This is a genomic window from Nonomuraea sp. NPDC049400, from assembly GCF_044466425.1.
In the GTDB taxonomy this organism is placed as follows: domain Bacteria; phylum Actinomycetota; class Actinomycetes; order Streptosporangiales; family Streptosporangiaceae; genus Nonomuraea.
This window is the reverse complement of record NZ_JBITMP010000008.1, coordinates 168148-281978: the sequence shown is the minus strand read 5'-3', so window position 1 is coordinate 281978 and position 113831 is coordinate 168148. Positions and strand designations below refer to the sequence as shown.

The window sequence follows — 113831 nt, the reverse complement described above, 5'->3', positions numbered from 1 at the left end:
CGGCGCGACCAGTGCGAGCACCACGAAGGTGAGCGCCACCACCCGGAACACCTGGTACGCGGGCCGGGACTTCATCGCTGCGCCTCCTTACGCCGGGCGGTCAGGGCCCACATCGCCCCGATGATGAGCAGGAAGAAGAGGATGAGGACGGTGGAGGAGATGCCGTACTCGTTGTAGTCGAAGCTGAGGCCGTAGGCGTACACGTTGAGCGTCTCCACCTCGTGGAACGAACCGCCGCCGCGGCCCTTCGTGGCGTACAGGATGTCGAAGGTCTTCAGCGCGTCGATGCCGCGCAGCAGGACCGCCACGGTCAGCGTGGGCGTCAGCAGCGGCAGGGTGACGTGCCGGAAACGCTGCCAGGTGCTGGCTCCGTCGATGCGCGCCGCCTCCTGCGGCTCGTCCGACAGCGAGGTGAGCCCGGCGAGCAGGATCAGCACCACCATCGGCGTCCACTGCCACACGTCGATGAAGATCGTGGTGGGCAGCGCCGAGTGCTGGCCGGCGAGCCACGGCTGCGGCCCGATGCCGAACCAGCCGAGGATCTGGTTGGCCATGCCGATGTTCGGGTCGAAGATGAGCCGCCACATCATGCCGACCGCCACCGGAGTGGCGACGAGCGGCATGAGGATGGCGACCCGGACCCACCTCTGCCCCTTGAACGGCCGCCAGAGCAGCAGCGCGATCGCCATCCCGAGTACCACCTCGAACAGCAGCGCGACGACGGTGAACGTGGCGGTCCGCCCGACCGCGGGCCAGAACCGTTCGGTGTCCGACAGGACGTCGAGGTAGTTCTGGATGCCCACGAACTCGCTCTCCGCGCGGACGGATCCCTCGGCGTCGGTCAGGCTGAGGTAGCCGGTCCAGGCCAGGGGGAACACGAGCAGCGCGGCGACGAAGGCCATCGCCGGCGCGGCGAAGAGCCATTTGCGGTGGTCGTTGACCCAGACCACCCAGCCGGGCGTGTCGGGGGCGGCGGAGGCGCTGCGCGGCGCCTTGGTGGTGATCGTTGCCATGAGGTCTCCAGGGGTGGGCGGGTGGCGGGCGCTCGCTCCCGCCACCCGCGTGCCGCTTACTTCGCCTCGTCGTCCAGGAACTTCTGGAACGCGGCGTTGGCCGTGTCGGCGGCCGCCGCGGCGTCCTTGCCGGTGATCGCGTCGACGATCGGCTGGCCGACGATCTCGCGGGACTCGGCGACCTTCACGACCAGCGGCCGGTCATGACCCACCCCGGCCTTGGTGCTGGCCGCGATGGCCTCCACCAGGTCCTTCGGGAAGGTCGAGGTGCCCTCCGGGTTGGCCCAGACGGAGCTGCGGGCGCCCGGCACGCCGGACTTCTGCTGGGTGAGCGTCTGCGCCTTGCTGGTGGCCCACTCGATGAACTTCCAGGCGTTGCCCGTGTTCTCCGAGCTGGAGTTGACGGCCAGTGCCCACGACGGGATGTTGTACGGCTTCGAACCGCTCGGCCCCGCCGGGAACGGCGCGAAACCGACGTTGTCCGAGACCTTGGACTTGGCCGGGTCGGTGGCGTTCTTGTAGAGCGAGTTCGCCTCGGTGTAGAAGGCCGCCTTCCCCTGGGTGAAGATGGCCATCGCCTCGGGCCAGCCCATGTCGGTGCTGACGTTCGCCGGGCCTGAGTCCTTGATCAGCCCGCCGTAGTAGGCGTACGCCTGCTTGGCCGCGTCGCTGTTGACCGCGGCCTTGCCGCTGCCGTCGACGAAGTCGCCGCCGAAGCTGTAGAGGAAGCTGGAGAACTGGGTGACCGCCGGCGACTTGCCGGTGCGGGCGACGAAGCCGGCGACGCCCGGCTCGGCCGCCTTGACCTTGGCGGCGGCGGCCTTCAGCTCGTCGAGGGTCTTCGGCGGGGCGCTGAGTCCGGCCTTGGCGAGCAGGTCCTTGCGGTAGTAGAGGACCTCCTGCTCGGTGATGATCGGGACACCGACCGGCTTGCCCTCGTACGTGGTGGCCTCCACCGGGCCGGCCTGGAAGTCGCTGAAGTCCCAGTCCTTGTTGGCCTTCACCTGGTCCGACAGGTCGGCCAGGTACTTGTTCTTGGCGAAGAGCCTGCCCTCCTGCAGGGGGCGGTACATCATCACGTCGATGTCGGACGAGCCGGCGTTCAGCTTGACGTTGTACTGGTCGGAGAGCTGGTCCTCGCCGAGCTGGGTGATCTCGACCTTGAGCCCGGTCTGCTTCTCGAACTCGGGCAGCGCCTGCTTGATGTTCTCCGTCCACACGTGGTTGGCCAGGGTGACCCGGACCGTCTTGGATGCGCCGCTGTCGCCGCCACCGCCACAGGCGGACAGGCTCATGGCGGCAACCACGGCCAGAGACGTACCGATTATCGATCGACGTCGCACGTCATCTCCCCTTTCTGTCATGGCCGCCGCCCCCCCGGAAGAGCGCCACACACTCTCGTAACATCTGCTTAATGCCGGGATGCTAGGACAAAAAAGCTGATTTATTCAAGAGCGGGCCTCCAACTGATATGCTTTGTGCCGTGAACCAGTCCTCCCCAGGGGGCGCACCCACCCCGCAGGCCTCTGGCGAGGCTGGGCTGCACGCACGCGTCCTCGACCACCTCGGCACCGCCATCTGCAGCGGCGACGTGGCCGCCGGTTCCGTCCTGAGCATCGAAGACCTGGTCGACCGCTACCAGGTCTCCCGCTCGGTGATCCGCGAGGTGCTGCGGGTGCTCGCGTCCATGGGACTCATCGAGACCCGGCGCCGGGTCGGGATCATGATCCAGCCCGCCGTGGTGTGGAGCGTCTTCGATCCGCAGGTGATCCGCTGGCGGCTCGCCTCCGACGGGCGGATGGCGCAGATGCGCTCGATCACCGAGCTGCGGACCGCGATCGAGCCGCACGCCGCCTGGCTGGCCGCCGAGCGGATCGGCGACGACGAGGCGAGCGAGCTGGTCGGGCTCGCGGCCAAGATGTGGGCCGCTGGGAAAGCCGGCGACGAGGCACGCTTCCTCGACCTGGACATCGACTTCCATCGGCGGGTGCTGGCCGCCTCCGGCAACGAGATGTTCGCGAAACTGCAACTGATCGTCGCCGAGGTGCTCGCGGGACGGCACCATTACCACCTGATGCCGCACTATCCGGACGAGCAGGCGTTGCAGCTGCACACCGACGTGGCCCAGGCGATCCAGCGACGGGACGGCGAGCGGGCCAGGCAGGCCATGGTGGGGATCATGGAGCAGGGGTTCGCCGAGATGAAGTCGATGTGGGAGCAGGCCATCGAGCCGAGCGGTGCTTGACCGGCGCACCTGACGCCGGCTTGATCGGCGCGTGACTTACGGGCAGGATATCCGGACGTCCGTTTGTCCTTGTTTAGGATCACATGTCTTACAGAACGCTTTTGCCGGCGCTCGTCCTCGCGGCGGCGGTCATCGTGCCGGCCTCGCCCGCCGGCGCCAACGGGTTCGGCTCGGCGAACGGCTGCTGCCCCTTCGCCGACAACTCCAAGCACTGGTACACCTCGGAGACGCTGGAGACGCGCACCAGGAGCGCGGCCAGGGCCGCCATGCTGAAGCTGGACTCCCAGACCGACATGACCGTGGCCTACGACAGCACCCCCGACCCGAGCACCGACGTCGAGTCGTTCGACCGCTACTACGTCGACCACTGGGACCTGGACTGGGACGGCTCCAGCACCGGCTACAACCTCTTCGCCTACTCGAAATGCGTCAAGAGCATCCCGCCGGCCGACAGCACCCAGGCCTGGCGCTGCGACCAGTACGAGGTCCGCTACGACCTGAAGGACATCGACTGGATGAGCACCACCCAGCGGCAGGCGCTGGCCTGCCACGAGATCGGGCACACGATCGGCCTCGACCACTCGACCGAGTCCGGCTCCTGCCTGCGCACCGGCTCCCACACCGTCACCAAGTACGGCACGCATGACGTCGCCCACATCAACGGCCGTTACTAGGAGACCGGCGATGAGACACCTCAAGCTCCTCACGGCCGTCGCCGCCGTCGCCGCCCTCGGCGGCTGCGCCCAGGCGCCCGCCGCGAAGCCGGCGCCCCCCTCCTTCTGGTCCCAGCTCCACGCCGAGAGCGGGACCGGCGAGTACCTCTTCGACTCCCTCGACGACATCACCCCGGGTGCCAGGCCGTCCGGCGTGTTCCGCCCGGCCGCCGCGCTCGTCGAGGGCACGGTCGTCGGCGTGGAGCCGGGCATCGCCTACGCCTCGGGCGACGACTCGGTCACGCCGCAGGTCGTGCCCTACGACAGCGATGAGGCGGCGATCCGCTGGGCCAGCGTCGTCATCAAGGTCGACAAGATCCATGCGGGCAAGCTCGGCCGCGGCTTCGCCTCGGGCCAGATCCGGCTCAGGGTCGAGCAGCCCACCGGCACGACGCTCGAGGGGCTCCGCACGTCCCTCGGTACGGCCGGGCGCGGCCTCTTCTACGTCGACAGCGCCCTCGACCGCGCCAGGCGGCGGCCCGCCGCACAGGCGGCCCAGGCATACCAGGCGAGCGTCCATCTCCCGATCGGCCAGGGCGTCTTCATCGAGGAGAAGCCCGGCGCACCGCTGATCGCCCCGCTGGCCGACGAGGAGCGTGCCGCCCAGCTCCTCGGCGGCGGCGTGCAGACGAGAAGCACAGGAGCAGGCGCCACGACGCTGGCCCAGCTCCGTGGCCGCGCCCAGCAGTCAGCCTGCGAGACAGGCACGGCGACAGACCAGTCCACCTGCTGACCCGCTTCCATCGAGGGGGCGATGCTCCCTCAATCGGCGACCAGCCGGGTCTGGTCGGCCTGCTCGCGCTGGCGCCGCAGCTCGTAGGTGCCCGGGGCGATGCCGGTGAAGGCGTGTTCGGGGTGCGCGAGGTAGGCGGTCGCACCCTCTGCGACGGTCAGCACACCGAGCACCATTCCGCCGCCGAAGCGCTCCTGGGTGAAGAACACCTTGCCGGTGGCGAGCAGGAGGTGGGTGTTGGCCCCCGCCTGGCCGCGGACGATCGGGACGCCGGCCTCGGGGACGGGGGTACGGGCCTGGTCCCGGTTGGCCGGTACGACGGCGACATCGCCCTGGAACTGCAGGCCGGACAGGATGGGGATCTCGGCCTGCCGGTCGAGGTGCTCGTCGATGGTGACGCCGAAGGTGGCGATGGCCTCTTCGATGGTGGGCATCTTCTCGGACTCCTTTGCCGGTGGGCGGGGGTCAGGATCGTCGTTGCGCCGTGGCGTACTGCGCAGGAGTGAGGCCGTAGGTCCAGGCGGCGGCCTCGATGGGGTCGGTGCAGTCGGCGGGGACGGTGAGGCCGAAGCGGCGGCGGGTGCCGTCCCGTTCGACGGTGCCGTTGGTGCACAGCAGGACCCGCACGTGTGTGGTGTAGATGTCCGCGGGGACGTCGTGCAGGGTGAGGGTCTGGCCGGGGTTGCCGGGGTCGGGCACGGCGGGTCCGACCTGCTCAAGCCGGGCCTCGGTGATGAAGCGGTCCCAGCCGCGGCGTTCGATGGCGCAGCGGCGGATCTCGGCGTTGGTCTCGCGGAGGATCTCGTCGGCGGTGAGGGTGTCGTCGATGACGGCCTGGGTGACGTGGGTGCCGTGCCAGAAGTAGACCCCGAACCCGTCGGCCCAGCGGGCCGCGGGGCCGTCGGCGCGGTGCGGCCGGTGCGTGGCCCCGGCGCCCTCGCCGACCTGCTCGAGGTGCAGCTCGGCCGGGCGCGGACAGAACATGACGAAGTCGAGGAAGGGCCACCACCACCAGCCGGCGGGCGCGGACTGCGCCGCGGTCCGCTCCGCGACGGTCAGCCACGACCGGTCCTCCTCGAGCGGCGGGACCGCGTTCTGCTCTGCGAAGGTCTGCCCCGACCGGTCCTCGTCGAGCGGCGGGACCGCGTTCTGCCCGAAGCGGCCGACCAGGGTCAGCCAGGTGTCGGACCGCTGGCACGCCAGGTGGGCCCGCCACAGCCGGCGCACCTCGCCGCGGATCGTGTCCTGCCGCGGGCCGCCCACCGCCGCGTCCACCGCCGCCCGCACGGCCGCGTCCGACGCACTGGCGACCGTGGCCAATGCGCCGGTGGGCGCACGCCGGCTCTCCTCGCGGGCGGGCGCGCCTTGCGCCGAGTCCCGCACGGCCGAGGTCAGCGCGGAGTTCATCGCCGCGGCGATCTCGGCGTGCAGGGCGGTGGCCGCCGCGCCGTGCACCGGATCGCTCATCGCGCCGTCCGCCGCGGCCTGGACCGCGGTGCGCACGGCGTGGCCGGCGGTCTCGCCGGCGGTGTCGTCCACCGCGCGGTAGACCGAGTCCAGGACGCGGCTGTTGCGGTGGCCGGTGCTCAGGCAGGCGGCGATCGGTGCGGCGAACGCGCCGACGAGCGGTGAGGACACCCACACGACCCGTTCAGGGAACGGGACCCCGATCTCCCGGTAGCAGACACGGGCGGCGAACTCCCACGCCCGCCTCTCGGCGGCGGTGTCGTCCCGGTCGTGCTCGGCCCGGGGCGTGCGCGCCGCCTCCCGTTCGCCGGCCGTCGAACGGGCTGGACCCGGTGGATTCACGGTGGAGACCTCCAACTGGGGCGGGCCCCCTGACTCCGCCGAGGACGCCGCAATGTACACCGAGCCCACGCCGGTGATCATGACTCGGCGCAGCACGATACCTGCCCGCTAGGACAATTTGGGGCCGTTTACCCGACGACGTTCGTCGCCTTGACACATTTGTCGATCTCCGTACATTCGTACAAATGCAAGTGACCGCCGTCGAAGACGCGTTACGCGCTCATCCCGATGACCTCGCCTCGTGGCGTGCCTACAGCGACTGGCTGCTGGAGCAGGGCGACACCAGAGGCACGCTGATCCGCCTCGAGCAGCGCCTGGCGCGCACCCGCCCCGCCGATCGCCCGGCCGTGGAGCGTGAGATCGCCGACCTCGTCGCGGAGCACGAGGGCGGATGGGACGACGGGCTGCCGTCGACGGCGCGCGTGCTGGCACGCCGGTACGGCTTCGCCGTGGAGGCGGCCGTCCAGTGGTCGGACGACGTTCGCGAGGCCGTGGAGCAGGTGCTGCGCGGCCGGTTCGTCACCACGCTGAGAATCACGTCCGACGCGGCGGCCGGCGAGGACGACTGGGACGAGGACGACTGGGAAGAGGACGACTACGAGTGGGAAGGCGGCCCGGGGGCCGCGGCGCGCTCTGGGCGCCTGGACATGCAGGCACTCGACGGGCTGGATCTCGGGCGACTCGTCGAGCTCGACCTCTCCTATCTGGATCTCGGCCCCGACGGCGCCGAGATCCTCGCCGCCTCGCTCCGCACGGACCGGTTGCGGGCGCTGGAACTGCGGTACTGCCGCATCGGCGACGCCGGTCTGGCGGCCCTCGCGGCGTCCCCGCACCTGGGCGGACTACGCCGCCTGCACCTGCAGCGCAACAGGGTGACCGCCGAGGGCGTACGGTCCCTGCGCCGGTTCCCGGAGCTGACCGAGCTCGACCTGCGCTACAACGACATCGGCGAGGCGGGCGCTGAGGCCCTGCTCGCCGCCCCGTTCGCCGGGTCCCTCGCGCGGCTGTGGCTGTACGACTCCGATGTGGGTCAGGGCGGCGTGCGGAAACTGGCGCACGCCGCGAATCTTCCGTCGGGGCTGCGCAGCTTGTGGAGGTGCGTGTGAGCATCGAACTTCGGGATCGGTTCTTCGTCCTGTCGGCCAGGGACGTGCCCGCCGAGGAGGCCGCCCGGTATCGGGCGGAGGTGGACGCGACCGACGCCGAGCCGGCCGCGACGGTGGACGGACTGGACATCTCATGGCATCCGTCGGCGCGGTTCAAGGCGGTGCGGTTCATCGACGCCGAGCGGATCGACGAGCGGGTGCGGGATCTGTTCGCCCGGCCCAGCCCGGACGCGCCGTATCTGGCGGCGGTGTTCGTCGATCCGCACGAGTTGTCGTTCCGCACGTTCGAGAACATCGTCCCGCTGGACCGCCTGTTCGAGGACGTGCCGCTGGAGGCGGAACTGGCCGGCCGGGCGGAGCACGCGGAGGGGGTGTTCTCGTTCTCGTTGCGGTTGCCGGCGGAGGCTCAGGCCCGGCTGGCGCACCTGGACGAGCTGAAGCTGTACGTGCCGCCGCTGAACGCCGCGTCCAGAGGTGGTGAACGGTTCATCTTCCACTCGGCGCTGCTGGCCGAGGCGTTGTCCGCGGCGGTGGCCGACGCGTTGCCGCCGGCGATCGTGGAGGGGTTCTCGCATGTGAACCCGGTGTTCCGGTGCAACCGGTTCGAGCCAGGTGACGCGAACTTCCACCGGCACCGGGACACGCCGTACTTCGACGCGGCGCGGCGGCACATCTCCCGGTACACGGTGCTGCTGTACCTGACCGGCGGTACGGGGTCGCCGGCGCTGGACCTGATCGGTGGCGCCGCGCTCAGCGAGATCGCTGAGTTCACGTGTGTGATCTTCGATCAGCGGTACGAGCACGAGGGCGCCCCCTACCTCGACGACCGCAAGGTGTTCCTGCGTACCGAGCTCATCTTCACCGCCGACGAGGTCACCGAGGCGCCGGAGATCGGTGAGCTGTTCAGCAAGGCGTGCTACCTGACCGGGGAGAGCGTGTTCGCGCCGGAGCTGGCCCGGCACGCCGACGCCTACTACAACCAGGTGGCGGCCGCCCACTGGGGCGGCTTGGGGAAGGGCCCCACCCGCGAGACCTTCGTGCACAAGGAGTTCCGCGGGGTGCACTTCGTGGCCAACGGCTACGACTTCTGGTTCGCCAAGACCGACGCGTTGTCGCTGGCGGAGTGCGCCGCGCTCACACTGCTCGACTACTTCAACTGCAAGCTCGGCGACACCGCCTTCCGGGCGCTCTGCAAGACAGAGGTGATCGAGTCCGACGACGCCGGCTGGATCCCGGAGTTCCTGCGGACCCGGCACGGCGGGTCCGCCATGACGCGGGTGGACAAGTCCGCGTTCTTCCCCGAGCCGGAGCGGCCCGACCGCCAGCTCTGCTGCCCGTTCCACTCCTCCGGAGGCTACGACCCCACGCGGCACGACGAGATCATCGAGCTCTACACCGACGCGCAGTCCTTCGCCAAAGCGCACATCCTGCCCGCGCCGATCCTCATGCTCGGCGAGGACGTGGCCCTCGACCCGGACCAGTTCGTCATCCAGGACCACCTCATCCACGTGCTCGGCAAGGACGCGCTCAAGCCGGTGAACTTCGCCGCCTGCTGGAACGACGAATCCATTCCCGAGGACTATGTGACCGTCGCGGCCAAGGTCGGAGTGGCGCAGTTCCTCGTCCCGCCCATCATCTACACCGAGTCCGCCGGCTGCTACCACCTCAAGTTCGACTTCTTCCGCAACTCCTGGATGGTCGACCATCGGCTGGCCACCATCCCCATCCCCCGGATCACCGAGGAGCAGTGGGCCGACCCGGACGAGAGCAGCGCCTGGCGGCGCTCGGTGGACGACTCGCTCATCGACGACGAGCACCCGCTGCCGCCCAGCGACCTGTGGGACGACGAAGATGACGACTGGGACGACGAGGACGACTGAAGCGCGTACTGCATGCTGCTGTACAAACCGTGACAGCACCTGCGAAGGTCAGCGCTCCGACGTGGTTTCCCGCACCCAGGGCAACGCCAGTCGCTCGACCAGCACCAGGGCGGTGTAGAGGGCGACGCTCATCGTTGCCAGCAGGGTGATCGCCGCCCAGGCGGTGGCGCTGTCGGCGATTCCGCTGTACTGGACGATCTGGTAGCCGAGGCCGCCCTCGCCGGCCTGGAACTCGCCGATCACGGCGCCGATCGCGGCCAGCGGCATGGCGACCTTCAGCCCGACGAAGACGTGCGGGAGCGCGGCTGGAAACCGTACTTTGCGGAAGGTCTGCCAGCGCGAGGCGTCCAGGGATCGGGCCAGTTCGGCGAGTTCGGCGGGCGTCGTGGTCAGCCCGGTCGTGGTGGAGAGCACGATCGGGAAGAAGGAGAGCAGGAAGACCATGGTCAGGATCGGCCGCTGCCCCCAGCCGAGTGAGACGACCAGCAGCGGCCCGAGCGCGATCTTCGGTACCGCGTTGATCGCCACCAGCAGGGGCGAGAACATCCGCTCGGCCGCCCGCGAGGCGGCCAGGAGCAGGCCGATCAGCACTCCGGCGACCGCGGAGATGAGGAAGCCGGCCACCGTCTCCAGCGTTGTCGTGGCCAGTCCGCCGAGCAGTTCGGCCGACTTCGCCTGGAAAGCGGTCAGGACCTCGGCGGGCGGTGGGAGCACCGCCGGATGGAGGAGGGGGAACGCCGAGGTGACCAGCCACCAGGTGCCGATCGCGACCGCGAGCCCGAGGGCGGGCCAGCCCACCGCTGTGACCGTCGCGCTCCCGTTGGGAACGACACGTCTCGCGGGTCGGGTGTCGCCCGCCTCGGCCATGTCACCTGCTCCTCGTCGGGTCAGGGCTTCGGCGTCAGGTCTGCGCTGATGAGCTGGTCGGGGGTCAGCCCGGCCGGCATGGCGCCGTTGTCCTGGAGAAGCTCGATGCTGCGGGCGACCCGCTTCGTATCGATCGTGCCGACCACGTCGCCGGAGCCCTCCGGCCGGACGAAAGCACTCATCAGGGTGCACTCGGCGGCGGCGGGGGCGGCCGACGATGCCGGGACGTTCTTCTGGAGGATCCGGCCGGCCTCGTCCGGATTGTCGATGCTGTGGACGAGCCCCTTCATCAGGGCCGCGATGAAACGCCTGGCCAGGTCCGGCTGCTCCCGGGCGATCTTGGTCGTGGTGACCAGCACGTTGCCGTAGAGATCACTCATCACATCGCTGTAGGGGAGCACGACCGCCTGCCTGCCCTTGGCCACCGACTCCACCGTCGGCTCGCCCACCACGAACTGGCCGATGCCCGCCACGCTGCCGCCGGCCAGCAGGCCGATGAGGTTGGCGGGTGCGCCGTTGACCCAGGTGACCTTCTTCGCGTCGACGCCGGCCAGTTTGGCGTAGGTGGGGAAGAGGTTGCGCACCACCGAACCCGGGCTGTCGGCGAGTGTCTTGCCCTCCAGGTCCTTCGGCGTGGCGATCCCGTTGCCTTCGAGGCTGATGAGCGCGGCCATGGTGCGCTGCTGGATTCCGGCCACCACGACGATGCTCTTGGCGCCGCCGTTGCCGCGCGCCAGCAGCAGACCGGTGAGGTCGACCGGGGTGAACATCGCCGCTCCGGCCTCGATCTTCGAAATATTGTCGCCCGTACCGCCCCCGGGCTTGATGTCCACGTCAAGGCCGACCTCACGGAAGAATCCCTTGTCCTTCGCGACCCAGGCGTACGAGTCTCGCCCGAAGTTGCCGAACGACGTCAGATAAGTCACCTTTTCTAGTGGTTTATTACTAGAAGTCGACGCCTGCTGTTGATTGTCGGGATTGCTGCAAGCAACTACGAACGTACAGGTCAAGGCGAGAGTGGCGAGAGTACGGGCGAGCCTGCTCATGCACCGCTTCCTTTCATCCGACGCCGATCGGCCTGCGAAGAGACGCTAACAAATGGTAGCTAACCCCATGAGACTTCCATTTCTTGTCAATCCGTATACGCTGATTCGACTGGATTAAAACCGCAGTCAGATGGAGAGCTGCGCGCATGATTGAGCTGGCTGGGGTTTCCCGCAGTTTCAGTGGACGATCCGGGGTCGTGGAGGCGCTGCGCGGTATCGACCTGACCGTGGCCGAGGGCGAGTTCGTCGCTCTGGTCGGCCGATCAGGATGCGGGAAATCGACCCTTCTGCGGCTTATCGCAGGTTTGTTGCCGCCGACCGAAGGTGAGATCACGGTCGCCGGCGAGCAGGTCACCAAGGCACGGCGCGACATCGCGCTGCTCTTCCAGCGGCCCGCGCTGCTGCCCTGGCGGTCGGTCATCGACAATGTGCTGCTCCCGGTGGAGATCTTCGGCTGGCGCCGGGCGGCGCACCGCGAGCGCGCCGCGCGGCTTCTGGAGCTGGCCGGGCTGGCCGGCTTCGAGAAGCGACTGCCGCACGAGCTGTCCGGCGGCATGCAGCAGCGGGTCGCCCTCTGCCGGTCGCTGATCGGCAACCCCCGGGTGATGCTGATGGACGAGCCGTTCTCCGCGCTCGACGCGATCACTCGCGAGGAGCTGTCGGTGGAGCTGCAGCGCCTGCACATGGAGAACGCGTCCACCATCGTCTTCGTCACCCACTCCATCGACGAGGCGGTGCTCCTGGCCGACCGGGTGGTCGTTCTCACACCGCGTCCGGGACGGATCCGGGAGACAGTCGAGATCCGCATCCCGCGCCCGCGGACCCTGGGCCGGGACGCCCATTTCGAAGAGGTCGCACGATGCAGCGCCGATCTGCACGAGCTGCTGATGGGGTGGGGCACGTCGGCGGTGACCCGGGACAGAGGGCAGTGAGCATGCGCGTGTGCGTCTTCACCGAACCGCATCGCGGCGCCACCTACGACGATCAGTTGCGGATGGCGAGGCTGGCCGAGGACGGCGGGTTCGAGGGCTTCCTCCGCGCCGACCACTACCGGTCCATGGAGCTCGAGGGCGGCCTGCCCGGCCCGACGGACGCCTGGGTGACTCTGGCCGGACTGGCCAGGGAGACCTCCCGGATCCGGCTGGGCACGCTGGTCTCCCCGGTGACCTTCCGGCTGCCCGGGCCCCTCGCCGTGGCCGTCGCGCAGGTGGACCAGATGAGCGGCGGCCGGGTGGAGCTGGGCATCGGCACGGGCTGGTACGAGCGCGAGCACACCGCGTACGGCATCCCGTTCCCCCCGGTCGGCGAGCGCTTCGACCGGCTGGAGGAGCAACTCGCCATCGTCACGGGCCTGTGGGCCACGCCGTCCGGCGGCCGGTTCAGCCACCACGGCGGCAATTACCGGCTGGTCGACGCCCCCGCCCTGCCCAGGCCGGCGCAGCGGCCCTGGCCGCCGATCATCATCGGAGGCCGCGGACCGAAGCGCACCCCGCGGCTCGCCGCCCGCTACGCCAACGAGTTCAACCTGCCGTTCAGGAACGTGTCGGAGACCGCGGAGGCGTTCGGGCGCGTCGTCGAGGCGCAGGAGCGGATCGGCCGGACCCGCGACGGCCGCGCGCCGCTGGTGCTCTCGGCAGGCATCGTCGTCGCGGTCGGGCGCAACGACGCGGAGGCCCGGCGCCGGGCGGCCCCCTTGCACGTGCCGAGCGCGCTGCCCCCGGAGGACCCGGTGATCGGCTCACCGGCTCAGCTCGTCGAACGGATCGGCGAGTTCGCCGCGATCGGCGCCACCCGGGTGCATCTGCGTCTGATCGACTTGGCTGATCTCGATCACCTGGAGTTGATCGCGGCCGAGGTGCTGCCGCAACTCGACAGCGCGCGTTGACCACCGCAGGACTCGCGCCGTTTCCCCTGGGAGAAATGACGCGCTATGCCGGATATCGGGCCGCGATGAGCGCCGCGTTCCGCTCGGCCAGCGTCAGCGCGGACTAGCGCAGCAACAGGTCGGCGGACTCGTCGGTGATCGTGCCCACCAGTCTCCGCATGGTGGCGGAGACCTTGCCGAACGCTGCTTCGGGTGTGGGCTCGATGTCGCCGAGCACCACCCACCACCAGGCGTTGGTCATGACGTTGGCCAGGAAGTCCGACCTCTCGACCTCTGGCGGTCAGGCCGGGCCGCCAGTTCCGCCGATCGGGCTGCTCGCGCGCACAGTCCGTCAAACGCTGCTTTCGGATGCCCAGTTCCGTACGGCGGGGGCGTACCCGGCAGGCTTGTCCCCGACCTTGACGCCCGGGCTGACCAGCCAGCCCTGATAGTCCGGCGTGAACATCCGGTAGACCGACGGGGGCGGCACGGAACTCGCCTCGTCGAGCTCGGTGCGCAGCTCGGCCGGCAGCTCGAGGTCGAGGGCGGCCATGTTGGCGTCGAGCTGGTCCGCGCTGCTCGCCCCGACGATCGCCGAGGCGACACCGGGCTGGGTGGCGACCCAGTTGAGCGCGACCTGGGCCATCGTCACGCCGAGCTTGCCGGCGACGCTCTCGACCGCCGCCAGCAGCCGCCAGTCCCGCTCCGTCCACGAGCGCCCGGGGGAGCCCGCGCCGCTGAGCCGGCCGTCTCCGGCCAGGCCCTGGTCGGCACTCCGGTACTTGCCGGTCAGGAAGCCGCCGCCGAGCGGGCTCCACGCCGTGATGCCGAGTCCGAGGCTCTGACCCATGTCGACGTGCTCCAGCTCGATCGCCCGGTCGATGAGGGAGTAGGGCAGTTGCAGGCTGACCACCGGTACGAGGGAGTGGGCCTCGGCGTAGGTCTGGGCTCGTGCCGCGTACCAGCTGGGCACGTCGGACAGGCCCGCGTAGCGGATCTTCCCGGCCCTGGTGAGGTCGTCGAAGGTCCGCATGACCTCCTCGACAGGGGTGATCCGGTCCCAGGTGTGCAGCAGGAACAGGTCGATGTAGTCGGTGCGCAGGCGGCGCAGTGACGCCTCGACCGCTCTGATCATGTGCTTGCGGCCGTTGCCGCCCGCGTTCGGATCTCCGGGGTCGACGCTGTTGGTGAACTTGGTGGTGAGCACCACCCTGTCGCGGACCTTGGCTTCCGCGATGAGGTTGCCGAGGATGGCCTCGCTCTCGCCGGCGGTGTAGAAGTCCGCGGTGTCGATGAGGTTGCCGCCCGCTTCGAGATAGCGGCGGAAGATCGGGCGGGCCTCCTCCTCGGTCTTGCCGTAGGCGGCGTGGAAGCCGCCGGTGCCGAAGTTCATCGTGCCGAGTGCCAGCCGGCTGACGCGTAGTCCGGAACGTCCGAGCAGGTAGTAGTGGTCCAGGGACATGAGGGTGCCACTCCGATCGCAAGCAGATTCGAGGACGAACACCCGTCAGCTTGCGCAGCCAAAAATGGACTGTCAAGTCCAAAGATGGCCTATGCGTCACCGCCTTGACAGGTGACGAATGACGCTGCCAATATCGTCACCAGTTAGACGGGTGACGCCGATGTGGGTGCCCGTACGGAATGAGGAAGGAACTGCCATGGCTGCCAGCTACACCGGGGTCGTCACCGTGACGGGAGAGGGTCGCAACGGAGGTCGCGTCGCGGCCGATGACGGTCTCCTCGACATCACCCTCGCCATCCCCAAGGAACTGGGCGGGGCCGGCGGCGCCACGAACCCCGAGCAGTTGCTCGCCGCCGGCTGGGGCGCCTGCTTCCTCGGCGCGGTCAGGAGGGCGGCGGCGCAGCGCAAGGTGAGGCTCACGAGCACGAGCATCACGGCCGAGATCACCCTGAACCACGGCGACGACGGCGAATTCGGCCTCGCCGCCGTCCTCAACCTCGAGCTGGGCGGCGTGGACGAGCAGGCCGCCGCCGAGCTCGGCGCGGCTGCTCACCAGCTCTGCCCCTACTCCAAGGCCACTCGCGGCAACATCCCGGTCACCATCCGGGCGACCGTCGCCGCCTGACACGTCATCGGCCGGCGTCCTGCCCGGCGGGCTTCACCACGGAAGGGAGCATCCGTTGCGTATATCGAGTCTCATGAAGGCGTTGTCGCTGGCCGTGCTCGCGATGGCCGTCGCCCTCGCCTGCTTCGCCCAGGTGTTCTGAGCGCGAACAGGCCGGACGGCGGGCGCGGCGACAGGTCGCGCCCGCCGCTCCCCGGAGGGCGAGCCCTCTGTCAGGGTGACGCGAGCTTGCTCGCCCGCAGGTGGGCGATGCCCATGTCCAGGGCGGCTTCCAGATGGCTGGTCTCGCCGGTGGACATCTGGATCAGTACGCCGCCCTGGATGCCGGCGAGCAGGGCGGCCGCCGCGCGGTCGGGGTCCAGGTCCGCGTCGATCTCGCCGGCGTCCTGCATGTGCCGTACGCCGGCGGCGATCTCGGCCTGCCAGCGGTGCATCAGCTCGGTGACCACGGCCTGTGCGCCGGGCGTGCGGCTGCCCAGCTGTGACGTGACGGAGTTGAGCGGGCACAGGCGGCCCTGCCGCCGGTAGCGGTCGACGACCTTGTCGCGCCACGACTGCCAGGCGGCCCAGGAAGTGAGGTCGCCGAGCTGGGGCCGCTGGTCCTCCAGCACCCGGGCGGCCTCGAAGCGGGCCACGGCCAGGAGCAGCTCCTCCCGCCCGTCCGGGAAGTAGTGGAAGAGCTGGCTCTTGCTCGTCGCCGTCCTGGCCAGCACGTCGTCGAGCGTCATGTCGGCCACGCCGTGCTCGCGGATGTGCGCCGCCGCGCCCTCGAGAATGCGCTGCCGCGTCGCGGCCCCCTTGCGGGTCAGTGTGCGCATGACCACCCTCCAGACTGGACTTGCCAGTCCATATTAACGGTTGACTCGCTCAGCCTTCCGTGCCGCCGGACAGGACCGCGAGGGCGGCGTGCGCCTGGTCGCGCATCGCGGGCACGAACTGCTGCGCGGGCTCCGGCAGGCCGGCCAGGACGAGCGCGACCTCCTCCGGTGTGCCGACCTGGTCGAGGAACCCGACGATCAGGTGCGCCGCCTCGGTCGGCGAGGTCGCGACGACCGCGCGTGAGAACGCGGTCCACTCGTCCGGCGAGATGTGCTCGCGCAACGCGGGGAACAGCAGCGGCTCCTCGTGCTCGAGATGCCGGTGCACCAGGGTCTGGACCGCTTCGGCCGCCTTCCGCAGCCCCGGGCGGTCACCGTCCTGGCTGATGGGCACGGCCTCGATGGCGTCGAGCTCGTCGTGTTCCTCACTCAGCACGGCGAACCGTTCCGCCGCCTCCGGCGCGACCGCTGCGACCATCGGCCACAGCTGGTGGTCCTCGGTCTTGTGATGGTGGCGCAGGTTCTTGACGAGGAACTCGCGCAGCTCGGCCAGGGCCGCGAGAGGGACGGAGGGCCGGGCCGCGGCCTCGGACACGGCAAAGCTGACGGAAGTCTTACAGACCCCGGCCATTCCTCGCAGGCGCAGGTCACGGCTGCTCGAATGGCAGTTGTGACTGATCGACGACATTCAGCGGAGAGCGGCCCGCCCATCGCGCGCCGGGTGATGCTCTCGATGCTCGCCGCGGGCGCCGCGGGCCTCGTCGCCGCGCCTGTCTTGCAGCAGGGCTGGGAACGACTCCTCGGGGCCGCCTCCCGCAACGACCCCACCGGCCTCACCGGGCTGCTGCCCAACCCGGGCGGCTTCCGCTACTACAGCGTGGCGGCCTCGGTGCCGAGGAAGACCGCGGCCGACTACCGCCTGAAGATCGGCGGCCTGGTCGAGCGCCCTGGGACGTACACGCTGGACGAACTGCGCGCGCTGCCCCAGACCCGCGTCGTCGGCGACGTCCAGTGCACCGACGGCTGGCGGGTGCCGAACACGCCCTTCTCCGGGGTGCTGCTCTCGCACCTCCTCGACCTGGCAGGGGTGCGCCCCGAGGGCAAAGCGGTCCGCTTCACCTGCTTCGACGGCGTCTACACCGAGAGCCTGACGCTCGAGCAGGCCCGCCGCCCCGACGTGCTGGTGGCCCTGGACATGCTGGACGCGCCGATCACCCACGACCACGGCGGTCCCGTACGGCTCTACGTCGCGCCGATGTACTTCTACAAGTCGGCCAAATGGCTGTCCGGCATCTCTGTCACCGACAAGGTCGTCCCGGGCTACTGGGAGGTGTACGGCTATGACGTCGACGGCTGGCTCGACCAGGCGGCCTGAGCGCTTGCTGCCGCGCTTCAGCCGGGCCGAGCGCCTGGTCCACCAGGTCACCGCCGGGCTCATGCTGCTGTGCGTGGGGGCGGCGGCCTGCCTGTACTTCCCGCCGCTTGCCCAGCTCGTCGGGCGGCGCCACCTGGTGGTCGTCGTCCACGAATGGTCGGGGCTCCTGCTGCCCGTGCCGTTCCTCCTCGGTCTCGCCTCATCCGCGTTCCGTGCCGACCTGCGCAGGCTCAACCGGCTGGCGCCGTACGACAGGCAGTGGCTGCGCGCGGTGCGCAGGAACACGCCAGGACCGCGCCCGGCCGGCAAGTTCAACGTCGGGCAGAAGATCTACGCCGGCTGGATCGCCGGCGCCGTGCCGGTCATGACGTTCACCGGGCTGCTGATGTGGTTCACCGATGTCCTGCCGGCGATCTCCCGCACGAGTGCGATCTTCGTGCACGACGTGACGGCCCTGGCGATCGCCGCCGTCGTGCTCGGGCACATCCGGCTGGCCTACCGGGATCCGCTCGCGCGGCGCGGGATGCGTACGGGCTCGGTGCCGCCGGAGTGGGCCAGGAAGAACCATCCCCAATGGGTTGACGAGATAGGTCATGGAAGATGAGCGTTCGCGGTGACGTCGATTGCGCGGCTTGGAGTCACCTGTCAAACTGGTGATGTGAAGCACGTGTTCCTGTGCGGCAACCCCGCGCTCGACTTCGCCGGCACGCTCCGCGCGCGCCGCACGGAGCGCTTCGAGACGCTCGACGTCCCGGACCGGCTCGACGCCTGGTACCTGGAGTCCGGCGTCGTGGACGCCGTCTCTCCCTGTCGGGAAGCGGATCTGGCCCAGGCGGTGGCGGTACGCGAGGCCATCTACGCGCTGGTCACCGCCCGGCTCGCGGGTGACGGATACGACGGCGAGGCGCTCGCCCTGGTCAACGAGACGGCCCGCAAGCCCCCGGCGGCGCCCCAGCTCACGGCCGAGGGGCGGTGGGTCGAGGCGAGCCCCGCGCAGGCGCTGTCCACCGTGGCCCGGCACGCCATCGAGCTGCTCAGCGGGCCCGAGGTGCCGCTGATGAAGGAGTGCGCCAACCCCGAGTGCACCAAGGTCTTCATCGACCGGTCGCGGGGCGGGCGCAGGGAGTGGTGCGGCATGGAGTCCTGCGGCAACAAGATCAAGGCGGCGGCCTACCGGGCGCGCAAGAAGGAGGCTCAAACGGCCGGCACGCGCTGATCGCGCCTGCTCGGAGACCTCCTGATCGTCAGGGCGAGCGCGGCCAGGCTCAGCAGCCCGCCCACCAGCGCGGTGCTCCGGACGCCGAAGCCGGGCAGCAGGACGCTGCCGATGAACGCCCCGGCGGTGATCCCGACGTTGAACGCGGTGCTCACGCCCGCCGAGGCGAGCTCCACGCTGCCCGGGGCGACCTGCAGGATCCGGCTGGCCGCGGCGGTGCACATGGCGGAGAACGACAGCCCGGTCAGCGCCACCAGCCCGGCCGCCACGATCGGCACGTCACCGAGGACGTACAGCCCGAGCAGCGCCACGCTCTGCGCCGCCACGGGGACGACCATCGCCGCCCGGGCGTCGCGGTCGGCCAGATGCCCGCCGAGGGCGACGCCCAGCAAACTGGCGATGCCCCGCACCAGCAGGAGCGGCCCGATCGCCGCGGCGGGGAAACCGCTCACGTCGGTCAGGAACGGGGCGACATAGGTGTACCCGGCGAACGCTCCAGTGACCGCGAGGGTGGCCATCGCCATCAGCCTCCAGTACGCCCCGGCGTCAGGATCGGTGCCCTCGGTGACGGAGCCGGCCCCGGCTGGGGCGGCCGGTAACAGCAGCGCGATCGCGACCAGGGCGAGCAGGCCGACCGCGCTGAGCGCGAGGAAGGACGCCCGCCAGCCGGCCTGCTGGCCGAGCCACGTACCGGCGGGCACGCCAAGCACGGCGGCGAGCGAGCTCCCCGCGAACACCACGGAGACCACGCGGCCGTGCACACGTGGCGGGAACAGGCCGGTGGCGGTGGAGACGACGATCGCCCAGAACAGCGCCTGGCTGAGCGCGACGCCCACCCGGGCGCCGAGCAGGACCCCGTAGGCCGTCGCGGCGGCCGAGAGCGCGTTGCCCGCGACGAACACGGCGAGCAGGCTCGTCAGGAGGAGGCGGCGCGGCATCCGGTACGTCAACCGGGTCAGCGGGACGGAGGCGAAGACGACCATCAGCCCGTAGCCGGTCACCAGCAGGCCGACGGCCGAGGGCGAGGTCGACAGGTCGGCCGCGATCAGCGGGAGCAAGCCGATGGGGAGCGTTTCCGTGGTGACGTAGATGAATGTCGAGACCGACAGCGCGGCCAGCGCACCGATCGACCGTGCGGTGCTGGGTCCGTCCATCCTGCTTCTCCTATATCGGCTTTTGCCGGTAGCGGATGCGCTAGGGGGCAGTGACGCTCCGCCGGGCGGCCCGGCGGCGTTCGGTGAGGCGGCGCGACTTGACGTCCGTGCCGCAGTCGGCCATCCGGCACCATCTCCGCGAGCCGTTGCGGCTGCGGTCGAGGAAGATCCACCCGCAGCCGCCGCTCTCGGTCGGGCAGCGGCGTACGCGGCCGAGGTCGGCGGTGCGCAGCAGGTCGAGCGCGGCGTGCGCGGCGCGGTCCGGCACGAGCGACGCCGGGACGATCCCGACGACCAGCCGGACCGCGGACGTGCCCCCGGGATCAGGCGTCAGCCTGGACCGGCCTGCCGCGGCGAGCCACCTGCCGTGCAGCCGATCGAGCGCGGCGCCGGAGTCCGCGCCGTCGATCGCCGCCAGGAGGGCGGTGTGCAGCGACTCCCTGATGTCCCTGACGGCGTCCAGCGCGACCGCCGCCGCGCCGGGGTCGCGATCCCACGTCTCGGCGACCGCTTGGGCGTCCAGGTCGTCGATCAACCCGGCGCGGCATGCCCAGAGCAGCAGCGCGGCGGGCTCCGCCACGTAGTCGCGCGGCTCCGAGCCGGGGACCGGGATGCCCCGCTCCACGGTGTTGACCAGATCCAGGGCCGGGTGACCGCCCACCAGCGGTAGCTCGGACGCATCCATGAAGCAATGCTACTACCAAAACCTAATTTGCAGGTAGCTCTGCAGGGTGTCATGCGTCCCGGACGGCTTCTGTCGGCGGCGATCCCTATTGTCTGCGTCATGACGACTGCCGTGTCGGCGCCTGGCGGCGCCCGCCTCCTCACCCCCCGTCCACGCGCCCACCGGTGCGACGGCATCGCGGGGGTGAGCGCGTGAGCGGCTGGGAGCGCGTGGCGGACGCCGTGGGCGCAGGTGACGTGTCCCGGACGGCCGCCGAGGTGTTACGCCTCGACGCGGCGGAGCGCCGTGAGGTGGCTCGCCGGCTGCCCCACCACATCGGCCCGGCCAGGGACGCCGCGCAAGCGCGCTTCGAACACCTGCGGGCGGAGGAGGGACGAGCCCGCCAGAAGTTCGTCGAAGCCGAGGTGGCCGGTGGCCTGTCCACGGAGGAGGCGGTCCACCGGTGGTGGACGACGGGCATCCACCACAGCCACGTCGACTGGAGGATGCGCGACAGCTGGATCGCGCCCATGCGGGTCGCGGGCGCGGGCACGCTGGGAGGCGCGGCTGCGGTCGCCACCTGGATCTTCCGGCGCGACTTCTCCGGTCGGGACGGGGGCCTTCCTCTGGAGCCGCTGCTGCGGGTCCTCGCCGCGCGCCCGGCCGAATGGCAGGCCGACCTCGCCGTACGCGTGGCAGGCCGTCTGCGTGGCACCCGGCGGCAGACGGAAGACGGCACCGTGGCGCTGGCGCTGGAGCTGTTGCGCCGCACCGGAGCCCCGCCCCCCGACCACGAGCCGCTCGTGATCGCCTGGGTGTCCACCACGCCCGATCTCGAAGGCGATCCGCTGGCGGAGCACCTGATCCCGCGGCTCTTCGAGGCCGAGGGAGTGGGCCGGGTGCTGCGCGACGACCGGCTCGACCAGGGGCAGGGCCGGCGGTCCTGGTTGCGCGCGCTGCGCGACTGGGTCGACGCCGGACGGATCGAGCGGGAGGCGCTGGCCGACGGGTGCGTGCGCCGTTTCCTGCGCGGCGGCAGCGCCACCGACCTGCGGTTCTTCGTCCGTCTGCACGACCTGCTCGACCCCGGGCACAGCCCGGAGCGCGTGCGTGACTACCTGCGGCTGCTGCCCGCCGCTCCAGGGCCGGTCGCCGAGCTGGCACTGCGACAGCTGCGCACCCGCGACGCCGCGCTGGACGGCGATGAGGTCAACGAGGCGGTGGCGGCGCTCCTGTTCCGCTCTGAGGGCAAACTCGTGCGCGCCGGACTCACCCTGCTCGACCAGGCCGCCCGCGAGGCCGGGGACGAGCTCGACCATTTGGCGCCCGCGCTGGCCTCGGCGTTCCTGTGCGAGTCCTACGAGGTCAGGGAGAGGTCGGTCCGCCTGGCCGTCAAGCACGCGGGACGGTTCACGCCGGCCGGGGCCGAGGCGGTGCGGGGGGCGGCGGGCCTCCTGCCCCTGGATCTGGCGGCCCGCCTGGCCGAGGTCTACGGCGCCGACCCGGCGTCGGCCGACGAGCCCGGGACCGACGGTTTCGAGGCCGTTGAGCTGCCGGCGTTCGAGGCGCCCGCCCGCCGGCCGTTCCCCGGCGCGATCGAGGACCTCGCCGGCACCTTCGACCTGCTGCACCATGAGTTCTCCCTCGAACGCTGGCTCGACGGCTTCGTCCGCAACCCGCAGACCAGGAAGCCCCCGCTCCGCCCGACGGACCTGCACACCCAAGACGAGTGGTCGAGCCTCGCCCACTGGACCGAGGCACTGCTGCGCGAGGCCGCCGATCCCGGCCGGGAGCCGTCCCCACCCGCCCGCAAGGCTGTGGCCCGTGCCGGTCGCCCGGCTCCAGGAGTGCTCCACAACCTCGCGGCGAGCCTTGCCGACCTGGGCCTGACCATCCCGGACGCCGAGCGGCTCACTGGCCCGCCGCTGGAAGGGGAGCGCGTCTTCGTCGCCGCGGTGCGCGAGCGCGAGCCGAGCCCCCAGGAGAGCGCACCGTACGAACGGCTGCCCAACCGGCGGGGGATCTCACCGCCACACTGGGCCATGCTCCTGCGCTGCGCCGAGATCCACGACGCGCTGAAGAAGGGAACCCTGCCGCCGTACCTCCTGGCCACCCCGACCCACACCTCCGGCCACGTCGATCCCGCCGAGCTGGTCGCCCGGATCGAGGGCTACGAGCGCGCGGGCGTGCGCCCCCTGCCCGCCGACCTGGCGCAGGCGCTGCTGCGGCTGCCGCGCGAGACGGATCCCGAGGTGACCGCCCGTGCCGGTCGGCTGGCCCGCACCTGCGAGGCGGGCGCCGCGCTGGAGCGCTGGCTGAAACAGCGGCCCGAGCCCGAGACACGCCTGGAATGGCTGCCCGCCGACACCTCACTCGGGGCCCGCGGCTGGTCGGCGCCCTTCCCACGCCCGCGCGTCCGGCTGGTACCGACGGGGATGCCGCTCGTGGACGTGCTGCTGTCCGACCCGCCCTACTCGGCCTTGATCGCCCCCGGCGGCGACCTGGCGGCGTGGCGGCTGGCGCTGCCCTCCGACCGGGAGGCGGTGGCCATGCAACTCGTCCCGCAGCTGTCCCACAGCTGGCAGAGCCCGGGCTACCTCCACACGTTCATGACCCCGCTGTGCTACCAGGACGGACCCGTGGGCGAGGGGACGGCGCTGCTCCTCGGCATGCTGCTGGCTGAGCGCGGCTGGCACGCCGAACGCTGCCGTGACCTGCTGCTGCGCGCCGCCGCAGCCGGATGCCTGCCCGCCGGGGAGTGCGGCAGGCAGCTGGGCCTGTGCCTGCGCAGGATCGGGATCACCATGAGCCAGGTGAGCTCGGCGCTGGAGGACGCCGCGCGTAAGGGCGCGCACAGGGAGGTCTGGGAAATCATGCGTGGGCTGCTGCCGGTGTTCCTGCCGGCGCCGGAGGAGCGCGCCCACAGCGGCCACACCCGCGCCCTGGAGTTCGCCGTCGACGCCGCCCGCTGGGCGGGTGCGCGCGGCACGATCCCCGAGGTCGCCGCGATCGCCGCGCGCAAGGGGGCGAGCGGGCTCATCCGCGCCGCCCGCCGCCTGAACGAACATCTCGGCCGGGCGTGACCCTCGAACACCGCGCCAGGACGCGAGGTGAGGACCGCGCGTCCCGCAGCCCGGGCAGGATGCGGCGCGCCCGGGGCGCCGCAGCCCGGGCAGATTGCGGCGGGGTCACGCAGGCAACGCGCTATTCCTCCGTGAGCCCGCCCGTACGGAGCCAGCCACGCGCGGCTGTCACGACGTCCCTGGTGAGGGTCACGGAGTGGCCGATGTAGTGGGCAGGGTCGAAGACCTGGTCCAGTTCCTCGGTCGTCAGCAGCGGATGCAGGTCCGGCTGCTCGGCGAGGGCGGCGCGCAGGTCGACGCCCTTGCTCTGGGCTTGCTGGCTCACCTCGTAGACCCTGCGGTACGCCGTCTGCTTGCCCAGGTGCGGCGCCAGGGCGAGCATCAGTGCTTCGGTGGCGACCTGGTCATGGACGCGGTGGAGGTTCGCGGTGATGCCGCCGGGGTTGGGCACGAGGCTGTCGATCACAGAGCCGAGCGTCTCGTAGGCGCGAAGGCAGTAATGCGAGACGTCCGGAACACAGGCCCATTCGATGCGCCAGGATCTGGAGTCACGCTCGTGCTCGCTGCCCATCGTGGCCATGGCGGACACCACCTGGCCGGCGGCAAGCCTGGACATGACGACGATCTGCTCGCAGTCGTCCGGGTTGCGTTTGTGCGGCATCGTGCTGCTGCCGATGGTGCCCGGCTGCCAGATCAGGTCGAGTTCGCCGAGCTCGGGGCGGGACAGCGTGCGGATCTCGTCGGCGATGCGCCCCGCCGTCGCGGTGCAGGCGGCGAGCGTCATCACATACTCGGCCACTCTGTCCCGTGCCGAGTGCCAGGCCATCAGAGGGCTGGTCAGGCCCAGCCGGGCGGCGACCCGGGCCGCCAGCTCGCGGCCGTGCGGGCTGAATGACGCCGACGTGCCGACCGCGCCGAAGAGCTGGATCGCCAGCACCCGCGGGCGCATGGCCACCAGGCGTTCCGCGTGCCGGAGCAGCTCGTCGACCCAAGAGGCGATCTTGAGCCCGAAACCGATGGGAAGCGCCGGTTGGGCGTGGGTGCGGCCCACCGCGACGGTGGCGGCGTGCTCCTCGGCCAGATCGGCAAGCCGGTCGACGATCGGGCGCAGGAGCCGATCCAGCTCGTCCAGCACGTCCCGCATCTCCAGAGCCTGACCGGTGTCCTGGATGTCCTGCGTGGTGGCGCCGTAATGAACGTACTCGCCGGCACCGTCGGGGCAGGCACTCGCGAGCGCGTTCAGCAACCCCACCAGAGAATGCCGGGTGCGCTGGATGTCGGCGTGCACCTGATCGAGGTCGATGAGCTCCACGCGGGCCCGTTCGCCGATGAGGCCGGCGGCCCACCCTGGGATCAGGCCCAGTTCACCCTGCGCGGTTGCGAGCGCGGCCTCGACGTCGAGCCAGCGCTGGTAACGGCACATGTCGCAGAAGATGCGGCGGCTGGCGGCGGTGGAGTAGCCGAGCCCGGAGAACGCGGAATCGGTGATGTGGCTGCGCGTATGCGCACAGCCGAGCCGGCCGCCGGATCCGGACGCGGTCGAAGGGGTTTCCTGGACAGTCATCTCGCCTGCCTCTTCTGGCTGGAGTACTCGAAGACGGGGGCGACTTTCACGCTTCTCCTGGCGCCCATATTGATGACGGCCTTGGTGTCGGCGGGCGCGGCTCTGACATGGGCACCCGCGTAGCCTGCCGGCGTCATGAAGATCCCCCAGACGACCTCGTGCTCTTGTATGTCGCCGGTCAGCGGGTCGACCACCGGTTCGGTGGCGGGGATCACGCGCCGTTGGACGATGTGGCCCAGGTCGCATGCTTCCGTCAGGTGGCGCTCCCACTCCTGGCCGGAGACCTTCCAGCCGGGGACGATCCCGCTCCCGCTGTGCCCCGCGAAGGGTTTGACGATGAGCTCCTCCCGGTGGTCCCGGCAGTAGTCGACGAGGTCGACCTCCGCCCCGTCCACGGTCACCCGTCCGGTCGTCAACCTTCTGGTCCAGGGCAGCAGCCGGTCGATCAGCCGTCTCTCCTCGTCGGAGAACGCGTCGCGCCACCGCTCGTCCGACAGGAGACCGAGGCAGCCCTTGTTCTCGAAGAGCTCGCTGCGCAGGCTGGTCCACAGGACTGTCTGCCCGTTCTCGTGCGCACGCAGGATCGGCTCCGCGTCGTGCCCACCCGCGACGAGCTCCTGCGTCGTGAAGTAACGCAGCACCACGTCGATCGCCCTGCCGCGCAGGAGCAGCCGGCCGCGGCGCTCGCTGACCTGGCTCACGTCCCCGAGCACGACCTCGAAGCCCAGCTGCTCGAGCATTACCCGGATGGAATGGTGAGTGATGGCGTGTCGCTCGATGCCGCCGACACTTTCCACCAATCCGATGACCGGCGAGGCGCCGCCCGTGACAGGGAGGGCGGCCGCCCTCAGAGCTTCGGCCACGCGAGCGCCGGTACGGACATAGCTCAGGCCATGTTCGTCCGCGAAACGCCGGAAGTGCTCGTCTTCCAGCAAGTACCGGCAGGTCTCCGCGCGCGCGGTCCCGCCGAGCGGACTGCCGATGTTGTACTCGAGGAGCTTGAACGAGGTGCCGTCGTGGTAGAGGTCCGCCCGGCCGTAGAGAGGATGCGGGTCGGGCAGCCGCAGGATGAGCGCTGCCCGACGCGGGTCGATCCCCAGTGCTGACGCGTACCGGTCGAGGTCGCCGGCGAAAAGCCGGTCGGGAAGCGTGGCGAGCAGTGCGAACAGGTCGGCGAGATCGCGCGCGCAGTCCAGCAGGGCGGACCGGTCGGCGAAGACGGGCCGCGCCAGCAGGCTCGCGTCGAAGAAGGCGCGCTGATTGTCCGGGAACGGTGTCCGCGCAATTACGTTCCGGAGCGGACTGCCCTCGTCAAGACATTCCTTTATAAAGGCTTCCGTGACACTGTCCATGCGGAGTCACCCCTACTGCCGGTTGGCCGGTGCGGTCACGCGGCCGGTAATGTACCAGAGTGACCGTCCGCCCCGACAGAATGCGGATGACGTTACTGACACCCTTGACCGTCGCGATCTTGACAGTTAACATGACGCTGATCAAGTGTCAGGGTGCACTCGATTCCTGACACGATTTTGCTCACCATGGAGGCCGTCATGAGCAATTTCGAATTCGCCGACATCGTCATCGTGGCCCAGGAAACCGACGAGACGGTGGCCCCGCACGCCGTTCTGTGCCAGGGCTGATTCCCGGCGGCAGCGGGGAATGACGTCAGGCCCAGGGTGTACATATAGATAGCGGGAAGAACGTGAAGGCACTGCTCATCGTCATGCCCTGGGCCTCACTGCATAGGCCGTCACTCGGTGCGGGAATTCTTGCCCAGGTCGGTCGCGACATCCCCGACTGCCGGATATCGCAGCTGTACGCGAATCTGGAATGGGCTGACTTCCTGCAGGAGGAGTCCGGCGGCGCCATAAGCCCGGTCGACTACAACAATGTGGCCGACCGGTATTTCGCGGGCGCGGGCGAATGGGTCTTCGCGAGCGCGCTCTACCAGGAGCCCCGCTGGCGGGAGCGGGAGTTCAGGGACCACCTTGCTGGCGAGGAAGGTCTGGACGCCGACCTGTTATGCACGATGCAGCAGCTCGCACCCCGTTTCATCCAACGGCTCCGCGATCGGCTGGCCGCCGAATCATATGACATGGTGGGATTCAGCACCACCTTTATGCAGAACGTGCCCTCACTTGCCCTTGCCCGCGCACTCAAGTCGGCACGACCGGACACCACGATCGTCTTCGGCGGCGGAAACTGCGACGGAATCCAGGGTGCCGCCCTGCACCGGAACTTCCCATTCGTCGACCTCGTCGCCAGGGGTGAGTCGGACCATATATTCGGGCAGCTCGTAGCGGCGGTGCGGAGTGCGGACAGCAATCTCTTCCGGCGAATCCCCGGACTCTGCTGGCGAACTTCTGACGGCCGTTCTGTCGCCAATCCGAGTATGGCCGCACCGCTGCTGATGAAATCGGTCCGGCGACCCTGCTACGACGAATACTTCGACGCCCTTGTAAAGACCGGTCTTGACGCCTGGGTGGAGCCTGAGCTGGTGCTGGAGGCGTCTCGCGGATGCTGGTGGGGGGAGAAGCACCATTGCACGTTCTGCGGGCTCAACGGATCGGCCATGAAGTTCCGGAGCAAGGCGCAGGGCGATTTCGTCGACGAAGTGCACGAGGCGGTCCAGAAATACCGGGTCCTGGACATCTCGCTGGCCGACAACATCCTGGACATGAAGTATTTCGACGAGTTCCTGCCGCGCCTGGCGGAGCTCGACTGGGACGTGCGCATCCACTGCGAGGTGAAGGCCAATCTCACGCTCGACCAGGTCAGGGCCCTGCGCCGGGCGGGTGTGGTCAACATTCAGCCCGGCATCGAGAGCCTGAGCACCCACACGCTCAAGCTCATGGACAAGGGCGTGACCGGCGTGCAGAACGTGCGCCTGCTGCGCGACTGCCGGCAGGAGGGCGTCACCGTGGACTGGAACTGGCTCTGCGGTTTCCCCGGCGAGGACGAGGCCGAGTACGAAGCGATCATCGGCCAGCTCCCCGCCCTGGTGCACCTCCAGCCACCGTCCGGCGTGTCCAGGGTCGCGCTCGAGCGGTTCAGCCCCTACTTCGAACGCCCCGAGCTGGGCTTCGAGAACGCTGGACCGGCGCGCGTCTTCCAGTTCGTGTACGACCTGCCGCAGTCCGAGCTGGAGCAGCTCGTCTACCTCTTCGACAGCCCGCGGCAGGGTGTCGGCGAGGAAACGGAGTCGCGGCTGCAGGACGCGATCACGCTCTGGAGACAGGGGTTCGGCCGCGGCACGCTCAGCTTCTCCAGGAGCGACGGGCAGCTCACCGTCCACGACCGCCGCGCGGGCTGGCCGGTCCGGGACCACCTGCTTGAGCCCGGAGGGCGGGCCGAGGCATACCTGGCGCTGAGCAGAGGCCGTACGCCGAAGTCGTTGGAGACGTTCCTGCGCGACACCCACGGCATCACTCCTGGGCACGGCCGGATCGCCACCTGGCTCGACGAGTTCACCGCCAACGGTCTCGTGTTCGCCGAGGCAGGGCGGTACATCGCGCTCGCGGTCGACGAAAGCCTTGCCACGGGGACCACACAGGTGGCGGCCGCCATCGAGGCATGGTGACACCGCTCCCCGCGCCCTCAGCGCCGAGCAAGACATCGATCTTCAAGAATCGGAACTTCCGCAAGGTCTTCGCGGCGAGCGCGGTCAGCACCCTCGGCACGCAGCTGAGCGCCCTGGCCATCCCACTGACCGCGGTCGGCGCGCTGGACGCCACCCCGGCCCAGGTCGGCCTCCTGGGCGCGTTGAGCATGATCTCGTTCCTGCTGTTCGGCCTTCCCGCCGGTGTCCTCGTCGACCGCGCGTCGCGCCGCCGGATCATGATCGCAGCCGATTTCGGCAGAGTGCTCGTGCTGGCTTCCATCCCCGTCGCGGCGCTGCTCGGCGCGCTGACGCTCCCGCAGCTGTACGTGGTCGCCTTCGTCACGGGCACGTTGACCCTGCTGTTCACTGTCGCGTCACAGAGTTTCCTGCCCTCCATCGTCCCACCGGAGCGGCTCAACGAGGCCAACGCGAACCTCGCCTCCTTCAGGGAGGGCAACGCCATCGCCGGGCCGGTGCTCGCCGGGCTCCTCATCCAGCTCGTCACTGCCCCGCTGGTCATCCTCCTGGACGTGTTGAGCTACCTCTGGTCCGGCGTGGTCATCTTCAGCATCAGGCGCGTGCCTGAGCCTGTCGCCGCCAAGCAGTCCATGACCCGCAGCATCCTGGACGGCGTACGGTATGTCTTCGCACACGAGCTGCTGCGTCCGATCGCAGCGGCAGGCGCGCTCAGCAATCTTGCCGCGCTCGTGACGCTGACGATGATGCCGATCTACTACGAGCGCGTGCTGGGGCTTCCGACCGGGATGTTGGGCCTGTTCATGGGCGGTGGCGGGGTCGGCCTGCTGCTGGGGGCCTACACCGGGCGGTGGCTCGCCCGATGGATCGGCGAGGGGCGGGTGCTGTGGGTCTTCGGGACGGCCATCGTCCCCTTCGCGTTCCTCGTGCCCGGGGCGGCGCCCGGCGCCTGGCAGTGGATCGCGACGGGAGCCTGGCTGGTGGTGTGCTATCAGAGCGGCATGACCAACGTCCTGTTGATCAGCTTCCGGCAGCGCATCACACCGGGGGAGATGCTTGGCCGGATGAATGCGGTCATGCGCTTCACGCTGACTGGAGCGGCGGCGCTCGGAGCAGCGCTGGGAGGCGCGATCGGGGAGTTCGCCGGCGTGCGGAGCGCCCTTTACGTCGGTGCCGCGCTGACCGGTCTGGTCTGGATCCCCTACTTCTTCTCCCCCATGCGTCACCTGCGCAGGCTGCCCTGACCCTGAGCCGCGAACGAACCGGAGCCGCACCATGAGCTACCCGAGCCGAGCCGACCTCACGTCGCTCTCCACGCGTGACGTCGTCGATGTCCCCGGGACGATACGCCTCGATCCCGGCTCTCCCCGGGAATACCTGGAGGCGATCCGGTTCCTCAGGGACTGCGCGGCATGCGGGGTCACTGTCCGCTGGACGGGAGAGTGCCCTGCCCCTGCCGTCGCTGACGCGCTCACCCATCTGCCGCCTCCGCAGGCTCCCCTCGCGGCGGGGCTGCACGAGCAACTGCGCCACTGGCGGGCGGCGTACCGGCGGGGCGCGTTCTACCTGCGCAAGGGGCCTGGCTTCCGGATCGTTCACGACCGCAGGCCACTGCATGCCAAGCCGCTGCGAATGATCGTCGGCGACGACCGCCTGATCGACGCCATGGAGGCCGGTGACGAGGTGATCCGCATCGAGGACCATCCGGTCCCACCGGCCATACGGCACCTGGTCAAGGCCGGGCTCATGCTGGCCGCAGGCGACTATGCCCTGACCCTGCCCTATCGGCTCACCGCGTGGCCGATCCCCGCATACAGCGTGTAGGACCGGTGCTCGGCCAGGTCACCGGGCCACGGCCAGACGGTAGTCCTCGTCGGTGGCGAGGAGGTTCCGGTGCGTGTCCTCCGCGGTGATGACGCCGTCGTCCAGGACGAGGACCCGGTCGGCGGCGTCCAGGAGTGCCGGGCTGCTGGTGATCACGATGGTGGTGCGGCCGCGGCGCAGCTCGGCGAGGTTGCGCGCGATGAGCTGCTCGGTGACCGCGTCGACCGCTGTCGTCGGGTTGTGCAGGACGAGGACATCGGTGTCGGCGGCGAGGGCGCGGGCCAGGGACAGCCGTTGGCGCTGCCCGCCGGAGAGGTTCGCGCCGCGGTCGCGGACGCCGTAGTCGAGTCCTTCGCGGTGGAGGGCGACGACGTCGGTGAGCATCGACGCCTCGACCGCCTCGAGGACCATCCGGCTGGTGCCGGACGGGTCGATGTTCGTGCGGAGCGTGCCCGCGAAGATCTCCCCGTCGTACGGGTTCACCAGCATGTGCTCGCGGACCGCCTCGATCGACAGGTCCGCCGCATCCTGGCCGCTGACCCGTACCACGCCCTCATACGCGTCGGGCGGGACGTTCAAGGCCAGGACCGATGCCAGGTCGGCCGCCGCGCGCGGCTGGTAGGCGGCGATCGCCACGAACTCGCCGGCGGACACCTGGAACTTCAGCTTGCGCAGGGACCCGTACCGGACGCAGTCGACCTCGAGGTTGCCGCCCGCGGACGGGCGGTCCCGCCCCGGGGTCATCACCGGCGGCGCGGCCAGCACCAGGGCCATCCGCTCGGCCGACGCTCGCGCGATCATCACGTACTTCGGCATCTCCGAGAACAGCTTGAGCGGTTCCATGATGAACTGCGCCAGTCCCACGGCCATGACGAGCTGCCCGATGGTGATCCGGCCCTGGAACGCGAGCCACCCCGCCGTCAGGGTCACGGCGGCGGCGAGGATCGCGTTGAGTGCCTGCGCGGCGCCCGCGTACGCGCCGTTCACCCTGGCGACGGTGATCGCCTGGTGCTTCGCCTCCGTGCTGACCTTCCGGTAGGACAGGAACGCCGCCTCGTTGCCGCCGAAGCCGTGCAGCGGGCGCAGACCGGTGATCAGGTCGGCGACCTTCGCGCCCGCCCGCGCCACCCGGGCCTGCTGTTCGCGGGTGCTGACGCCGATCCGCCTGGACATCACGCTCAGGATCGACAGGATCGCGACGGTTCCCACGATCACCAGCAGGCCGAGATGGATGCTGGCCATGCCCAGCGCCACCGCCGTGATCAGCACCGCGACCAGCGAGCTGATCAGCAGCGGTGCCACCTCGATGATGTCGGCGGTCTGGTCGGCGTCCTCCGTGGCGATGGTCAGCACCTCGCCGGACTTGAGACCGACGTCCCTGGCCACGGGCTGGAGTCCGCAGGCCGCGACCCGTACCCGCCAGCGGTGTGCCTCGGTCGTGTTGGCCTTCTGCAGGATGCGCATCCCGAACCGCCACGACAGCGACACGGTCGTGATGATCACGGCCAGCGCGGCTATGGACAGGGCGAGCGAGCCGAGGCTTCGTTCCCGCATCGTGTGCTCGACGATCAGGCCGAGCGCGATGGGGAAGGCGGTCTCACCCGCCTGGTACATGCCCATGAGGACGGTGCCCCAGGTCATCGCGCCGATGTTGCGACGCAGCGTGGTCCAGAGGATGCCCGACCCCGTGCCGGGCCGCGGTCCGATCAGCCGCAACTCAACTACCCTCTCGCCAAGCCCGCCAGAGTCGCGCGTACCGGCCGCCCAGGGCCAGCAACTCCTCGTGGGTCCCCTGCTCCACCACGCGTCCCGAGTCCAGTACGGCGATCCGGTCCGCCGCCATCGCCTGGGTCAGCCGGTGCGCCACGAACAACGTGGTGCGGCCCCGGCACGCGGCCAGCACGGCCCGCTCCAGCTCGGCGGCCCCCTCGCTGCCCGCCTCCGCGGTCGACTCGTCGAGCACCACCACCGGCGACCGGCCAAGCACCAGCCGGGCCAAGGCGATCTGGGCGACCTTGGTGACGTCCAGGCGCTCGCCGCCCTCGCCGACCATGGTGTTGAGCCCATCGGGCAGCGCGTCGGCCCACCCGTCGGCGCCGACCGTGCGCAAGGCGTCCATCAGTTCGGCGTCGGTCGCTTCCGGCGCGGCCAGCCGAAGGTCGTCGGCGAGCGGGCCGGAGAACACGTGCGTCTCCTGCGTCAGGATGCTCACCAGTGCCCGCGCCCCGGCCTCGTCCAGGTCCGCGAGGTCGGTCGACCCGATGCGCACCGATCCAGCCTGCGGGGTGCCGATGCCCGCGATCAGCGCGGCCAGGGTGGTCTTGCCCGCGCCCGTCGCGCCCACCAGCGCGAGCGAACCGCCGGCCGGGATCGCCAGGTCGACGTCCAGGAGCACCGGCTCCTCGGAATCGGGGTAGCTGAACGTCAGTCCCTCGACCGTCACCGGGTACGGGGCGACGTCCGCAGACGCGGCGGCGGCACTGCCCACCAGCCGGTCCTCCGCGGCCTCGCCCAGCACCCCGACCAGCCGGGTCAGGCTCGCGCCCGACTTCTGCGCCTCGTCGAAGGTGAACAGGATGGCGCCCAGCGGGTTGAACAGCCGGTGGAACACCAGCGGGGCCGCCGACACCTCGCCCAGGCTGGCGGCATCGGCCTCCAACAGGGCGTACCCCACGACGACGATCAGGACCAGCCCGATGAACTCGGCGCGGTTCTCCCTGCCGACGAACCGGCCGAAGAGCCGGAACACCTCGATGCCAAGATCGCGCACCCGCCACGACTCACTGGCGACCTTCTCGCGGAAGGCGTGCTCAAGGCGGTACGCCCGGACCGTGTCGATCCCGTTCAGACCACTGATCAACGCCTGCGCACGGTCGGCCTGGGCCGCCCGCTGCTTCCGGTAGAGCGGGGCGGACCGGGGCAGATACCAGCGCAAAGCCAGCGCGTACGCGGGCAGCGCGCCGGCGCCCGCCAGGCCGAGCCGCCAGTCCAGCCCGAACATGCCGGCCGTGGCGATGACGACCAGCACTCCCGAAGAGAACACCGTGGGGATGGCCGTGCGGATGCCCTTGGACAGCACGGCCACGTCGTCGCCGACCCTCGACAGCACGTCCCCCCGGCCGACCTGCTCGATCCGCGCGCTCGGCATGCCCAGCACCGCCCGGACGGCGCCCTCCCGCAGCCGCGCGAGCAGGTCCGCGCCCAGCCGCCCGATCAGGTACGTCGACGCCGCGCCGGCAGCCGTGCCGAGCAGCGCGGCGGCCACCATCAGCGCGCCGAGCGTGACCAGGACCGACTGCGGCTCGCCGTTGATCACCCCGTCGACCACCCGGCCGAGCAGGAGCATCGGCAGCACCGCAAGCGCCGCCCCGGCCACCGTGGTGAGCACGGTCGCGGCCGTCAGCCATGGCGCTTCGCGGCAGTGCGCCGCGACCCAGCGGGTGGCCTCGCGCCCGGTCGCCGTGCGCAGGGTGGCCGGGGCGACGCGGGTGTCGGCGGCGCTCACATCCGGGCCAGGACCGCGCGGCCCGCCCATGGCAGCCGTGGCGCCATCAGGAGGGCACCACCATCGGCGTGCCGGCGACCGGGTCGGGGACCACGACGCAGTTGAGGCCGAAGACCTTCTCGACCAGCTCGGCGGTGATCACCGCGGTCGGCTCGCCCTCGGCGACGATGGCGCCCTCCGCCATCGCGATGACGTGGTCGCAGAAGCGGCAGGCGAGGTTGAGGTCGTGCAGGACGACCACGATGGTCTTGCCGGACTCCGCGTTCAGCTTCCGCAGCAGCCGCAGCAACTCCACCTGGTGATTGATGTCCAGGTAGGTCGTGGGCTCGTCGAGGAGCAGCAGATCGGTGTCCTGGGCGAGCGCCATCGCCACCCAGACGCGCTGCCGCTGGCCGCCGGAGAGCTGCCGGATCGGGCGGTTGACCAGGTCGGCGGTGCCGGTGGCGTCGAGGGCGCGGGTGACCGCGTCGTCGTCGCGCTCGGTCCAGCGGCGGAACCACCCTTGGTGCGGGTAGCGGCCGCGGGCGACCAGGTCGGCGACGGTGATGCCGTCGGGCGCGAGGGGCGTCTGCGGCAGCAGCCCGAGTGTCTTGGCCACCTCGTGGGTGCTCATCTCGGTCAGTGCCTTGCCGTCGAGGTACACGGCGCCGTGGCGGGGCTTGAGCAGCCGGGCCAGGCCGCGCAGCAGCGTGGATTTGCCGCACGCGTTGGCGCCCACGATCGCCGTGACCTTGCCGTCAGGGACCTGGACGTCGAGGTTGGTCACGATCGCCTGGTCGTCGTAGCCGAGGGTCACGCCCTCGGCGCGTAGTCGGGTCATCCGCCCGCTCCTTGCCGGTTGGTGGTGGCCAGCAGCCACAGCAGGTAGGGCGCGCCGACCGCGCCGGTCACGACGCCGGTGGGCAGCGGCGTCGGCAGCAGGTGGACGGCGATGAGGTCGGCGGTGAGCAGCAGCGCGGCACCGGTCAGCGCGGCGGGGACGATCCCGCCCGTGGCGGGGCCGAGCAGCCGGTTGGCGATCGGTCCTGCGACGAGTGCGACGAACACGATGGGGCCGGCCACGGCGACGGCCAGGGCCGTCAGCACCACCGCCGTGGCGAGGAGGCCGGCGCGGCCGAGTTCGGTGCGGATGCCCAGCGCCCGTGCCGTGTCGTCGCCGAGTTCGAGCGCCCGCAGCTGCCGCTGCAGCAGGACCGCGGTGGGCAGGAGGAGCACCAGGGCGCCGAGGAGGAGCCGCAGTTCGGCGGCGTTGGCCTGCCCGACGGAGCCGGTCAGCCAGTGCATCGCCTGCCGGGCCTCGGACAGCCGGGCCCGGGTCAGCATGTAGCCGATCAGGCCGTCGAAGAAGAGCACGGCGCCGATGCCGATGAGAATGAACCGGTAGCCGGCGACGCCGTCGCGCCAGGCGAGCACGTACATCAGCAGGGCGGCGGCGACGGCCCCTGCGAGGGCGAGCGCGCTCACGGCCAGCCCGCTGACCTGCAGAAGCACGATCCCGGTGACGGCGGCGAGGCCGGCGCCTGAGTTGATGCCGACGAAATCGGGGGACGCGAGCGGGTTGCGCAGCAGCTGCTGGAAGATCGTCCCGGCGGCGCCGAGGGCCAGACCGACGGCCAGCGCCGACGTCGCGGTGGGCAGCCGCAACTCCCGGACGACGAAGTCGACGCTGGGGTCGTCGCGCAGCTGGAGCACCGAGGCGATGACCTCGCCCGCGCCGAGCCGGAAGCTGCCCACCATCATGGTGAGCACGAACAGCGCGCTGACGGCCAGGGCCAGCGAGCACGTCACCACAAGCGAGCGGGTGGCCCGGCGACGCCGGGTGGTGCGGAACGCACCGGCGGTCGCCGGGGTCGTGGTGGCTGTCATGGTCACACCTCCGACAGCCGGCCGTAGCGGACGATGCCGACGAACGCCGGCGCCCCGAGCACCCCGAGGACCACGCCGACCTGCAGCTCGTCGGGTGCGGCCACCACTCGGCCGAGCACGTCGGCCAGCAGCAGCACGATGGGGGCCAGCAGCATGGAGTACGGCAGGATCCACCGGTAGTCCGGGCCGCAGATGAACCGCGCGACGTGCGGTACGACCAGCCCGACGAACACCATCGGCCCGCAGGCGGCCGTGGCGGCGCCGGCGAGCACCGCGACCACGCCGAACGCCAGCACGCGGGTCCTGGTGACCCGCTGGCCGAGGCCGCGGGCCATGTCCTCGCCGAGCGCGAGCCCGTTGAGCGCCCGCCCGAAACCCAGCGAGGCGACCAGCCCGAGGACGAGGAACGGCGCGACCCCGGTCAGGATCGGGGCGTACCGCCCGGCCAGCGACCCCACCTGCCAGAACCGCAGCTCGTTGAGCGCGTCCACGTTGGTCATCAGGATCCCGGTGGTCACCGAGACCAGCCCTGCGGTGACTGCCGCGCCGGCCAGGGCCAGCTTGACCGGGGTGGCGCCCTCCCTGCCGAGCGACGCGATCGCGTACACCAGCGCCAGGGCTCCGATCGCCCCGGCGAAGGCGAACCAGACGTAGACACCCGCGCCGCGCACGCCGAGCACCGTGATGGCGAAGACCACGAAGACGGCCGCGCCGGAGTTGATGCCCATGATGCCCGCGTCGGCCAGCGGGTTGCGGGTGACGCCTTGCAGGATGGCGCCGGCCACGCCGAGGGCGGCGCCCACCAGGATGCCGAGCAGCGTGCGGGGCACGCGCAGCTCCAGCGTCACCGTGCTGTTGATCGACCCGTCGGTGTCCAGGCTGCCCAAGGCGCGCAGCACCTCCGGCAGGCCGATCGAGCGCGAGCCCAGGGTGACGCTGAGGAAGGCGACCAGGGCCAGTAACACGCACAGCACGCCGATCCCCGGCCCGAGGGCCGAGGCTCTGCGCGCGAGGTGTGCCGAGTTGCTCATCAGCGGCGATCAGCTGCCGAGGTTCGGGTCCGCGGCCTTGACCGCCGCCGTCAGCTTGTCCAGCTCGGTGGCGAAGTGGCCGTACGTGTGCAGCCAGTAGGCCGGCCAGGACACGACCGCCCCCGCCTTGGCCGCCTTGATCTTGAACCAGGTGGGCTGCTTCTTGCCCCACTCGGCATTGGAGGTGGGCTTGTAGTTACGGCCGTCCCACAGGATCAGGTCGGGCTGGTACTTGTCGGCGTTCTCCCAGCTCAGGTTCTCCCAGTACGGAAAGCCGGGGTCAGGGCTGTCCGGGTTGATCACCTTCAGCCCCCAGCGCTGGAAGTCCAGCAGCTCGGGCGCGTACTCGGGGTTGGCCACGTACACCTTGTCGTCCGCGGGCAACATCGCGGCCGCCGTGAGGCCCGGCTTGGCCGCGACCGCCTCCTTGAACTTGGCGAGCGCCTCGTCGAAGCGCTTCTTGTTCGCGGCGATCTGCGGGGAGTCGACGTCGGCTCCCAGGCTCCTGGCGAGGTCCTCATATCCCTTGGCCAGGTCGACGATCGACTTGCCCTGGGAGACACCCACCACCGGGGCCAGCTGGGCGAGCTTCTTGCTCTTCTCGTCGACGCCTTCCTCCAGGCCGGCGTGCGCCTTCTCCGCCGGCCACCAGTCGCCGACGATCAGGTCCGGCCGCAGGGCCGCGGCCTTCTCCACGTCGATCTTGCCCCACTCCTGGCCCAGGAGCTCGATGCCGGTCAGGTCGAGATCTTTCAGGTTCGCGTCGGTCTTGACCGACTCGTCGGCGTAGATGCCGACCGGCTTGATGCCGAAGGACATCAACGCGGCCGCCTCGCCCGCGTGCGCGATGATCCGCGTCGGGGTCTTGTCCGCTTTGACGACCTTGCCGGAGCCGTCGGTGAACGACCAGGGGCCGGAGGGTGCGGCGGAGGCTGCCGTGGTAGTGCCGGAGTTGCCTGCTGAGCCGCAACCGGCGAGCACGACGCTCAGGGCGGTGAGTGCCAGGACCGGACGCCATGCGCGCATGGTGGAGCTTCCATTCTCGTGTTGGGTGGGCCACCAAAAAAGGGTCAACAGTTAGGCAAGGCTAACCATAGTTTCGCCTTTTGGCTAGAAGAGCGTGATCAAGCCCACGTCGGGCGAGAATCGGGCTCCCCGGGCGGTTCCCTTCGTGAGACATCCGCGATATATGTACAGGCGATGTAGATAACGGTTTCTACGCCACCGGGCTCCGTCTCCGCGAGTAGCCGAGCCCCTCACCCCCCGAAGGAACCCCAATGACCGACCCCCACGGCATCGGGCTCACCCGGCGCACCTTCATCCAGGTCGCGGGCGCAACCGCCGCCGCGTACTCCCTGATCAGCACGATGACCGGCACCGCGAGTGCGGACGACAGGCCCGAGGAAGCCGACCGGCTCCTGGTGTACTCCGTCCCTGCCGGGGTCCCGACCAACGCGAGTTTCTCCGTCAAGGCGCGCACTCCGAACGGTCAATGGAAACCGGTACCTGTCCTCAGAGGCCTGACGAAGACCATCAACGAGAAGACGGGCTCCGGCGTCGTCAGGAACACCTCGGTCGCCACCTTCGACTTCAACGGCATCGTGGAGGTCGAGGTCACCTCGTCCAAGGGCGCCATCGGCTCCGCGCGGATACGGCCGCTGTCGTACGGCATCAAGCACGAAGTGGCCGGCGACACCGTGCGCTTCACCCTCAGCGAGCCGCGCAACCTTTCCATCGAGATCAACGGCGACATCTTCGACAACCTGCAGCTGCACGCCAACCCGATCGAGGCGCAGCGGCCCGAGCCCGGCGACCCCGACGTCATCTACTTCGGTCCCGGTCTCCACACCGTCACGGACAACGTGGTGAAGGTGCCCAGCGGCAAGACGGTGTACCTGGCCGGCGGCGCGGTGCTGAAGGCCAGGGTGGAGTTCGACAAGGTCGAGAACGCCCGGCTGCTCGGCCGGGGCATCCTGTGGAACGCCGACGGCGGCGTCACGGCGGCGTTCTCGAAGAACATCGAGATCGACGGCATCATGGTGCTCAATCCGCGTAGCGGCTACGCCTGCACCATCGGCCAGTCCAAGCAGGTCACCGTGCGCAACCTGCACTCCTACAGCCACGGCCAGTGGGGTGACGGCATCGACGTGTTCAGCAGCGAGGACGTCCTGATCGACGGCGTCTTCATGCGGAACAGCGACGACTGCATCGCCGTCTACGCCCATCGCTGGGACTACTACGGCGACACCCGCAACGTCACCGTGCGCAACTCCGTCCTGTGGGCCGATGTCGCGCACCCCGTGAACATGGGAACCCACGGCAACCCGGACAAGCCCGAGGTCATCGAGAACGTGGTGTTCAGCAACATCGACGTCCTCGACCACCGTGAGCCGCAGATCCTCTACCAGGGCTGCTTCGCCCTGAACCCCGGAGACAGCAACCTCATCCGCAACGTCCGCATCCAGGACGTGCGGGTGGAGGACTTCCGCTGGGGCCAGCTGATCAACATGCGGGTCATGGCCAACCGGTACAACTCCGCGCCCGGTCGCGGCATCGAGGACGTGTACGTGCGCAACCTCAAGTACGACGGCACGCACGCCAACATGTCGGTCATCGTCGGCTACGACGCCGACCGCCCCGTCAAGAACGTCACCTTCCAGAACCTGGCGATCAACGGCACGGTCATCGCCGACACGATGCAGAAGCCCCGCTGGTATCTGACTCAGGACACAGTGCCGATGTTCGTCAACGAGCACGTGAAGGACCTCCGCTTCCTGGACTCCGCCGCGGCCGCGGCCACCGTCGCGCCGGAGATCACCAGCGCGGGCGAGGCCACGGCCACCGCGCGCCAGATCTTCAACCATCTGGTCAGCGCGACCGCGCTGCCGACGTCGTTCGACGCCGAGAGCCTGCCGAAGGGCCTCACAGTCGACAAGAACACCGGTCTGATCTCCGGGACCCCGCAGGTCCCCGGTACGTACACGGTCACCGTCTCGGCCACGAACAGTGTGGGCACGGCGACGAAGTCGCTCACCCTCACCGTGTCGCACCCCGCCTGAGCAGGAAGGAGTCGTCTGTGCTTTCCCTCAACCGCCGGTCGTTCCTCGGTGCGGCGGGGCTCGCGGCCGTGGCGGGAAGCGGGCTGCTGCCCGCATCCGCCACGCCCGCGTGGGCCCTGGACACGGGCGAGGTGCCGGCCTTCGCGCATCCCGGTCTGCTCCACTCCCGCGCGGATCTGGACCGGATGAGGTCCGCGGTGGCGGCCGGACGCGATCCGATCGCCTCCAGCTTCGCCGCGATGGCCGCGCACGCCCGCTCCCAGCACACCTACGCCGTCCAGAACACCGGACAGATCACGACCTGGGGCCGCGGCCCGACCAACTTCGCGAACCAGGCCGCCGCCGACGCGGCGGCCGCGTACCAGAACGCCCTGATGTGGGCGATCACCGGCGATGTGCGCCACGCCGACAAGGCCCGCGACATCCTCGACGCCTGGGCCGCCTCGCTCACCGGCGTCACCGGCGCGGACGGGCAGCTCGGCGCCGGACTCCAGGGCTTCAAGCTGGTCAACGCCGCCGAGCTCCTCCGGCACAGCGGCTACGGCGGCTGGCCCGAGGCGTCGGTGCGGCGCTGCGCCGATTCCTTCACCGACGTCTGGTACCCGGCGGTGTCCGGTTACTGCCTGTACGCCAACGGCAACTGGGACCTCGCCGCGCTCCGCACGATCCTCGCCATCGCGGTGTTCTGCGACGACCGGGTGATGTTCGAGGACGCGATGCGGTTCGCGACGGCCGGGGCCGGCAACGGCTCCGTGCTCCACCGCATCGTCACCGCCGCCGGTCAGGGCCAGGAGTCCGGCCGCGACCAGCCTCACGAGCAGCTCGCGGTCGGCCTGCTCGCGGACGTGGCCCAGGTCGCCTGGCAGCAGGGCGTGGACCTCTTCGGCTTCGCCGGCGACCGGATCCTCGCCAATTTCGAGTATTTCGCCCGCTACAACCTCGGCGACGACTCCGTGCCGTTCACCGCCGACCTCGACCGTACCGGCAAATACATCAAGACGGCCGTCTCCAACCGGCAGCGCGGAGTGTTCCGGCCTCTGTGGGAGATGGCGTACGCCCACTACGTGGGACGCCTCGGCAAGTCCGCCCCCTACACCGAGAAGGTGATCTTCCGGGGTGCGGGCGGGACCCGCGTGGTCGAGGGCTACGACGACGACCACCCGTCGTGGGGCACCCTCACCTTCGCCGGTACGGAGCGCGGCTCCGGCGTGCCGGCGGGGGCGCCCACCGCTCCCGCCGGTGTGACGGCGGCGTCGGGGGAAGCGGGCGTCGACCTGGCGTGGCCGGCGGTCGTCGGCGCCCGGACCTACGCGGTGTGGCGGAAGGAGCCGGGCGCCGACGCGTACACGCTGCTCGTGGACGGGCTCACCGGGACCTCGTACACGGACCGCACCACGGCCGCCGGCCGCGCGTACGCGTACACGGTCGCGGCGGCGGGCGGCCAAGGCGCCGGTGCTCGGTCGCTGCCCGTCGTGGCCGCCCGTGGACTGCCCGCTCCGTGGCGTACCGGCGACATCGGCGAGGTACGGCCGAAGGGCTCGACCGGGTACGACGGCGAGCGCATCACCATGGAGGCGGGCGGCACCGGAATCGCCGGGGACGCCGACTCCTTCCGCTTCGCCTGGTTGCCGCTGTCGGGGGACGGCGCGGTCACGGCCCGGATCGTGTACCCGCTCAGCTCGCAGTACTCCCAGGTGGGCGTCATGGTGCGCGGCTCGCTGGAAGCGGCCGCCCCGCACGCGGCGATGCTGCTGCAGGGCCTGCCACTGCACGCCTGGAGCGGGGTGTGGACGGTACGGGCCAAGCCCGGCGGCGCCACGCGCGGCACCGGCTCCATACCCGTGCCGCCGTCGCAGCGCCCGTGGATCACCGTCAACGCCGCCTTCCCGATCTCCGAGCTGGGGCCGCTGCCCGAGTCGGCGACGCCGTTGGAATGCCCGTACGTGGAGGCCGCGGGCGACGGCTACCGGCTGCGGAGGCCCTACTGGGTGCGGATCACCCGCAAGGGAGCGCTCCTCACGGGAGAGATCTCACCGGACGGACACGAGTGGACGAAGGTGGGGGCGGACGAACTGCCGCTGGGCGAGCACGCTCTGGTGGGGCTCGCCTTCACCTCGTGCCTTGGGGTGGCGGAGGACTACGCGGAGACCGGTACGGCGTGCTTCGACGACGTCACGGTGGAGTCCCGCGGCACCAGCTGGTCGGTCACGGAGCCGCAGAGCGGCGTGAGCGAGGTACGGGCGGTGGGGGACGACTCCGCGGTCCGGCTCGAGTGGCGGGATGACGACCTGTCCGGGCGGTACACGGTGTGGCGCAGGGACACCGAGCGCGGCCTGTACCGGGTGCTGGCTACCGGCGTCGAGCCGGTCGGCTTCGGGACCCGGACCCGGTTCAGGGACGCCACCGGCGTGCCGGGGAACACCTACCACTACGTCGTCGCGCGCGCGAACGCGGCAGGAACGGGGCCGCGTTCGCGCCCGGTGAGCGGCCAGATGCCCCAGCCGTCCGGGCCGCCCGCGCCGGCCGTCCCGGCGACCGCGTACGGCAACGCCGCACGGCCGTTCCGCCTCGTCGTGCGCGCGACGGGCGATCCCGTACGGTTCACCGCGACGGGCCTGCCCGACGGGCTGAGCCTCGATCCCCGAACCGGTCTCCTGTCCGGGACCCCGGCCACGGCTGGGGAGTACTCCATCCGGTTGACGGCGGAGAACGCGAAAGGCTCGGGCACTGCGGCACTCGCGCTGACCGTGGCCGCCGCCCCGCCCGACCCCTGGGCGTACCGCGACCTCGGCGACGTGGCCTATGACGAGCGGCTCCTCGGCACATACGGCGTGGTGATCGTCCGCACACCCGGGATCACCCACCACGACAACGGGGTCTTCACCGTGCGCGGCGCGGGCGCCGACCTCAACGTCAACGGGCAGGGCGCGAGCACCCAGCTCGCGTACGTGCCACTCGCCGGGGACGCGGAGGTCACGGCCCGGCTGACCCGGCCGACCGGAGCACCCGGGCGCGTCGGGGTGGTGATGGCGAAGTCCCTCAATCCCTTCGACCTGATGGCCGGCACGGTAGTGACTGTTGGAGGGAGCGGCGTGTGCCAGTTGATCCGGCGGACCAAGGTGGCAGGTAACGCGCCGGCGGTGAACGGCCCCTCGTTCTCCGGGGCGCCGCTGTGGCTGCGGCTGCGGCGCTCCGGCCTGGTCTTCACCGCCTCCGTGTCGGGCGACGGCGAGACCTGGACCACAGTGGGGCAGGACACCCTGGCGGGCTTCGGCGACGCCCCGTACTACGCGGGCCTCGCCGTGACGTCCGGGAGCCAGGACGTCCTGGCCACCGCCGTGTTCGACCAGGTCACGTGGCGTACGTGAGCTGAGGGGCGCCGCGCCCTGGGCGGCCGGCGGCACCACTGCCGCCGCGCCGCACGGCCAGAGCCTCTTCTAGCACTCGATCACGTTGACGGCGAGGCCGCCGCGTGACGTCTCCTTGTACTTGTCCAGCATGTCGCGGCCGGTGTCGCGCATCGTCTTGATGGCCTTGTCGAGCGAGACGAAGTGGCGGCCGTCGCCGCGCAGGGCGATCCTGGCCGCGGTGATGGCCTTGTTGGAGGCCACCGCGTTCCGCTCGATGCACGGGATCTGGACCAGGCCGCCGATCGGGTCGCAGGTCAGGCCCAGGTTGTGCTCGATGCCGATCTCGGCGGCGTTCTCCACCTGCTCGGGCGTGCCCCCGAGGACCTCGGTGAGCCCGGCGGCGGCCATGGCGCAGGCCGAGCCGACCTCTCCCTGGCAGCCCACCTCCGCGCCGGAGATCGAGGCGTTCTCCTTGATCAGCACGCCGATCGCGGTCGCCGTGAGCAGGAAGCGGATCACGCCCTCCTCGTCGGCGTGCGGCACGAAGCGGGTGTAGTAGGTCAGGACGGCCGGGATGATGCCGGCGGCGCCGTTGGTGGGGGCGGTGACGATGCGGCCTCCTGCGGCGTTCTCCTCGTTGACCGCCAGCGCGAAGAGCGTCACCCAGTCCATGGCGTGCAGCGGGTCCTTCTCCGGCGACTCGCTCCGCAGGCGCCGGTGCAGCCCGTTTGCGCGCCGCTTGACGCGCAGCCCGCCTGGCAGCACGCCCTCCCGCGAGATCCCGCGGTGCACGCACTCGGACATGACCCGCCACAGGTTCAGGATCCCCGCGCGGATCTCCTCCTCGGTGCGGCCGAACGCCTTCTCGTTCTCCAGCATCAGCCTGGAGACCGACAGGCCGGTGTTGGAGCAGTGCTTGAGCAGTTCCTCCCCGGTGGTGAAGGGGTAGGGCAGGACGGTGTCGTCCGGCTTGATGCGGTCGGCGCCGGTGGCCTTCTCGTCCACGACGAAGCCGCCGCCGACCGAGAAGTAGACCTTCTCCCTCAGTTGCTCGCCGTCGGCCGTGTAGGCGGTGAAGCGCATGCCGTTCGGGTGCTCAGGAAGGGAGAGCTTGCGTTCGAAGATCAGGTCCTGGCCGGCCACGAAGGGGATCTCGTGCGTTCCGTACAGCTTGACCGTGCCGGACTCGCGCATCTGGGCCAGCCGGCCGTCGATGGAGTCGACGTCCACCAGCTCGGGCTTCTCGCCGGACAGGCCGAGCAGGACCGCCTTGTCGCTGCCGTGGCCCTTGCCGGTCAGGCCGAGCGAGCCGTACAGGATGGCCTCGACCTGCGCGACCTGCGGGAGCAGGCCGTCGTCGTGCAGACCGCGGGCGAACTTGTGCGCGGCCGCCATCGGGCCCCCCGTGTGGGAGCTCGACGGGCCGATGCCGATCTTGAACAGGTCGAAGACACCGATGCTCATGTCAGGTATTCCGTCGCCGCGTCCAGCAGCCACTCGGCCAGGTAGGCCGCGAACGACGAGCGTACGAGCACCACGAACCCCTCCTGCTGGGGCAGCAGCACGACCTGGGCCCGCGCCAGAGTGGTCTGCGCGCAAGAGCCCGGGCCGAACACCGAAGGGTGCAGGTCGATCGCACATCCGTGGGCCAGCAGATCGCGGGCCCGCGGGCCGCCCACCAGCAGGGTGGTGCGCTGCGCCGAGACGTCCACCACGGACCCGTGCCGGTCGCCGAGGGCCGCGCGCACCGGCTCGGCGGCGTGTTTCCCTTCAGGGCCGATCACCAGCCACTCATCGGGCCCCAGCCAGGCCACCGTCACCTCGCCCGACCGCACGGTGGTGCCCGGCGAGACCGGCAGCGGGACGCCGAGCGCCGCCCCGATGTCCGCGGCGGCCGGGCTCTCGGGGTCCACGCGCACGTTGACCTGGCGAAGAAAGGGGATCTCGGCCAGTGTCAGCGCCTCACTCTTCGACGCGGTCGCGAACCGGTCGGCGAAGGCCGCTGCCGGACTCCTGCGCTCAGCCATCGCGGCGCGCTCCTTCCGGGTCGTACAGAACGTGAGAGGTCACGGTGACGGGCACCAGCCCGTCGCCGACAGGGGCGTACAGGCGCTCGCCGACGCGTTCCCGCCCGCCGCTGACCAGGGCCAGCGCGAACGTACGGCCCAGCGCGGCGCTGCGGTAGCTCGAGGTCACGTGCCCGAGCATCGGCACGGGCGGCGCCGGCAGGCCGGCGGACTCCACCAGGTGCGTCCCCTCGGGCAGCAGTAGCCCGGGGTCCTCCGGCAGCAGCCCGACGAGCTGCTTGCGGTCCACCCGCGACGTGTCCGCCCGGGCGAACGACCGCTTGCCGATGAAGTCGGCCTTCTTCTTGGAGACCACCCAGGACATGCCCAGGTCCTGCGGCGTGACCGTGCCGTCGGTGTCCTGCCCGACGATCGGGTAGCCCTTCTCGGCGCGCAGCACATGCATGGTCTCGGTCCCGTACGGCGTGACGACCCCGGTGCCCATGATCGCCTCCCACAGGGCCAGGCCCTCCCACGAGGTCACGTTGATCTCGTAGGCCAGCTCGCCGGAGAAGCTGATCCGGCACACCCGCGCCGGAATGCCCGCGACCTCGGTCTCCCGCCACGTCATGAAGGGGAAGTCGGCCGCGCCGACGGCCAGGCCGGGGGCGAGCCCGGCCAGCACCTCACGCGACCCGGGACCGGCCAGTGCCACAGTGGCCCACTGCTCGGTGACCGAGGTGCAGTGCACCCGCAGCCATGGCCACTCGGTTTGCAGCCACTCCTCCATCCAGTCGAGGACGGCCGCCGCGTTGCCCGTGGTGGTGGTGACCAGGAAGTGGTCCTCGGCGAGCCTGATGACGGTGCCGTCGTCGAAGACCATGCCGTCGGCCCGGCACATCACGCCGTATCTGATGGCGCCGACGGCCAGCGTGCTCATCATGTTCGTGTACAGCAGGTCGAGGAACGCCGCCGCGTCGGGTCCGATCACGTCGATCTTGCCGAGCGTGGAGGCGTCCATCGCCGCCACGCCTTCCCGCGCCGCCCGGCACTCACGCAGGACCGCGGCCTCCATGTCCTCGCCGGGGCGGGGGTAGTACCACGGGCGCTGCCACTGCCCGACGTTCTCGAACAGCGCGCCGTGAGCGACGTGCCACTCGTGCAGCGCGGTGACCCGGACCGGGTCGTGCAGCGCGCCGCGGTCGCGACCCGCCAGCGCCGCGAAGCTCACCGGCGTGTACGGCGCGCGGAACGTCGTGCTGCCCAGCTCTCCCACCGGGACACCCAGCGCCTGCGCCGCCACGGCCGTGGTCAGCAGGCCGGAGGTCTTGCCCTGGTCGTGGGCGGTGCCCGCGGTGGTGTAGCGCTTGACATGCTCGACGGAGCGCAGCCCCGCACCGGTCGCCCGCAGGACGTCGGCCACGGTCACGTCCCGCTGCAGGTCGACGAAATGCGTCCCGTAGTCCTCAGACGGCACCAGCCAGCACGGCACGCCCGCGGTCACGTCTCCGGCGGCCGCCCCCACGACCTCGACCGCCTGCCGTGACGTGCCGGGCACGAGTGTGCCCAGCGCCTCGTCGTAGCGCAGCGTCCCGCCGGCCTGGCTGAACAGGTGCACGACCGGGTTCCACCCGCCGGAGACCAGCAGCAGGTCGGCGTCGAGGGCGCGCTCGCCCGTGACGGCTCCGGTCCCGGTCAGCCGTCCCACCAGGACCGAGGAAACCTCCCGGTCGCCCAGCGCGGTGGTCACCACGTGTCCGGCCAGCACCTCGATGCCTCGCGCGGCTGCTTCGGCCCGGTACGGGGGCTCGGACCGCACATCGACGATGGCCGCCACCTCCACGCCCGCGCCGACGAGGTCGAAGGCGGCGGCGTAGGCGCTGTCGCCGGCCGTGAACACCACCGCGCGGCGGCCGGGGAGCACGCCGTACCTGTTGACGTAGGTCCGCGCGGCACCCGCCAGCATCACCCCCGGCAGGTCGTTGCCCGCGAAGGCGATCGGCCGCTCGTGCGCGCCGGTCGCCAGCACGACCCGCCGCGCCCTGATGCGCCATATGCGCTCCCTGGCCACGTGTGCCGGAGCCGCGCCGCCGAGGTGGTTGGTACGCCGTTCGACGGCGACGAGATAGTTGTCGTCGTAGTAGCCGAAGACCGTGGTGCGCGGCAGCACCGTGACCTCGGGCAGGCCCGCCAGCTCGGCCGCGACCGCCGCCGCCCACTCGGCGCCCGGCCGGCCCGCCACCTCCTCGGCGGTGCCGAGCAGGCCGCCGCCGGGCTCGGGCCGCTCGTCGGCGAGGATCACCCGGGCGCCGGTGCGCGCGGCGTCCCTGGCCGCGGCCAGCCCGGCGGGGCCCGCGCCCACCACCAGCACGTCGCAGTGGGCGTGGGTGGCGTCGTAGCGGGCCGGGTCCGGCTCGGCGGCGAGGCGGCCCTGGCCGGGGAGCCCGCTCGCGACCAGGCCGTCGTACAGCTCGACGGTGGTCGCGGTCAGCATGGGCTCGGGGAACGGCGCCTCGATCTGCACCAGCGCGCTGGGCTCCTCGCTGCCCGCGGAGAAGACGCCGCGCGGGCGGCCCAGCTTGACGCTCGTCGCGACCTGGCGGACGCCGTTGGCCAGCAGCGCCGAGGCGAGCGTGTCGCCGGGGTGCCCGGTGTAGTCGCGGCCGTCGAAGCGGAAGCGGAGCGTGCGGGTGCGGTCGATCCGCCCGCCGGTCTCGCGCCTCACGGCGTCACCGGCCGGGGCTCGCCCACCCGGTAGACGGAGTGGATCTCGTTCGTGGCGGTGTCGCGTACGGCGTTGAACCAGCGGCGGCAGCCCGCGGAGTGGCTCCACCGCTCGGCGAACGCCCCCTTGGGGTTGTCGCGGAAGAACAGGTAGCGGGCCCACTCCTCGTCGGAGAGCGCACCCGGGTCCTCCGGGTAGGCGACGTGGGCCTGGCCGCCGTAGTGGAACTCGGCCTCGTCGCGAGGGCCGCACCAGGGACAGGGGATCAGCAGCATCGTGGCGTTTCCTCAGTGCGCGACCGCGGCGGCGCCGTGCTCGTCGACGAGCGCCCCGGTGACGAAACGGTCAAGGGAGAAGGGAGCGTTGAGCGGGTGCGGCTCGTCGTTGGCCACGGTGTGGGCGAAGCACCAGCCCACGCCCGGCGTCGCCTTGAAGCCGCCGGTGCCCCAGCCGCAGTTGAGGTAGAGGCCCTCGACCGGGGTGAGGCCCATGATCGGTGACGCGTCCGGAGAGACGTCCACCACACCGCCCCAGGTGCGCAGCACGTGCGCCCGGGCGAAGACGGGGAACAGCTCCAGGGCCGCGGCCATCTGCCGTTCGATGATGTGGAAGGCGCCGCGCTGGCGGTAGGAGTTGGCCGCGTCGATGCCTGCCCCCATGACGAGCTCGCCCTTGTGCGCCTGGCTGACGTACACGTGCACGGCGTTGGACATGACGACCGTGGGGTGCACGGGCTCCAGCAGCTCCGAGACCAGTGCCTGGAGGGGGTGGCTCTGCAGAGGCAGGTCGATCCCCGCCGTGGCGGCCACGACCGAGGTGTGGCCGGCGGCGCACAGCGCCACGCGGCCGGCCGCGATGGTGCCGCGGGTGGTCTCCACGCCGGTCACCCGGCCCTCGCTCACCCGCAGTCCGGTGACCTCGCAGTGTTCGACGAACTCGACGCCGAGCGCCGCGGCCGCCCTGGCCAGCCCCCACGCGACGTGGTCGTGCTTGGCGATCCCGGCCCTGGGCTGGAAGGTGGCGCCCAGCACCGGGTAGCGGACGTCGGGGGAGACGTTGACGATCGGGCAGACCTCCTTGACCTGCTGGGGGTCCAGCCACTCGGCGTCCACGCCGTTGAGCCGGTTGGCCTCGACCCGCCGCACGCTGTCGCGGACGTCCTGGAGGCTGTGCGCGAGGTTGAGCACGCCGCGCTGGCTGAACAGCAGCGGGTAGTCGAGCTCCTCCTCCAGCCCCTCCCACAGCTTCAACGCGTGCTCGTAGATGCCGGCGCTCTCGTCCCACAGGTAGTTGGAGCGGATGATGGTGGTGTTGCGGGCCATGTTGCCGCCCGCGAGCCAGCCCCGCTCCAGCACGGCGACATTGGTGATGCCATGGTTCCTGGCCAGGTAGTAGGCGGTGGCCAGGCCGTGCCCGCCGCCTCCGACGATCACCACATCGTAGGACGCCTTGGGCTCGGCCGCGCTCCACAGCCGGTCGGGGTGCTCGGGCAGGTCGGCGCCCGGGGTGCGCGGGCTCATCGGACGCCTCCGTAGAGCGGGTGCTTGCCGGCCAGGGCCTCGACCCTGCCGCGCAGGAAGGACAGGTCGGGCTCGGGCAAGAGCGCGTTCACGATGATGTCGGCCACCTCGCCGAAGTCGCCGGGGCCGAACCCGCGCGCGGCCAGCGCGGGCGTGCCGATCCGCAGGCCGGAGGTGACCATCGGCGGGCGCGGGTCGAACGGCACCGCGTTCCTGTTCACCGTGATCCCGGCGGCGTGCAGCCGGTCCTCGGCCTGTTTGCCGTCCAGCTCCGACTCGCGCAGGTCGACCAGGACGAGGTGCACGTCGGTGCCGCCGGTCAGCACCTTCACGCCGGCCTCGGCGGCGTCGGGCGCGAGCAGCCGGTCGGCGAGGATCCTCGCGCCCTCCAGCGTGCGCCGCTGACGGTCGCGGAACCCGTCCGCCGCGGCGATCTTGAACGCGACGGCCTTCGCCGCGATGACGTGCTCCAGCGGCCCGCCCTGCTGGCCGGGGAAGACCGACGAGTTGATCTTCTTGATGAGGTCGTCCGTGGAAAGGATCACACCGCCGCGCGGCCCGCCGAGGGTCTTGTGCGTGGTGGTGGTGACGACGTGGGCATGCGGCACGGGGGAGGGGTGCAGGCCCGCGGCCACCAGGCCGGCGAAGTGCGCCATGTCGACCATGAGGTAGGCGCCCACCTCGTCGGCGATCCTTCTGAAGGCCGCGAAGTCCAGGTGGCGGGGGTAGGCCGACCAGCCGGCGATGATCAGCTTGGGCCGGTGCTCGCGGGCTAGCCGCTCGACCTCCTCCATGTCCACCAGGTGATCGCTCTCGCGCACGTGGTAGGCGATTACGTGGTAAAGGCGGCCGGAGAAGTTGATCCGCATGCCGTGCGTGAGGTGGCCGCCGTGGGCCAGGTCGAGGCCGAGAATGGTGTCGCCGGGTTCGAGCAGGGCGGCCATGGCCGCGGCGTTGGCCTGGGCGCCGGAGTGCGGCTGCACGTTGGCCGCTTCGGCGCCGAAGAGTGACTTCACCCGGTCGAGGGCGATCTGCTCGATCACGTCCACGTGCTCGCAGCCGCCGTAGTACCGCCGGCCCGGGTAGCCCTCGGCGTACTTGTTGGTGAGCACCGAGCCCTGCGCCGCCATGACGGCGACGGGCGCGAAGTTCTCGGAGGCGATCATCTCCAGCGTCGAGCGCTGGCGGGCCAGCTCGGCGTCGATGGCCGCGTGGATCTCCGGGTCGACCACGTCCAGCGGGGTGTCGATCATGTGACGTCCTTTCCTAACCGCGCAGCCGCTGCATCGTGGGGTCGAAGAGCGGTTCCTCGGCGACGACGGCGCGTACTCTCCGGTCGAAGTAGCCGATGGTGAGCTCCTGGCCCGGGGTCGCCAGGGAGGCGGGCAGCCAGGCGTAGGCGATGCCGCTGCCGATCGTGTATCCGTAGGCGGCGCTGGTGACGTAGCCGACGGCGCCGTCGCCGTCGTAGACGGGCTCCTTGCCCATGACGAGCTCGTCGGTGAGCAGGCACGTGAGCCGGCGGCGCACCGACTCCTTGCGCTCCAGCAGAGCGTCGCGGCCGACGAAGTCTCCCTTGTCCAGCTTGACGGCGAAGCCGAGCCCGGCCTCGTACGGGTCATGCTCGAAGGTCATGTCCGTGCCGAAGGACCGGTAGCCCTTCTCCAGGCGCAGGCTGGTGAAGGCGCCGCGGCCGCCGGCGAGCACGCCGTGCTCCTGCCCGGCCTCCCACAGCGTGTCCCAGAGCTTGAGTCCCAGGTCGGCGGTGGTGTAGATCTCCCAGCCCAGCTCGCCGACGTACGACAGGCGCAGCATGGTGACGGGCACGTTGCGGATGTAGCCGCGGGCGCCGCGGAAGTAGCGCAGCGCGGTCAGGTCGATGCCGGTCAGCGGCTGGACGAGGTCGCGGGCACGCGGCCCCCACACGCCCACGCAGCAGGTGCCCGCGGTGATGTCCCGGACGTGCACGTCACGCGGCCGCCGCCGGTCCAGCCAGTCGAGGTCGAGGTTGCCGTTGGCGCCGAGCTGGAACAGCTCGGGCCCCAGGCGCGCGACGGTGATGTCGCTGCGGATGCCGCCGTCGGTGTCGAGGAGCAGGCAGTACGTCACGGAGCCGACGGACTTGTCCACGTCGCCTGTCACCAGGGACTGCAGGAAGCCCACGGCGCCCGGGCCGCTGACCTCCAGGCGCTTGAGCGCGGTCATGTCGTACATCGCGACGGATTCCCGGGTGGCCTGCGCTTCCGCGCCCACGATGGGCGACCAGTACTGCGCCGCCCAGTCTCCGGGCTCGGGGATGTCGCGGCCCCGCAGCAGTGGGGCGTTGGCGCCGTACCACTGCGGCCGCTCCCAGCCGGAGGCCTCCAGGAAGATCGCGCCGAGCTCCTGCTGGCGGGCGTGGAACGGGCTGGTCCGCAGCGGGCGCGGGTGCTCCATGGGCTGCAGCGGGTGGATGATGTCGTAGACCTCGACGTAGTTCTGGCAGCCGCGCTCCAGCACGTAGTCAGGCGCGAGCTGGTGCGGCTCGAACCGGTTGACGTCGCATTCGTGCAGGTCGAAGGAGGAGCAGTGGCCGTCGACCAGCCACTCGGCCATGGCCATGCCGACCCCCGCGGAGTGGGTGACCCAGACCGCCTCCGCCACCCAGAAGCCCTTCACGTCCCGCGACTCGCCCATCAGCGGCATGTGGTCGGTCGTGAACGAGAACAGCCCGTTGATGCCCTCCTCCACCTTGGCCGACTGCGTGGCGGGCAGCAGGCTCCGGGTCTCGGTCCAGGCGTCGGCGAAGTCGTCGGGCGTGAAGGTCAGCACCGACGGCATGACCTCGGCGGCGTCGACCGAGAGGATCTCGTCGGGGCTGATCGGCATCGGCCGATGACCGTAGTAGCCGATGCCCAGCGTGTCGTACCGTTCCCGGTAGTACAGATCGGCGTCCTGGTGGCGCAGGATGGGCCTGGTCGCCTCCTCGGTCTGCCCGGCCAGGTCGGGGATCTGCCCGGTCCATGCCAGCTGGTGGGCCACCGGCGTGAGCGGCAGCTCCATCCCGACCATCCTGGCCACGCGCGGCCCCCAGATCCCGGCGCAGCAGACCACCACGTCGGCGGGGATCTCGCCCTGGTCGGTGACCACCGCGGTGACCCGGTCGTCCTCGGTCCTGATGTCCAGCACCTCGTGCCTGGCCAGGACCCGCACTCCGCGCTCCATCGCCCTGACGAGCTGCGCGTTCACCGCCTTGACCGCCTTGGCCAGCCCGTCGGTGGGGATGAACAGGCCGCCGAGCACCCTGCCGGGGTCCAGGAGCGAGTGCCTGGCCACGCACTCGGCGGGGGAGAGCAGGTGCGCCTCCAGACCCCACGACACCGCCCAGCCGTGGCGGCGGCGCAGCTCGGCGAGGCGCTCTGGCGTGGTGGCCACCTCGAGCCCGCCCACCTGGTGGAAACTGTCCAGCTCGACGAACTTCTCCACGGTGTAACGGGCCATCTGGGTCATGGTCTTCGAGCCGTTCGTCTGGAAGACCAGGCCGGGAGCGTGCGAGGAGGAGCCGCCCGTCTCGGGGACGTCTCCCTGGTCGACCACTGTGACGTCGGTCCAGCCGCGGGCCGACAGCTCGTCGGCGAGTGCCGCGCCGACCACGCCGGCCCCGATGATGACGACTCTCGGGCCCGTCATAGCCACCTCCGTTGTTGCGAAATATGCAACCCAACGCGCTTTCCGCAACAAGCGTCGCTTGCGGGGTTGCGGGTGTCAAGAGGCGTTCTGTCTAATTCCGTACGCTCTGGCCGGATCGCTGAACGCGCGCGAACCCGGCCCGACCGCGGGGCGCGATCGGGCCGGGTTCGCTCACGTAGGTCAGCTCGTGGGCAGCCAGGCCTTGACCTTGTCCGGGTTGTCGGCCACCCACTTGGCGGCCGCCTCGTCGGCGGTCATCTTGTCCTCGGAGATGTACTTCGCCACGAGGTTCTGGTCATCGTTGGTCCAGGTGAAGTTCTTGACCAGCTGGAAGGCGGGACTGCCGGAGTCGGCGAACTTCTTGCTCACTATCTTGTCGAGCACGTACGGCGGGTAGTCGCAGGCCACCTTGGCCGGATCGGCGTCGCAGCCCTCGGTGTACGCGGGCAGGTTGACGCGGACCAGTTTCATCTCCGCCCAGAACCACTGCGGGTCGTAGAAGTAGGCGAGCAGCGGCTTCTTCTGCGCCTCGGCCTGCCGGAACGAGGTGATCAGAGCCGCCTCGCTGCCGCCGGTGACGACTTTGAAGTTCAGCTTGAGGTTCTTGACCAGGGCCTCGTCGTTGGTGACGTACGACGGGTCACCGTCGAGCAGTTGACCCTTGCCGCCCGACTCGGAGGTCTTGAACAGGTCGGCGTACTTGTTGAGGTTCTTCCAGTCGGTGATGTCGGGGTACTTCTCGGCCATCCACGGCGGCACGTACCAGCCGATGGTGCCCTTGTTCCCGGTCGGCCCCGCGTCGACGGCGACCTTCTGGTCCTCGATGTACTTCTTCTTCAGGTCGGGGTGGCCCCAGTTCTCCACGACCGCGTCGACCTCGCCGGTGCCGAAGCCCTGCCAGGCCACCTCTTCCTTGAGGTCCTTCTTCACGACCTTGCAGCCCAGGTTCTTCTCGGCCACGTGGGCGATCACCGCCGCGTTGGCCTCGTAGCCCACCCACGGGTTGATCGCGAGGTTGAGGGTCCCGCACGCCTTCGCGCTGCCGCCACCGCCGGCGGCAGCCTGGGTCTCGCCGACCTTGGCTCCCGCGCAGGCGTTGAGAAGGAGGCCCATGCCGGTTACCAGGACAAGCGCCCGGATCCTCCCGCTTCTTGAATTCGTCACGTGGTCCTCCTGATGGTTCCGCGGGCCGGCACGGGCCCGTGTCGGTTACTAGTGCGGTTGCCCCCTGTGAGCGGCCGCGTCGGCGCGCTCTGTGGCGGCGCGCATGATGCGGTCGAGCACGATGCCGAGCACGACGATCGCGAGCCCGGCGGCCAGCCCCTTTCCTCTGAGCTGGTGCTGCGAGAATCCGGCCACGACGTCGTAGCCGAGCGCCCCCGCTCCCACGAGGCCGCCTACGACGACCATCGAGAGCACGTAGATGAGTCCCTGGCTCGCCGCCAGTGTCACGCCGCTGCGGGCCATCGGCAGCTGGACCTTGGAGATGAGCTGCCAGGTGCTCGCCCCCGCCGAGGTGGCGGCCTCGACCGTGGTGGGGGAGACCCGCCTGATGCCCTCGGCCACCAGCTTGATCGCGACGGGCGCCGCGAAGACCACGGCCGCGGTGATCGCGGTGAACCGCGTCGGGCCGAACAGGCCCAGGAGCGGCACCAGGTAGACGAAGTGGGGCATGGTCTGGCCGGCGTCGAGCACGGGGCGCAGCACGGTCTCGGCCCGGTCGCTGCGGCCCATCCACACCCCCAGCACCAGGCCGAGCACCATCACCAGGATCGTCGCGACCAGGGTCGAGGCCAGCGTGACCATGCTGTCCTGCCAGAGCCCGAGCAGGACCAGCGCCGCCAGGCCGACCGCGGTCGCCAGGGCCGCCCGCGCGTTGCCCACCAGCAGGGCCACGGCCACGATCACGGCGAAGACCAGCCACCACGGAGAGCCGGTCAGCAGCGACTCGAACGGGTTGAGCAGCCCGTTGGTGAGCAGGTTCTTGACCGCGTCGGTGAAGCCGACCAGGCTGTCCTGCGCCCAGGCGCTCGCCCCGTCGGCGGCGCGGCGCACGTAGGGGCCGACGTTGGCCTGCACCGGGAACTCCGCCGCCCAGACATAGGTGTACGACAGATAGCCCAGCACCGCGGCGACACCGAGCACGCCCGTCACCTGCAGCCGCCGAGCTCCGGGAGTGAGCAGCCGGCCCGCCCTGCGCTCGGCCTCCACCCGGCGGCTGGCCGCCGAGGTCACCCGGTCGAGCACCACCGCCATGATGACGATGGCCAGGCCCGCGTTGAACGCGGTGCCCACGTCCAGGGTCTGCAGCGCCTTCAGCACTGTCTTGCCCAGGCCCGGCGCGTCGATGAGCGCCGCGATGGTGGCCATGGACAGGGCGGCCATGATCGTCTGGTTCACCCCGACGATGATCGTCTGCTTGGCCATCGGCAGCCGTACGAGCCGTAGCGACTGGGCGGTGGTGGCGCCCAGCGAGGCCCCCGCTTCGAGGGTGTCGGGCGAGACCTGGCGGATGCCGTGGGCGGTGATGCGGATGGCAGGTGGGACCGCGTAGATCATCGTGGCGACCGTCGCGCTGGCCGGGCCGATGAGGAAGAAGAGCGTGAGCGGCGCCAGGTAGACGAACGTCGGCATCGTCTGCATGAAGTCCAGCACCGGGGTGACCAGCCGGTGGAAGCGGTTGCTCATCCCCGCCCATATCCCGAGCGGGATGCCGACGGCCAGCGACAACGCCACCGCGGTGAGCGTGAGGGCGAGCGTGTTCATGCTCTCCTCCCACAGCCCGAGCAGCCCGAAGGAGATCAGGCCCGCCGCCGTGAGCAGCGCCGACTTCCTGTTGCCGTACAGCAGGGCGATCGCGGTCGCCAGGCCCGTCACGCCCAGCCAGCCCAGCACGGGGACCGGGCGCCCGAAGGACGGCTGGCTGATCAGCGCCTGGACGAGCGTCACGGCCTGGTCGAGGAAGAGCCGGATGTAGTTGACGAAGTAGAGGAAGAACGGATTGCTGTTCCTGCCGTCGTCGATGGCGTCCATGGCCTCGTTGAGCGTGCTGTGCAGCGGCGTCAGCTCGGCGCCGCCGAGCTGCTGCGTGTCGCGCCCGTTCAGCAGCGCCCACCCCAGTACCCAGACCGCGAGCACCGCCAGCAGCAGGTACTTGCGGCCGCGCAGCCGCGTGGTCACCGCTGTCACAGCGCTTGTCGCCGGGCCCGTCACCGGCGCCATCAGGACTGCCCTCCCGCGATGACCTCCAGGATCTCCGCACTGGTGACCACGCCCAGCAGGGCGCCGTTCTCAGTCACGCGGACCGGCCGGTCGGCCGACATCACGCTGTGCACCGCGTCCCGGATGACCACGTCGGGGCCCAGCTCGGGGCCGTCCAGGGGCTCGTCGGGCCGCGCCTCGCGCATGATCCAGCGCAGCGTCAGCACGTGGGAACGCGGTACGTCGCTGACGAAGTCCTTCACATAGTCGTCGGCCGGCGCGCCCACGACCTCGTCGGGCGTGCCCATCTGGACGAGCTCTCCGTCGCGCATGATGAGGATGCGGTCGCCCAGCTTGAGCGCCTCGCTCAGGTCGTGCGTGATGAAGATCATGGTCTTGCCGACCTCGTGGTGCAGGCGGATGACCTCGTTCTGCATCTCGCGCCTGATCAGCGGGTCGAGCGCGGAGAACGGCTCGTCGAACATCAGCACCTCCGGGTCGGCGGCCAGCGCGCGGGCCAGGCCGACGCGCTGCTGCATGCCCCCGGAGAGCTGGTCGGGATAGCAGTTCTCGAAGTCGGTCAGGCCCACCAGCTCGACGACCTCGCGCGCCCTGACATAGCGGTCCTGCTTGGGCACGCCGCGGATCTCCAGCCCGAAGGCGACGTTGTCCAGCACGCACCGGTGCGGCAGCAGTCCGAAGTGCTGGAAGACCATGGCCATGCGGTGCCTGCGCAGCTCCCGCAGCCGCTTCTCGTCGGCCTTGCGGACGTCGTCGCCGTCGAGCAGGATCTCGCCGGCCGTCGGCTCGATCAGCCTGGTGAGGCAGCGGACCAGGGTGGACTTGCCCGAGCCGGACAGGCCCATGACCACGAACACCTCGCCCCGCCGTACCGAGAAGGACACGTCGCGGACGGCGGCGACGCATCCGGTCTGCTCTTTCAGCTCCATGCGACTGAGCGTGCTGCCGACGACGCGGTCAGCCTTGGGCCCGAACACCTTCCAGAGCCCCTTCACCTCGAGGATGGGGGGTGTCTCGGTGCCGAGCGGAGTGCGTTCGGTCAGTGACGGTGCGGTCATGACCACCTCTTGGTCGTCAGGGCGTTAGTTCGCTGGGAACCACCGCTGGGGGCGTGGGCGGATGTTCTGCCAGACATGCTTGATCTCGCGGTACTCGTCCAGGCCGGTGGGCCCGAGCTCACGGCCGATGCCTGACTGCTTGAAGCCACCCCACTCGGCCTGCGGCACGTAGGGGTGGTAGTCGTTGATCCACACCGTGCCGTGCCGCAGCCGGCCCGTCACCCGTTGCGCCTTGCCGGCGTCCTGGGTCCAGACCGCGCCGGCCAGGCCGTACTCGGTGTCGTTGGCGAGGCGCACGGCCTCGTCCTCGGTGGTGAAGCGCTCGACGGTGAGCACCGGGCCGAAGGACTCCTCCCGCACCACGCGCATGCCCTGCTTGCACTCGTCGAGCACGGTGGGGCGGTAGAAGAAGCCGTCGCCCGCCACGCGGTGGCCGCCACAGCGCAGGACGGCGCCCTCGGCCAGGCCCGTCGCCACGTACTCCTCGACCTTGGCCAGGTGCGCCGCGGAGATCAGCGGGCCGGTGTGCGCGTCCGGGTCGAAGGGGCCGCCCAGGCGGATCAGCTCCGCCCGCCGTACCACCTCGTCGACGAAGACGTCGTGCAGCGAGTCCTCGACGAGGAGGCGGGCGCCGGCCGAGCAGACCTGGCCCGAGTGCAGGAACACCGCGGTGAGGGCGAAGTCGACCGCGGTCTCGACGTCGGCGTCGGCGAAGACGATGTTGGGGTTCTTGCCGCCCAGCTCGAGCGCCACGCGCTTGACGGTGGACGCGGCGCTCGCCATGATCCGCCGGCCCGTGGCCACGCCGCCGGTGAACGACACCAGGTCCACGGCGGGGTGCTCGGCGAGCGGCGCACCCGCCTCGGGGCCCGGGCCGAGCACCAGGTTGGCCACGCCCGCGGGCAGGCCCGCCTCCTCCAGAGCACGCATCAACAGGATCGAGGTGCTGGGTGTGAGCTCGCTGGGCTTGAGCACGAAGGTGTTGCCGGCGGCGAGCGCGGGGGCGACCTTCCACGTCGCCTGCAGCAGCGGGTAGTTCCACGGCGTGATCAGGCCGCAGACGCCGACGGGCTCGTGGACGATGCGGCTGATCGCGTCGTCGCGGCCGGTGTCGATCACCCGCCCCGCGTGGGTGCCGGCCACCCCGGCGAAGTAGCGCAGGCTGGCGATGGAGTCGTCGACGTCGTACTCGCTCTCCACGAGCCGCTTGCCGGTGTCGCCCGACTCGGCCCTGGCGAACTCGTGGCGGTCGCGTTCCAGCAGGTCAGCTACCCTGTAGAGCAGCGCGCCGCGCTCGCGGGCCGGGGTCTGCGGCCAGGGGCCCGCGTCGAAGGCGTGCCGGGCGGCCCCGATCGCGGTCACGGTGTCGGCCGCTGTGGCCTCCGCGACCGTGGCCACCAGGCGGCCGTCGGCCGGCGAGTGGATGTGCCGCCGCCCGCCGGCGATCGGCCTCGTCCACGTGCCATCGATGTAGAGGTCGGTCATCCGGCACACCTCAAATCGTTGCGCATTGCGCAAACTAGTGCTCAATGGGGAACAGGATTGACCGGTTGCTGGGGGTTCGTCAAGGCCCTGGGGGAATCACTGGTCGAAACCATACGTTGTGATGAAGTTTCCCCCTTGGTTGGACAGTAGTTCCCGTCTTGACGGACCGGCTCCTCTCGGTTCACGCTGTTGCGTATAGAACACCAAATTGCGTAATGTGCAACCCCAAGGGAGGGGCGATGGCTCCTGGGCGCGAGTTCATCCTCACCGTCTCCTGTGCCGACAAGCCGGGCATCGTCTACGCGGTGAGCAGCTTCCTCATCCAGCACGGTGGGAACATGCTGCAGAGCAAGCAGTTCAACGACCGCAAGGGTGGCGGCTTCTTCATGCGCGTGCACTTCGCCTCCCAGGACGGGCTGGAGGAGCTGCGTGCGGGCTTCTCGTACGTCGCGGAGTCCTTCCAGATGAGCTGGCAGCTCAGGGACGCGGCCATGCCCATCCGTACGCTGATCATGGTGTCGAAGTTCGGTCACTGCATGAACGACCTGCTCTTCCGGTGCCGGGTCGGCGGCCTGAACATCGAGATACCCGCGGTCGTCTCCAATCACCCGGACCTGGAGCCGATGGCCGCCTCCTACGGCGTCCCCTTCCACCACGTGCCCGTGACGCCGGACGGCAAGGCCGAGGCCGAGGCCACGGTGCTGCAGCTGGTCGCCGAGTACGAAGCGGACCTGGTGGTGCTCGCCCGCTACATGCAGGTCCTGTCGGACGACATGTGCAAACGCCTGGAGGGGCGGGCGATCAACATCCACCACTCCTTCCTGCCGGGCTTCAAGGGCGCCAAGCCGTACCACCAGGCGCACGAGCGGGGCGTGAAGCTCATCGGGGCGACGGCGCACTATGTCACGGCGGACCTGGACGAGGGGCCCATCATCGAGCAGGACGTGGCCAGGGTGGACCACGAGCTGGACCCCGAGGACCTGGTCGCCGTCGGCAGGGACGTCGAGGCTCAGGTGCTCGCCAGGGCGGTGAAGTGGCACAGCGAGCAGCGGGTGCTGCTCAACGGCGACCGTACGGTCGTCTTCCGCTGATATTTCGGTTTTTGAGGTGGTTGGAGGCGGTGGGGGAGTCCCCGCCGCCTCCGTTGTTGTCTAGGAGCGGTGCCGGTAGAACTCGGTCGTCTCCGGCGGCAGGGGAGTGTTGCCGAGGATCAGGTCGGCCGCCTTCTCCGCCAGCATCATGACCGGCGCGTAGATGTTGCCGTTCGTCACGTACGGCATGGCTGAGGCGTCCACCACCCGCAGCCCGTCCACGCCGTGCACGCGCATGCTCTCGGGGTCGAGCACGGACATCTCGTCGACGCCCATCCGGGCCGTGCAGGAGGGGTGCAGCGCCGTCTCGCCGTCCTTGGCCACCCAGTCCAGGATCTCCTCGTCCGTCTCGACGGAGGGCCCCGGTGACAACTCCCCGGTGCTGTACTCGGCCAGCGCGGGCTGGCCGAGGATGCTCCGGGTCACCCGTACGGCCTCCACCCACTCGCGCCGGTCCTGCTCGGTGGACAGGTAGTTGAAGCGCAGGGCGGGCTTTCGCCGCGGGTCGATGCTCTTGATCTTCACGGAGCCGCGGGCGTCCGAGTACATGGGGCCGACGTGCACCTGGTAGCCGTGCCCGCCCGCGGGCGCGGAGCCGTCGTAGCGCACCGCGATCGGCAGGAAGTGGAACATGAGATTGGGGTAGTCGACGTCGTCGTTGCTGCGCACGAAGCCGCCGGCCTCGAAATGGTTGGTCGCACCCGGCCCCTGGCGCAGGAACAACCACTGGGCCCCGATCCATGGATGACGCCACTTCTGCAGGTTCGGCTGCATCGAGACGGGCTTGCCGCACCCGTGCTGGATGTAGACCTCCAGGTGGTCCTGCAGGTTCTCGCCCACGCCCGGCAAGTGGTGCACGACGTCGACGCCGAGTGCGCGCAGCTCGTCGGCGTCGCCGACCCCGGACAGCTGGAGGAGCTGCGGCGAGTTGATCGCGCCGCCGCACAGGATGACCTCTCCCGCTCGCACGGTCCCGCCGTCGTACTCGACGCCGACGGCCCGCTTGCCCTCGAAGAGGATCCGCGTCACGAACGTCCGCGTCCGCACCGTGAGGTTCGGCCGCTTCATCACCGGGTGCAGGTACGCCCTGGCCGCGCTGAGCCTGCGACCCCGCCGGATGTTGCGGTCGAAGCGGGCGAAGCCCTCCTGGCGGTAGCCGTTGACGTCATCGGTCAGCGGGTAGCCGGCCTGCTGCACCGCCTCGAAGAAGGCCGTGAAGAGCGGCGTGCTCGCCGCCCCCCGCTCCAGCGCCAGCGGTCCCTCGTGGCCCCGCCAAGGGGTGCCGGGGTCGGCCAGGCAGTTCTCCATGCGCTTGAAGTAGGGCAGGCAATGGGCGTAGTCCCAGGTCTTCATCCCGGGATCGGCGCCCCAGCGCTCGTAGTCCATCGGGTTGCCGCGCTGGAAGATCATGCCGTTGATGCTGCTCGAACCGCCCAGCACCTTCCCGCGCGCGTGGTAGATCCGGCGGCCGTGCATGTGCGGCTCGGGCTCGGACTCGTACTGCCAGTCGTAGAAGCGGTTGCCGATCGGGAAGGGGAGCGCCGCCGGCATGTGGATGAAGACGTCCCAGGGGTAGTCGGACCGGCCTGCCTCGAGCACCAGCACTTGCGTGCCCGGATCTGCGGAGAGCCGGTTCGCCAGGGCACAGCCCGCCGAGCCGCCTCCGACGATGACGAAGTCGTACTGCTGTGACGTCATGTTGCCTCGTCTCGCTCGCGCGTTTCAGGGAATCGTAGCGTTATGCGCATTTCGTTGCACTACTCGCAACAACAGATCTTTTTTGGTGCTTCGGGTCGCGTGAGTTCCTTAGAGCACTTAGAGTTTCGCTATGAGCAACGAGTCCGGCAGCGGGGGCGTGCAATCGGTCGACCGAGCGATCAGCGTCCTGGAGATCCTCTCCCGCCGGGGTGAGGCCGGCGTCAGCGAGGTGGCCGCCGAGATCGAGGTGCACAAATCCACCGCCTTCCGGTTGCTCGGCGCCCTGGAGGCGCGCGGCCTGGTCGAGCAGGCGGAGGACCGGGGCAAGTACCGTCTGGGCTTCGGCATCATCCGCCTGGCCGGAGGCGTCAACACCCAGATGGACCTCGGCCGGCGCAGCCGTCCCATCTGCCAGCGGCTGGCCGAGGAGATCGGTGAGACCGTGAACATCGCCGTGCTCCGCTCCTCCTACGCGGTCAACCTGGACCAGGTGCGCGGGCCGTCCGCCGTCACCGCCTACAACTGGGTCGGCCAGCTCACCCCGCTCCACGCCACCTCCAGCGGCAAGGTGCTCCTGGCCCACCTCGACGACGGGCAGCGGGCGAAGCTGCTGTCGGAGGGGCCGCTGGAGCCGCTCACGAGCCGGACCGTCACCGACGTGGCCGAGCTGGAGAAGCAGCTCGCCGAGACCAGGAAGAGGGGCTATGCCTACTGCCTGGAGGAGCTGGAGGACGGGCTGAACACCATAGCGGCGCCCATCCGCTCCTACCACGGGGACGTCGTGGCGGCGGTGAGCGTCTCCGGGCCCGCCTACCGCTTCGACGCCGAGCGCATGCACGAGCTCGCCTCCGTCCTCATCAGCGGCGCCGACGAGATCAGCGCGCGGCTCGGCTACTCGGGCTAGCCCGCGCCAGCCGCACCACGACGCTCTTCGACGTCGGGGTGTTGGACGTCTCGGCCACCGAGTCCAGCGGCACCAGCACGTTGGTCTCGGGGAAGTAGGCCGCGCAGCACCCGCGCGCCGTCGGGTAGGAGATCACCCTGAAGCCCTTCGCCTTGCGCTCGCCGTCGGGCCACTCGCTGATCAGATCCACCACGTCCCCGTCGGCCAGGTCGCGCTCCGCCAGATCGTCGGGGTGGACGAAGAGGACGCGGCGGCCCGCCTTGACCCCGCGGTAGCGGTCGTCCAGGCCGTAGATCGTGGTGTTGTACTGGTCGTGGCTGCGGACCGTCTGCAGCAGCAGCCGTCCCGGTGGCACCCGCAGCACCTCCAGCCGGTTGACGGTGAAGTTGGCCCGGCCGGTCGCGGTGGGGAACCGGCGTTCGTCCCTGGGCGCGTTGGGCAGCGCGAAGCCGGCCTCGGCCCGCGCGTTGAAGTCGGTGAAGCCGGGAACCACCCGGGCGATGCGGTCCCTGATCGCGCCGTAGTCGCGCGCGAACCGGTCCCAGGGCACGCGCGGGTCGTCGCCGAACAGCTCGCGAGCCAGCCCGCACACGATGGCCGTCTCCGACAGCAGGCTCGGCGAGGCGGGCCCCAGCCGGCCCTTGGACGCGTGGACCAGGCCCATCGAGTCCTCCACCGTCACGTAGCCCGCGGCGTCGCGCTCGGTGCGGCCGAGCGCCGGCAGGATGAGCGCCTGCTCGCCGCAGACGGCGTGGGAGCGGTTGAGCTTGGTGGACACCTGCACGGTCAGCCGGGTACGGCGCAGCGCCGCCTCGGTGACCTCGCTGTCCGGTGTGGCCCTGACGAAGTTGCCGCCCATCCCCAAGAACACCTTGACCGCGCCGTCGCGCATCGCGCGGATGGCCTCCACGGTGTCCAGCCCGTGGTGGCGCGGCGGGGCGAAGCCGAACTCCGCCTCCAGCGCGTCCAGGAACTCCGCCGACGGCTTCTCGTAGATCCCCATGGTGCGGTCGCCCTGAACGTTGGAGTGCCCGCGCACCGGACACACGCCCGCACCCGGCCGGCCGACGTTGCCGCGCAGCAGCAGGAAGTTGACCACCTCCCTGATCGTCGCCACGGAGTTGCGGTGCTGGGTCAGACCCATGGCCCAGCACACGACGACCGAGCGCGCGCCGCGGACCTCCTCGGCCGTCTCCTCCAGCTCGGCCCTGGACAGCCCGGTCGCCTCCAGCACGTCCGCCCAGTCGAGGGCGGTCAGGTGCCGCCGCCACTCCTCGAAGCCGTGCGTGTGCTCGTCGACGAACTCCCTGTCGGCCGAGTCGAGCAGCAGCAGCGACAGCGCCTGGAAGAGCGCCATGTCGCCGTTGAGCCGGATCTGCAGGAAGCGGTCTGCGAGCGCGGTGCCTGAGCCCAGCCCGGAGGGCCGCTGCGGGTTCTTGAACCGCAGCAGCCCGGCCTCCGGCAGCGGGTTGACCGCGATGATCCGCGCTCCGCCGCGCTTGGCCCGCTCCAGGGCGCTCAGCATGCGTGGATGGTTGGTGCCGGGGTTCTGCCCCACCACGAAGATGAGCTCGGCGCGGTGCAGGTCCTCCAGCGTGACCGTGCCCTTGCCGATGCCCAGCGTCTCGGTGAGCGCCGAGCCGCTCGACTCGTGACACATGTTGGAGCAGTCCGGCAGGTTGTTGGTGCCGAAGCGGCGCACGAGCAACTGGTAGGCGAAGGCCGCCTCGTTGGACGTGCGGCCGGAGGTGTAGAACACGGCCTCGTCAGGGCTGTCGAGGGCGCGCAGCTCCTCCGCGATGATCCGGAACGCCTCCGCCCAGCCGACGGGCCGGTAGCGGTCCGAGCCCGCGGCCTTGTACATGGGCTCGGTGAGCCGGCCCTGCTGCCCCAGCCAGTAGTCGCTCATCCCGGCCAGCTCGCCGACCGGGTGGGCGGCGAAGAAGTCGCGGGTCAGCCGCCGCGTCGTGGCCTCCTCGGCGACCGCCTTGGCGCCGTTCTCGCAGAACTCCGCCGGGCTGCGATGCTCGCCCTCCGGCCAGGCGCAGCCCGGGCAGTCGAAGCCGTTCTTCTGGTTGACCCGCAACAGGGTGAGGACGGTGCGGCCGGCGCCCATCTGCCGATAGGCCATCCGCATGGCGTGTCCCACCGCGGGCAGCCCGCCCGCCCAGTCCTTGGGGGAGCCGACCCGGAGCCCCTCGTCCTCGTCCGCCATGCTCAGCCGATCCGGTTCTGTACCCACTCGTGGAAGGCGCCGATGTGGTGCTCGCTCGGCACCAGCACGCCGCCCTTGGCGTACGTGCGCGAGCTCATCCGCGGTTGGGTACGCTCGCACGCCTCGAAGTCCTGCTGGTTGACGCGGTGGAAGAGCTCGACCGACTTGTCCAGGTCCTTGCCGCTCGCCACCACGCCGGGCAGGTAGAGCCAGTCGCACTCGATCACCGTGCGGTCGACGGCCAGCGGGAACATCCGGTGCAGGATCACGTGGTCGGGCACCAGGTTGACGAAGACCTGCGGCTTGATGGTGATCGCGTAGTAGCGCCTGTCCTGCTCCTCGCTCACCCCGGGGATGCGGTCGAGCCCGGCGGACCCGTCGACGGTGAAGCCCTGGATCTCCTCGCCGAACTCGGCGCCGTGGCCGACGAAGTACTGTGCCGCGTAGCCGTCGGCGAACTCGGGCAGCACCTCGGTCAGCTCTGGGTGGATCGTGGCGCAGTGATAGCACTCCATGAAGTTCTCGATGATGAGTTTCCAGTTGGCCTGGACGTCGTACACGATCCGCCGTCCGACCTGGAGGTTCGGCACGTCGTAGTTGTCGATCAGGTCCAGCGAGCCGAGGCGCTCGGTGACCGCGCCGAGCACGTCGTCCTCGAAGGAGGGCGGATCGTCGGCCAGGCAGACCCACACGTAGCCGAGCCACTCCCGCACGTGCACCTTGACCAGGCCGTACTCGACCCGGTCCAGGTCGGCCATCTTGGTCAGGTTGGGCGCGGCGACGAGCTTGCCCTCCAGGTCGTAGGTCCACGCGTGGTACGGGCACTGGAACGCCCGCTTGACCTCGCCGGACTCCTCCGTGCGGATGGTGGCGCCGCGATGGCGGCAGACGTTGAAGAACGCGCGCACCGACCCGTCCCTCGCCCTGGTGACGAGGATGCTCTCGGCGCCGACCTGCACGGTCTTGAACGCCCCCGGCTTGCCCAGGTCGGACGAGCGCACCGCGCAGAACCACATCGACTCGAAGATGTTCTTCTGCTCCAGGGCGAAGATCTCCGGGTCGACGTAGTAGCGACCGGGGAGGGTGGGGATCACGCTTGACGTGGTCACGGGACTACTCCTGTGGGGGTGCGGGCCGGGTCAGTGTCCTCGGCGGATCCAGTCCTCGAGCTGCGGAGCCTCGGCTCCGATGGTGGTGTCGTCACCGTGCCCGGTGTGCACCGCCGTCTCGCCGGGCAGTGTGAGGAGCGTTGTGCTGATCGACTTGATGATCGTCGGGAAGTCGCTGAACGACCTGCCCGTGGCGCCGGGGCCGCCGCGGAAGAGTGTGTCACCGGAGAACAGAACACCCAGCGTGGGCACGTAGAGGCAGACGGCGCCGGGTGCGTGCCCCGGCGTGTGCAGCACGTGCACGGCCGTGCCGCCGACGCGCAGGATCTGCCCGTCCGCCAGTGCCCCGTCCGGCGTGGCCACCGGGTGCGTCAGCTTCCACAGCACCTCGTCGCCGGGGTGCAGCAGGACGGGCGCGCCGGTGAGGGCTGCCAGAGCGGGCGCCGCGTTCACATGGTCGTCGTGCGCGTGCGTGCACACGATCCCCACGACCCGGCGTTCGCCGACGGCCTCGGCGATGGCGGCGGCGTCGTGGGCAGGGTCGATGACCAGCACCTGGTCGCCGTCGCTCAGCAGCCAGACGTTGTTGTCGACCTCCCAGGTGCCCCCGTCCAGGCTGAACGTACCCGAGGTGACCAGGCGCTCGACGCTCATTAGAGCACCACCACAGAACGCAGCACGTCGCCGTGGTGCATCTTCGCGAAGGCCTCCTCGACGCCGTCCAGGCCGATGGTTTCCGTGACGAAGGCGTCCAGATCGAAACGGCCCTGGAGGTAGAGGGAGACCAGCAAGGGGAAGTCGCGGCTCGGCAGGCAGTCGCCGTACCAGCTGGACTTGAGGGCCCCGCCGCGGCCGAACACGTCCAGGAGAGGCAGCTCGAGGGTCATCTCCGGGGTGGGCACGCCTACGAGCACCGCGGTGCCCGCCAGGTCGCGCGCGTAGAACGCCTGCTTGAACGTCTCGGGACGGCCCACGGCGTCGATCACCACATCGGCGCCGTTGCCCTCGGTCAGCTCCCTGATCGCCGCGACCGGGTCGGCCTCCTTGGCGTTCACCGTGTGCGTGGCGCCGAAGCCGCGCGCCCACTCCAGCTTCCTGCCGTCCACGTCCACCGCGATGATCGTGGTGGCGCCGGCCAGCCGCGCTCCGGCGATCGCCGCGTTGCCGACGCCGCCGCAGCCGATGACCGCGACCGAATCGCCGCGGCTGACCGCTCCCGTGTTGACCGCCGCGCCGAGACCCGCCATCACGCCGCATCCGAGCAGGCCCGCCGCCGCGGGGGAGGCGGCCGGATCGACCTTGGTGCACTGGCCCGCGGCCACCAGCGTCTTCTCGGCGAACGCGCCGATGCCGAGCGCCGGGCTCAGCGGGGTGCCGTCGGTCAGCGTCATCTTCTGCACGGCGTTGTGCGTGGCGAAGCAGTATTGGGGCCGGCCGCGCAGGCATGACCGGCATGACCCGCACACCGCGCGCCAGTTGAGGATGACGAAGTCGCCGGGCGCGACATCGGTGACGCCCGTGCCGACGGCCTCCACCACGCCCGACGCCTCGTGGCCGAGCAGGAACGGGAAGTCGTCGCTGATCCCGCCCTCCCGGTAGTGCAGGTCGGTGTGGCAGACGCCGCAGGCGAGCACCTTCACCAGCGCTTCCCCCGGGCCGGGGTCGGGGACGAGGATCGTCTCCAGGCCGACCGGCTTGCCCTTGCCCGTCGCGACCACGCCGCGTACTTCATGAGCCATTGATTCACTCCTGGTTTCAAACCGTCGCGGTCTCCAGCTGACGGCGCCAGCGGGAGAAGAGGCGGACCTGGTTGACGCCCAGCACGGCCACCGGCCGCTCGCCCTGCCGGTATACGGCGAGGAAGCTGTGATCGGCAGGGTCGCCCTCCTCCACCACGACCGTGTCGGCGTGGTGGGCCCGCCCGACGAACTGGATCTTCACATCGAACTGGTCGGACCAGATGTAGGCGGGCCGCGGCCGCGCGGGCCGGGTGGCGCCGCCTGACAGCAGCGTCTCCGCCGCGACGGCGGCCCGCAGGCGCGCGCCGGTCCAGTGCTCGCACCGATCGTGCCTGCCGAGCGCCGGGTCGAACCAGGCCGCACAGTCGCCGACCGCGACGATGCCCGGCACCGGCGTGCCGCCGTCCTGCGCGTGAACGACCTGACCGCCCTCGTCGCAGATCACCCCGTCGTCCAGCAGCAGACCGCTGCGCTCCAGCCAGGCGACGTTGGGCACGGCGCCGATTCCGACGACGACCACGTCCGCGGGCAGGAAGGCGCCGTCGGCCAGCCGCACCCCGGTGACTCGATCCTCGCCCGTCAACGCCGCCACCCTCGCGCCACGCAGCAGCCGGACGCCGCGCTTCGCGTGGAGGGCCGCGATGGCCTCGGCCATCCGGACTCCGACCACGCCCGCCAGTGGGGTCCTGCCCGAGTCCACGAGCGTGACCTCCAGGCCCAGATCGCAGGCCGTGGCGGCGACCTCGGTGCCGATGAAACCACCGCCGATGACGACGATCCGCTTCGCGCCGGCCAGGTCGTGTCGCAGGGCGCGGGCGTCGTCCAGAGTGCGCAGGGTGTGGACCCCGGCCAGGCCCTCCGTGCCGGGGAGCCGGCGGGCCGAGGCGCCGGTCGCGATGACGACACCGTCGGCCTCGACATCACTGCCATCGCTCAGCGTGACGCGGCGGGTGGTGGCGTCCAGCCCGATGGCGGCCACGCCGAGCCGCCATTCGGCGTCGAGGTCCTCGCCGTCGGACTCCAAGGCCAGGTCGGTCTCGTCCAGCGCGCCCTTGAGAAAGTCCTTGGACAGCGGGGGACGGTCGTAGGGCCGGTGGGCCTCCTCGCCGACGAGGACCAGACGGCCGTCGTAACCCCGGGCGCGCAGCGCGCGGGCGGTCAGCAGCCCGGCGAGCGAGGCGCCGACGACGCAGACGCTTCTCACGCCTGTCCCTTCAGGGTCACGCCGGGAGGCAGGTTGGGCTCGGCGTCGGACGGCACGACGAAGATGACGTCGTCCTCGACCACCACGCGGTGCGTGCGGACCGGACGCTTGGCGGGCGGCGCGTCCACCTCGCCGGTCCTGAGGTCGAAGCGCGATGCGTGCAGGGGGCACTCGATCTCGCAGCCCTCGAGCCAGCCGTCGGCCAGCGAGGCGTCCTGGTGGGTGCAGGTGTCGTCGATGGCGTAGATCTCGCCGTCCTCGGTGTGGAACACCGCGATGGGTGGATCGGCCTCGACCCGGAGGGCCTCGCCTCGCGGCAGAGCCGCCAGAGGGCACGCTGGAATCATCGAGTGCACACCCCGTTTCACAAAGAGAAACATCAAGCGCTATACGCAACAGCGTGAGGGTATGGAATGCAGATGTCAAGCATGATTTGTCTGCTTCGTGGTGGTGACGGTAAGCACGTCACGCTTTCCCCGTCTCCGCGATGAAGCGTGCACTGGTCACCGCCGAACCCGAGGTGATTCACCGTCCGCTGCTGCGGGCCCCGGCGACGTGGACCTTTGCCTCCGCAGCTCAGGCGGTGTAGGCCGCGGTGAACCGTTCGACGGCGTCCCAGAGCTCGCCTTCGCGCCGCGGGTCGTACGACTCCTGCGATGAGCGGGCCACCCGGCCCCGGTCGACGTAGGACCCGGTCGGTGCCTTGGTCGTGCCGAGGACGACGTCGGCGAGGTGGCGTCCCGCCGCGCGGCGGCTGGTCGCGAACGGCGTGAGGGTCATCACCGGCAGGATTCGACGCATCGCGAACCGGGCGAGGGGGCCCGCGTGGCGGGCGAGGCCGGTGCCGGGCACGAACCCCGGGTTGTAGGCGACGACGTCGATCCCGGCCGGCAGGCGGCGCGCGTACTCGTGGACGAGGTAGATGGCGGCCAGCTTGCTCGTCGAGTACGCGGTCCGCCCGCCGGCCGCTGTGTCCGGCTTGGCGAAGGCTCCCGCGCGGGCGAGGACTTCCGGCGACCGCCAGACCGGCCCGGGGACCATGCCCATGTTGTGCTTGAAGTCGCCGAAATGGGTGTCGCTGGCGGTGATGACGATCCGGGCGGGAGCGGCGAAGCGGTCCTCGAGCAGGCGGACGAACAGATGGTTGGCGAGCACGTTGACCGTGAATGTGGACTCGAACCCGTCGGGCCCCTCGGTGAGCGCGTTCGTGTGCTGTATGCCCGCGTTGCCCACAAAACCGCGCAGGGGTGGCAGGTCACCGCGGTCGAGCCGGTCCCGGATCTCGACGGCGGCCGAGTGGACGCTCGCGAGGGAGCCGAGGTCCGCCTCGACATGCGAGACCGCGTGCCCACCCGCGCCGAGCTCCGCGGCCGGCCGAACACCGACGGATCCGCGGGCGACGCTGAGGAGATGCGCGTCCGGTGATTCGCGCAGAATGCACTCGGCGGCGACACGGCCGATCCCGCGGGTTGCGCCCGTCATCACGATGGTGGACTGCATGGGAGCTCCTCCGTTGGTCAAGCCGATGGGGCCCGGCTGGGCGCACCGCACCACGTTCGTCGCTCTCGCCACCGCCACCCAGGGCCGTGCCTGTACCTAGGACCGGCAGTACCCAGGCTCGTTGCGGCGTCCTGCGGTGAGAATGAGTCCATGGCCACCTCCCGCTCCGGCTTCGGCGCACTCCTGCACGCCTGGCGCGACCGTCTCTCGCCGGCCGACGCCGGCTTCCCCGACGCGCCCGGCCGTCGTGCCCCTGGACTGCGCCGCGAGGAGCTCGCGCAACTGGCCGGGCTGTCGGTCGACTACGTCCTGCGCCTGGAGCAGGGACGCGCGAAGAACCCCTCGGCCCAGGTCGTCGGCGCCCTGGCCCGAGCCCTGCAACTCTCTCGGGCAGAGCGCGACCAGCTGTACCGGAGCGCCGGGCTCCTGCCGCCACAGGATGGAACGATCAGCACACATGTGCCCCCCGGCGTCCAACGGCTCGCCGCGCGCCTCGGCGACGTCCCGATCGGGGTGTTCGCCGCCGATTGGACCATCGTGTGGTGGAACACCATGTGGAGCGTCCTGTTCGGCGATCCCTCCGCGGTCCCGGCCGCCGAGCGGAACCTCGCACGCGCGCTGTTCGGCGACGGCGCCGCTCACGCCTCGTTGCTTCCCATCCGGTCCGAGCGCGGGCAGGACGCCTTCGCCGCATCGATCGTCGCCGACCTCAAAGACGCCAGGTCCCGCTATCCCGCAGACACCCGGCTCGATCGTCTCGTGCACGACCTGCGAGAAGTATCCGACGCCTTCGCGCATCGCTGGGCCACCGAGACCGTCGCCACCCAGCACACCACAGACCGCAAGACGGTCCGGCATCCAGAGGTCGGCGACATCCTGCTCGACTGCGACGTCCTCATCGTCCCGGGGGAGGACCTGCGCATGGTCACCTACACGGCGGCGGCCGGAAGCAGCGACGCGGGCAAGCTCGACCTGCTTCGCGTCACAGGCGGCCGTACCACCCCCGCGCCCCCCTGACCGCCTCAACGGGCCGGGTCGGCATGGTAACGGGGGTCACGTCACAGGCGTTAGAGCTCGTCCGAGAGCCCGAAGGCGTTCGAACGCGGTCTGCTGTCCTGAGCTCGCATCTGACACTCGTTTTGACCCTTTGAGTACCGGTATTGACCTTATTGATCTGTTCGCTTCGGCGATCGATCATCGAGGGCAGTAGCGCTTCCTCACCTCAGGAAGGATCTCCATGATTCGTCGCGCATCGTTAGCCGTCCTGCTCGCCCTCGGCACCCTGGCCGCGATCAGCTCGCCCGCGCAAGCCCGCGCCTGCAGGATCGACTACCACTGCGAAACGTACTACTACACCGACTCCGACCGCACCACGCTGACAGGGATCAAGTACGAGAACTGCGTCGGCGACGAGTGGTGGGTGGGCGAGCGCGGGTCGTACCCGGTGTTCAACGAGACCCCCTGCTGATCAGCTGGTGACGCGGAACGTCGCGTCCTGCCGGTCGCCGGCGCTCGAACTCGAGCTCAGCGGATCGATGCGGAGCGCGAAGCCGGCGTGCCGTAGATAGCGGTCGGGGAAGTTGTACGACCGGAACGACGACCACGCCGAGTCCGCCAGCCCCGCGACCCGGTAGAACGTCGCGTCGGCGCGGAACGTGGTGGTGTTGTCGTTGACGTCGAGCCTGATCGCGTAGTCGCTGTGCCGCAGGTAGCGGTCGGGGAAGTTCACGGACTGGAACGACACCCCGGCGGAGTCGGCCAGGCCGGGCGCCATCCGCCACAGCTGGTCCTGGTACGGGTCGAAGGGATAGGCGTCCACGCGGCCGAGGTGGTCGGCGTGCCGGACGAACCGGTCGGGGAAGTTGGAGGACTTCAGCCGCACCCAGTTCGGCACGCCCCACCGGGAGACCAGGCCGTTGTACTCGGCGGCGCTGATGCCGGCGATCGAGCCGTGTTTGGCGTTGAGCGGGGGCGTGTAGGTGCGCTGGTTGAGCGCCGTCCAGGCGTTGCCGCCGACGTTGGAGGTGGACCAGGCGTAGTAGTCGTTGTTGACCGGGCTGAAGGAGTCGCCCCACAGCCACCAGCCGGTGCCCGCGTGGGGATGTGCACGGGTGTTAACGCAAACAGAGTGACCGTCAAGAGCCGGCCGAGTGCTTCGAGGCGCTCGGCTCAGGGCAGCTGCCGGCTGGTCGGCGTGCCGTCATCGACGCGGTGGAGGGCCGCGAGGAGCGGCCATGTCGAGGCGGCCATCTCGGCGGGCGTGCGCGGGCATCCGCGCCCGAGCCAGTCGGCGGCCACGCCGATGAGCGCGCCGGCGGTGAAGGCGGCCGGCACGTCCAGTGGCAGGCCGCTCGCCGAGGCGGCGGGCTCATCGGCGTGGCCGCCGTTTCCGTTGCCGCCGTCGTCGCTGGCGCGTTCGGCGGCCGTGGTCGGGCAGGCGGCGGCGTGCACGGCCTCGGTGATGCGGCGGCGTACGTGGTCGATGACGCGGGCGCTGCCCTGCGGCCCCAGCAGGCTGCGGTAGAGGCCGGCGTGCTCGGCGAGGTTGGCGAAGAAGGCCTGCAGCGACCGGGTCGGGTCCTGGTCGTGGCACGCCGGGCCGAGGGCGGGCAGGGACTCGATCAGGTCGTCGATCATGGCGGTGCAGGCGGCCTCCGCCAGCTCGTGCACGTCGCGGTAGTGGCCGTAGAAGGCGGACCGGCTCACCTCCGCGTGTTCGGCGACGTCGGCGATGGTGATCTGGGACAGATCCTGCTCCTCGACGAGCCGGATCAGGGTGCGTTGCAGGGCCGCCTGGGTGCGCCGCACGCGCCGGTCGACCTTCGGGGCGTTGCTGTCTCTGGCCGTGACCATGTCTGCCACCCTACAGGTTTCAACACATCTGTCAGCATTCTTACAGATGTACGCTAACTTGCAGATGTAGGACAACAGCCTGGAGGACTGACATCATGACGAAGACCCTCGGACTCATCGGCGCCGGCATGATCGGCGGCGCGCTGGCCCGCCTCGCGGTCGCTGCCGGCCTCGACGTCGTCCTGAGTAACTCCCGCGGCCCCGACTCCCTCGCCGGCCTCCTGACCGAGCTCGGCGGGCAAGCCCGCGCGGCCACACCTGCCGAGGCCGCGGAGTCGGGCGATCTGGTGGTGGCGACCGTTCCGCTGCACGCCTACGATCGGCTGCCGGCCGCCGCCCTGGCGGGCAAGACCGTGATCGACACGATGAACTACTACCCCGAGCGCGACGGCCGCATCGCCGAGCTGGACGCGGACGAGCTGACCTCCAGCGCCCTGGTCCAGCGGCACCTGGCCGGCTCGCGGGTGGTCAAGGCGTTCAACAACATCGACTTCCACCGCCTGCTCACCAGCGCCCGGCCCGCGGGCGCGCCCGACCGCAGCACGCTGCCCATCGCCGGTGACGACCCGGCCGCCAAAGCCGAGGCGGTCGCGCTGCTGGACGCTCTCGGCTACGACGCCGTGGACATCGGCACGCTGGCCGACAGTTGGCGCAGCGAGCTGGGAAGCTTCCCTGAAGCCTGCACGTGATCGGTCAGCGCTGGTCGACCAGAACCTCGATGGTGTAGTCCTGGGCGCGATAGCAGTGGTCCCCGTGCTCCACCGCCCGGCCCGCGGAGTCGAAGGCCGTGCGGGTCATCGTGAGGACGGGTTCGGCGGGCCGCAGCCGGAGGTGGCGACGTTCCGAGGCGGTCGGTGGGCGGGCGCCGATGGACTGGGCGGCGACGACGGGGCGCGTGCCACGGCTCCGCAGCACGGCATAGAGCCCCGACGCCTCCAGGTCCTTGAGGGTGATGCCGTGGTACGCCGGGGGGAGCCAGTTGCGCATGAGGGCCAGAGGCTGCCCGTCGGCGAAGCGGAGCCGGACGATCGAGAGCAGCTCGGCGTCGGCGGGCAGGTCGAGCGCGGCGGCCACGGAGGGCGTGTACTTCTTCACCCCCGGCAAGGTCGTCACCTCCCGCTGGCTCGACCCCAGCCACGGCGGGCTCAACCTCGGCTTCCCGCGGAACGGCTGACGGACCCTCACGGGAATAACGGAATCTTCATCGCCGGAATCAATTAGCCGAGATCGCCCGCACCACGGACGCGATCATGACGGTCTGTGTCTTCGCCTGGGAGGAACGCGCCCGCGAGTCGAGCGTCTTCATGCGCGAGGAGATCGCCAAGCGCACGGCGAACTGGTGACCGCCGCGGAGGCGTCACACCGGTGGGACGAGCATGGGCTCGATGGACTCCCACGCGGGAGGCTCGGGCCATCCGTCCTCGCCCGCGGCCTCCAGGCCGATGACCGCGCAGGCCAGCAGGTGCTCGCCGGGCGCCAGGTCGCCCATCAGCGTGGGGATCGTGGTGCGCGGGGCGAGCACGTTGGTGCCGGGCAGGGGCGTGACGAGGGCTCCCTCCCGCCGTCCTGACAGGTCCTCGATCACGCACAGGCCGTGCGGCGAGTCGAGCCTGGCCCGGGCGGGACCGGTGTCGACCCGGGTGGGCGGCAGGTCCCGGTCGACCGCGAAGGCGCCCTCGGCCGTGCGCAGGGCCCGCCCGGTCCTGATCCGGTGCACCCGCACGTGCCACGGGGGCAGCGCCACCAGCCAGGTCTCGATCTCCACGTCGTCCCAGGGCGTCCAGCGCGCGTGCAGCACGCCGTCGGAGGCGGAGGCGTCGTACGGCAGCTCGCACGGCCGCCAGTGCTCGCCGTCCTCGCTGAGCGCCAGCGTGCTGTCGAAGGCGCCCTGTTCGAGCCCCAGCGTCCCGGCGGGCACGCTGAAGCCGAAACGCGTGGAGTAGGCGAACTTGGCGTACTTGGCCGCGCCATGACGCGCCCACGGGGCGTGCTGCCCCGCGCTCAGCAGCACCACGTGCCGCCCCTCCTCGCAGCGCAGCAGCGCCACGCCCGCCTCCGGCTGGGTGCTGACCTCGGGCAGCGGGGGAGCCTCGGCCTCCTTGGCGGCCCAGAACGGGTGCTCGGCGGGCAGGGCGAGCGGCAGGAACGCCTTCATGGCCCAGTACGGCGAGCCGGGCGCGTTGTACTGCTCGGCCATGTGCGGCTGGGGGTAGCCGTAGCCGATGGTGAGCAGCCCGGAGGTGTCGCGGATGGGCCGGCGGGCCCACCAGCGCAGGTTTCGCAGCAGATGCCCCTTGGTCACCTCCCAGGGCAGCGCCTCGACCCCGGCGAAGGCCAGTGCACCCCAGAACGCCGACTGCGCGAAGCGGTAGGTGAGGCTCCTGCCGAACGGGACGGCGACCCCCTCGCTGGTGAACCAGTGCTGGAAGTCCTGGGCGAACGCCGCGGCCCGCTCGCGGAAGCGCTCGGCCCTGGCCGGGTCGTCGCCGAGCGAGGCGTGGATGAGGCCGTAGTAGTGCATGGCGAACGGGATGTAGTAGTCGCGCTGCCACTTGGGCCCGTCGGTGTACCACCCGCGCCCGAGGTCGAACTCCTCCAGCCGGTCGAGCCTGGCCGTGTTGGCGTCGTGGTCGTGGGAGACCCCGACGCGGTCGAGCCCGAGCCCCACCATGACCGGGAAGAACAGCCAGTTGTTGTTGTTCGGCTCCACGGTGACCGCGTGCCGCAGCCAGGCGGCCACCGTGTCGCGCTGCCTGCCGGTCAGCGGGTCCCAGACCTGCTCGGGGGCCAGGGCGAGCGCCAGGCCGATGGCGGCGGTCTCGACCAGCCGCTGGTTCCTGTCGAAGACGGCGCCCCAGTAGTCGGGGTGCTCGGGGTCGGTCCCGGCGGCGAGCCCGGCGCGCCAGAGCTCCCAGTGATCGAACGTCCCGCCGCCGGCCGCCAGCGGCGCCAGCCCCCAAAGCGGGCGTGCAAACGCTTCCAGCTCGGCGGCCGCCTGGTCGTAGTGCGCCGCGCTGAACCCCAGCCGCAGCCGCCCCCCGCCCGGACCGAACCTGGTGATCAGTGGCGCTACGAGGTCCAATACCTGGGCCTGCAGGTCGTCTCGGTCGCTGCCAGGCCGCCCTGCGCGGTCGTCGGTGTGCACGGGTTCTCTCCTCCACTGGGAAAGCGCTTTCAGGACAGGGTTCCCGCCGCCGCCCTCACTTGTCAACAGCCGCCCGGGGCGGTGCGGTGCTGTCGCGGACGTGCAGCTCCATCGGCAGGCTCACCGGCTCCCCGTCGTGCCCCTCGGTCATGACGGCCTCCAGCATCTCGGCCGCCTGCCTGCCGAGCTGCCCGCGGGGCACCGACACCGTGGTCAGGCTCGTGTGCGCGACGTGGTCCAGCGCGATGTCGTCGAACCCGACCACCGAAAGATGCTCGGGAACGCGCACCCCGAGCTCGCGCATCCGGGTCACCGCCCCCAGGGCCACCAGGTCGTTGTAGGTGGTGAGCGCGGTGGCGCCGGTGCCGGCCACCGCGTCGGCGGCCTCGTACCCGGAGCGGCTGGTGGACCCGCACGGCAGGATCGTGACGGAGATGCCGAACGCCTTGGCCGCCTCCAGCGCCCTGATCCGCTCGGAGTTGGCCCAGGACACCTCGGGCCCGCTCAGGTAGGCGACCCGGCGGTGGCCCAGCTGTGCCAGGTGGCCGCAGATGAGCATCATCCCGCCGAAGAAGTCGGCGGAGACGGCAGGCGCGGCGATGCCGGGGACTATCCGGTTGAGCAGGACGAGCGGGTGGTCCCGGGCGGTCAGGACCACGAGGTCGGCGCGCTCCATGCGGGAGGAGCAGAGCAGCACCCCGTCGCAGCTGCGCATCAGGTCCTCGACCAGGCCGTGCTCGATCGAGGGGTCGTCGTCCGACTCCATGACCATGACGCGGCGCCCGTGGGAGTGGGCGACGGCCGAGACTGCCTTGAGCACGTCGGGGAAGTAGGGGTTGGCCAGATTGGGGACCAGCACGCCGATGGTGCCCCACTCCCCGCGGGCGAGCCCCTGCGCCGCGGCGTTGGGCCGGTAGCCCAGCTGCCTGACCGCGTCGTGGACGCGCGCCGCCAGCGAGGGGTCGACCTTGGCCGTGCCGTTGAGCACGCGGGAGACCGTCGAGGCCGACACCCCTGCCGCCGCCCCGACGTCGCTGATCGTCACCCGTGGCGCGCGGCCCTGCCGCACATTACGCACCTGCTCCTCCTACCCCCGTGGAGCGCCCGTCAGCCGAGCAGCCCGCGCAGATGATCAAGATCCTTCCGTACGGCCGCCGCCGGGTCGGCCGCCGGGTAGTGGACGTGCAGCGACAGCGCTCCGGTGTAGCCGCGTTCGCCCAGCCCAGAGATGATCTCCGGCCAGCGGACCACGCCTCCGTCCGCGAACGGTTGCCACTCGCACACCCAGCCGTCCGCGGTGGATCGCCAGACGGCGTTCTTCACACCCATGCAGGCCATCCGATCGCCCAGCAGGTCCACGTTGAGAGCCCATGCCTCGCTGCCCTCCTTGGCCTGGTTGCCGGGGTCGGCGTAGAAGCGCACGTCGTCCAGGTCGCCCGCGAGTGCGAGGGCGAGCGAGGCGGACGGATGGATCGTACCGTGATGCAGCTGGAGGGCCAGCTGTACGCCGTGGCGGGCGGCGAGGCCGGCCAGGCGGGACAGCGCGGCTCTGGACTCCGCCAACCGGCGCCGGTATCCGACGGCGGGGTCGTAGCGGTAGAAGCCCGCCCGCACGAGGGGGACGCCGCGCTCGCCGCAGGCGGCGATGATCCGTTCGGCGTCCGCGCCGGCGTCGAGCAGGTCGGTGGTGACGATGTCGAGAGTGAGCCCGCGGTGCTCGAGCTCGGCGGCGACGACGGCGATGCCACCGGGGTCGGCGGGGCTGACCGTCTGCCCGTCGCGCACGAGCAGATCGGCCCCCTCGGCGCCTACCGAGGCCAGGGTCTCGGCCAGCCGGGGGGCGTCGAGAAGGCCGAAGGGCTTGGTGAAGGCGAGCAGGCGCACATGTACTCCAGAAGTCAGAAAGCGCTTGTAGCGATCGGTTCAAGGTGCCAATTGACAGGCATCATGGACGAGCATCCATCTGAAACCGCTTTCTCACAACCCTTGAATCGGCTTATGAGCCGGGGTTACTCTCGACCCACCCCCGGGCAAGCGCTTACCAGCTGCCCGAGCACCTCCGGCCCCTTTGGGAGGGCTCCATGAAATTTCATCGGCGTGGCACCACCGCGATGATCACCGCAGCCATGGCAACAGTGCTCCTGGCGGCGTGCGGCACATCGGGCAACGGCGGCGGCAGCGGCGGTGGCTCGCAGACCACGCTGCGGATCTGGGACTTCTCCGCCGAACAGGTGAACTTCCACAAGGACATCGGCGCCCAGTTCACCAAGGAACATCCCAACATCAAGATCGAGTGGCGCTCGATCACACAGGCCGACTACATGAAGACCCTGCCTCTGGCCTTCCAGAGCAACCAGGCGCCGGACATGTTCTACTGGAACGCCGCGGGGCTGTCCGAGCTGCTGGACCAGAAGTGGATCCGCCCGCTCAGCCCGGACGGGACCGTCCCCGCCGACTTCACCAAGCGCTGGCCGGACGGGTCCTTCCTGGAAGGCATCAACATGCAGGACGGGAAGACGTACGGTTTCCCGTTCTCGGAGAACCTGTACTGGGGCTCCGGCTACATGTTCCTCAACAAGCAGGTCTTCCAGCAGGCCGGGCTGGACGTCAACAACCCGCCCAAGACCTGGACCGACCTCAAGGACGCCTGCGCGCAGATCAAGGCCAAGACCAAGGCGGAGTGCATCGCCGCGCCCACCAAGGGCGAGGACATGCAGCGGCTCTGGTACGGGCTGATCAGCAGCGTCTCGACCTCGTCGACCGACTTCTTCGACTTCAAGACGGGCAAGTTCGACCTGACCGAGCCCGGGCAGCTGAAGACCTTCGCCTTCATCCAGGAGCTCAAGAAAGCTGGATACCTGGCGCCGGGCACCAACGACAAGAACTTTTCCCGCCAGCAGTTCGCCGCCGGGCAGGCCGGGATCTACTTCGACGGCACCTGGATGCTGAGCGTGTGGGACAGCCAGGGCTTCAGCAGCGACAACTACGTGGTGGCGCCGCGCGTCGACCCGGACGAGGGGCAGACCGGCGCGGCCGGCCGCACGTACGACGGCAACAAGTACTGGGTCAGCTCGCAGACCAAGCATCCCGACGCCATCTGGACGTTCATCCAGTGGATGACCGACCCCGACGGCTACTTCGTCCAGCAGTACTACAAGAACGCCTTCGGCACGCTGGCCTACGTCGACAACCAGAAGATGGTCACCCACCCGGTGCTCAAGCAGATCATGGAGATCGGCGCGAAGCCGGGTTACCGGGTCCAGTTGCCCGAGCCGCTGCTCAAGTGCCCCGACATCGCCAAGTCCAAGGCGTACGTCAACGCGCTGACGAAGCGCCCGGACGGAGAGTGGGAGGCCATGGGCCAGGCCCTGGTCAGCGGCCAGTCTCTGGCGTCCGTGGGCGCCGCCATCGTCAAGCAGCGGCAGACCGACCTGGAGGAAGGGCTCAAACAGGAGGCGGCGAGCGGCCTGAAGGTGTCGATGGACTGCTACACCTTCCCCGACTGGGACACCACCAAGGACTACACCAAGGACATGTACAAGGGCTGACCCGACCGGGGCCGCCGGTCGCGCGCCGGCGGCCTCCCCTTCCCCTTCGTGAGGACATCTATGGCAACCACCGCCCCCGCCCCCGCCACAGGCAGGGAGAGGGTGACGGACAGGGACCGGTCGCCCGCCGAACGGGTGCCCGAACGCGTCGATCACTCCCGCGAGCGCGTCCGCGGCCTTGACAGGGTCTGGCTGCTCGTCTTCCTGGCCCCCTTCCTCCTGCTCTACCTCGGCTTCACGATCTGGCCGCTGATCGCGACGATCTACTACTCCTTCTTCGACTGGTCGGGCATCGGCCCGATCGAGAACTTCGTCGGGGCCGACAACTACGGCACGATCCTGGCCGACCCGCTGTTCTGGGTCTCGGTGGTCAACACGCTGGTCTTCGCCCTGCTGTCGACCGTCATCAAGCTCCCGATCTCGCTGCTGGCGGCGATCGTGCTGACCCGCAAGTGGCTGCGCGGCAAGCGGTTCTTCCGGACCATGTTCTTCGCGCCGCTGATCATCCCCGTCGCCATGGCAGGGCTGATCTTCACCTACCTGCTCAACCCGTCCAACGGCGCGCTGAATGCGATCCTGCGCGACCTCGGCCTGGTCGACCAGGGGTTCGACGTGTTCGCCAACCGGTGGAGCGCGCTCCTCGTCATCGTGTTCGTGTCCATCTGGCAGATCTTCGGCCAGTACATGATCTACTGGATCGCGGCGCTGCAGAACGTGCCGGAGGAGCTCTACGAGGCGGCCGCCATCGACGGGGCGGGGGAGTGGAAGAAGCTCACCCGCATCACGCTGCCGATGATCAAACCGGTGGCCGTGATCATCACCCTGCTCGGCCTCGTGAACGCCATGCACATCTTCGGGCTGGTCGTCACGCTCACCGCGGGCGGGCCCGGCACCAGCACCTACGTGGTGTCCTACTTCATCTACCAGAACGCCTTCGGCGCGGTGCCGTTCGCCTACGGCTACGCCTCGGCGGCAGCGCTGCTGTTCTCCGTCATCGCCTTCGTCCTGGTCTCCGCCCAGGGCCTCGCGGTCCGCCGGGCCCAGCGGCGCAGGAAGGAATACGGGGTCTGATGGCGACGACCACTCAGGCAGTCAAGCGCAGCCACGCCGTGCGGGCCAACCTCATCGCCCTGCCGATCCTGCTGGTCATCGGGCTCGTGTGGGTCTATCCCTTCCTGTGGACGATCTCGGCCGCGTTCAAGACCCAGGCGGGGATGTTCACCAGCGGCGCGAGCCTCATGCCCGACCAGTGGAACTTCGACAACTTCGCACGGGCCTGGGTCAACGCCGGATTCTCCGGATACTTCTTCAACACGGTGCTTTACTCGGCCGCCTCGACCCTCGTCGAGCTGGTCAAGGCGGCCCTGTGCGGCTATGTGCTGGCCAGGTACGAGTTCCCCGGCCGCACCCTGCTCTACCGGATGATCGTGGGGACCCTGTTCATCCCGGTCGCCTCGATCATCGTCCCGCAGTTCGTGCTGATCGAGAACCTGGGCCTGCTGAACACGCGGGCAGGGGTCATCCTGGCCATGTCCGGCGGCGCCGGCGCGCTCTACGTCCTGCTGTTCGTCGGGTTCTTCTCCAGCGTCCCCGCCGACCTGTTCGAGGCGGCCAAGCTCGACGGGGCCGGCTTCCTCAAGACGTTCCGCCTCATCCTCCCGCTGGCCAAGCCGGTCATCGCGGTGGTGGTCATCTTCCAGTTCATCAGCAGCTGGAACGAGTTCAACATCCCGCTGGTGTTCACGCTCGGCCAGCCCGACCTGCAGAACCTCGCCGTCGGGATGCTGTCATTCCAGGGCGAGCACGCCACCGACTGGACCGGGTTCGCCGCCGGGATGACGATCTCGTTCCTGCCGATGCTGATGATCTTCCTGTTCTTCCAGAACTACTTCACGCGCGGCCTGGCCGGCGCCACAAAGGGGTGACACTCCGCTTGAAGATCACCGATGGTGATCCCTCGACGGTGAGGCACGGCGCGTTCGCCTACACCTGGGACATCGTGGGCGACCCCGCGGGGGCCGAGCGCATCGCCGATCTCGGCGTGGGCACGGTGACCCTGCAGGCCGCCTACCACTCGGTCCGTGCCACCACCCCGTGGCATCCACACCACCGCATCGTGCAGGCCGACCACGCGGCGGCCTACTTCCGGCTGCGCCCCGACCGCTGGCGCGGGCGGCTTCGGCCGTACCCGCCGAGCTGGGGGGTGCCCGACGAGGACAGGTTCGGCACGGCGCTGGCCGCGCTGGCGAGGGCCGGGCTGCGGGCCGAGGCATGGATGGTGCTCACGCACTCCTCGGTGCTGGGCCGCGAAGCGCCCGACCTGACGGTCAGGAACGCCTACGGCGAGTCCTACCCCTACGCGCTCTGCCCCGCCCAGCCCGCTGTCCACGACTACGCGCTCACCCTCGTGCGCGAGGTCTGCGAGCAGTACGACGTGCCCGCGCTGATGCTGGAGGCGTGCGGCTGGCTGGGCGTGGAGCACGCCGGCCACCACGAGAAGACCTCCGGCGCCCATCTGTCCGCCTGCGGCAGGGCGCTGCTGTCCCTCTGCCTCTGCCCGGCCTGCCGTGCCGGGCTGGCCGGGCGCGGCCTGGACGTCGAGGAGCTGGCGCGCGACGTGCGCGCCGCCGTGGACGGAGAGCTCCAGCAGGGCGTCCCGGCGGGGACGAGCCTGGGCGACGTGCTCGGCCCCGACCGCGCCCAGGCCCTGTACGATCACCGCGGCCAGGTCATCGCCGACCTGGTCCGCGCCATGGCGGCACCGGCCGGCGGCCGCGAGCTGCTGCTCATGGCCACCGACGACCCGCAGGTCACCGGCCCCGACGTGGGGATCGACCTGGCCCGTTTCGACGCGCCGGTCGACGCGTACGTGCTCAAGTGCTGGGGCCGGGAGGATGCGGCCCTGGCCCAGGTGAAGGCCGCGGCGAGCCGTACCGAGGTGCCCCTCGTCGCCAATCTCACCGTGCTGGAGGACGGCCACGCCCGGATCCCGGCGCTGGCCGCCGACCTCGTCGCCGCGGGCGCGCGGCAGCTACGTTACTACCACGCCGGGCTCGGCTCTCCCGCCCGCCTGGCCAGCGTGCGAGCGGCGGCTCGCTTGAAGGAGAGGCAATGCTGAACGGCCTGTACGTGATGGACCCGAACCGCTTCGACGACGTCTACGGCCCCGAGGCCCGGGAGGCGATCGAGCGGCACCTGGCCATCGCGTCGCCCCCGCTCACCGCCGACCGGCTCACCCCTGACGTGCTCGCCGGCCTCGAGGTGCTGGTGACCGGGTGGGGAGCGCCCAGGCTGGATGCCGACTTCCTCGCCGCCGCGCCCAAACTCTCGCTGGTGCTGTACGGCGCGGGCTCCATCCGCCCGATGGTCACCCCGGAGATGTGGGCCAGGGGAGTGCGGGTCACCTCGGCGGCCACCGCCAACGCCACCCCGGTCGCCGAGTTCGCGCTCTCGCAGATCCTGTACGCGCTCAAGCACGGCTGGCGCTACGTGCTGGCCGCGCGCGCCGCCGCCGCCACCGCCCCGCGCGGGCCGGAGCTCGGGGCCTACGGCGCGACGGTCGGGCTGGTCTCGCTCGGCGCCACGGGCCGGGCCACGGCACGGCTGCTCGCCCACCACGAGCTCGACGTGCAGGCCCACGACCCGTACGCGGACCCGGCGCAGGCGGAGCAGCTCGGGGTGCGCCTCGTCGGCCTGGAAGAGCTGTTCGCCACCTCCGACGTGGTCAGCCTGCACGCGCCGCTCACTCCTGAGACCCGCGGCATGGTCGGGACCGGGCTGCTGGAGTCGATGAAGCCCGACGCCACCTTGATCAACACGGCGCGCGGCAGCCTCGTCGACGAGGCCGCGCTCGTGGACGTGCTGGGCCGGCGCACCGACCTGTTCGCCGTCCTCGACGTCACCGACCCCGAACCGCCCGTGGCGGGGTCGCCGCTGTTCACGATGCCCAACATCGTCGTCACCCCGCACGTGGCGGGCAGCCTGGGCCACGAGCGGCGCCGCCACGGGCAGGCGATGGCCGAGGAGCTCGCCCGCTACGTCGCGGGAGAGCCGCTGCTGTACGAGATCACCGAGTCCGGCCTGGCGCTGCGGGCATGAGCAGAACCACCCTGGTGCTGCTGCCGCCGCACGATCCGGCCACCGCGGACTGGCGGGCCCGGCTGGAGGAGGCGGTGCCGGAGCTCGTCGTGCTCCAGCCGCAGACCGAGGCGGAGGCGGCGCACGCGCTGGCGGAGGCCGACGCCGCCTACGGCACGCTGCCTGCGGACCTGCTGGCGCACGCCGGGCGGCTGCGCTGGCTGCAGGCCCCGCAGGCCGGGCCGCCTCCGGGTTTCTACCATCCGGCCCTGGTCGCGCACCCCGTGCAGGTCACCAACATGCGTGACACCTACACCGACCACGTGGCCGCGCACGCGCTGGCACTTGTGCTCGCGCTGGCCAGGGGCCTGCCCAGGTACGCCCGCGAACAGGCCCGCGCGCGCTGGGCGCCCGACTGGGACCCTGGCGCCGTGCTCTCCCTGGGCGAGGCCACCGCCCTGGTGGTGGGGGTGGGCGCGGTCGGGGCCGAGGTCGGCAGGCTGCTGGCGGCGTTCGGCACCAGAATCGTGGGCGTGGACGCCCGGCGCGGCGGCCCCGTGCCGGGCTTCGCCGAGGTGCTGCCGGCCGGCGCCCTCGACCGGCTGCTTCCCGATGCGGACCTGGTCATCCTGACCGTCCCGCACACCCCCGCCACCGAGGGCCTGCTGGACGCGCGGAGGCTGGCGCTGGCCAAGCCCGGGGCGTACGTCGTCAACATCGGCCGCGGCCCCACCGTCCGGCTCGACGACCTGGCCGCCGCCCTGTCCGAAGGGCGCCTGGCCGGCGCGGCCCTGGACGTCTTCGAGACCGAACCGCTGCCCGCCGATCACCCGCTCTGGCGGCGTCCCGACGTGCTCATCACCCCCCACGTGGCGGGCGTGGGGCCGCATGCCGAGGAGCGGCGCTTCGCCGTACTGCTGGAGAACGCGCGGCGCTTCGTGGCCGGGCGGGAACTGATCAATCTGGTCGACAAATCCGAATGGTACTGAAACCCGTGAACCGGATAGCACGCGTCGAGACCTTCACCGTTGCCCTGCCGTCGCTGCGCGACTTCGCCGTCGCGGGCGGGTCCGTCGTCCAAGGCGGCCGTCCGGCCGTCAGAGTCCTGGTGAAGGTCACGGCCGACGACGGCGCCACCGGGTGGGGCGAGTCCACCCCGATCCCGTCATGGACGTACGAGACCACTGAGTCCATCGTCTCCACCATCGAGAACTACCTGGTCCCGGCGGCCGTCGGCCGCCCGCTGTGGGACCTCGACGGGCTCTGCCGCGCCTTCGACCGCACCATCAGCAAGGGCTTCTCGATCGGCATGCCGCTGGCACGCGCGGCGGTCGACGTGGCCTGCCACGACGCCTACGCCCGCAGCCTCGGCCTGCCCCTCGGCGAGCTGTGGGGCCGGCGCAGGCGCGACACCATCGAGCTGGCCTGGATCGTGGCCGGCAAGTCGGCGGCCGAGGCCGCCGACTCGGTGGCCGAGGGCCGCGCGCACGGCTACCGCCACGTCAAGGTCAAGGTTGGCCTGCACACCGAGGACGAGGACGTGGCCATCGTGGCGGCCGTGCGCGCCGCCGCCCCCGACGCGGTGCTCTGGGTGGACGCCAACCAGGGCTACACGGCCGCCGCCGCGCTCCGGGTGGCCAGGCGCCTGGCCGATCTGAACGTCGCCGTCTTCGAGCAGCCGCTGCCGTCCAACGACATCGCCGGCCTGCGCCGCCTGCGGGACGCCAGCCCCATCCCGGTGGCCGTGGACGAGAGCCTGCGCCATCCGAGCGACCTGGCGACGTTCGTCCGGCTCGACGCCATCGACGTCGCCGTCGCCAAGGTGCAGCGCTGCGGCGGGCTGACCCTGGCTCTGCGCCAGTGCCAGCTCGCCGAGGACAGCGGCCTGGAGATCATGGGCTCCGGCCTCACCGAGTCCGACATCGGGCTGGCCGCCTCGCTCCACCTGTTCGCCGCGTTCGGCGTGGACACGCCGGTCGACCTCAACGGCCGGCAGTTCATCACCAGCCCCTACGCCACGGATCCGGTCATCACCGTCGCTGACGGCGTCGCCCACGTGCCCACCGGCCCCGGTCTGGGGATCGGCGTGGACGAGCAGGCGGTCCGTGCGCTCGCCAGCTGAACGACCGCGGGGTCAGCGGGTGGTCATGAGGGTCAGGCTCTCGTCCTGCACGGAGGTCGCGACGCCCCGGGTGACGCGGTATTCGGCGAGGTCGGGACCCTCGCCGTCGACGATCTCCTGAGCCGCGAGGCGGCCGAGTTCGGGGGCGAGGTTGACGCCGCTGTGGGTGACCAGGTGATAGAGGCCGGGAGCGCCGGGGTGCGTGCCCGCCAGCGGCAGGCCGTCCGCCGGCACGGGCCGGACGCCGAGTCGGACGCCGGCCAGCCGGGCGGTGCGCAGCGCGGGAAGGACGCGCTGGCCGCCGGCGTGCAACCGTTCTGCCAGGGCGTCGTCGCTCTGGGCGGGCAGCAGCGCGTCGACGGGCCAGGAGATGGAGCAGATCCGGTCCCCGGGGGCGGGGCGCAGGTCCACCTCGGGCGTGGCCAGGATGGCGTCGAGCCGAAGCTCGGGTACGGGGGTGCTCTCGCCCACCAGCCCGGGGATCCGGTTCATGGGAAGGGCGGTGCCGGCGAGCGCCGCGACGCGGTCGGCGTCCGGGCCGGTGCAGTTGACCACCCAGTCGGCTTCCCAGCGCCGCGTGCCGGTCTCGACGCCGGTGACGGTGTCGCCGCGGCGGATCAGCGCGTGCGCCCGCAGGCCGTACCTGATGTCGGCGCCGAGCGTGGCGGCGCGGTCGAGCAGGCGCTGAACGAAGAGCGGGGCGTCGTACCACGCGCTCTGGTCGTGGACCACGAGCTCGCTCGCCGTGCAGGCCGCGGGGTCGACGGCGGGGGCGAGTTCGCGCAGCTCGGACGGGTCGGCGATGCGGCAGGGATGCCCCCAGGACCTGAGGCGGACGGCCCGCTCCCTGAGCCCCCGCTGGCTCTCCTCGCTGTCACCCCACTGGATGGCGGGCATGGGGTGCCGCCAAGACGTGCCCCCCAGCTCCTCGGCCAGCGTGGCGTGCAGGGCGGCGCCGGCGCGGTTCAGCTCGTAGTAGGTGCGCGGGGTCTTCAGATGGGTGACGTCCATGGAGAACGTCGCGCTGGAGGTTCCCGCGGCGGGGCCGCCGGCTTCGATGACGACGACCTGAGCCCCTGCGACGGCCAGGTGGTAGGCGACGGAGGCGCCGAGCACTCCGGCGCCGAGAACGATGACGCGGGACACGTGGATATCTTTCGTTCGGGGGTCAGAGAACCTTGCTGAGGAATGCCCGGGTGCGCTCGTGCCGGGGTTCGCCGAGCACGGCGGCGGGGGGCCCGGATTCCACGACGACCCCGTCGTCCATGAAGACGACGGTGTCGCACACCTCGCGGGCGAATCCCATCTCGTGGGTGACGATGATCATCGTCATGCCGTCCGCGCGCACCAGATCGCGCATGACGTCCAGGACCTCGCCCACGAGCTCGGGGTCGAGGGCCGAGGTCGGCTCGTCGAACAGCATGAGACCGGGCCGCATCGCCAGGGCGCGGGCGATGGCGACGCGCTGCTGCTGGCCGCCGGAGAGCTGGTCGGGGCGGCTGTGCGCCTTGTCGGCCAACCCCACCCTGGCCAGCAGGGCGTGGGCGCGCTCGCGTGCCTCGGCCTTCGGCTCCTTCTTGACCATGATCGGCGCCATCATGACGTTCTCGAGCGCCGTCATGTGCGGGAAGAGGTTGAAGCGCTGGAAGACCATCCCGATGTCCACCCGCTGGGCGGCGATCGCCTTGTCCGGCAGTTCGTAGACCTTCCCGTCACGCTCCTCGTAGCCGATCAGGCGGTCGCGGAAGTAGAGGCGACCGGCGTCGATGCGTTCGAGGTGGTTGATGCAGCGCAGGAAGGTGGACTTGCCGGACCCCGACGGGCCGATCAGAGCCAGCACCTCTCCCTCCGTGACCTCCAGGTCGATGCCTTTGAGGACGTCGAGCGTGCCGTAACGCTTGTGCACGCCTTCCGCGCGGATGAGGGTCTTCATGTGCTGAACCTGCGTTCGATGTAGTGCTGCCCGGCGTTCAGGACCGTCGTGGCCACGAGGTACCAGAAGCACGCCACTGTGAGCAGGGGGACCTGCTGGAAGTTCCTGGAATAGATGCCCTGGATCGAGGTCAGGAGCTCTGGCACGGCGATGGCGAAGACGAGGGAGGTGGTCTTGAGCATGGAGACCGCCTGGTTGCCCGTCGGCGGGATGATCACCCGCATGGCCTGGGGAAGGATGATCTTCCGCAGGGTCTGGAAGCGGGTCAGGCCCAGGGCGTGGGCCGCCTCCGTCTGGCCGTGGTCGACGGAGGTGATGCCGGCCCGCACGATCTCGGCCATGTAGGCCGCCTCGTGCAGGCCGAGGCCCAGCACCGCCGCGGTGAGCTGGGTGATGATCAGGTTGGTGTCGAACTCGAAGAACGTCGGCCCCCAGGGCACACCGAGCCCGATCTTCGGCACCACCGCGGACAGGAAGTACCAGAACAACAGCTGCACCAGCAGCGGCACGCCGCGGAAGATCCAGATGTAGAACGCGCTCAGCGCCGACAACAGGGGGTTGGGCGACATCCGCAGAACGGCGAGCACGACACCGCCCGCGACGCCGACGACCATGGCGAGCAGCGTGAGCAGCAGCGTGGTGCCGAGCCCGCTCAGGACCGCGGGGGAGAAGAGGTACTCGCCGACCACCTTCCACTCCATGCGCGGGTTGGCCACCCAGCCCTGCAGCAGGAAGATCACCAGGAAGCCGAGGAGGGCCGAGCTCACCCAACGCCCCGGATGGCGGAGCGGGACGGCCTGGATCCGCTCCCGAGGAGCCGGGGGTGCGCTCTGCCCGGTCGTGGTCACGACTCGCCGCCGTTGATCACGGCTTTGTCGAGGGCGCCCGACGACATCTTCCACTTGGTGAGGATCTTGGCGTAGGAGCCGTTGTCCATCAGCTTCTGCAGCGCCTGTTGCACGGCCTTGGCCAGGTTCTGGTCCTCCTTGTTGACGAGGATCCCGTACGGGAGGAAGCGGTAGGGCTCGCCCACCTGCTTCATCCGGCCACCGGACTGCTCGGCCTGGTAGGTGATGGTGGGCGTGCCACCGATGAAGGCGTTGGCCCGGCCGGTGGAGACGGCCTGCAGACAGCCGACCGTGTCGGGGAACACCAGCACCTGGACCGCGGGTTTGCCCGCATCCGTGCACTTCTTCTTCTGCTGCTCGGCGTCGTCGGCCTGGGCGGTGCCCTGCTCGACGGCCGCCGTCTTCCCGCAGAGGTCGTCGAGCGACTTGATCGCCTGAGCGTCCTTCTCCTGGACCAGGAGCGAGCTGCTGGTCTTGAAGTAGTCGACGAAGGTGACCTTCTCGCGGCGTTCCGGCTTGTCGAGCATCGCCTGGATGGCCAGGTCGTAGCGGCGTGCCTGCACGCCGGCGATGAGGCTGTCGAAGCTCGCCTGGCTGAACGTCACTTCGACGCCGAGCACCTGGCCGACGGCCTTCATCAGCTCGGGTTCCAGACCGATGACCGTCTTGTTGTCGGTGTCGAGGAATACCAGTGGTGGGTAGTTGTGACCCGCCGCGACGTTGAGCGTGCCACTCTTTTTGATCTTGTCGGGCAGAAGGTCGTGGAGTTCCTGACTCTTCTGCTGCGCTGGGGCGGCCGCCTGGGAAGCGTCGCCTCCAGAACAAGCTGTCAGGGACAGGAGTCCCGCCAGGCCGAATGCGGCGGCTGCTTGGGTGAACCGCATCGCGCAGGACACCCCCTCTCGGGCTTAGTGCTACGTTCCGTAAACACAAATATTGGGGGTCCGTTTAGATACGACAAGGTGATCGAGCATGCGCATTGGTGCACATGCTGTTCAGTCCTGCTTATCCTCTTTCTCGATCTGACCAGCCAGCCGGGGATCGCATCGCCTCATGATGGTTCGCGGTCTGGTGATGCTAGTCGCCGGACTGTTAAGTTGTGTCGATGCTTACTCCGGTCCAGTTGCAGGCCATCCGTGAAGTGGTCGCCACCGGTTCGCTGAGGACTGCCGCCAAGCGACTCGGATTCACCCCGTCGGCCATCTCGCAGCAGGTCTCCTCGCTGGAGCGGACCCTGGGCGTGCAGCTGTTCGAGCGCCTGCCGCGCAGCATCCGGCCCACCGCGGCGGGAGCCGAGCTGGCCCGCAAGGCCGCCAGGTTGCTGGCCGAGCTCGAGGCGGCGGAGGAGGAGATGCGTTCCTTCGCCACGACCCATCGGGGCAGATTGCGGCTCGGCAGCTTCTGGTCCGCCGGATTCCGGCTGGTGCCCGCCGTACTCGCCGAGTTCCTCCGCGACCGCCCCAACGTGGACATCCGCTACGAGGAGGGCGATCCGCACAGGACCATCCCCGCTGTGAACGAGGGGCAGCTCGACCTGGCCGTGGTCTTCGAGTACGGCATGGTGCCGCACAGCCGGCCGAAGGACCTGACCATGACGTTGATCATGGAGGAGCCGCTCTACGTGCTCGTGCCGACCGGTCACCGGCTGGCCGGCAGGAAGCGCATCCAGTTCGGCGAGCTGTCCGCCGAACGTTGGATCTCCTACACCGAGGGGATGGACGCCTCACTCAATCTGTCACACATCTGCGCGGCCAGCGGCTTCGACCCCGACGTGCTGTTCCGCACCAACGACTACAACCTGCCCTTCGAGCTCGTACGCAAAGGGCTGGGGGTGGCGATCGTCCCGGAGCTGGCGATGATCGAGTCGCGCGACGTGTGCGTGTTCCGGCTCGGCGACCCCTCCCAGGTGCGCAGGGTCTTCACCGTGTGCCGCGCCACCGACCCCAACCCCCTGCTCGGCCATGCGACGAACATGCTCATCAACGCCGCGGAAGCCCTGCACCGGCGCACGGACCTCCCCGTCGCCGTATGAGCCCGGCGCAGCGCCGGTGGCCCCTGGCACAGGGACCACCGGCGGTTCGACTGGGCTAGACGTCCAGGCACCACATCATGCCGTAGTCCGGGACATAGCAGCGATACCAGCCGTCACCGGGAGGCATGGCATGGGCAGGTGCGCTCGCCGCCCCAATGGTGATGACGGTGGTGACGGACAGCAGAGCCAGGGCCAACGCCCGGCGCATATGAGTTCTCATGGGCCTTATGCAACACGCCGCGACTTGTGACCCTCTTGGAGCTGGCTGGTTCCCGAGGCGTCAAGACCCTGCGGCGCAGCTGACCCGAATGAGAGCGTCTTGAATTCTCTGTAGTTTCCTGAAGAAGTCAGGGAACTCGGACGGGTGTGGCCTGGCTTGGGCTGACCCGGTGCTCGGTGAGTGTGAGTACAGGGGTGGCTTGGGCGTGGTGGAAGCCGGTCCGGTGGTGAGAATTCCTGACATGCCCTGTCCGGGACGGTGTGTGCCGTCCCGGCTGGGGTGCATGGCCCGCCGGACGCTGTCCACCGCGGGTGGGCGGTGGGGCGGGCACCGTGCGCCGGTCGGGCACACGGCTGGAGGTCATCGACGTGGTCGCCGCATTCTTCACGTTCGTCGTGGTGCGGGCCGGTCGTTTCGGGGTGGCACGGTTCTTGGACCTGTCCCGCGCTGCCGGGCGAGGGCGCAGATCGGTTCGGGTGCGGCGGGCGCGCCGCGCCGCCCTGGTGGGCTTGCGGGCCGGGCGGGCGCGGGCGACGTTGCCGTCCACAACCTTCAGGATGGTGCGGGTGCCGGTGGCGCGGTGGGTACGGGTGGCGTGCTGGCCGAGCAGGCCGCGGGCGACGATCCGTTCGGCCGCCGCCCAGTCCCGGTCGCAGGACAGGCCACAGGCGGGGCAGTTGGCCCACGTCCAGCCCTGCTCGGTGAGCCGGTCGGGCGCGGGGCAGTGCTTTAGCACCGAGGTGCCGTTCCCGCAGCGGGGACAGTATTTCGAGGTGCCACGGGCGGGGACGGTGACCACGGCGATGGTGTGCTTGGCCGCCAGGTGCCGGATCGCCTCGACGACCTGCCCGCGCACCTGGCCCGACAGACGCGCGTTCGCGCTGCCCCGGCGCCCGCGCGTTTCCAAGGTAGCCAGGTCCTCCAGATAGATCACCGTTGCCCTGGTGGCTACGGCCTGATCGACCGCCCAGCGCGCCGCCGACCAGGCCAGCGCCTTGTTCAGGTTGCGGATGCGCGCACACACGCGCTCATGCTCGACCCCGATGACCTCATAGGCCGTGCTCAGCTTCGCGTAGCGGCGATCGGTGGGCGTGATCCGGACTAGCAGCCTCTCCAGATGGCGGTGTTTGGCGGCCAGATGCTCCCGCTCGGCCCGCAACCTGTGCAGCTTGGCCGAGACTCCGCCCGCGTCGTAGGTCAGCGGCCGCCCGTCGGAGATGACCCGGCTGCCGGTCAAGCGTCCAGTCACGCCGGTCAGGAGCGTGTTGACACCCCAGTCGAACCCACAGCCGATCGTATGGCCGGTGGCGGGCGCGACCTCGATCAGGGTCTGAAACGGCAGATCGACCCGCACCCGGCCGTGTTTCGCGCGCAGGGTGGGCGTGCACAGCATCGCGTCCGCCGGCACGGTCGGCGGCAGGGTGAGCGGCAGCACGTGCCAGGCCCAGCCCCTGCGCGAGGCGGGAGCTTCGGTCAGGGGAAGCCGTACCCGCAGGCGGGCGCCGCGGGGGCCGGTGCGCTCCAGAGTGATGAGTTGCCGGTCGGCCGCCGCCAGCACGATCTGCGCCGCAACCTTCGGAGGCTCCTCCAGGTCGGTCAGATCGGCCGGGAACGCGTCATGCTCATCCCGGTAGGCGCGGATCTGCCGGGTCCGGTTACGGATCTCCGCCGCACTCACTCCATCCGGCAGCAGCGCGCGCAGCGCCTCCCACTCGTTATTCGTCCGCGCCCGCGGGTTGGCTGACCAGGTCGCCACGATCGCCGCCGCCAGACGGCGTCGATGCAACGCCAGCCGCAACATCCGAGCGGCCTGCTCCTGGGTGCACCGCAGCACCCGATCGCACACGTACACGCCCGGCTCCGGGGCCATGCCCCAGCCCAGTCGGCGCATGGCCATCCATCCCTTGGACGGCAACGCCCGCCCGTCCAGCCCCACCCCGGACGCCAGCGCGTCCAGATCAGCCGCAGTCCACCGGGCCGCGACCAGGCGGGCGGTCAGGTCGCGGGCCAGGCCGGTCAGCCACGCCACCCGCTGTGCCAGCAACGGCTGAGGGACGACCTCGCCGGTCTTTTCCACGATCGCGGCATGGGCGGTGCAAGGGGCGGTCGCGGTGAGCTTACTCATGCACCGCTCCCTGTTGCGAAGCGGCACCGATGCGGGTAGCGGCGGCTGTGCTGCACGACCTGCACCCCGCCCACCCCCAACCCCTCCCATCCACGATGTGTGACTACACCGCTACCAACAGTTTGCATCTTTGGGTAGAACATGTGAGCGATACATACCCGACGGATACCGTTCACCGGGACTCCCGGCTCCCTTCACGCGTTCGTCGCCTGACGGGCCGAGGTAGTCGTGGAGCCCCCGGCATTTCGCGAAAACGTCGACCATGGGCTCTCGCCCTCCTGAGTGGGGATCCCCGTGTACGGCTCTCCCGAAGAAGTCTGCGTGACCGTCGCGAGAGTCGTGCGGTTGAGGGAGTTCGGCGCTCTGGAGGCTCATCCCCGCAAGCGGGCGGTGAGCGAGGGATGTCCCAAAGATGGCAACGTCCTGATCAGGAGGAGGGCAGGCGCCGCGCGCCGCGGCTGACGGCCTTGCCCGGATATGCCAACGTGGCTGGTCGGAGCAGCGCCCGGGAGCCGCCGTCGCACCGAACACGCCAGGGGCGCACTCGCGCCCGATCATGAGGAAGGCTGGCCAGCGGAGGCATGACCGGCAGGCGACAGATCCCGATCAGCAGCAGGAGCACGATCACCACCCGAAGCAGGCGGGGGAAGCGGCGCCGCGGGCGGTTGAGCGTCGCGCAGGTCGCCGGCGGCGCCCTTGCCGCGCTCACCGCCGCGACCGCGGCCTCCTACCTCGGGGTGGCGGGCACGGTGATCGGCGCGGCGGTGATGAGCGTGGCCACCACGGTCGGCACCGACATCTACGCCCACTGCCTGCGCCGCACCGGCAACAAGGTCAGGCAGCACACCACGACCGGCTGGCGGAAGCGCTGGACCCGGCCCGGAACCGCGCCGGCCGCCCCGCCGCCGCGTCCGCCGCGCGGGCGACTGGGGTGGCTCCGCCTGGGCGCAGGGGCTGCTCTGGTGTTCACGATCAGCTTCGGTGGCATCCTGATCTACCAGATCCTCGCCGGGCAGACGGTGGCCGACCAGGTGAACGTCAAGACCGGCGAGAAGGCCGAGCCGAGCAGGCGGCACGGCCCCAAGGAGCGGCGCACCGAGCCCGTCCTGCGGCAGCCGCGCCCCCGCCCGGCCACGCCGGCACCCTCTGGCTCTCGATCACCGGCTTCCTCGCCCACGCCGCCTCCGACCAGCACGCAGGTCACCGCGACCGCTGCCCCGAGCGGCACGGTGTCCACCACGCCCCCGCACAGCCCGACGGCCGAACCGGCAGCCACACCACCCACCCCGGCACTCTCTGGGCAACCGTCTCTCGAGAGCGCACCGCCCTCCCCGGCACCCGTATCCGCGCCGGCAGCGCGGGGGCATGGGAACGCATGAGGATCGCTGGGTGTCACCCGCGCGGGCGTTTCCGAAGGACGTGCAGTCAGAAAGCGTGCACGTAGGTGGTGACGGACTTGAAGGTGGCGAAACCGGCGCGCTCGTAGAGTGCGACCGCGCCCGTTCCGTTGGCGGCGTCGACGCTCAGCCCCGCAGTGCCGTACCCCTGGGACTTGAACGAGGCGAGAGCATGCGCGATCAGCGCGCCCGCCACGCCCTTTCCGCGCCACTCCTCGACGGTGGCGACGATCTGGATCCAGGCCTCGCGCACGCCGGTGGCCGCCGTGTCCGCCTCCCGGTAGTGAGTCAGCAGGCAGCCCACCGCGGTCCCGTCAGCCGTGGCCAGGAACGAGCTTTCTGGGCGGAAGTCGGTTGTGCCGGTGATGAGACGCTTCCAGCTGTCCGGGGTGTGCGGTGTGCTGCCCCAGTGGTCGCGGAATGCGGCGTTGCGTACCGTACGGGCCTGATCGTCGAACGCCGGTGTCCAGGTGACGATCGTGACTCCGCCGGGAACCCGCGGCGGCGGGACCGGCACGGCGAGATCGCGCCGCCTGCTCTGGAAGACGCGCTTGGCGGAGAACCCGGCCTCGTCAGCGAGCTTGGCCAGGTCATGGTTGCCGTCATGGACGTGCAGGTGGAGATGGAGAGGTTTGCCGGGATGGTGCCTTTCATGCAGCACGGGTGCGCTCTTGAGAGACCAGTCGATGATCCGTCTGCCGTATCCGCGCCTGCGGTGGTCAGGGTGCACGCCGCCGCCCCATAGATCCATCACATGCACGGGGTCCGCCGTCTGCTTGACCGGGGCCAGCCCGAGCGCGACGATCCGGCCGTCGCACCTGGCGGCGAGCGTGCCCTCCGGCAGGTTGAGCAGCGGATTGGCCAGGCGCTCTGCCATCTGCGCCACGGTGGCGTGGCTGCCGGTCCTGTCCACCGCCTCGACGGCGGCGGCGAACTCAGCCCAGGCCGGCGCGTCGTGCGTGGTGAGCGGTCCCCACTTCACATCCATGATCTCAGGCTAGGACAAAGCGCCCGTGTGGCTGATCGTCGTGGGCGCATAGAAGCGGCACCCGGGCCGTGGCGGCAGATCCACCAGGCGACTTCGGCGGCGAAGATCTGTCAGTGCGTCCTGGCATGATCCCTATGCGTCAACCCGAGGTGATCTCCGACGTGGATGAGGCGGTCGCAGCCGCCCTCACCTCGGCAAGCTGGATCATGGCGGCGATCGCCCGGGAGCGGGAGCTCGAGAGCCTCTCGCGGCCCTGGTTGCGTCCGGTCGGCCGGCCCGAAGCGGACGACGCCAGGCTGCGGCGTACGGCCGGAAAGGTCCGCCGTGACCTGGTGGACCGGCTGTCGCGGGAGCGGGGTGCCGCACGGCGAGCCGCCGTGATCTGCCTCGCGCAGCCTTCATTGAACGGCTACGTCCGGGAGCTCGACCTTGCCCTTTCCGGCTCGGACGGGTGGACGGTGGTGGAGGTGGCCGCGCTGTTCACTGCGGGCCATCGCGTCTGTCGACGACGAGAGATACCAGGAGATCGCCGCCACCGCGCTCACCCCGATCCGCGGCGAAACGAGCCCTGGCTAGGTTCACTTCTTGGCGGGCACGCATGACGAGCCCAGCGTGTCCAGCCGGCTGGATTGCTCGGTGCGTGGACGCGGCGAGCGCGTGGCGGTAGCCGTACCGGTCGGAGTAGGGGTGGCGGGTGCGGTGCGGACCGCCTGTGCCGAGCCGCGGGAGCGCGTGATGGCAACCCTTGCCGCCCGGCGGATGCGCGGGAAATCCGGGTAGGCCGGGTTGTACGCGGGCGGAACGAAGTTCAGCTTGGACACGCGGGCGTTCTTGACCTGCTGGGCGAGCGGCACCAGGTCCTGCAGCAGCTCAAGCGGGATGTCGGTGCGGAAGGTCTGCTTGGCCGCGTGGGCCAGGGCGTTGAACTTCAGCAGCACGTTGCTCGGGTTGAGCTGGGTGAGCATGGCGTTCATCACGCACTGCTGGCGGCGCATTCGGGTGCTGTTGTCGCCGCCCGCGCAGGTGCTGCCCGGATGGTCGCGGGCCCGGCCGTACCAGAGGGCCTGGGTGCCGTTGAGGGTGCGGGTGCCGGCCTTGACCACGCCGCCGTCGGCGCGGCCCACGCCGTAGCAGATGTCCCGCTCGACATTGATCGTGACGCCGCCGAGAGCGTCGATCAGCCGCGCCACGCCCCACATGTTGACGAGCATGTAATAGTCGATCTTGAGGCCGAGTATCTGGCCGAGCGCACCCTTGACCGCCTCCGGGGCGCGGTTGGGGGCGTGGCCGGCGACCTCGGGGTGCGTGTCGGCGTAGGCCCAGATGCCGTTGATGAGGTCGGCGGAGCCGCGGCCCTGGCCCGGTGGCAGCCAGAAGTTCTTCGGCGGCGGGAACCGCTTGGCCAGCATGGAGCCCGGCGGGAACGGCGCGTTCTCCATCTCGCGCGGCAGCGCGAAGAGCACCGAGTTGCCCGTGCGGACGTCGATGCTGACCACGTTGATGCTGTCGGTGCGGATGCTCACCCCCTTGCGCGAGCCCGCGCCGTCGCCGCCCAGCAGCGCGATGTTGAGCCGATCGCGCCCTCGCCACGGATCCTTGTGATCGACGGGCTGGGAAGGCGAGGCGTCGAAGACGGCGCCGAGTGCGTCGTTGGAGGTGTGGACGGTCGTGGCGACCAGTCCGAAGGGCAGCGCCACGGCCACCGCCAGCACGCCCGCGACGGCGCCCGTCCCGAGCTGGCCCCGCCTGTCGAGCCTGCCGGGGCGCAGCACGATGTAGGAGCTGATCACGACCGCGGCCCAGGCCAGCCCGATCACCGCGCACAGGACTATGAGCACGGCCAGCCAGGTCGGGTCAAGGAGCAGACCTGCCAGTGCCTTGGCATTGACCAGCGCGACCATGACGCCGACCAGCAGCACCCCGAAAATCCCCACCATGATCAGACCGGTGCGCCTGCGCCCGGCGCGCAAATGCGCGGCACCCGGCACAACGATCGACGCGAGCGTCCAGCCGATCACGGACGGAGCAGTCCACCTGCGCATCCGCTCTCCCCCTGGGCAACATTTGCCCCATCGTGCAAGGAATTTAGCAAATTGGGATGGCGGAGGTGCCGATGTAGATCAAAAGGGTCATCAAGTTCGGGGCGCGAGCGTGCCCGGTCACGTGATCGTATTGTCGGGGATCGCCCCCGATGTGAAGATCGGAGAATGCCCCGTTCAAGAACCGTCCTGCCGGTGCTTGCCGTCGTCGCCTCAGCGCTGCTGATCAGCGGAAACGCCGAGGCGTCTGCGGATCCTCCGTTACCCTCGGCGATCTTCCGCGCCACGCACAACAGCTACTCGGGCAACCTCGACGGCGCCAGGAACTCGATCGCCTACCAACTCGACCACGGCGTTCGCCTCATCGAACTCGACATACACGACAACGACTACGCCGCCTCACGCGACTACTCCATCGGCCACGACTCCCCGGGCAACCTGGTCGATCACGCGGGAAACCCCGCCTCGAACCGGCTGCGCGACTGGCTCAACGTGATCAACACCTGGTCCACGCAGCACCCCACCGCCGCACCGATCGTCGTCGCGCTCGACATCAAGGACGACCTGACCGACAACGCCTCGTACGCCGCGGGCAACCTGGCCGCGCTCAACCAGGAGCTCACCTCCGTCTTCGGCACGCGGCTGTTCCGGGCCGAGGACTACCCGGCGAGCCCGCCGACGGTGGACGCGTTGCGCGGCCGGGTGCTCCCGGTGCTCTCCGGCGACGGCAAGACCCGCACCCTGTACAAACGCGACATCGGCTACCACCCGGCCGTCGCCATCAACGGCCGCGGCCAGGTCGTGGAGGTGCATGACTCGGGCGCGGGCGCGCTCTGGTACTGGACCGGCACGTACGGACCCGACGGCCGCGTGACCTGGCTACGCCACGGCAAGTACGACAACGGCGTCACGCCGGCCGTCGCACTGAACGACAACGGCGACCTGGTCGAGGTCCACCAGTCCGAGAACGCGACCACGCTGTGGTACCGGGTCGGCCGTCTCGGCGCCGACGGCGAGATCACCTGGTCGCCCAGCCGCCAATACGACGACGGCGTGCTGCCGACGGTCAGGTTCACCGACGCGGCAGGCACTCAGATACGCGAGATTCACCGCAGCCAGAGCAGCAGCCAGAACTGGGATTGGCGCGGCGTGCTCAACGCCGGCGCGATGACGGTCTCGTGGAGCGGCAACGCCAAGACCTCCGACGCCCGCCACGACAAGACCACCTCCACCAGCGGCACGTCACGCGTGCACGTGTGGACCGGCGCCGACGGCCCGACCCCGTCCCAGACCCTGCGGCTGGACACCGACAGGCACGCCGGCGACCGCATCCGATACCAGCAGACGGCCTTCGACGAGTTCCAGCAGGGCGACAGCGCGGAACTCCAGCAGGGCGCGCTGTTCTACGCGGCGCCCGCCACCGCGTCCTCGTTCATCACCGCGGCACGGCAGGCCGGGCGGCTCGTGCGCGGCTGGGATTTCGACTCGGCGGGCAACGCCACCGACCCGCCGGCCAATTATCCGGCGACCAACTACCCGTACCGCACTTGGTACCAGGATTTCCTCACCCGATCCGGGGCTGTCGAGTGATCCGGTAGGCGCAGACACCGCCGGTCTCAAGGCAAAGACATCTTTGCGCCGGATCCAGATTGCCCTCGGCGCCTGATGGAACCGATCTGAGAAGGGGGGTTCTGGAGATGGCGCGCTGTCTGGTCACCGGGGCCACCGGCTACATCGGCGGCCGGCTGGTCCCCGAACTGCTCGATACCGGTCACCAGGTCCGCTGCATGGCACGGTCCCCGCAGAGGCTGCGGGATCTGCCATGGGTCGCGCAGACACACATCGTCAAGGCGGACGTCACCGATCCCGCACAGACGCGACAGGCCCTGGACGGCGTCGACGTGGCCTACTACCTGATCCACACGATGGGCGGGACCGGCCAGTTCGCCGAGAACGACCGCAGGGCTGCCGAGACCTTCGCGGCGTCGGCCGAGTGGGCCGGGGTACGCCGGATCGTCTACCTCGGCGGGCTCGTCCGTGGCGAGCGGCTCTCTCCGCATCTGCGGTCCAGGACCGAGGTCGGCGAGATCTTCCTGCGGGCGGGCGTGCCGGCGGTGGTGCTACGCGCCGCGGTGGTCATCGGCTCGGGTTCGGCGTCCTTCGAGATGCTGCGTCACCTGACCGAACGGCTCCCGGTCATGACGACGCCTCGCTGGGTGCACAGCCGCACGCAGCCCATCGCAGTACGGGACGTGCTGCGTTACCTCACCGCCTGGGCGAGCGTCCCGGGCGAGGTCAACCGCGCCTTCGACATCGGCGGCCCGGACGTGCTGACCTACGCCGACATGATGCAGGGGTACGCTTCCGTGGCCGGCCTGCCCCGCCGCGTGATCATTCCGGTGAGGGTGCTCACCCCGAGGCTGTCGAGCCTGTGGGTGGGGCTGGTCACCCCGGTCCCCTCGGGGATCGCGCGGCCGCTGGTCGAGTCGCTGCGCAACGAGGCGGTCTGCGGCGAGCACGACATCGTCCGGTACGTGCTCGACCCCGAGGAGGGGTTGACCGGTTTTCCCGAGGCCGTCTCGCTCGCGCTCAAGAAGATCAAGGAGGCCGATGTCGCGACCCGCTGGTCCTCGGCCTCCACGCCCGGCGCCCCGAGCGACCCGCTGCCGACCGACCCCGACTGGGCCGGCGGCAGCCTGTACACCGATTCCCGCAGCATCCAGGTGAGCGCGGACCCGGAGGCTTTGTGGCAGGTCATCGAGGGCATCGGCGGCAACAACGGCTGGTACTCGCTGCCGGTCGCCTGGCACCTGCGCGGCCTGCTGGACAGGCTCTTCGGCGGCGTCGGCCTGCGCCGCGGGCGGCGCGACGCCTACCGGCTGAGGGTGGGCGACACCGTCGACTTCTGGCGCGTGGAAGAGGTGCTGCCCGGCCGCCTCCTGCGACTGCGCGCCGAGATGCGGTTGCCCGGGCTGGCCTGGCTGGAGCTGGGCGTCTCCCGTTCCGCCGGCCGTACCTACTACCACCAGCGGGCGATCTTCCATCCGCACGGCCTGCTCGGCCACCTCTACTGGTGGGCGACGTCTCCCTTCCACGGCCTGATCTTCGGGCGTATGCCCGTCAACATGGCGACGGCCGCGGAAACGGGTCATACCCCGCGTAAGGCCGTGGGGGATGTCTACTCGTCGGGGCCGTCCAGCCGCGGGGGATAGCCGGGCGGCGGCGTGGGCAGCCGCCACGGCTCGTGGATGTGCTCGGTGGGCAGGTCGGCGAGTTCGGGAACGTGGCGGCGGACGTAATCGCCCGTCGGGTCGTAGCGTGCGGCCTGGCGCAGCGGGTTGAACGGGCGGTTGGGCCGGGTGTCGTTGCCGGTGCCCGCGACCCATTGCCAGTTGCCGGAGTTGTCGGCCACGTCGCCGTCGAGCAGGAGCTGGAAGAAGTGCCGGGCACCGGCGCGCCAGTCGAGGCCGAGGTGCCTGACGAGGTAGGCCGCCACGATCAGGCGGGCTCGGTTGTGCATCCAGCCCTCCGCCAGCAGCTGGCGCATGCCCGCATCCACGATGGGCAGCCCGGTCAGGCCAGCCTGCCATGCCTGCAGCGCGTCCTGGTCCCGCCGCCAGCGCCGTGCGTCGGGGCGGTAGTCATCGCGGTTGATTTGCGGGAACGCGTACGTCACTTGGTGGTGGAAGTCCCGCCAGCACAGCTGGCGGACGAACTCCTCGCTGCGCTCGGCGCGGCAGGCCAGCTCCAGCGGAGACAGGCAGCCGAAGCGCAGGTACGGGCTGAGCCGCGAGGTCCGGTCGCCCGCCAGGTCGTCACGCCTGCCGGCGTAGTCGTCCAGATCCTGTCGCAGCCACCGCGCGGCGCGCTCGCGAGCCGCCGACTCACCACCGGGCATGGCCCCACGCCGATCCGGACCAGGTAGCCGGCCCACCGCCAGGCCCGCGGGTATGCGTACTCTGCGGGGAGGCGGCAGTTGCGGGCGGCGGCTGTGCCGTTTCCACGCGCGCCAGTACGGCGTGAAGACCCGGTAGTGGTCGCCTCCGCCCGAGGGCAGCAGCGCGGCCGGGGGCACGACGGTGACACCCGGGAAGCGCAGGAACTCGATCGGCTCCCTGGCGAAGCGCTCCTCACGCCGCCGGGCGAGCGAGCTGACGTCGGCGCTGGCGCAGACCGTCGCCACACCCAGCTCGGTGGCCAGCCGCATCGTCTCGCGGACGACGTCGCCCTGCCGCACCACCAGATCGCCTCCGCGCGCCCGCAGCGAGGCGCGCAGGTCGGCCAGGCACTCCAGGAGGAAGCCGTGCCGCTGCCCCTGCGGTACGGCCGGGTCCAGCACGAACAGCGGCACCACCTGCTCGGCCCGGTCACAGGCGGCGGCGAGGGCCGGGTGGTCGTGCACGCGCAGGTCTCTGTTGAAGAGCACGATCGCCGTGTCCATCAGCACGTTCCCCGCCCCTGACCACGCATGTGGACAGTATGGGTGGGCGCCGTTCGCGGAGCGTGCAGGCGTGGCGGAGGTCGTGGGGGCGGCTTTGCCGTAGCTCGAATCCTGGCAGAGGCTGCCGTGACCTACGCTGTACGCATGCGCGTGACGATGCGGGAGGTGGCGGATCGGGCCGGCGTCTCGATCAAGACCGTCTCGCGCGTGGTGAATGGCGAACCGCACATCCGCCCGGAGAAGGTGCGGCGGGTGCACGCAGCGATCGACGAGCTCGGCTGGGTGCCGAACCGGACTGCCCGCGCGCTGAGGACCGGGCTGATCGGGGTGGTGGGCATCGCCGTCACCGAGTTGCGCCGCCCGTATCTCGCGACTCTCGTCGAGGCGCTCGTCACCGAGGCGGATCGCCGCGGGATGCTCGCCGCGGTGGAGCCGACGCACGGCGATCCGGCCCGGCTGGAGGCGGTGCTCGCCGCCCGGGGGAAGACGTTCGACGGCGTGGTGCTCATCGGCCAGACACCGCTGGTCGCCGATGGGTTGGACGACCGCCCGATAGTGGTGGTGCAAGGTGGTGCGGTCGGGGTGGACAGCGTCGATGAGGACGTCGTGGAGGCGGCGGCGCTGGTGGCTCGCCACCTCGCCGTGATGGGCCGCTCCCGCCCGGCTCTGCTCGGAGCGGATCAGGCTCGGATGCGCATGGCGCTCGCCGGGTCCGGCATCGACCCGGCCGCCGTACCGTGTGTGGATCTCGGTGAGGTGGCCGACCGGCGCGCGGGCGCGCGAGCCGCCGTACATGTGCTGGCGGAGCATCCGGACGTCGACGCGCTGCTGTGTGCCAACGACGAGGTGGCGCTCGGGGCTCTCGCGGCGCTCGTCAAGCATGGAGTGGACGTTCCGGGGCGGGTGGCGGCCGTGGGATATGGAAACCTGGAGGACGGACGGTTCTCGACGCCGTCGCTGACCACGATCGACCCCGGGCCGGCCAGGTTGGCGCGCAGCGCGCTGGAGCTGCTCGCCGATCGCCTCGCCGGTAGGGCGCCGCGACAGCCGCGGGTGGTCGTGTCGCCGGTCGAGCTGGTGCGCCGTGAGTCCACGCTCGGCCGGGGTCCGCGATGAAGCGCCCGACGCTCGCGGACGTCGCCGCGCTGGCCGGAGTCTCGGCGAAGACCGTGTCCAACGTGCTCCTAGGCCGCCCGCATGTCTCGGCCGCCACCCGGGCCAAGGTCCAGGCCGCGATCGAGCAGGTCGGCTACGAGGCGGGACATGCCACGAGCCAGGCCGGACGCGGGCTCGCCTCGGGCCGGACCGGCCGGATCGCCGTCGTCGTGCCGAACCTCTACCAGCCGTACTTCGCGGAGAACGCAGAGCGCCTCATCCTCGCCCTGGCCGAGAGGGGGTTCACCAGCACGCTGCGGATCGCCCACGGCGGGGCCGGTGAACGCGACGCGGTGCTCGGCTTGACGACCACCGACGTCGACGGCGTCATCATCTGCCCGCACCACCTGACCGACGAGCTGCTCGCCGGCGCCGTCCCGAGGCGCCCGACGGTGGCACTCGGCGGCGGGCCGATCAAGACGCTTGACTGCGTGCTGATGGGGGAGTACGCGGGGTTCGTGGCGATCACCCGGCATCTGCTGGCCACCGGCCGGCGCCGGCCGGCGTTCGTGTGGAACGGTCCGGTTGGCGCCGTCCCGACCGGCGACCGGTACGCCGGTTTCCTCGCCGCCCTGGCGGAGTACGGCATCGAGCACGACCCGTCGCTCGTCGCCAACAGCTCGGACTGGGACCGCCGGGCCACGGGTTACGAGGCGATGGTGGGGCTGCTGCGGCGCTCAGGACCCGAGTTCGACGCCGCGGTGTGCGTCAACGACACGATGGCCGTGGGTGTGCTGAAAGCCCTGCACACGCACGGGATCCGCGTCCCCGAGGACGTCGCGGTCACCGGCTTCGACGACACGGACGAGGGCGAGTTCACCATCCCGTCGCTGTCGTCGGTGAGCCCCGATCAGGGCTCGATGGTGGCCGCCGCCGTACGCCTGCTCATCGAGCGCCTTGACGGTTACGACGGCGAGGCCCGGCAGGTGCACACCGGCACGCACCTGCTGATCCGGGACTCATCCGCCTCCGCCTGACCTTCCCCTCACCTGTTGGTTTACCTATTTGTCCCACTTGTTGTCTCGTCGTTGACATCGCTGAACGAATGTCCCTAACATCGCTGAAACATTCACCGAGACCTCGGTCACACCCTCCGTCCCCCCTTAGGAGGACCACATGGCCACCTCACCCGAGCTGTCCCGCCGGGCTTTCGTCCTCGCCGCCGGAGCAGCCGGCCTCAGCGCACTCGCCGGCTGTTCCGGCAAGAGCTCCGCAAGCGATCCGAACACGCTGCGGATCGCGGTCAACAAGCATCCGCTGACCAAGCCGATGAGCACGATGGAGTGGCCCAAGCAGCTGGAGAAGATCGCGGGAGTGAAGATCCAGTGGCAGGAGATCTCGGCCGACTGGGACCAGAAGAAGTCCACCATGCTGGCGGCAGGCGACGTGCCGGACCTGATCGTCGGCACCAATGCGATCACGAATTCCGACCTGGGCACGTACCGGACGCTGTTTGAGAACCTGGCCGACGACCTGGACGCGTTGCCGAACGTGAAGGCGCTGTTCGCGGCGAAGCCGCAGCTGAAGTCGATGGCCACGTTGTCCACCGGCGAGATCTACTCGGTCCCCGGCTACAAGCGGTTCTGGCCGACGACCGTCACCCACCAGTACATCAACAAGCAGTGGCTCGACCGTCTCGGCTTGAAGGTCCCGACCACCTGGGACGAGTTGTTCACCGTACTCGTCGCCTTCAAGGAACAGGACGCGAACGGCAACGGCGACAAGAACGACGAGATCCCGATGGACTGGTCGCCCGTCGGCACGGGCGGCTTCGGGTACTTCCAGCCCAGTGTGCTGCTCGGCAGCGTCGGCCTGCCGATCGCGGGCGGCGGCGGCCAGGGCTACTTCCTCGAGGACGGCAAGGTCGGCAATTTCCTCGTCGACGAGCGCTACAAGCGGGTGATCCAGTTCCTCCACCGTTGCTACGCCGCGGGCCTGGTCAGCAAGAACGTCATGACGCAGGACTACTCGGCGTACCAGGCGGTCGGGCGCGGCTCCGGCAAGGTGGCCAAGGTCGGCTTCAGCTGGGGCTGGACGGCCAGCGACCGGTTCGGCGCCGAGCTGGCCGACCAGTACGTCGCGATGGCGCCGCTGCTCGAGAAGGCCGGCCAGACCACGCCGGTGGCCTGGTCGTACGACTCCAACAGCGAGAACTTCCCGTCGAACCAGATCGTCATGTCCGCGAAGACGAGCAACAAGCAGGCAGCGCTCAAGATCATCAACGCCTTCTACGACAAGGAGATGTCGCTGCAGGTGCTGTGGGGCGATCTCGGCCGGTACGTCAAGAAGGTCAGCGACAAGGAGTACGAGGTGCTCCCGCCGGCCGACCCCAAGACCGACCCGTCGACCTGGAAGTGGACGGTCACGATCGCCGACGCCGGCCCGGTCTGGATCCGGGACGACATCGAGGTGAAGCTGCCGACCGACCTGGACGAAGCCGTCGAACAGACGAAGCCGCTGCGGGCGGCCCTGGAGAACATGGACGTGAAGAAGGACGTCTACCCGTTCCAGTTCATCCAGATGACGCCTGACGACACCAACCAGCTGGCGCTGAACAACACCACGATCCTCAACGGCACGATGACGAAGTTCGCCGAGTGGATCACCAAGGGCGGCATCGAGGATCAGTGGGACAAGTACGTCCAGCAGATCCAGAGCTCCGGCCTGCAGAAGAACATCGACGTCTACCAGCGCTACTACGACGAGTACGTGAAGACGCACTGATGACGGAATCGCTTGTCGCAGCTCGCAAGCCGGTGGCCGGCACCCGCAGGCGAGCCGGTCTGGGCCTCGGCCGGCATGTCAGCAGGTACTGGCAACTGTGGCTCATGGTCCTGCCGGCCGTGGGGTTCATCGCCCTGTTCATGTACGTCCCGATGTACGGGATCCAGCTGGCCTTCAGGGAGTTCGACTTCACCGCGGGTCTCACCGGCGGGAAATGGGCCGGCCTGAAGTACTTCCAGCAGTTCTTCGACAGCCCGCTGTTCTGGCCGTTGCTGCGGAACACGTTCGTCATCAGCATCACCACGCTCGTGGTGGGGTTCTTCGCGCCGATCGCGCTGGCGCTGATGATCAACCAGATCGCGGGCGGCCGGCGCAAGAAGTTCATGCAGACGGCGACGTACCTGCCGCACTTCATCTCGATCGTGGTCATCGTCGGAATGCTGCAGGCCTTCCTCAACCCGTCCACCGGACTGCTCACCCAGGTCTTCGCCTTCTTCGGCCTCGACGAGGTGAACCTCCTCGGCGACACTTCGGCCTTCGTGCCGGTGTATGTGATCTCCGACGTGTGGCAGCACTGCGGGTGGAACAGCATCATCTACCTCGCCGCGCTGTCGCGGATCGACCCGCAGTTGTACGAGGCTGCCAAGGTGGACGGCGCGAACCGGCTGCAGCTCGTCCGGCACGTCGACGTCCCGAGCATCGTGCCGACCATGGTGATCCTGCTCATCCTCACCATGGGCGGCGTGCTGAACACCGGTTTCGAGAAGGTGTGGCTGATGCAGAACACCCTGAACCTGCCGGTGTCCGAGGTGATCGCGACGTACGTGTACAAGATCGGCATCTTCAGCACGCAGTTCAGCTACGCCACCGCGATCGGCCTGTTCAACACGGTCATCAACTTCGTGTTCCTGATCGCCGCCAACGCGATCGCCCGCCGCGTATCGAACTGGAGCCTGTGGTGAGCGGGACCTACCTGCAGAGCAAGGGATTCTTCCGCAACAGGACACCGGGCGACGTCGCCTTCATGCTCGCGCTCGGCGCGATCTGCGTGGCAGTCCTGTTCGCGGTGATCTACCCGGTCTACTTCGTGATGATCGCGTCCGTGAGCGATCCGTCGCTGATTTCCACCGGCGAGGTGTGGCTGTGGCCGAAAGGCATCAGCTTCTTCGGATATGAGCAGATCTTCAACGACGACCGGATCTGGACGGGCTATCGCAACACGTTGCTCTACAGCGTGGTCGGAACCGCGCTGAACCTCGTCGTGACCATCCCCGCGGCGTACGCGTTGTCGCGTCCGGAGTTCCGCCCGCGGCGGATCCTCATGTTGTTCTTCGTGTTCACGCTGTTCTTCAACGGCGGTCTGATCCCGACCTACCTGCTCTATCGCGATCTCGGCCTGCTGGACAACTGGCTGGTCTTCGTCCTGCCGTCCGCGGTGAACGTCTACAACCTCATCATCGCCCGCGCGTTCTTCGAGCACTCCCTGCCGAAGGAGCTGTTCGAGGCGGCGTTGATCGACGGCGTGTCCTACCTGCAGTACTTCGCCAAGGTCGCGCTGCCGTTGTCCAAGGCGATCATCTCGGTCATCGGTTTGTACTACCTGGTCCAGCACTGGAACGACTTCTTCACCGGGCTGGTGTTCGTCCGCGACAACAGCCTGCAACCGCTGCAGATCGTCCTGCGTGACATCCTCCTTTCCAACCAGGCGTTCGCCGGTGGCGCCGGAGCCGGCGGAGGCAGCGGCGTCGGCTACGACCAGCAGTACGCCGACCAGATCAAGTACGGCGTGATCGTCGTCTCGAGCCTCCCGGTCCTGGTGCTCTACCCGTTCCTCCAGCGCTACTTCGAGAAGGGCGTGCTCATCGGGTCGGTGAAAGGCTGATGAAACGCGTCCTCACCTGGCACACGAGGGCGGGCGAGGTCGGCCTGCTGCTGCTCAAGCTGCACCTGCTGTGGATCGTCTGGACCCTGGCCGGCGGCATCGTGCTCGGCGTCTTCCCGGCGACCGCCGCGATGTACGGGGTCATCCGCGGCGAGTTCCTGAACTCGGCCGCACCTCGCGAGTTCCGCCGGCTCTGGCGGCAGGAGTTCCGCACCGCCAACGTGGTCGGCTACGTCTTCGTGACAGCCTGGGCGGTGCTCCTGCTGGACCGGCGGCTGCTGGAGACCGCCGACCTCGGGGTCGTCGAGCCGTTGCTCGGTGCGGTGCTCTGGATCATGACGCTGTTCGTGTCGTGCATGACCGTGAACGTCTGGATCCTCGCTTCCCACTTCGCTGAAGGACCGTTCGCGCTCGTCCGCCGGAGCGCGATCCTCGTCCTCGCCCGCCCGGTCCAGGCGCTCGTCACGCTGCTCGTGGTCGGCGTGATCCTCTGCGCGTACTACCTCGTCCCGGGGCTGGTCCCGGTCTTCGGCCTCGCCGTGCCGGCCTTCGCCTCTTTCGCCTACGTCTGGGGCACCGCGGTCCTCCCCACGGCTTCGGGCGCGTGAGGGTCTGCCCCGCTGCCGCTCAATGACCTGCCATTTCATAACCACCTCGTTTGGAGCGTTTTGTGACCATCACCCCAACTGCTGCTGTGCGGGCACGTACCCCGCTGCCGCTGACCGCGGTCGCCATTGATGACGGGTTCTGGGCGCCGCGCCGCGAGCTGATCCGCACCCGTACGTTGCGGCACCAGGAAGGCCAGATGCGCCGGCCCGGCCAGCAGTTCGACGCCTTGAGCCTGTCCTGGCGGCCGGGGGACCCGCATGAGCCGCACATCTTCTGGGAGAGCGACGTCGCCAAGTGGATCGAGGCCGCCAGTTACTGCCTGGCCACCACCGATGACCCCGAGCTCGATCAGGCCGTCGACGAGGCGATCGAGCTGCTGGCCGGCGCGCAGCAGGATGACGGCTACCTCAACGTGTACTTCACCGTCGTCAAGCCGGGACAACGCTTCACCGACCTCCGCGACGCCCACGAGCTGTACTGCGCCGGCCATCTCATCGAAGCCGGTGTCGCCCACTTCGAGGCGACCGGCAAGACGCGGCTGCTCGACATCGTGCGCCGCTACGCCGACCTGATCGACACCGTCTTCAGCCCCGACGGCCCCTGCGCCGGCGGCTACTGCGGGCACCAGGAGATCGAGCTCGCGCTGGTCAAGCTCTACCGCGCCACGGGTGAGCGCCGCTACCTCGACCTCAGCCGGCGCCTCATCGACTGGCGCGGACACCAGCCCTACTACTTCGAACTCGAGCTGCAGCGCCGCGGCACCCCCGGCTACTTCGGCACCACCCTCCCGCGGCGGCCCGAGGACGTGCAGCGGTTCCGGGAGTACAACCAGAGCCACCTGCCCGTGGCCGACCAGAGCGAGGTCGTCGGCCACTCGGTCCGCGCGATGTACATGTACAGCGCGATGACCGACCTGGCAGGCGAGTACGACGACGACCGGCTGCTCCAGGCCGTGCGGCGGCTGTGGGCCAGCCTCACCACCAAGAAGCTGTACGTCACCGGCGGGCTCGGCTCCGACCCCCGCATCGAGGGCTTCGGACCCGACTACCACCTGCCGGACGCCCACGGCTACGCCGAGACCTGCGCCGCGATCGGCCTCGTCCAGTGGGCGCAGCGGATAAGCAACCTCACCGGCCACGGCCACTACATCGACACCCTCGAACGCGCCCTGTACAACGGCGTGCTCAGCGGCGCCTCCGCCGACGGCACCCACTACTTCTACGGCAACCCCCTGGCCAGCGACGGCACCGTCACCCGGCAGGAATGGTTCGACTGCGCCTGCTGCCCGCCCAACCTGGCCCGGCTGCTCAGCGAACTCGGCCGCTACATCTACGCCCAGGGAAGCAACGAAGCCGTCATCAACCTCTACGTGGCCGGCACCGCCCGCTTCACCCTCGCCACCGGTGAGGTCACCCTGCGCCAGGACACCCGCTACCCCCACGACGGCCGCGTGGCGGTCACCGTCACCCCCACCGCCGACGAGGCCGAGTTCACCCTGGCCGTCCGCATCCCCGACTGGAGCCGGCAACCTGCCGTCACCGTCAACGGCGAACCCGTTCACCAGCTCGCCCTCCGTGACGGCTACCTCGTCCTCTCCCGCCGCTGGCGGAGCGGCGACACGGTCGAGATCGACCTCGACATGGTGGTCCGCCGGACCTGGGCGCACCCCGCCGTCGCCTCCGCCGCCGGCAAGCTCGCCCTCGAGCGGGGGCCGGTCGTGTTCTGCCTGGAAGGCGTCGACCACGACTGCGCCGTACACACGCTCTCGCTCGCCCGCGACGTCCCCATCCGCGCCGTCCCCGACGAGCGGACCGGCGTCGTCACCCTGCACGCCGAAGCCACCACCGAAGCCACCACCGAAGCCACCGCCGACGCCACCGGCGGCGACCAGCTGTACAGCGACCACCCGCCCGCTCGACGCGACGCCGCGCTGACCGCCGTGCCCTACTTCTCCTGGGCCAACCGCGGCCTCTCCGACATGACCGTCTGGATCCGCGACGGCGGCCCCGGCGCGATGCCGGCATAAACCGCGTTTCGCCCGCCGGCGCCCGGAACCCCCTATGATCATCGGTAGCTGGAAGGCCGGAGCCGCGAGAAAGGACCGTCCGGTGGCGGACAACTTGGACGCATGGAAGGCCAGCATCGACACGACCAGGCCCAGCATCGCCAGGGCTTATGACGTTGTCCTGAACGGAAAGGACAACTTCGAGGTCGACCGCGCCTTCGTCGCCGAGATCGTGAAGGTCGTCCCCGAGATCTACGACGTGGCGACCTACAACCGGGAGATCCTCGGCCGAGGTGTGCGGTTCATGTGCGCCGAAGGGGTCAGCCAGTTCATCGATCTCGGCTCGGGTCTGCCGACCGTCGAGAACACCCACCACGTGGCGCAGCGGGCGAACCCGCAGGCGAGGGTGGTGTACGTCGACAACGACCCGATGGTGCTGGCACACGGGCGGGCGCTGCTGGCGGAGAACGAGAACACCTCGGTCGTCACCTCCGACCTGCGCGACCCCAAGGCGATCCTCGCCGACCCGGCGGTTCGCAAGCTCATCGACTTCGACCAGCCGGTGGGCGTGATGCTGGTCGGCATCCTGCATCACCTGCACGACGACGAGGACCCCAAGGGGATCGTCGAGGCGTACATGGAGGCGGTGCCGCCGGGCAGCCATCTGTTCCTCACGCACTTCTGCGACTCCAGCCAGGAGGCCAGGGACGCGGAGAAGAAGTTCCTCGCGCTGCTCGGCACCGGACGGTTCCGGACCCCGGAGGAGATCACCGCGTTCTTCGACGGCTACGAGCTGCTGGAGCCGGGCGTCGTGCCGCTGCCGCTGTGGCGGCCGGACGGGCCGGTGCCGAGCCACCTGAGCGTGGGCCAGCGGCTCATGTACGGCGGCATCGCCCGCAAGGGATAGTTGCTGGGAGCTTCACCGCCATGATGTCCCCAACCGGCGAATCACCTCAACTGGCCGTACTCCGCGGGCTGCTGCGCGAGGAGAAGCCGCCCTCACCGTCCCGCGCCTGGCGGGCGATACGTGAGCTGGTTCTCATGGATCACGGCATCGGCACCACGGCCGCCACCGAACTCGCCGCCGACTTCGCCGTGATAGCGGAACCGCCTACGGACAGGCTGCTCAAACTCTGGCCGGCTGTCACAAACTGCGGCCAATTCGCCCGCCTCCTCCTCGCTCCCGCCTTCGCTCGAGAGCGCCGCACAGAGCTCGACCTCGGCAGGAAACACCCTCTGGAGGGCGTGGGCCACCTGACGACGCTCCTCCGCTTACGCATCTCGCGCCATAAGGACATCACGGACCTGGACGAGATCGCCGCCCTCAGCGACCTCACCCACCTCGATCTCGACCAATGCCCTGCGATCTCCGACCTGGACGCGCTCGCCGGCCTCACCAAGCTGACCACCCTCGACCTGAGCGGTTGCCGCGCGGTCACCGACCTCGCCCCGCTCAAGGCGCTCACCGGCCTCGAAGAGCTCAATCTGTCCAGGACCGGCATCAGTCATCTCGCCGACCTCGCCGAGCTCAGCGCTCTCACCGAGCTGAACGTCTCCCACTGCCTCCAGCTGGAAGACCTCGAAGGGCTCAGCGGCAAACCGGCCTTGACCACCCTGAAGGTCGACGGATGCCCCCGGCTCACGTCCCTGCAGGGCCTCGGCACCCATCCCGGGATCACCCGCCTCGACCTGAGTGGCTGCGACGGACTCACCGACCTGCGCGGGATCACCGGTCTCACCGGACTGGAGGTGCTCGTGATCCGCAACTGCGCCGGCCTCGCCTCGCTCGCCGGCGTCGAGCAGCTGCCGTCGCTGCGATGGCTCTCGATCGTCGACAGCCCCAGTGTGCGCGACCTCTCACCTCTCTCCGCCGCGCCCGCGCTGCGTGAGCTCCTCCTGTCCGGGCTGCCCCTCGCCGACGCCTCCTCCCTCCCGCGCTCGGCGTCGCTGAACGAGCTCACCATCCGCTACTGCGACGAGCTGGAGACCCTCGACGGACTCGACGGCCTGCCCGCCCTGTCCGGGCTGTGGCTGGACGGATGCCGCGCGCTGCGCACGCCGGGAACCGGTCACGACCTCCCGGCCTTGCGCCGGCTGACCCTGTGGGGCAGCCCCGCGCTGGAAGACCTCGGCGGCATAGCCGACCTTCCGGCACTCGCCGATCTGTCGTTGATGAGACTCCCGGACGACCTCCCGCCCGAGGGGCTGCTCGGCCGGGCCCCGTTCGAGGTGATCCGCAGCCATCGCGACCACGATCCCTCCTGGCAGGCCGCCATTTCTCAGGCGCTCGGCAAGAAGGTGCGGATGGTCAACGGCTGGCTCGAAGTCCTCGACGAACCGCTGGACACTGCCTGAGCCCATATATACAAACGATCGGTCGTTAATATAGTTTGGCTCCATGACGAACGACGGCCGGCGGCTGCGCGGGTTGCGCAGCCGCGAGGCGATCCTGGAGCAGGCGGTGGGCCTGGCTTCCGTCGAGGGGCTGGACGGGCTCTCCCTGGGACGGCTGGCGACGGCGACCGGCACCAGCAAGTCCGGGTTCTTCGCCCACTGGCGCGACAAGGAGCAACTGCAGCTCGACGCCGTGGAATGGGCCGCCCGCCAGTGGGTCGAGCAGGTGGTGGCGCCCGCCCTGCAGGCCCCCGCCGGCGTGCGGCGGCTGTTCGCGCTGCACGAGGCGCGGCTGAGGTTCTACGACGAGGGCGTGCTGCCCGGGGGGTGCTTCTTCTTCACCGTGCAGGCCGAGTTCCACGACCGTCCTGGGGCCGTGCGCGACCGCGTCGCGCGTGCCATGGGCGAGTGGCAGGAGTTCCTCCGGGGGCAAGCGGCCGAGGCCGTGGCGCTGGGCGAACTGACCGAGGGCGTGGATGTGGCCCAGCTCGCGTACGAGATCGACGCGCTCGGCGAGATGGTCGTCGTCCACTCCCGCCTGCACGATGGGCCGGCCTCCCTCGTCCACGCCCGCCGCGCGGTCCTGCAACGGCTGCGCGCGCTCTGTCCTGACCCTGCGCTGCTCCCGGAGAACTGATCATGACTGAAGGCGGCGTCTACGAGCCGGTCCAGGTGCATTTCGACGATCTCGACGCCATGG

General features: G+C 70.2%; 100 protein-coding genes (2 of these 100 only partly in view). 45 read left to right on the top strand and 55 right to left on the bottom strand.

The annotated features are described in order from the left end of the window. The 3 genes in view from ACIBVN_RS14955 to ACIBVN_RS14945 are tightly spaced (at most 56 nt apart) and all read right to left on the bottom strand, a layout consistent with a single transcriptional unit that may run on beyond the window. Positions 1-75: the 5' end (the start) of a carbohydrate ABC transporter permease gene (locus ACIBVN_RS14955; protein ID WP_397136481.1), read on the bottom strand. 741 nt of this gene lie to the left of the window's left edge; the window shows 75 of its 816 coding nt (coding positions 1-75); its start codon is at positions 73-75; its stop codon lies beyond the left edge, outside the window. After that, entirely contained in the window at positions 72-1013 is a 942-nt protein-coding gene (locus ACIBVN_RS14950) for a carbohydrate ABC transporter permease (RefSeq protein ID WP_397136479.1), read from the bottom strand. Before ACIBVN_RS14950 ends, ACIBVN_RS14955 begins: the two co-directional genes overlap by 4 nt. 56 nt (positions 1014-1069) lie before the next feature. Then, complete coding sequence (locus ACIBVN_RS14945; RefSeq protein WP_397136477.1) at positions 1070-2308, bottom strand: ABC transporter substrate-binding protein; 1239 nt, start codon at positions 2306-2308, stop codon at positions 1070-1072. Positions 2309-2496: 188 nt separating this feature from the next. Between ACIBVN_RS14945 and ACIBVN_RS14940 the strand changes: the two genes are divergently transcribed. The 3 genes from ACIBVN_RS14940 (at position 2497) to ACIBVN_RS14930 (ending at position 4704) form a co-directional block, all read left to right on the top strand. Then, complete coding sequence (locus ACIBVN_RS14940; RefSeq protein WP_397136475.1) at positions 2497-3258, top strand: FadR/GntR family transcriptional regulator; 762 nt, start codon at positions 2497-2499, stop codon at positions 3256-3258. An 83-nt stretch (positions 3259-3341) separates the two neighbouring features. After that, entirely contained in the window at positions 3342-3932 is a 591-nt protein-coding gene (locus tag ACIBVN_RS14935; RefSeq protein ID WP_397136473.1) for a matrixin family metalloprotease, read from the top strand. A gap of 10 nt (positions 3933-3942) precedes the next feature. Beyond that, positions 3943-4704 (top strand): hypothetical protein, encoded by a 762-nt coding sequence (locus tag ACIBVN_RS14930; RefSeq protein ID WP_397136471.1) that lies wholly within the window; start codon positions 3943-3945, stop codon positions 4702-4704. A 29-nt stretch (positions 4705-4733) separates the two neighbouring features. Here ACIBVN_RS14930 and ACIBVN_RS14925 read toward each other — a convergent pair whose 3' ends face one another. Further along, positions 4734-5138: a hypothetical protein gene (locus tag ACIBVN_RS14925; protein WP_397136469.1), complete on the bottom strand. Its 405-nt coding sequence runs from the start codon at positions 5136-5138 to the stop codon at positions 4734-4736. A gap of 31 nt (positions 5139-5169) precedes the next feature. Continuing rightward, complete coding sequence (locus ACIBVN_RS14920; protein WP_397136467.1) at positions 5170-6594, bottom strand: DUF6745 domain-containing protein; 1425 nt, start codon at positions 6592-6594, stop codon at positions 5170-5172. Positions 6595-6698: 104 nt separating this feature from the next. Here ACIBVN_RS14920 and ACIBVN_RS14915 point away from each other — a divergent pair, with 104 nt between their 5' ends. Continuing rightward, on the top strand, positions 6699-7619 hold the full coding sequence (locus ACIBVN_RS14915) for a TIGR02996 domain-containing protein (protein WP_397136465.1): 921 nt from the start codon (positions 6699-6701) through the stop codon (positions 7617-7619). Beyond that, entirely contained in the window at positions 7616-9499 is a 1884-nt protein-coding gene (locus tag ACIBVN_RS14910) for a hypothetical protein (RefSeq protein WP_397136463.1), read from the top strand. Before ACIBVN_RS14915 ends, ACIBVN_RS14910 begins: the two co-directional genes overlap by 4 nt. 48 nt (positions 9500-9547) lie before the next feature. On the opposite strand, the gene ACIBVN_RS14905 is transcribed toward ACIBVN_RS14910, so the two are convergent. Beyond that, positions 9548-10366, bottom strand: coding sequence for an ABC transporter permease (locus ACIBVN_RS14905; protein WP_397136461.1), 819 nt, complete (start codon positions 10364-10366; stop codon positions 9548-9550). Between the two features lie 20 nt (positions 10367-10386). Further along, complete coding sequence (locus ACIBVN_RS14900; RefSeq protein WP_397136459.1) at positions 10387-11292, bottom strand: ABC transporter substrate-binding protein; 906 nt, start codon at positions 11290-11292, stop codon at positions 10387-10389. 266 nt (positions 11293-11558) lie between these two features. On the opposite strand from ACIBVN_RS14900, the gene ACIBVN_RS14895 reads away from it, so the two are divergent. Continuing rightward, positions 11559-12344: an ABC transporter ATP-binding protein gene (locus ACIBVN_RS14895; protein WP_397136457.1), complete on the top strand. Its 786-nt coding sequence runs from the start codon at positions 11559-11561 to the stop codon at positions 12342-12344. Positions 12345-12346: 2 nt separating this feature from the next. Then, positions 12347-13297, top strand: coding sequence for an LLM class F420-dependent oxidoreductase (locus ACIBVN_RS14890; protein WP_397136625.1), 951 nt, complete (start codon positions 12347-12349; stop codon positions 13295-13297). A gap of 103 nt (positions 13298-13400) precedes the next feature. Here ACIBVN_RS14890 and ACIBVN_RS14885 read toward each other — a convergent pair whose 3' ends face one another. Together ACIBVN_RS14885 and ACIBVN_RS14880 are read right to left on the bottom strand one after the other, a co-directional pair. Continuing rightward, positions 13401-13538 carry a hypothetical protein gene (locus tag ACIBVN_RS14885; RefSeq protein WP_397136455.1) on the bottom strand — a complete coding sequence of 46 codons (138 nt, stop codon included), beginning with the start codon at positions 13536-13538 and terminating at the stop codon, positions 13401-13403. Between the two features lie 90 nt (positions 13539-13628). After that, positions 13629-14738, bottom strand: coding sequence for an aldo/keto reductase (locus tag ACIBVN_RS14880; RefSeq protein WP_397136453.1), 1110 nt, complete (start codon positions 14736-14738; stop codon positions 13629-13631). Positions 14739-14934: 196 nt separating this feature from the next. Here ACIBVN_RS14880 and ACIBVN_RS14875 point away from each other — a divergent pair, with 196 nt between their 5' ends. Further along, positions 14935-15363 (top strand): Ohr family peroxiredoxin, encoded by a 429-nt coding sequence (locus tag ACIBVN_RS14875; RefSeq protein WP_397136451.1) that lies wholly within the window; start codon positions 14935-14937, stop codon positions 15361-15363. Positions 15364-15575: 212 nt separating this feature from the next. Here ACIBVN_RS14875 and ACIBVN_RS14870 read toward each other — a convergent pair whose 3' ends face one another. Together ACIBVN_RS14870 and ACIBVN_RS14865 are read right to left on the bottom strand one after the other, a co-directional pair. Then, positions 15576-16181 carry a TetR/AcrR family transcriptional regulator gene (locus ACIBVN_RS14870; protein ID WP_397136449.1) on the bottom strand — a complete coding sequence of 202 codons (606 nt, stop codon included), beginning with the start codon at positions 16179-16181 and terminating at the stop codon, positions 15576-15578. Between the two features lie 49 nt (positions 16182-16230). Then, positions 16231-16776 carry a hemerythrin domain-containing protein gene (locus tag ACIBVN_RS14865; protein WP_397136447.1) on the bottom strand — a complete coding sequence of 182 codons (546 nt, stop codon included), beginning with the start codon at positions 16774-16776 and terminating at the stop codon, positions 16231-16233. A 75-nt stretch (positions 16777-16851) separates the two neighbouring features. Here ACIBVN_RS14865 and ACIBVN_RS14860 point away from each other — a divergent pair, with 75 nt between their 5' ends. The 3 genes from ACIBVN_RS14860 to ACIBVN_RS14850 are packed head-to-tail and all read left to right on the top strand — an operon-like array spanning position 16852 to position 18772. Then, positions 16852-17556 carry a molybdopterin-dependent oxidoreductase gene (locus tag ACIBVN_RS14860; protein ID WP_397136445.1) on the top strand — a complete coding sequence of 235 codons (705 nt, stop codon included), beginning with the start codon at positions 16852-16854 and terminating at the stop codon, positions 17554-17556. Next, positions 17522-18160 carry a cytochrome b/b6 domain-containing protein gene (locus ACIBVN_RS14855; RefSeq protein WP_397136443.1) on the top strand — a complete coding sequence of 213 codons (639 nt, stop codon included), beginning with the start codon at positions 17522-17524 and terminating at the stop codon, positions 18158-18160. The genes ACIBVN_RS14860 and ACIBVN_RS14855 overlap by 35 nt, the downstream gene beginning before the upstream one ends. 54 nt (positions 18161-18214) lie before the next feature. Then, the gene (locus ACIBVN_RS14850) at positions 18215-18772 is read left to right on the top strand and encodes a CGNR zinc finger domain-containing protein (protein WP_397136441.1); all 558 of its coding nucleotides are present in this window, start codon (positions 18215-18217) and stop codon (positions 18770-18772) included. On the opposite strand, the gene ACIBVN_RS14845 is transcribed toward ACIBVN_RS14850, so the two are convergent. Then, positions 18751-19926 (bottom strand): MFS transporter, encoded by a 1176-nt coding sequence (locus ACIBVN_RS14845; RefSeq protein WP_397136439.1) that lies wholly within the window; start codon positions 19924-19926, stop codon positions 18751-18753. The two genes, ACIBVN_RS14850 and ACIBVN_RS14845, sit on opposite strands and share 22 nt — an antisense overlap. A 40-nt stretch (positions 19927-19966) precedes the next feature. Then, a complete protein-coding gene (locus tag ACIBVN_RS14840) occupies positions 19967-20611 on the bottom strand; it encodes a CGNR zinc finger domain-containing protein (protein ID WP_397136437.1) in 645 nt (214 codons plus the stop codon). Between the two features lie 191 nt (positions 20612-20802). Here ACIBVN_RS14840 and ACIBVN_RS14835 point away from each other — a divergent pair, with 191 nt between their 5' ends. After that, the gene (locus ACIBVN_RS14835; protein ID WP_397136435.1) at positions 20803-23673 is read left to right on the top strand and encodes a DUF6493 family protein; all 2871 of its coding nucleotides are present in this window, start codon (positions 20803-20805) and stop codon (positions 23671-23673) included. Between the two features lie 121 nt (positions 23674-23794). On the opposite strand, the gene ACIBVN_RS14830 is transcribed toward ACIBVN_RS14835, so the two are convergent. Both ACIBVN_RS14830 and ACIBVN_RS14825 read right to left on the bottom strand, forming a co-directional pair. Continuing rightward, positions 23795-25237 (bottom strand): adenylosuccinate lyase family protein, encoded by a 1443-nt coding sequence (locus ACIBVN_RS14830; protein WP_397136433.1) that lies wholly within the window; start codon positions 25235-25237, stop codon positions 23795-23797. Further along, a complete protein-coding gene (locus ACIBVN_RS14825) occupies positions 25234-26589 on the bottom strand; it encodes a hypothetical protein (RefSeq protein WP_397136431.1) in 1356 nt (451 codons plus the stop codon). Before ACIBVN_RS14825 ends, ACIBVN_RS14830 begins: the two co-directional genes overlap by 4 nt. A 350-nt stretch (positions 26590-26939) precedes the next feature. On the opposite strand from ACIBVN_RS14825, the gene ACIBVN_RS14820 reads away from it, so the two are divergent. The 3 genes from ACIBVN_RS14820 to ACIBVN_RS14810 are packed head-to-tail and all read left to right on the top strand — an operon-like array spanning position 26940 to position 30638. Next, positions 26940-28817, top strand: coding sequence for a RiPP maturation radical SAM C-methyltransferase (locus ACIBVN_RS14820; protein WP_397136429.1), 1878 nt, complete (start codon positions 26940-26942; stop codon positions 28815-28817). After that, on the top strand, positions 28811-30058 hold the full coding sequence (locus tag ACIBVN_RS14815) for an MFS transporter (protein WP_397136427.1): 1248 nt from the start codon (positions 28811-28813) through the stop codon (positions 30056-30058). Before ACIBVN_RS14820 ends, ACIBVN_RS14815 begins: the two co-directional genes overlap by 7 nt. A 31-nt stretch (positions 30059-30089) precedes the next feature. Next, entirely contained in the window at positions 30090-30638 is a 549-nt protein-coding gene (locus ACIBVN_RS14810) for a DUF5825 family protein (RefSeq protein ID WP_397136425.1), read from the top strand. Positions 30639-30656: 18 nt separating this feature from the next. Here ACIBVN_RS14810 and ACIBVN_RS14805 read toward each other — a convergent pair whose 3' ends face one another. Genes ACIBVN_RS14805 through ACIBVN_RS14780 form a run of 6 tightly spaced genes read right to left on the bottom strand, consistent with a single transcriptional unit; the run spans position 30657 to position 38066 of the window. Further along, a complete protein-coding gene (locus tag ACIBVN_RS14805) occupies positions 30657-32354 on the bottom strand; it encodes an ABC transporter ATP-binding protein (RefSeq protein ID WP_397136423.1) in 1698 nt (565 codons plus the stop codon). A gap of 1 nt (position 32355) precedes the next feature. Beyond that, positions 32356-34173, bottom strand: coding sequence for an ABC transporter ATP-binding protein (locus ACIBVN_RS14800; protein WP_397136421.1), 1818 nt, complete (start codon positions 34171-34173; stop codon positions 32356-32358). A gap of 16 nt (positions 34174-34189) precedes the next feature. Next, complete coding sequence (locus ACIBVN_RS14795; RefSeq protein ID WP_397136419.1) at positions 34190-34963, bottom strand: ABC transporter ATP-binding protein; 774 nt, start codon at positions 34961-34963, stop codon at positions 34190-34192. Then, entirely contained in the window at positions 34960-36009 is a 1050-nt protein-coding gene (locus ACIBVN_RS14790; RefSeq protein ID WP_397136417.1) for a FecCD family ABC transporter permease, read from the bottom strand. Before ACIBVN_RS14790 ends, ACIBVN_RS14795 begins: the two co-directional genes overlap by 4 nt. A 2-nt stretch (positions 36010-36011) precedes the next feature. Continuing rightward, positions 36012-37040 carry a FecCD family ABC transporter permease gene (locus ACIBVN_RS14785; protein ID WP_397136415.1) on the bottom strand — a complete coding sequence of 343 codons (1029 nt, stop codon included), beginning with the start codon at positions 37038-37040 and terminating at the stop codon, positions 36012-36014. Positions 37041-37049: 9 nt separating this feature from the next. Further along, positions 37050-38066 (bottom strand): ABC transporter substrate-binding protein, encoded by a 1017-nt coding sequence (locus ACIBVN_RS14780; RefSeq protein WP_397136413.1) that lies wholly within the window; start codon positions 38064-38066, stop codon positions 37050-37052. Positions 38067-38317: 251 nt separating this feature from the next. Here ACIBVN_RS14780 and ACIBVN_RS14775 point away from each other — a divergent pair, with 251 nt between their 5' ends. Next, a complete protein-coding gene (locus tag ACIBVN_RS14775) occupies positions 38318-40099 on the top strand; it encodes a putative Ig domain-containing protein (protein ID WP_397136411.1) in 1782 nt (593 codons plus the stop codon). A gap of 17 nt (positions 40100-40116) precedes the next feature. Continuing rightward, positions 40117-43467, top strand: coding sequence for a putative Ig domain-containing protein (locus ACIBVN_RS14770; protein ID WP_397136409.1), 3351 nt, complete (start codon positions 40117-40119; stop codon positions 43465-43467). Between the two features lie 69 nt (positions 43468-43536). Here the strand turns inward: ACIBVN_RS14770 and ACIBVN_RS14765 are convergent, their stop codons facing one another. The 11 genes from ACIBVN_RS14765 to ACIBVN_RS14715 form a co-directional block, all read right to left on the bottom strand. Then, on the bottom strand, positions 43537-44913 hold the full coding sequence (locus ACIBVN_RS14765) for an L-serine ammonia-lyase (protein ID WP_397136407.1): 1377 nt from the start codon (positions 44911-44913) through the stop codon (positions 43537-43539). Next, on the bottom strand, positions 44910-45476 hold the full coding sequence (locus tag ACIBVN_RS14760; protein ID WP_397136405.1) for a sarcosine oxidase subunit gamma: 567 nt from the start codon (positions 45474-45476) through the stop codon (positions 44910-44912). Before ACIBVN_RS14760 ends, ACIBVN_RS14765 begins: the two co-directional genes overlap by 4 nt. After that, positions 45469-48180 (bottom strand): 2Fe-2S iron-sulfur cluster-binding protein, encoded by a 2712-nt coding sequence (locus ACIBVN_RS14755; RefSeq protein ID WP_397136403.1) that lies wholly within the window; start codon positions 48178-48180, stop codon positions 45469-45471. The genes ACIBVN_RS14760 and ACIBVN_RS14755 overlap by 8 nt, the downstream gene beginning before the upstream one ends. Further along, the gene (locus ACIBVN_RS14750; RefSeq protein ID WP_349452355.1) at positions 48177-48455 is read right to left on the bottom strand and encodes a sarcosine oxidase subunit delta; all 279 of its coding nucleotides are present in this window, start codon (positions 48453-48455) and stop codon (positions 48177-48179) included. The genes ACIBVN_RS14755 and ACIBVN_RS14750 overlap by 4 nt, the downstream gene beginning before the upstream one ends. A gap of 12 nt (positions 48456-48467) precedes the next feature. Further along, the gene (locus ACIBVN_RS14745; RefSeq protein ID WP_397136400.1) at positions 48468-49700 is read right to left on the bottom strand and encodes a sarcosine oxidase subunit beta family protein; all 1233 of its coding nucleotides are present in this window, start codon (positions 49698-49700) and stop codon (positions 48468-48470) included. Then, a complete protein-coding gene (gene glyA / locus ACIBVN_RS14740) occupies positions 49697-50953 on the bottom strand; it encodes a serine hydroxymethyltransferase (RefSeq protein ID WP_397136398.1) in 1257 nt (418 codons plus the stop codon). Before glyA ends, ACIBVN_RS14745 begins: the two co-directional genes overlap by 4 nt. A 13-nt stretch (positions 50954-50966) precedes the next feature. Next, complete coding sequence (locus ACIBVN_RS14735; RefSeq protein ID WP_397136396.1) at positions 50967-53369, bottom strand: FAD-dependent oxidoreductase; 2403 nt, start codon at positions 53367-53369, stop codon at positions 50967-50969. A gap of 180 nt (positions 53370-53549) precedes the next feature. Next, on the bottom strand, positions 53550-54533 hold the full coding sequence (locus tag ACIBVN_RS14730; RefSeq protein ID WP_397136394.1) for an ABC transporter substrate-binding protein: 984 nt from the start codon (positions 54531-54533) through the stop codon (positions 53550-53552). Positions 54534-54581: 48 nt separating this feature from the next. Then, positions 54582-56549: an ABC transporter permease gene (locus ACIBVN_RS14725; protein ID WP_397136392.1), complete on the bottom strand. Its 1968-nt coding sequence runs from the start codon at positions 56547-56549 to the stop codon at positions 54582-54584. A gap of 41 nt (positions 56550-56590) precedes the next feature. Next, positions 56591-57649 (bottom strand): glycine betaine/L-proline ABC transporter ATP-binding protein, encoded by a 1059-nt coding sequence (locus ACIBVN_RS14720; RefSeq protein WP_397136390.1) that lies wholly within the window; start codon positions 57647-57649, stop codon positions 56591-56593. Between the two features lie 24 nt (positions 57650-57673). Further along, positions 57674-59134 carry an aldehyde dehydrogenase family protein gene (locus ACIBVN_RS14715; RefSeq protein ID WP_397136388.1) on the bottom strand — a complete coding sequence of 487 codons (1461 nt, stop codon included), beginning with the start codon at positions 59132-59134 and terminating at the stop codon, positions 57674-57676. Between the two features lie 239 nt (positions 59135-59373). Here ACIBVN_RS14715 and purU point away from each other — a divergent pair, with 239 nt between their 5' ends. Next, complete coding sequence (purU, locus tag ACIBVN_RS14710; protein ID WP_397136386.1) at positions 59374-60225, top strand: formyltetrahydrofolate deformylase; 852 nt, start codon at positions 59374-59376, stop codon at positions 60223-60225. 60 nt (positions 60226-60285) lie between these two features. On the opposite strand, the gene betA is transcribed toward purU, so the two are convergent. Next, entirely contained in the window at positions 60286-61923 is a 1638-nt protein-coding gene (gene betA / locus ACIBVN_RS14705; protein ID WP_397136384.1) for a choline dehydrogenase, read from the bottom strand. A gap of 130 nt (positions 61924-62053) precedes the next feature. On the opposite strand from betA, the gene ACIBVN_RS14700 reads away from it, so the two are divergent. Continuing rightward, entirely contained in the window at positions 62054-62827 is a 774-nt protein-coding gene (locus ACIBVN_RS14700) for an IclR family transcriptional regulator (RefSeq protein ID WP_397136382.1), read from the top strand. On the opposite strand, the gene ACIBVN_RS14695 is transcribed toward ACIBVN_RS14700, so the two are convergent. The 7 genes from ACIBVN_RS14695 to ACIBVN_RS14665 form a co-directional block, all read right to left on the bottom strand. Further along, positions 62799-65042, bottom strand: coding sequence for an FdhF/YdeP family oxidoreductase (locus ACIBVN_RS14695; RefSeq protein ID WP_397136380.1), 2244 nt, complete (start codon positions 65040-65042; stop codon positions 62799-62801). The genes ACIBVN_RS14700 and ACIBVN_RS14695 overlap by 29 nt on opposite strands. Before the next feature lie 2 nt (positions 65043-65044). Next, on the bottom strand, positions 65045-66151 hold the full coding sequence (locus tag ACIBVN_RS14690) for an aromatic ring-hydroxylating dioxygenase subunit alpha (RefSeq protein WP_397136378.1): 1107 nt from the start codon (positions 66149-66151) through the stop codon (positions 65045-65047). Positions 66152-66181: 30 nt separating this feature from the next. Beyond that, on the bottom strand, positions 66182-66805 hold the full coding sequence (locus tag ACIBVN_RS14685; protein WP_397136376.1) for an MBL fold metallo-hydrolase: 624 nt from the start codon (positions 66803-66805) through the stop codon (positions 66182-66184). Then, entirely contained in the window at positions 66805-67890 is a 1086-nt protein-coding gene (locus ACIBVN_RS14680; protein ID WP_397136374.1) for an S-(hydroxymethyl)mycothiol dehydrogenase, read from the bottom strand. Before ACIBVN_RS14680 ends, ACIBVN_RS14685 begins: the two co-directional genes overlap by 1 nt. A gap of 16 nt (positions 67891-67906) precedes the next feature. After that, a complete protein-coding gene (locus tag ACIBVN_RS14675; protein ID WP_397136372.1) occupies positions 67907-69094 on the bottom strand; it encodes an NAD(P)/FAD-dependent oxidoreductase in 1188 nt (395 codons plus the stop codon). Continuing rightward, on the bottom strand, positions 69091-69441 hold the full coding sequence (locus tag ACIBVN_RS14670; RefSeq protein ID WP_397136370.1) for a bifunctional 3-phenylpropionate/cinnamic acid dioxygenase ferredoxin subunit: 351 nt from the start codon (positions 69439-69441) through the stop codon (positions 69091-69093). The genes ACIBVN_RS14675 and ACIBVN_RS14670 overlap by 4 nt, the downstream gene beginning before the upstream one ends. A 229-nt stretch (positions 69442-69670) precedes the next feature. After that, complete coding sequence (locus tag ACIBVN_RS14665) at positions 69671-70594, bottom strand: SDR family NAD(P)-dependent oxidoreductase (RefSeq protein WP_397136368.1); 924 nt, start codon at positions 70592-70594, stop codon at positions 69671-69673. 150 nt (positions 70595-70744) lie between these two features. On the opposite strand from ACIBVN_RS14665, the gene ACIBVN_RS14660 reads away from it, so the two are divergent. Both ACIBVN_RS14660 and ACIBVN_RS14655 read left to right on the top strand, forming a co-directional pair. Further along, a complete protein-coding gene (locus ACIBVN_RS14660) occupies positions 70745-71611 on the top strand; it encodes a helix-turn-helix transcriptional regulator (protein WP_397136366.1) in 867 nt (288 codons plus the stop codon). A 220-nt stretch (positions 71612-71831) separates the two neighbouring features. Next, the gene (locus ACIBVN_RS14655) at positions 71832-72062 is read left to right on the top strand and encodes a hypothetical protein (protein WP_397136364.1); all 231 of its coding nucleotides are present in this window, start codon (positions 71832-71834) and stop codon (positions 72060-72062) included. Here the strand turns inward: ACIBVN_RS14655 and ACIBVN_RS14650 are convergent, their stop codons facing one another. Both ACIBVN_RS14650 and ACIBVN_RS14645 read right to left on the bottom strand, forming a co-directional pair. Then, positions 72063-72488, bottom strand: coding sequence for an AbfB domain-containing protein (locus ACIBVN_RS14650; protein WP_397136362.1), 426 nt, complete (start codon positions 72486-72488; stop codon positions 72063-72065). It abuts the gene before it with no gap. A 275-nt stretch (positions 72489-72763) separates the two neighbouring features. Then, on the bottom strand, positions 72764-73447 hold the full coding sequence (locus ACIBVN_RS14645) for a TetR/AcrR family transcriptional regulator (protein WP_397136360.1): 684 nt from the start codon (positions 73445-73447) through the stop codon (positions 72764-72766). Positions 73448-73542: 95 nt separating this feature from the next. Between ACIBVN_RS14645 and ACIBVN_RS14640 the strand changes: the two genes are divergently transcribed. Beyond that, the gene (locus ACIBVN_RS14640; protein WP_397136358.1) at positions 73543-74136 is read left to right on the top strand and encodes an NADPH-dependent F420 reductase; all 594 of its coding nucleotides are present in this window, start codon (positions 73543-73545) and stop codon (positions 74134-74136) included. A gap of 4 nt (positions 74137-74140) precedes the next feature. Here the strand turns inward: ACIBVN_RS14640 and ACIBVN_RS14635 are convergent, their stop codons facing one another. The 4 genes from ACIBVN_RS14635 to ACIBVN_RS14620 form a co-directional block, all read right to left on the bottom strand. Then, a complete protein-coding gene (locus ACIBVN_RS14635) occupies positions 74141-74542 on the bottom strand; it encodes a GntR family transcriptional regulator (RefSeq protein ID WP_397136356.1) in 402 nt (133 codons plus the stop codon). Between the two features lie 262 nt (positions 74543-74804). Next, complete coding sequence (locus tag ACIBVN_RS14630; RefSeq protein WP_397136354.1) at positions 74805-76592, bottom strand: DUF2264 domain-containing protein; 1788 nt, start codon at positions 76590-76592, stop codon at positions 74805-74807. Between the two features lie 55 nt (positions 76593-76647). Further along, positions 76648-77670 (bottom strand): LacI family DNA-binding transcriptional regulator, encoded by a 1023-nt coding sequence (locus tag ACIBVN_RS14625; RefSeq protein WP_397136352.1) that lies wholly within the window; start codon positions 77668-77670, stop codon positions 76648-76650. A 29-nt stretch (positions 77671-77699) separates the two neighbouring features. Beyond that, on the bottom strand, positions 77700-78476 hold the full coding sequence (locus ACIBVN_RS14620) for a sugar phosphate isomerase/epimerase family protein (protein ID WP_397136350.1): 777 nt from the start codon (positions 78474-78476) through the stop codon (positions 77700-77702). Positions 78477-78673: 197 nt separating this feature from the next. Between ACIBVN_RS14620 and ACIBVN_RS14615 the strand changes: the two genes are divergently transcribed. The 7 genes from ACIBVN_RS14615 to ACIBVN_RS14585 are packed head-to-tail and all read left to right on the top strand — an operon-like array spanning position 78674 to position 86339. After that, positions 78674-80140, top strand: coding sequence for an ABC transporter substrate-binding protein (locus tag ACIBVN_RS14615; protein WP_397136348.1), 1467 nt, complete (start codon positions 78674-78676; stop codon positions 80138-80140). 60 nt (positions 80141-80200) lie between these two features. Continuing rightward, positions 80201-81211 (top strand): carbohydrate ABC transporter permease, encoded by a 1011-nt coding sequence (locus ACIBVN_RS14610; protein WP_397136346.1) that lies wholly within the window; start codon positions 80201-80203, stop codon positions 81209-81211. Continuing rightward, the gene (locus ACIBVN_RS14605) at positions 81211-82065 is read left to right on the top strand and encodes a carbohydrate ABC transporter permease (RefSeq protein WP_397136344.1); all 855 of its coding nucleotides are present in this window, start codon (positions 81211-81213) and stop codon (positions 82063-82065) included. The genes ACIBVN_RS14610 and ACIBVN_RS14605 overlap by 1 nt, the downstream gene beginning before the upstream one ends. A gap of 8 nt (positions 82066-82073) precedes the next feature. Continuing rightward, on the top strand, positions 82074-83258 hold the full coding sequence (locus tag ACIBVN_RS14600; protein WP_397136342.1) for a hypothetical protein: 1185 nt from the start codon (positions 82074-82076) through the stop codon (positions 83256-83258). Further along, positions 83252-84238, top strand: coding sequence for a hydroxyacid dehydrogenase (locus tag ACIBVN_RS14595; RefSeq protein WP_397136340.1), 987 nt, complete (start codon positions 83252-83254; stop codon positions 84236-84238). The genes ACIBVN_RS14600 and ACIBVN_RS14595 overlap by 7 nt, the downstream gene beginning before the upstream one ends. Then, positions 84235-85206 (top strand): D-2-hydroxyacid dehydrogenase, encoded by a 972-nt coding sequence (locus ACIBVN_RS14590; RefSeq protein WP_397136338.1) that lies wholly within the window; start codon positions 84235-84237, stop codon positions 85204-85206. The genes ACIBVN_RS14595 and ACIBVN_RS14590 overlap by 4 nt, the downstream gene beginning before the upstream one ends. 5 nt (positions 85207-85211) lie before the next feature. Beyond that, the gene (locus ACIBVN_RS14585) at positions 85212-86339 is read left to right on the top strand and encodes a mandelate racemase/muconate lactonizing enzyme family protein (RefSeq protein ID WP_397136336.1); all 1128 of its coding nucleotides are present in this window, start codon (positions 85212-85214) and stop codon (positions 86337-86339) included. A 12-nt stretch (positions 86340-86351) separates the two neighbouring features. Here the strand turns inward: ACIBVN_RS14585 and ACIBVN_RS14580 are convergent, their stop codons facing one another. From ACIBVN_RS14580 to ACIBVN_RS14565, 4 genes are read right to left on the bottom strand one after another with little or no spacing between them, the layout of a single operon-like run. Next, positions 86352-87485: an NAD(P)/FAD-dependent oxidoreductase gene (locus ACIBVN_RS14580; RefSeq protein WP_397136334.1), complete on the bottom strand. Its 1134-nt coding sequence runs from the start codon at positions 87483-87485 to the stop codon at positions 86352-86354. Positions 87486-87507: 22 nt separating this feature from the next. After that, on the bottom strand, positions 87508-88272 hold the full coding sequence (locus ACIBVN_RS14575; protein ID WP_397136332.1) for an amino acid ABC transporter ATP-binding protein: 765 nt from the start codon (positions 88270-88272) through the stop codon (positions 87508-87510). Then, positions 88269-89120 carry an amino acid ABC transporter permease gene (locus ACIBVN_RS14570; RefSeq protein ID WP_397136330.1) on the bottom strand — a complete coding sequence of 284 codons (852 nt, stop codon included), beginning with the start codon at positions 89118-89120 and terminating at the stop codon, positions 88269-88271. Before ACIBVN_RS14570 ends, ACIBVN_RS14575 begins: the two co-directional genes overlap by 4 nt. Further along, positions 89117-90004, bottom strand: coding sequence for an ABC transporter substrate-binding protein (locus ACIBVN_RS14565; RefSeq protein ID WP_397136328.1), 888 nt, complete (start codon positions 90002-90004; stop codon positions 89117-89119). The genes ACIBVN_RS14570 and ACIBVN_RS14565 overlap by 4 nt, the downstream gene beginning before the upstream one ends. Positions 90005-90225: 221 nt before the next feature. Between ACIBVN_RS14565 and ACIBVN_RS14560 the strand changes: the two genes are divergently transcribed. Further along, positions 90226-91152 (top strand): LysR family transcriptional regulator, encoded by a 927-nt coding sequence (locus tag ACIBVN_RS14560; RefSeq protein WP_397136326.1) that lies wholly within the window; start codon positions 90226-90228, stop codon positions 91150-91152. A gap of 55 nt (positions 91153-91207) precedes the next feature. Here ACIBVN_RS14560 and ACIBVN_RS14555 read toward each other — a convergent pair whose 3' ends face one another. Then, on the bottom strand, positions 91208-91372 hold the full coding sequence (locus tag ACIBVN_RS14555; RefSeq protein WP_397136324.1) for a hypothetical protein: 165 nt from the start codon (positions 91370-91372) through the stop codon (positions 91208-91210). A gap of 127 nt (positions 91373-91499) precedes the next feature. Beyond that, a complete protein-coding gene (locus ACIBVN_RS14550; RefSeq protein ID WP_397136322.1) occupies positions 91500-93497 on the bottom strand; it encodes a zinc ribbon domain-containing protein in 1998 nt (665 codons plus the stop codon). Positions 93498-94078: 581 nt separating this feature from the next. On the opposite strand from ACIBVN_RS14550, the gene ACIBVN_RS14545 reads away from it, so the two are divergent. Continuing rightward, positions 94079-94876, top strand: a complete 798-nt coding sequence (locus tag ACIBVN_RS14545) for a hypothetical protein (protein WP_397136320.1) — start codon at positions 94079-94081, stop codon at positions 94874-94876. 46 nt (positions 94877-94922) lie between these two features. Here the strand turns inward: ACIBVN_RS14545 and ACIBVN_RS14540 are convergent, their stop codons facing one another. After that, complete coding sequence (locus ACIBVN_RS14540) at positions 94923-95882, bottom strand: GNAT family N-acetyltransferase (protein WP_397136318.1); 960 nt, start codon at positions 95880-95882, stop codon at positions 94923-94925. A 161-nt stretch (positions 95883-96043) separates the two neighbouring features. Here ACIBVN_RS14540 and ACIBVN_RS14535 point away from each other — a divergent pair, with 161 nt between their 5' ends. Continuing rightward, positions 96044-96484 (top strand): hypothetical protein, encoded by a 441-nt coding sequence (locus tag ACIBVN_RS14535; RefSeq protein ID WP_397136316.1) that lies wholly within the window; start codon positions 96044-96046, stop codon positions 96482-96484. Here the strand turns inward: ACIBVN_RS14535 and ACIBVN_RS14530 are convergent. Further along, positions 96461-97924 carry an LCP family protein gene (locus tag ACIBVN_RS14530; RefSeq protein WP_397136314.1) on the bottom strand — a complete coding sequence of 488 codons (1464 nt, stop codon included), beginning with the start codon at positions 97922-97924 and terminating at the stop codon, positions 96461-96463. The genes ACIBVN_RS14535 and ACIBVN_RS14530 overlap by 24 nt on opposite strands. Positions 97925-98089: 165 nt before the next feature. Here ACIBVN_RS14530 and ACIBVN_RS14525 point away from each other — a divergent pair, with 165 nt between their 5' ends. Both ACIBVN_RS14525 and ACIBVN_RS14520 read left to right on the top strand, forming a co-directional pair. Then, a complete protein-coding gene (locus ACIBVN_RS14525; RefSeq protein WP_397136312.1) occupies positions 98090-99511 on the top strand; it encodes a hypothetical protein in 1422 nt (473 codons plus the stop codon). A gap of 107 nt (positions 99512-99618) precedes the next feature. Continuing rightward, a complete protein-coding gene (locus tag ACIBVN_RS14520) occupies positions 99619-101133 on the top strand; it encodes an SDR family oxidoreductase (protein WP_397136310.1) in 1515 nt (504 codons plus the stop codon). On the opposite strand, the gene ACIBVN_RS14515 is transcribed toward ACIBVN_RS14520, so the two are convergent. After that, entirely contained in the window at positions 101100-102362 is a 1263-nt protein-coding gene (locus tag ACIBVN_RS14515; RefSeq protein ID WP_397136308.1) for a cryptochrome/photolyase family protein, read from the bottom strand. The genes ACIBVN_RS14520 and ACIBVN_RS14515 overlap by 34 nt on opposite strands. A gap of 144 nt (positions 102363-102506) precedes the next feature. On the opposite strand from ACIBVN_RS14515, the gene ACIBVN_RS14510 reads away from it, so the two are divergent. From ACIBVN_RS14510 to ACIBVN_RS14460, 11 genes are all read left to right on the top strand, one after another. Continuing rightward, positions 102507-103478 (top strand): LacI family DNA-binding transcriptional regulator, encoded by a 972-nt coding sequence (locus ACIBVN_RS14510; RefSeq protein ID WP_397136306.1) that lies wholly within the window; start codon positions 102507-102509, stop codon positions 103476-103478. Continuing rightward, positions 103475-104494, top strand: a complete 1020-nt coding sequence (locus tag ACIBVN_RS14505; RefSeq protein ID WP_397136304.1) for a LacI family DNA-binding transcriptional regulator — start codon at positions 103475-103477, stop codon at positions 104492-104494. The genes ACIBVN_RS14510 and ACIBVN_RS14505 overlap by 4 nt, the downstream gene beginning before the upstream one ends. Before the next feature lie 139 nt (positions 104495-104633). Continuing rightward, positions 104634-106241, top strand: coding sequence for a hypothetical protein (locus ACIBVN_RS14500; protein ID WP_397136302.1), 1608 nt, complete (start codon positions 104634-104636; stop codon positions 106239-106241). Further along, complete coding sequence (locus tag ACIBVN_RS14495; RefSeq protein ID WP_397136300.1) at positions 106241-107203, top strand: ABC transporter permease; 963 nt, start codon at positions 106241-106243, stop codon at positions 107201-107203. The genes ACIBVN_RS14500 and ACIBVN_RS14495 overlap by 1 nt, the downstream gene beginning before the upstream one ends. Next, complete coding sequence (locus ACIBVN_RS14490) at positions 107200-108123, top strand: carbohydrate ABC transporter permease (protein WP_397136298.1); 924 nt, start codon at positions 107200-107202, stop codon at positions 108121-108123. Before ACIBVN_RS14495 ends, ACIBVN_RS14490 begins: the two co-directional genes overlap by 4 nt. Then, the gene (locus ACIBVN_RS14485) at positions 108123-108731 is read left to right on the top strand and encodes a YesL family protein (RefSeq protein WP_397136296.1); all 609 of its coding nucleotides are present in this window, start codon (positions 108123-108125) and stop codon (positions 108729-108731) included. Before ACIBVN_RS14490 ends, ACIBVN_RS14485 begins: the two co-directional genes overlap by 1 nt. Positions 108732-108793: 62 nt before the next feature. Next, positions 108794-110758, top strand: coding sequence for a glycoside hydrolase family 127 protein (locus tag ACIBVN_RS14480; RefSeq protein ID WP_397136294.1), 1965 nt, complete (start codon positions 108794-108796; stop codon positions 110756-110758). Positions 110759-110840: 82 nt separating this feature from the next. After that, complete coding sequence (locus ACIBVN_RS14475) at positions 110841-111644, top strand: SAM-dependent methyltransferase (protein ID WP_397136292.1); 804 nt, start codon at positions 110841-110843, stop codon at positions 111642-111644. Between the two features lie 20 nt (positions 111645-111664). Continuing rightward, positions 111665-113092, top strand: a complete 1428-nt coding sequence (locus ACIBVN_RS14470) for a leucine-rich repeat domain-containing protein (RefSeq protein ID WP_397136290.1) — start codon at positions 111665-111667, stop codon at positions 113090-113092. Between the two features lie 43 nt (positions 113093-113135). Continuing rightward, on the top strand, positions 113136-113768 hold the full coding sequence (locus ACIBVN_RS14465) for a TetR/AcrR family transcriptional regulator (RefSeq protein ID WP_397136288.1): 633 nt from the start codon (positions 113136-113138) through the stop codon (positions 113766-113768). 2 nt (positions 113769-113770) lie between these two features. Then, on the top strand, positions 113771-113831 hold the 5' end (the start) of the coding sequence (locus ACIBVN_RS14460) for an acyl-CoA thioesterase (protein WP_397136286.1). The gene runs 377 nt beyond the window's last position; 61 of the gene's 438 nt are visible here — the first part of the coding sequence; the start codon lies at positions 113771-113773; the stop codon falls past the right edge of the window.

What these genes read in the sequence shown, in the direction of transcription:
- ACIBVN_RS14485 (WP_397136296.1), top strand. Translation starts at nt 108,123, where the DNA reads ATGAAACGCGTCCTCACCTGGCACACGAGGGCGGGCGAGGTCGGCCTG.
- ACIBVN_RS14550 (WP_397136322.1), bottom strand. Translation starts at nt 93,497, where the DNA reads ATGAGTAAGCTCACCGCGACCGCCCCTTGCACCGCCCATGCCGCGATC.
- ACIBVN_RS14895 (WP_397136457.1), top strand. Translation starts at nt 11,559, where the DNA reads ATGATTGAGCTGGCTGGGGTTTCCCGCAGTTTCAGTGGACGATCCGGG.
- ACIBVN_RS14520 (WP_397136310.1), top strand. Translation starts at nt 99,619, where the DNA reads ATGGCGCGCTGTCTGGTCACCGGGGCCACCGGCTACATCGGCGGCCGG.
- ACIBVN_RS14695 (WP_397136380.1), bottom strand. Translation starts at nt 65,042, where the DNA reads ATGGCGGACGAGGACGAGGGGCTCCGGGTCGGCTCCCCCAAGGACTGG.
- ACIBVN_RS14915 (WP_397136465.1), top strand. Translation starts at nt 6,699, where the DNA reads ATGCAAGTGACCGCCGTCGAAGACGCGTTACGCGCTCATCCCGATGAC.
- ACIBVN_RS14830 (WP_397136433.1), bottom strand. Translation starts at nt 25,237, where the DNA reads ATGACTGTCCAGGAAACCCCTTCGACCGCGTCCGGATCCGGCGGCCGG.
- ACIBVN_RS14645 (WP_397136360.1), bottom strand. Translation starts at nt 73,447, where the DNA reads ATGGTCACGGCCAGAGACAGCAACGCCCCGAAGGTCGACCGGCGCGTG.
- ACIBVN_RS14840 (WP_397136437.1), bottom strand. Translation starts at nt 20,611, where the DNA reads ATGGATGCGTCCGAGCTACCGCTGGTGGGCGGTCACCCGGCCCTGGAT.
- ACIBVN_RS14875 (WP_397136451.1), top strand. Translation starts at nt 14,935, where the DNA reads ATGGCTGCCAGCTACACCGGGGTCGTCACCGTGACGGGAGAGGGTCGC.
- ACIBVN_RS14785 (WP_397136415.1), bottom strand. Translation starts at nt 37,040, where the DNA reads ATGAGCAACTCGGCACACCTCGCGCGCAGAGCCTCGGCCCTCGGGCCG.
- ACIBVN_RS14605 (WP_397136344.1), top strand. Translation starts at nt 81,211, where the DNA reads ATGGCGACGACCACTCAGGCAGTCAAGCGCAGCCACGCCGTGCGGGCC.
- ACIBVN_RS14665 (WP_397136368.1), bottom strand. Translation starts at nt 70,594, where the DNA reads ATGCAGTCCACCATCGTGATGACGGGCGCAACCCGCGGGATCGGCCGT.
- ACIBVN_RS14890 (WP_397136625.1), top strand. Translation starts at nt 12,347, where the DNA reads ATGCGCGTGTGCGTCTTCACCGAACCGCATCGCGGCGCCACCTACGAC.
- ACIBVN_RS14615 (WP_397136348.1), top strand. Translation starts at nt 78,674, where the DNA reads ATGAAATTTCATCGGCGTGGCACCACCGCGATGATCACCGCAGCCATG.
- ACIBVN_RS14880 (WP_397136453.1), bottom strand. Translation starts at nt 14,738, where the DNA reads ATGTCCCTGGACCACTACTACCTGCTCGGACGTTCCGGACTACGCGTC.
- ACIBVN_RS14515 (WP_397136308.1), bottom strand. Translation starts at nt 102,362, where the DNA reads ATGGACACGGCGATCGTGCTCTTCAACAGAGACCTGCGCGTGCACGAC.
- ACIBVN_RS14720 (WP_397136390.1), bottom strand. Translation starts at nt 57,649, where the DNA reads ATGACCGCACCGTCACTGACCGAACGCACTCCGCTCGGCACCGAGACA.
- ACIBVN_RS14845 (WP_397136439.1), bottom strand. Translation starts at nt 19,926, where the DNA reads ATGGACGGACCCAGCACCGCACGGTCGATCGGTGCGCTGGCCGCGCTG.
- ACIBVN_RS14595 (WP_397136340.1), top strand. Translation starts at nt 83,252, where the DNA reads ATGCTGAACGGCCTGTACGTGATGGACCCGAACCGCTTCGACGACGTC.
- ACIBVN_RS14700 (WP_397136382.1), top strand. Translation starts at nt 62,054, where the DNA reads ATGAGCAACGAGTCCGGCAGCGGGGGCGTGCAATCGGTCGACCGAGCG.
- ACIBVN_RS14925 (WP_397136469.1), bottom strand. Translation starts at nt 5,138, where the DNA reads ATGCCCACCATCGAAGAGGCCATCGCCACCTTCGGCGTCACCATCGAC.
- ACIBVN_RS14780 (WP_397136413.1), bottom strand. Translation starts at nt 38,066, where the DNA reads ATGCGCGCATGGCGTCCGGTCCTGGCACTCACCGCCCTGAGCGTCGTG.
- ACIBVN_RS14855 (WP_397136443.1), top strand. Translation starts at nt 17,522, where the DNA reads ATGACGTCGACGGCTGGCTCGACCAGGCGGCCTGAGCGCTTGCTGCCG.
- ACIBVN_RS14670 (WP_397136370.1), bottom strand. Translation starts at nt 69,441, where the DNA reads ATGATTCCAGCGTGCCCTCTGGCGGCTCTGCCGCGAGGCGAGGCCCTC.
- ACIBVN_RS14920 (WP_397136467.1), bottom strand. Translation starts at nt 6,594, where the DNA reads ATGATCACCGGCGTGGGCTCGGTGTACATTGCGGCGTCCTCGGCGGAG.
- purU (WP_397136386.1), top strand. Translation starts at nt 59,374, where the DNA reads ATGGCTCCTGGGCGCGAGTTCATCCTCACCGTCTCCTGTGCCGACAAG.
- ACIBVN_RS14735 (WP_397136396.1), bottom strand. Translation starts at nt 53,369, where the DNA reads ATGACGGGCCCGAGAGTCGTCATCATCGGGGCCGGCGTGGTCGGCGCG.
- ACIBVN_RS14810 (WP_397136425.1), top strand. Translation starts at nt 30,090, where the DNA reads ATGAGCTACCCGAGCCGAGCCGACCTCACGTCGCTCTCCACGCGTGAC.
- ACIBVN_RS14575 (WP_397136332.1), bottom strand. Translation starts at nt 88,272, where the DNA reads ATGAAGACCCTCATCCGCGCGGAAGGCGTGCACAAGCGTTACGGCACG.
- ACIBVN_RS14655 (WP_397136364.1), top strand. Translation starts at nt 71,832, where the DNA reads ATGATTCGTCGCGCATCGTTAGCCGTCCTGCTCGCCCTCGGCACCCTG.
- ACIBVN_RS14935 (WP_397136473.1), top strand. Translation starts at nt 3,342, where the DNA reads ATGTCTTACAGAACGCTTTTGCCGGCGCTCGTCCTCGCGGCGGCGGTC.
- ACIBVN_RS14530 (WP_397136314.1), bottom strand. Translation starts at nt 97,924, where the DNA reads ATGCGCAGGTGGACTGCTCCGTCCGTGATCGGCTGGACGCTCGCGTCG.
- ACIBVN_RS14715 (WP_397136388.1), bottom strand. Translation starts at nt 59,134, where the DNA reads ATGACCGACCTCTACATCGATGGCACGTGGACGAGGCCGATCGCCGGC.
- ACIBVN_RS14500 (WP_397136302.1), top strand. Translation starts at nt 104,634, where the DNA reads ATGGCCACCTCACCCGAGCTGTCCCGCCGGGCTTTCGTCCTCGCCGCC.
- ACIBVN_RS14945 (WP_397136477.1), bottom strand. Translation starts at nt 2,308, where the DNA reads ATGAGCCTGTCCGCCTGTGGCGGTGGCGGCGACAGCGGCGCATCCAAG.
- ACIBVN_RS14775 (WP_397136411.1), top strand. Translation starts at nt 38,318, where the DNA reads ATGACCGACCCCCACGGCATCGGGCTCACCCGGCGCACCTTCATCCAG.
- ACIBVN_RS14885 (WP_397136455.1), bottom strand. Translation starts at nt 13,538, where the DNA reads ATGACCAACGCCTGGTGGTGGGTGGTGCTCGGCGACATCGAGCCCACA.
- ACIBVN_RS14560 (WP_397136326.1), top strand. Translation starts at nt 90,226, where the DNA reads ATGCTTACTCCGGTCCAGTTGCAGGCCATCCGTGAAGTGGTCGCCACC.
- ACIBVN_RS14750 (WP_349452355.1), bottom strand. Translation starts at nt 48,455, where the DNA reads ATGCTGCTGATCCCCTGTCCCTGGTGCGGCCCTCGCGACGAGGCCGAG.
- ACIBVN_RS14815 (WP_397136427.1), top strand. Translation starts at nt 28,811, where the DNA reads ATGGTGACACCGCTCCCCGCGCCCTCAGCGCCGAGCAAGACATCGATC.
- ACIBVN_RS14660 (WP_397136366.1), top strand. Translation starts at nt 70,745, where the DNA reads ATGGCCACCTCCCGCTCCGGCTTCGGCGCACTCCTGCACGCCTGGCGC.
- ACIBVN_RS14465 (WP_397136288.1), top strand. Translation starts at nt 113,136, where the DNA reads ATGACGAACGACGGCCGGCGGCTGCGCGGGTTGCGCAGCCGCGAGGCG.
- ACIBVN_RS14795 (WP_397136419.1), bottom strand. Translation starts at nt 34,963, where the DNA reads ATGACCCGACTACGCGCCGAGGGCGTGACCCTCGGCTACGACGACCAG.
- ACIBVN_RS14950 (WP_397136479.1), bottom strand. Translation starts at nt 1,013, where the DNA reads ATGGCAACGATCACCACCAAGGCGCCGCGCAGCGCCTCCGCCGCCCCC.
- ACIBVN_RS14510 (WP_397136306.1), top strand. Translation starts at nt 102,507, where the DNA reads ATGCGCGTGACGATGCGGGAGGTGGCGGATCGGGCCGGCGTCTCGATC.
- ACIBVN_RS14565 (WP_397136328.1), bottom strand. Translation starts at nt 90,004, where the DNA reads ATGCGGTTCACCCAAGCAGCCGCCGCATTCGGCCTGGCGGGACTCCTG.
- ACIBVN_RS14555 (WP_397136324.1), bottom strand. Translation starts at nt 91,372, where the DNA reads ATGAGAACTCATATGCGCCGGGCGTTGGCCCTGGCTCTGCTGTCCGTC.
- ACIBVN_RS14905 (WP_397136461.1), bottom strand. Translation starts at nt 10,366, where the DNA reads ATGGCCGAGGCGGGCGACACCCGACCCGCGAGACGTGTCGTTCCCAAC.
- ACIBVN_RS14470 (WP_397136290.1), top strand. Translation starts at nt 111,665, where the DNA reads ATGATGTCCCCAACCGGCGAATCACCTCAACTGGCCGTACTCCGCGGG.
- ACIBVN_RS14685 (WP_397136376.1), bottom strand. Translation starts at nt 66,805, where the DNA reads ATGAGCGTCGAGCGCCTGGTCACCTCGGGTACGTTCAGCCTGGACGGG.
- ACIBVN_RS14545 (WP_397136320.1), top strand. Translation starts at nt 94,079, where the DNA reads ATGACCGGCAGGCGACAGATCCCGATCAGCAGCAGGAGCACGATCACC.
- ACIBVN_RS14790 (WP_397136417.1), bottom strand. Translation starts at nt 36,009, where the DNA reads ATGACAGCCACCACGACCCCGGCGACCGCCGGTGCGTTCCGCACCACC.
- ACIBVN_RS14610 (WP_397136346.1), top strand. Translation starts at nt 80,201, where the DNA reads ATGGCAACCACCGCCCCCGCCCCCGCCACAGGCAGGGAGAGGGTGACG.
- ACIBVN_RS14800 (WP_397136421.1), bottom strand. Translation starts at nt 34,173, where the DNA reads ATGGGCGGGCCGCGCGGTCCTGGCCCGGATGTGAGCGCCGCCGACACC.
- ACIBVN_RS14540 (WP_397136318.1), bottom strand. Translation starts at nt 95,882, where the DNA reads ATGGATGTGAAGTGGGGACCGCTCACCACGCACGACGCGCCGGCCTGG.
- ACIBVN_RS14930 (WP_397136471.1), top strand. Translation starts at nt 3,943, where the DNA reads ATGAGACACCTCAAGCTCCTCACGGCCGTCGCCGCCGTCGCCGCCCTC.
- ACIBVN_RS14680 (WP_397136374.1), bottom strand. Translation starts at nt 67,890, where the DNA reads ATGGCTCATGAAGTACGCGGCGTGGTCGCGACGGGCAAGGGCAAGCCG.
- ACIBVN_RS14760 (WP_397136405.1), bottom strand. Translation starts at nt 45,476, where the DNA reads ATGGCTGAGCGCAGGAGTCCGGCAGCGGCCTTCGCCGACCGGTTCGCG.
- ACIBVN_RS14765 (WP_397136407.1), bottom strand. Translation starts at nt 44,913, where the DNA reads ATGAGCATCGGTGTCTTCGACCTGTTCAAGATCGGCATCGGCCCGTCG.
- ACIBVN_RS14505 (WP_397136304.1), top strand. Translation starts at nt 103,475, where the DNA reads ATGAAGCGCCCGACGCTCGCGGACGTCGCCGCGCTGGCCGGAGTCTCG.
- betA (WP_397136384.1), bottom strand. Translation starts at nt 61,923, where the DNA reads ATGACGTCACAGCAGTACGACTTCGTCATCGTCGGAGGCGGCTCGGCG.
- ACIBVN_RS14590 (WP_397136338.1), top strand. Translation starts at nt 84,235, where the DNA reads ATGAGCAGAACCACCCTGGTGCTGCTGCCGCCGCACGATCCGGCCACC.
- glyA (WP_397136398.1), bottom strand. Translation starts at nt 50,953, where the DNA reads ATGATCGACACCCCGCTGGACGTGGTCGACCCGGAGATCCACGCGGCC.
- ACIBVN_RS14495 (WP_397136300.1), top strand. Translation starts at nt 106,241, where the DNA reads ATGACGGAATCGCTTGTCGCAGCTCGCAAGCCGGTGGCCGGCACCCGC.
- ACIBVN_RS14870 (WP_397136449.1), bottom strand. Translation starts at nt 16,181, where the DNA reads ATGCGCACACTGACCCGCAAGGGGGCCGCGACGCGGCAGCGCATTCTC.
- ACIBVN_RS14825 (WP_397136431.1), bottom strand. Translation starts at nt 26,589, where the DNA reads ATGGACAGTGTCACGGAAGCCTTTATAAAGGAATGTCTTGACGAGGGC.
- ACIBVN_RS14745 (WP_397136400.1), bottom strand. Translation starts at nt 49,700, where the DNA reads ATGAGCCCGCGCACCCCGGGCGCCGACCTGCCCGAGCACCCCGACCGG.
- ACIBVN_RS14525 (WP_397136312.1), top strand. Translation starts at nt 98,090, where the DNA reads ATGCCCCGTTCAAGAACCGTCCTGCCGGTGCTTGCCGTCGTCGCCTCA.
- ACIBVN_RS14640 (WP_397136358.1), top strand. Translation starts at nt 73,543, where the DNA reads ATGACGAAGACCCTCGGACTCATCGGCGCCGGCATGATCGGCGGCGCG.